Consider the following 84,151-nt stretch of genomic DNA (forward strand, 5'->3'; position numbering starts at 1 on the left):
TTGAACCTTGAACCTTGAACCTTGAACCTTGAACCTTGAACCTTGAACCTTGAACCTTTTTAAAGTACCAAACTAACACCTAAGTTTGCAAAGTGCACTGGTGGTGCATATATTAAACTAAGTGATTGGGAGAATGCGCTTGGTTAAATACCTACTACTGTTGTTTGTTTTTTCTTATGTTTTTATAAACTCGGCTTTTGCTACTGTAAAAGTGGGCGTGACTCACTGGGTTGATTACACTAATCCGGATGAAACAGGCGTTTATATTGAATTATTAAAAGAAGTTTATGCGGATGAACAGCTCGAGTTTGATTTTAGTACTTACAAACGAATTACCAATTTATTTGAACAAAAACAATATGATATTGTTGTTGGTGTTGCTAAAGAGGATATTCCTTTAGCTTATTATCCTAATTGGTATTTAGACTACGATTACCCAATTAATGCGTATTTTGTAGATTCTGCTCATAAGTTTAATAAACTGTCTGATTTAAACAACAAAGTATTAAGCTGGCTCGATGGCTACAATTTCGATAAGTTTATTGAATACCCACACGATTATTACCCGGCTTCTACTATTGAAAACGCAGTGGCACTGCTACTCAATAAACGCATAGATGCTTTCGTTGATTTTGACTACAACATTCCCAAAGAGTACAAATCAAAGCTTAATTATGTAGAGGTTGTGCCAGCAAGGCCTATTTATTTAGCCTTTTCGAATAATGAAAAAGGGAAAGCCTTGGCGAGAAAATTTGACCAAACAATGCCAAAATTAAAATCATCGGGACGGTTGCAGGCATTATATAAATTAGATTATGAAAATACGCGTTTTGCAGAGTTTGACGCAAATAAAACAAAAATCGTATTAAGTAGTAACGATGAGTCTTTGCTACGACTGAACTCAGTTACCGAAGGAAAATCACTCGACGCGCAGCTTTATAAGTTAATTTTGGCTGAAATGCGAGATTACAGAATTGAGTTTGTAAAAGCGCCAGATACCAATGTTGAGGTGCAATTTGGCATTAGTCATTGTTTCGCCAACAAAATTAACACGCCAGAACGAGCAAGCCGCTATTTAATATCAAAGCCGTTTTCTTTGTATCTCGCACCGCGACTTTATTCTCCAAATAACTTGGCTCAATTTAAACATATAAAAAATTTAGACGAGTTGGTGTCACAAAGTGGATTAAGGTTGGGGTTATCAAAATTCAGAATATTCTCCGAAGACATTATGTCTCTACTTGAAGAGGTAGATAAAACTAAAATAAAACCAGCTCCCACTAATATATTCTCTAGATTACAACAATTAGCGAAGTTGCAAGAGTTTGATGCGTCTATTGAATACCCCAGTGATGTAGCCACGTATTGGCACGATATAACAGATGCTGATATTCACTCCTTTGATTTGAAATTAAAAACATCGTTTACTGTTGGGCATTTAATGTGTGAGCGCAGTGAAGAAAATATAAAATTTATGCAGAACTTTAATAATACACTTTCAAAATTAATTCAAAGCGATGAATATAAAGCGCTTATATACCACTTTGCGGCTGACTTACCTGCTGAACAGTTTAATAAAATTTATCAGCAAGCACTGTTAGATGAAGAGTGAGAACGCAAACACAACGTGGTTGTTTAACCGCTAGGGTAGGCATATTTATCATTGAAATAGTAAGCCGATGATAAAAATAAAGCCGCCTTTGTAAGGTAGATTAATATAACGCTGAATACTTGGCTCTGAAAATTCAAACAATGGCACTAACAAGTGCACCCGCGTCAGTAATACCGGCGTCTTTCATGGCTTGGCTAATCATTTGCACTAGCGCGACTACTTGAGATTGTGTTGATGAAACGATATTTGCCTGTGCTTCAATTTGTGCTTGTATGACCTCGTCTTCCGGATCGGATTGAGTTTTTAATTGAGAGAGTAGCTCTTTTTGTTGTTCAAGCTGCTGTTTAAGCTCTTTAAGTTGCTCTATCATTTTTGCGATATATTCAGGCATTTCTGAATTTGCTGTTTTTTCAGCGTTTTGCTCAGCCTCTTTTCCTGAGAGTTGATTGCGTTCTTTGTCTGATAATTGATAATCAGTGTTGTCCTGATTTTTTGTTGTGTCTTTTGTTTGTTGTGTAATATTTGTTTTTTCGGCTGTAATTTTAACGTCAAAGGCTGAGTGTTTATTTAGCTGTATCACGGTTTATTATCCATAATGTTATTCGTTACCAATTTAGCTATCGGCAGGAATGCTAAAGTACTAAAGCGATAAATACAAAAAATGATATCTCATTATTTATGCTCACTTCGATAATTATGCCTCTTATCGCTTATGTATTTACCAACCTCTAAATTTATTTTTTATTTTAAATTATATAATTTTTATATTGACACACTGAGTGCTTATTACTACATTTGTAATAGTTGAAAACTACAGTTGTAGTAATAGAGGTTAAAATGAAACTTAGTGAATTTGAATTAGACATAATGCAGTTGCTTTGGCAGCACGAGCCTTGTACTGCTAGCCAGTTACATAAAGCCCTACTTGCTGATACAAAAAAAGATAAGCAAGTAGCTTACACCACAGTAAAAACAATCGTTGATAGGTTAGAACAAAAACAAGCGATAGCTCGCTGCGGGCAAGAGGGGAGAGCGATTGTATTTAAATCAGTGATCACTCAAAGCGCATTTTCAGCACAAGCAATGCCTAGCTTCATGCAGCGTTTTTTTAAAGGTAACTCTCGCAGCTTAATTGCCCACTTTATTAAAGAAGAAAAGCTGAATGACGAGGATATTGAGTACCTACAATCGTTATTGAAAAATAAAAAGCAAGATTAAAGGAGAAGGCTATGATGGATTATTTTGTAACTTGCACAATTATTAGTGTGTGTTGTTTGCTTGCATCATTAGGGATGAAAAGTGCCCCTTCTAGATTAAATTTTTACGTAATAATGCTGGCTTTAATAGCCTGGTTTGTTCCTTGGCAATACTTTTCTCAATTGCCATTATTTGAAAGTACATCGCAATATATTGTTAATGTTGCTGAGTTTAGTTTTTTAAATACGTTAATAGCCCCTACCAGTGCGCAGGTCATAACATCAGAAAGTAGCATTATTGCACCAGTGAGTTGGTTACCATCATTAAACCATATTTTTAGTGTATTGCTGTTTAGTGGAATTGGCTTGTTTACATTGCGTGTTGCTATGTATGTAAAGTTAGTCAAAAACTTACAAGCTAACTCAAGCTTATATAGCACTTCAAAACGAGAAAACTGTATATACCCAATAAGATTCACCTCAATTGGAGGGCCTGCTTTTGCAACAGGATTAGTCAATCCGGTTGTTTGGCTTACTCCTGAGATGGAAAATCGAAAAGAATTAAACTCTGTTATTGAGCACGAATTAACGCACTTACAACAAGGTGATATTTATTGGACATGGCTAATTTGCTTTATAGAAAGTGTTTTTTGGTGGAACCCAATATGCTCAAAACTAGCGCGTTTGGCAAAAGAGCAGTTAGAGCTTAGTTGTGACGAAAAATGTATGCGTAAACTCAAAGGTAAGTATCAGTTAGATTTAGCCAGTTTGTTACTCTCTGAGCATGAAAAAAAATCTAAATATAACTTTTTCACTCCCCCTCTTTTGAATATTGAACACTCAAAGAGTTTTAATATTCAAAGGATCAAAATGTTAAACAAGGAAAAAACAATGAAAAGTAAACATATGGTAATGGCTTTGGCTGCACTGTCTTTTAGCGCGTTGGCAGCAGCACAAATTGTTGATGAAAATCCAAAGAATGACCAACATAGTGCGCAAAAACAGCCCGCTGCTAGTAATCAGTATAACCAACAGTTAGCGCAACTTTTAGAGGTAGCTGGTGATGCAAAAAGTGATCAACCAACACAACTAATACAAACGGCAAAAAATATTCAAAAATGGTATGCAAATAGAGATGTGCTATCAGGTTTTGAAGAGGGAAAAATTAAATTAGAAAGTTATACTTTACTCGTTCATGTTTTTTCTAAACTTGAACAATATGAAGATATCTTAAGTGCTTACGAAACATGGTATCCAGCAGGAAGCAACCCGCCATATTTTACGAAAAACTCGCTTGCTAATGCCTACATACAACTAGGTCGTTATGAACTGGCTATTGCTGAGTTAGAGGGGTTGTCTAGAGAGCTTGACGGTAACTTACACGAAGGTTCTGCTGGAAACTTAGCATTAGCTTATATTTATGCAGCAGATTACGACAATGCATTAGATACACTGCAACAAGGTAATTTAGAGGGAAGTGCTTATGGTGATGTTTTAAAATACTACATTTACGATCAGCAAAATAATCAAACAAAAATGGCTGAATTAAAAGGACGTTTACCAGCAGCCTTTGCGGTAACACCGGCTCTACTTCCTCGAGTAGGTATTCCACAATCACCGTTATTAGCTAAATTATAAATAAGCAAATATAAAAAAGCGTTGCCCTTGAGCAACGCTTTTATTTTTATCTTGTTTAGCCTTTAGCCTTTAGCCTTTAGCCTTTAGCCTTTAGCCTTTAGCCTTTAGCCTTTAGCCTTTAGCCTTTAGCCTTTATTCAGCGGCTAAATAGTCCAACACCACTTGGTGATGATCTTTGGTTTTGAATTTATCAAACAAGTGTTTAATTTTACCGTCTTGGCCTACTAAGAAAGTTAGGCGGTGAATACCATCATATTCTTTGCCCATAAATTTTTTGTAGCCCCACACCCCAAATGCCTCAGCAGTGGCATGATCTTCATCTGAAAGTAGATCAAAGTTTAATTCTTTTTTTGTTTCAAAGTTTTTAAGGCGCTTAATCGGATCTGGGCTTATGCCAACAACATGGGTGTTAAATTTAGCAAGCTCGGCTTGTTGGTCACGCAGGTTTTCGGCTTGTACTGTACAGCCAGGCGTTGACGCCTTAGGATAAAAGTATACCAGTACTTGTTTTTCTTTTAATAACTCGCTGAGCACGACGGTTTCGTCATTTTGGTTTTGTAAGCTAAAAGCCGGTGCTGTGTCGCCACTTTGTAATGGGGTAATTTTGTTCATGCTAAACTCCTTAGCGAATACGTCGAAAGATGTAATCTACGTTTAAAACGTGCGAAAGGTTTTCAAAACTAATTTTAAATTGGTCAATATCAACGTCAACGGGAATATTAAATTCAAGTTCACAGCGCATTTTAAGCTCAGTTTCTTCTTCGTAGGTGTCTGATTTTAATGAGCAAATATTAATATTATTATCTGCAAAAAAACGCGTTACTTTACTTAATGTGCCAGGGGTGTCTATGCCGGTATATTCTAAGGTATAGCCTGCACAAAACTCGCTTTGATTATGGCTTGAAGTACGCTTCATCATAGTGAGTAGTCCAAGCTCCATGCCTTTGGTCGGTAATGTATGCTCTATGCGGCTAATGGCTGACATATCACCGCTAAGTAGCATAATAAAGGTGAATTCGTTGCCTAAAATCGCAATACGGCTATCTATAATATTACAGTGGCAATCGCTTACGAGTTGCGTAAGTTCACTGACGATGCCCGATCTATCCTCGCCAATTGCGGTTAAAACAATTTGATGATTTGAAAATGCAGTCATGGGTTTTAAAGTACCTAAGTTACTTGGATGAAAACAACCGACTTGGCAACAAAAAAATAAACACGTAGCGTTGCACGGCGGCAAAGTTTAACACAAAACCCGCGTTAAACTATAGCAGCGGTTAATTTTAGGCGGTTAATAGTGCAGTGTTTCTTGTTTTTACAAGCTTGTGAAAGTACCATAGCAAAAATGTGTCTATTTGTAGCCTAGTCCGTTTGTTATCTCATAGGCTGAATGCAGTTAGGCAAGCAAATTATAAATGTAAAGTTAATATTGATTTTACACTGAACCAAATCGGCATTACCCACTCATATATTTGTTAAAACAATTAAGGGTATGCTAAGGAGAATTATCTGTGCAGTATTGGATCCCAAAAGCACTAGCAGTAAGTGTATTGGTAAGTTTGTCAGGGTGTAGTGTATTTACAAGTGATGCTCATAATGAGCGTAATTACCGCGCCCATGAGCCGGTTAAAGCGCCTGCATCGTTATCTCAACCCGCTCAAGATCCTGTTTATAAAATGGATGTGGGTCAATATGATAATAATCCGGAGGCAACAAACTATCGTCCGCCGGCGCAAGTTTTAACCATTGCTAAAGGCAGTTGGGTTGAGGAAGCAGATAAACAAGCGCGTATTTATTTTGATAAAAATGATGGCATTGATGATTTAGATGTATTCATTTGGGATTCGATTCAAGCCGTGCTTGCTGATAATAACATTAACGCAACACAGCAAGATAAAACGCAAGGAACACTCGTAACCGATTGGTACGCTATTGTAAAGCCTGAAGAAAGCTGGTTATGGGGCAATGATGAAAGCGTTGATTTAGAGCGTTTTAAATTTACCATTGAAGAAAAAGAACACCAACGCACAGCGTCTTTAACCGCTGAGCTTATTGATTTTAAAGGTGATAAGCCGCTAACTGATTTATTAAAACAACAGCTTGAAGTGCGTGCACTTAACCAAGTAGTGAGCGAGTTTGATTACCGCTACCGTCAGCTTGAAGTTGATATGCGTAAGCGTCAAGGGATCATCTCGTTAGAACTCGGGTTTGATAACAAAGGCAATGCCGCACTTGTTACTGAGCAAACGTATGACACCGTATTCGATCGCTTTTCTGGATTTTTAGAGCGTTTGTCGTTCACAATTGTTGAAGTAAACCAAGAGACAGGTTTAATTACAGCAGATTATGCGAAAGTAGAAAGCAGTGTGTGGGATTCAATTTGGGGCGATGAACCAACAGAGCTTCCAATTGATGAAGGTCAATACCAAATTTTGGTTAGCAAAACCAAACAAGGTGGCACCAGTCTAACGTGGATGGATGACAAAGGCGAAACGCTTGAACCAGGTACAATGAATGGGTTACAACAAGCATTAGAAGCGGCGTTAATCAAGCGCGGTATTAAAATTTAATAAATATAAATACTTCCCACAAAAAGAGCACTTAGCTCTTTTTGTGGTTTTTACAGGTTGAAAATATGTCTCAGTTAGATTCATCACGCCCAGCACCGGTCCAAAAAAGTTATGATTTGAAAGTATGGTTGGTTTTTTTAATTCCTTCTTTAATCGGTGTTTTTTTGTTCATGACGCCAGTGCCGTCTGGCGAAATAATGACGATCCCTATTGCGGTAATGGCAAAAGCAATTCAAGCCTTATTTAGTGAAATAGCACTAGGGCTAATAGCGACAATTATTTGTATTACTGGCGTTATGTCGTTGATATTTAGTGTGTTTAAACCGAAAAGCTTAACCAAATTTCGCTTGTTAAATCATTTATTTAATGTGAGTTGGATTTGGTTAGTAACACGGTTGTTTGGTATGGCGTTTGTGCTTTTAACTTATTTTCAAGTTGGGCCGCATGCTATTACCTCAGAAAATACCGGCTTGCTGGTATTGAAAGATTTATTACCGGTGTTGTTTTCGGTGTTTATTTTAGCGGGCTTGTTACTGCCGTTATTACTTAATTTTGGTTTACTTGAGCTGGTGGGTACCTTACTTACTAAAGTAATGCGTCCATTGTTTGGGGTGCCGGGGCGCAGTGCAGTTAACTGTGTTGCTTCATGGTTAGGTGATGGTAGCGTCGGTATTTTAATGACTGCGCGTCAGTATGAAGATAAATATTATACTCAACGTGAAGCTGCGATTATTGGTACCACTTTCTCTGCTGTATCAATTACCTTTTGTTTGGTTGTTATTGGCCAAGTAAAGCTTGAATACTTATTTGCACCCTTTTACCTAACCGTGTGTTTAGCGGGTGTAGTGGCTGCGATAATTGTTCCCCGTTTACCACCACTGCGGTTTAAAAAGGACGTGCTTATTGATGGTGAAGAGCCCGATGGAAACGCTGAATTGGTTCCTGAAGGCAAAACATTATTTAAGCATTCACTTGATGTTGCATTAACTAAAGCAGAAAAAGCACCAGGCTTAAAAGGCACAATTGAAGAGGGCTTACACAACGCATTTGATATGGTGTTTGCAGTATTACCTGTGGTAATGGCTGTGGGTACATTTGCGTTAATTATTGCTGAGTACACGCCGATATTTCAATATTTAGGTATGCCGTTTATTCCATTTTTAGAATTACTACAAATACCTGAAGCTGAAATGGCGGCGCAAACGATTATGGTGGGATTTGCAGATATGTTTATTCCGTCTATTTTAGCCGCAGGCTCAATTGAAAGCGATGTAACACGCTTTATTATTGCTGCCATGAGTGTAACGCAACTTATTTATATGTCTGAAGTGGGCGCACTTTTATTGGGTAGTAAAATACCGGTTAATATTTTTGAGCTATTTGTTATTTTTATTCTCAGAACCTTAGTAACCTTGCCTGTTATTGCCTTAATGGCACACTGGTTAGTTGGTTAGAACAATCATTTAAACGAAAAAAAGCCCTGATTATTCAGGGCTTTTTTGTTTCTTTGCTTTGCGCAGATGAGCGTGGTGCTGAGGGTTTAAACTCGCTTTTTGCACTTAAACGCAGCAGTACTAAATTGCCGATAACAATAGCCAGTACAATCACGATAACGAGTACGATTTGCCAAATTTGCATTGCGATGCTCTTATTTTTTATTAAGCGATAATTATGACCACTTTAAATAAAAGCTGCAATCCTCTCGAGGGCTGTAAATAAGCAATTAAAACCGTTGTGCCACCGACAAGGTTAAAAAGTTAATCCCTGGGTTCGGCGCTTTAAATCCGGCGTTTGAATAGTGAATAATTCGCAGCGCTACATTGGTTTCACCAAAATCCGCCACTAGGCCTATCCTATCTTCAAACTGATAGTGAGTACTTAGGTTTTTATCGGCAAAATAGCGCTCATCAAGTAATGAAAAACCAATGCCAGCCTCTACATAAAAGGGGGTGTTGTATACACTAAATGCTGGAAATTGCACCACCGGTGACACAGCCAAGACCACGTTGGATTGTGATTGTTGATCATGGCGGTATTGCCACACGTTAACGCTGCTTTCTAAATAAAAACGAGCATCGCCGACAAAGTTTTGCATTCCTTGAGGGTGATATTGATACGCAAGCTTTGCCCCTGTTACATTGCCTTCTCCTTTTAAAAAATCGACGGCATAACCATGGTTAGAGGATGCATAAGCGGCTTTGGTAGCCAATATAAACAGGGTAAAAACAAGAACAAAAAGTCTGTTGTATGAGGTTTTCATTACGGCCAACTAGGGTTTAAGTCAAAATAGTAAAGGGATAATAAGGGCGGTGAATTGGTGTTTTCAATGAGGACAAAAAGCCGCTTGTATATGGCTTGTTAACTGATTTATTTAACCAATTGAATTTATTTAATTAATTCAATTGGTGCCAATTAGGCATTAATAAGTTGCTTATTTATGCCTTTTTTATTGCCTGTTATTTGCGTAAATTACGCTTAAATTAATTATCTAAACTATGCATTTTTTATGAAACTTATAAAGCTTTTAATGGTTATTGCTGTTTTTTTCAGTAGTACTTTGTATGCACAAACGCAGCCATCACCTAAGCAGTTATTGCAAACTGTAGCAGAATCATTATTTAACGATATTGGACAGGTAAATGCGAAAGGCGATGCCAGTAAAGAAGCTATGTCGTTAATTGTTCAGCAGCGTTTAATGCCACATATTGATGTTAAGTTTGTGTCGTTTAAATTATTAGGTAAGCATATTAAAGGTATTAACCGCGACCAAGGTGTTGCGTTTATTAATGCTGTAGAGCATTACTTAACAGGAACTTATGCCGGTGCGCTTATGAAGTACACAGGGCAGGATGTAATATTTGAGCAAGACTCTGCTGCAAGCGATTCTAAATTTGCTACGGTTAAAACGCAAATTATTGAACCGAATAAGCCAACCATTGATTTGCACTTTAAACTGCGTTTAGGTAATAACAATCAGTGGAAGGTATACGATATTGTTGCAGAGGGAATTTCGTTACTCAGTGCTAAGCAAAAAGAGATCATTCAACGTATTTCTGATGTGGGATTAGACCAAGTCACAGCAGAACTTCAGCAAAGTTAGTACTTTTGCAATTAACAGCTCCAACCTTAAAAGCAGCTAATGACGTATGTCGTTAGCTGCTTTTGTATTTTGGCCTATATTGCATGAGTTTACGCTAGCTTGGCTACCTAGCTGTGGTAGAATATTGGCTTCTTTGATTAAGCGTGGTGTCAGCTAAATACTGTTATAACTGACTACTCACCCGAGCTACACTGGAGTTGTGTTGTTTTAATGGAAAATGTACTAATTTGGCCAAAGGAATACCCGTTACTGGTCAAAGGGCTGGTTGAACAAAACGGTGCCTTCATTTTAGATGCTTTAGAAGCTTGGCCCGCCTGTCGCTCTACTGAAGAAGATAATGGTGTATGCACCACTGTTTTACCCCCAATTTATTATTTAACCTGGTTAACCCCCTTAGAGCCATTTGAAGAGTGTTATTTTCAGCATATTTCTGAATATGATGAAAACGCACAAGAGTATATTGCTGCACTGAAAGAGCATTATTTTGCCAATGATTACAGCATAGAAAATATTGTGCTAATGCTGTGTCAGCGACTTGAAAAGTATGCAAGTGTGTCGGCGCAAAATAACATTGAAACACCACTTTCTTTAATTAGCTTATTTTTTAGTAAACGCTTTTTTACCCTGATAGAGCATGCACTAGAGCAAGGTGCAAAGCTCTCAGCTGAAGATACCTTATCTATTTGGAAAGAGGTCGATTTTAGAGAGCGTTTAAGTGCGCATATTCCCCAGTCGATTGCTGATATTGATCACTTAGCAGAGCTGACCAGCGAAAAAGTGGCTGCTGGCAAAGATTACTTTACTTTGTTAACTCAGGTGTCTCCTGATGTTGACTCTATTGTGTTGTTAGAAAATGCCTTACTTGCGCATTTAAACAAGAAAAAAGCTAAGCAAACCATGGCAATGCGCTTTATTGAGCAAGGCGCCACGGGCACCTTAACCGATACAGATGATAAAACAGCATTTATGTGGGCGGCAGAAAAAGGCTACGTAAATGTAGTAGAAACACTCCTGCAGTACCAAGATAAAAAAGCGGTAGACGGCCAAGGTAATACAGCGCTGCATTACGCGGTGATAAGTAAAAACGAATCGTTAATGATTTTACTGCTCAAAGCAGGATATGACTTTAGAGCGCGAAATAACGAGGGGTTAAGTTGTTACCGATTAGCGGTTAGTATAAAAGCCAGCAACTTAGTTAAGTGCCTCGAGCGTGACTTTGGTATTAAAGAGTTATCGCCAGAGGGGCAGCTAGAGCGAATTAAAAAGGTGCATGTGCTACATGCGGTTGTGGCTTTATTATTACCGCTACAGTTATTTTTCTTTTTTGATGAAAACATCACTATAAAAAGTGAGCTTACTCTTTTTATGACCATGACGGCGGTGGTGTGTTTTTTCTTTGCAACGAACTTAAAGCGTTGCTCATTGTATCCGCATGTAAAACACCCATGGGGATTGTTTTTAATACGAATGATGTCGGTTTTTAGTCTTGTTGCACAACTAGGTTTAGCCTGTATTGTGGGGCTGGCAGCTTTAAGCGAGTTAGTTTAAAAGTTAATGTTTTGCTACAAAAAAACGCGCTAACTAGCGCGTTTTTGCATTGTTGGATATTTATTACGGATTGTTTTTATCGTGCTCGTGTGCAGCTTTTTCTTCAGCGAGCTCATCTTTAAGCTTGCGAATTTTAAGCCCAAGTTCTTGCCCTCTATGGCGCGCATAATAAGTACAGCCAATAAACATAGATGAGGCAAATAATAACTCAAGTAATACCCATATAAGCTCATCTTGTGCGACCCACAGCAATGTAAAGCCATGAATAAAGTAAAACATAACAATAAAATTAGCCCACGCATAGGTGTAGGTTTTATCTTGTAATATGCCTTTTAATGGCAGTAATAGTGGCAATACATACACTAAGAAAAGAAAGGTGTTACTGTGGCCGTCTCTAGGGGCTAATACAAACATCCATAACGGCATTAAAATAAGCAGACCAATATAACCAAATAAGGCTAGGCGCTGAAATTTAATGGTAATCGGTTTTTTAGCAGGCTCGCTTGCTTGAATCATTTAAGTTTACTCGCAACTTGAGTCAGGCGTTTTCCTACGCTTTGACATATTTTAATTTCATCCTTACTCAGGGTTGAGCTGTTATTGCTACCTGCAACATGAGAGGCGCCATAAGGTGTTCCTCCTGTTTCGGTGCCGAGCAACTCAGGTACATCGTAGGGTACGCCCATCAACATCATCCCATGGTGTAACAAAGGCAATGACAAATTGAGTAGGGTTGCTTCATTGCCACCATGCATACTGCTTGATGATGAAAACACACAGGCAGGTTTATCGATAAGTTGGCCTTTGAGCCAAAGATCGCTGGTGGTTTCCCAAAACGTTTTTGCTTGTGAGGCCATCATGCCAAAGCGGGTCGGCGTACCAAATGCAAGCCCGTCGCATGCAACTAAATCATCTTTACTGATCACAATGTCATGCGGGTTTTTGGCCACAAAAGTACGCAGTAATGCGGTTGCGCCTTGTTGCTCTATTGACTCTGCAATCTCATGCGCCATAGCCTCTACTGAGCCATGGCTTGAGTGATACAGCACCACGATGGTTGTGCTCATTATAGAACGCTTAATACGTTTTCAGGCGGGCGACCTAGGGCGGCTTTATTGTTATTTACTACAATAGGGCGCTCAATTAGTTTTGGGTGATTGACCATGGCATCAATAAGCACTGACTCGCTGTTTTCATCTTTTAAATTAAGTGCTTTGTACTGCTCTTCTTTGGTGCGCATCAAATCACGTGCCGAATTAAACCCAAGTTGAGAAACTAAGGTACTAATTTGCTCATGAGAAAGGGGTGTTTTTAAGTATTCAACAACACTCGGTTCAATGTTTTTACTTTGTAATAGGTTAAGGGTTTCGCGTGATTTTGAACAACGCGGATTATGATAAATAGTAACTGACATAAAAATACATCCAAAGTATAAATTGTGGCTATTTTAGGTGAACTCACTAAAGACTTAAAGCCTCGCAAGCTCTTTTTGCAATAACCGATACTGTGTGAGTAACGCTTTTAAGCGCTGTTGCTTAACATTTTCACTTGGCTCTACAAAATTAAGCGCTTTTTGTATTTCATCGGCCGCTTTTAAATACGCACCATACTGAGATAATACATCGGCATTGGCTTCATGGTAGGCCGCCAATTTTTCTTGTTTTTTGTAGGCGTCAGTTAAAAGCTGTTTGCCTAAACTGTGATCGGGTTTTTCCAGTAAAAACGACTTTAATATATTTTCAGCTAACTCATATTGCTCAGCCTCTAGTGCCGCGTTGGCGTAATTTAAGGTGATCACTTGGTTATTTGGCCGATAATTATTTAGCTCGCTTAAGTAACTAACAGCCTCTGCGGCTTTTTTTTGTGCAATGAGTAAATCTGTTTTGGTATCAATATAAAATAAGTTTTTAGGATCGTCTGCTAGTAACTTATCAAGTATAGGCTGTGCTTCATCCGTCTTTTTTTGATCAAGCAAACTAATAGCTAAGCCGTACTGTAATGCTACGTTGTTATAGGTGTTTTCGCGCATTAACTTTCTAAATAAGGCTTCTGCGTTTTCGGGTTTGTTATCGTAACGCGCCAGGACTCGGCTTTTTGCTAAGTCAAAATCAAGGCTCGAGCTTACCTGGCGTTTAGGGTATTGCTCGGCGCGAAGGCGAACATCTGACACACGACTTTCAGGAAGAGGGTGAGTGAGTAAAAACGCCGGTGGTTTATATTTATAACGAATTTGTGCGGCAAGTTTAGTTAAAAATTCACTTGATGCTCTGGCATCAAACCCTGCGTTGTTGAGGGTTTGCATGCCCATTCTGTCTGCTTCTTGCTCGGCAGAACGGCTATGTGTCAGCTGACTGAAAGCTGATTGTGTTTGGCTGGCTGAAATAATAGCCATACCGGCATCAGGGGCTACAACCGCGGCTAAAATACCAGCAATCATGCCTGCAATGGTAAGCCCGCTATTATCTTGTTGCTGCTGAATGCGCCTTGCTAAGTGGCGCTGTGTAACGTGTGCAATTTCATGGCCAAGAACCGATGCAAATTGACTCTCGTTATCGGCTTGGGCTATTAATCCGGTGTGTACACCAACATGGCCGCCATAAAATGCAAATGCATTGATTTCGGGATTATTTAACCAAAAGAATGAAAACCCAAAACGTACATCATTGGCGTTAGCAACTAACTTTCTACCTAAAGTTGTTAGGTATTCATCAAGCACCGGATCGTTAATCAAAGGCGATGAGCCTCTGATCTGCATCATCATCACTTCACCAATCGCTTTTTCTTTTTCAATTGGCAATGCTTGTAAGGCTGAAGTGCCTAAGTCGGGCAGTTGAAGATTGGTTTGTGCCTTTAACGGCTCACTTATCAGTAGGCTAAATGTAAGCGCTGCACTGCATAAAGTGATAAAGGCTGATTTTAGCTGCATTATATTCCTTGTTTATTTTTTATCAGGGGCACTAGCACTTGAAGGATCATCTGTGTATAAACGGCTGTCCTTTTCACATAGTTGATAAAACGCCTTTATTGTGACCCCATCAACCTTAACAATGTTCAATTGAGTTTGTAAAAAAGCAATAATTTTATGAACCACTTTGTGAGAATGTAATATAAGCGCTTTATCTGCCTCATCGCCTTGGTCTAAGTAAAAGCCAATGAATTTATGTAACTGATTAATGCGAATAACGGTTTTCATCGTCAATGGATCCCATAACCTAAACTCCATTGTCTCATCATGTCGTGCGTACCTATCGATGGCGGTATCATTAGAAAAAGGGAAGGCTTGTAATTCAAAACCACGCTCGGTAAACACTTGATGCAGTGAAATTCGTGGTTTGTTATTGCTTTCTTTTTCATAAAGCTCGTTGGGGTCTATTCCCAGCGCTTCTAAATTCCAATTGCGTTTGTCGATAATACGCTTAATGGCATTATCAAATCCGTGATCTAAAATACTTTCACATTCACTTACCGATGAAGCCACTAAATGATAAAAATGCGGCAGCTCCCCCCAATTAATTTGCTTTTTAAACCAATTAATTTCTTTGAGAGTTGGATTGCTAGGCAATTGCGCTTTATTATGCGAATTAGGCATTAACGTATCCTGATAGCTAACGATGTTATAAGGATAAACCATTGCAGAGGTTGTTTTAAGAAAAAGTTAAATTTAACTGCGGTTAATCTCAATTGGCCCTGTTATAGGACTTATTATTAATGTGAATAGGTAGCGAAACGAGTATGCTAGAGCTAAATTTACGCGCTTATAAATGCCCACAGCAATTTATTCAGTTTAAATTAGGGCTGCGTGATGCAATATCGTTAAAACAAGCAATTACCTTTAATATCTCACAAGAACAAAACACTGATGATATTGAACGATATTTGCAAAAAAAAGCGTATTATTACAAGTTAAATAAACAACAGGGGTTGTTATTAGTGGAGCCGTTACGTGTTTGAATATGTAAAAGCATGGTATGAAAAAAAGTTTTCTGATCCTGATTCAGTCACTTTACTTTTTTTATTGTTGGCACTGGTTGCCATGTTGTATTTTTTTGGCCCATTAATTGTGCCTGTGTTAGTGGCACTGATCATAGCTTATTTATTAGATTGGCCTGTGGTTCACTTAGAACGGTTTGGCCTTAAGCGTTTTACTGCCACCAGCATAGTAATGCTGATATTTATTGGCATTATGCTCACTTTAATATTGGTTATAGGCCCTGTGCTTTGGCAGCAAAGCAGTAACCTAGTCCAAGAAACACCGCATATGGTTGAACAAGGTAAATCGTTTTTACTCGATCTGCCTGATAAATACCCCAGCCTTATTAGCGCAGAGCAAGTACAATCGATTGTAGTAACCGTTGAAACCAAAGTTCTCGACTTTGGCCAAGTGGTATTGTCTGCGTCGCTTAATTCATTAAAAGACGCTGTAGCATGGTTAATTTACCTTATTTTGGTACCGCTACTGGTGTTTTTTATGCTCAAAGATAAAGTAGAGCTCAGTGCCAGCATTGCTAAAATGATCCCACGCCAACGCCGCTTAATTTTACAAGTGTGGCATGAAATGAATCAGCAAATCATGAATTATATTCGTGGCAAAGTATTTGAAATTTTAATTGTTGGTTTTGTGTCGTTTATTGCTTTTACCATACTGGACTTACGGTACGCCGCGCTTTTAGGCGTTCTCGTAGGCTTTTCGGTGCTTATTCCGTTTGTGGGCGCAGCGTTAGTAACTATACCAGTGGCCGCAGTAGCGCTGTTTCAGTTTGGTTTAGAAACTCAATTTTGGACCGTTTTAATTATATACGGCATTATTCAAGCGCTCGATGGCAACGTATTGGTGCCTTTATTGTTCTCTGAAGCGGTTGATTTAAATCCGGTATTTATTATTGTTGCGGTGCTATTTTTTGGTGGGCTATGGGGTTTTTGGGGAGTGTTTTTTGCCATTCCATTAGCATCATTAGTCAAAGCACTTATTAATGCCTGGTCATCCAAACACGAAGAACTCGCGCAAGAGCTCGGTAACTAAAAGGTATAGTAAACGCACTTTAATTACTAAAGATTATTACTCATTCCTGTCAAAACTATGTACTATTGGGAATAAGATATATTTTTTAGTAATAAGGTGCGTTTTTAATGTCAGAGTTTTTATTGCCAGATGAACCCAAAGCTCAAGTTTATCTCGATGCAAATGCGACCACACCTGTATTGCCCTGTATTGCAGAGGTGGTGTGCCATGCTATGCAAATTTGTTTTGGTAATCCCTCAAGTCCCCATATAACCGGCATTCAAGCCAAGCACTTATTAGAACAAACTAGGCAAAAAGCCCGTACCGTCATTGGCGCGCAGCAAGGTGATATTTTATTCACCTCGGGTGCCACTGAGGGGATTCAAACCGCCATCGTATCGACACTCATTAATGCAAAACACCATACAAAGCCAAACCCCGTTTTATTGTATGGGGCAACCGAACATAAAGCGGTGCCTAATACGCTAAAGCATTGGAATACAGTGCTGGAAATTAACGCTGATATTATTGCTATTCCGGTTAATCGTGATGGTATTTTAGATTTAGACTTTATTGCTCAGCATATTGATAACGCTTTGATGATTTGCACGATGGCCGTTAATAATGAAACCGGTGTTTACCAAAATTTAAGCGCCATAGAAAAGGTGATTCGTAGTCGTAATAGCCAAGTCACTTGGATGGTTGATTGTGTACAAGCGCTTGGCAAACAACAGCTCAACCTAAGTGAAACAACGATTGATTATGCGCCTTTTTCAGGGCATAAACTTTATGCACCTAAAGGCATAGGTTTATTGTATATTCGTCAAGGCAGCCCATACACGCCCTTTATAGCCGGTGGCGGCCAAGAAAGTGGCATGCGCTCTGGTACAGAAAACCTGCCTGGTATAGCTGGGCTCAATAAGCTGTTTAGTTTGCTGCTAGATAAACAAGACGAGACTTTTAAATCAATAGATGTACTTAACTTGTATCGAGATAAACTGCATAGCGCCTTAGTTGATACTTTTGGAAGTATTACCTTTAATCATGACTTTGCCTGCTCTGTGCCCACAACGCTTAATTTTGCGGTTAACGATTTAACCAGTAAAGAAGTTATTGATTTATTTGACGCTGCAGGTATTAGGGTAAGCGGTGGTTCTGCATGCAGCACGGGAGCTACGCAGAGCTTTGTACTTGATGCGATGGGAGCCTCACAGTGGCAAAGTGAAAACGCTATTCGTTTGTCATTTGGCCCTGCTGCTACGATGGCGCAAATAGATGATGCATGTGAACAAATTAGAGCGCTTAAAACGGTATTACAAGCTAACTGTTTAGTGATTTCTGATAGCAGTTTTCCTTTGCAAGAACTATGTGCTTTAGGGCTTACCCAATTTAGACACCAAGGTGCATGTAGTTGGTTGTATGTAACAGATGATCAACATGCATTTATTATCGATCCGATTATTGAACTGATCCCTCGCTTTGAAAAAATAGTAACTACGCAAAATTTAACTATTACCGCTATTTTAAATACGCATGAGCATCAAGAACGTCACTGCGCACTTGATTTAATGCGCAGCGCACTTAAAGAAAACCTAGTCGCTGGAGAGGTTGATAAATTAGGCTGGCCAACGAATAGCGACACATTGCAATTAACCACTCACGTACTCGAAAAGCTAGCCACACCAGGGCATAGCCAAGATAGCGTGAGTTATTTATTAAAAGCGAATAATGGAGATGTTCAGTATTGCTTTTGCGGTGATTTAATTTTACCTGCAGGGCTTGGAAATACCGCGCTTGATGGCGGGGATGCAATGCAAATGGCGCATTCCTTGACGATGTTAGCAGCAGAGCTTAATCCGCAAAGTGTGGTGTGTTCAGGGCATGATTACCAACAGTGCTTTGCAATGAACTGGGCTGTTCAACAGCAGCAAACGCCATTGTTACAAAAGCTAATTAAAGGTGATATTGATGACGCTGAATTTGCCGCACAAAAACAGCAAGCAGATTTACAACAACACACACAAGCCAACACGCTCTGTGGTTATGTTAATGCTAAGCCTGCTGTAGAAACTTCGCAATTAAGTTTTAACCAAGCAAAAGAAATACTGGTAGAGGGCAATGCGTATTTAATTGATACCCGAGAACCTTATGAACACGGCGCTAATAATTTAAGCGCATTGCTAAACGTACCCATAGCTAAAACCTTAAATATTCCTTTAAGTCGAATGGCTCATGCACTTACGCAAGGCCAATTGGACAAAAACAACCAGTATATTTTAGTGTGTCGCAGTGGTAACCGTTCAAAAATTGCGGCAGCAAATTTGACTGAGCTTGGTTACAGCAGTGTTTATAATTTATCGGGTGGTTTAGCGTTAACCGGTTAATTGCTTATTTAGAGGAAAGGCCGACATTTGTCGGCCTTTTTTTTTGCTCGCTTTAATTTGGATCAGTTAGAAATTAATAAAATCTTCATTAAAGAGAAGGGCTGATCAGTTGTTAAATTCAATTTTTAATTTTATGATACCGGTGTCAAAAGCAAAAAATTGCGCTATTATCTGCATCGAAGCTTATAAAAATAACGCAAATTAGACTTTTTAAGCTATAATATTGGGCTTTGCTTTTTACAAAATTCGGTTATTTTGCGTCGTAAAAAATTAAATAAAGCGCTTTAAATCAATAGATTAATAAATTAGGGGATGTTTACATGGCGAGCCGTTCTGAGTTAGTAAGTTGGCAAGCACTAGAAAATAGTGCACAAAAGATGGCACAAACACATCTGAAAACTTTATTTGCACAAGACGATTCTCGTTTTTCTCAATTTTCTACTCACATTCCTGGTGTATTGTTTGATTATTCAAAACAACGTATTGATGAGAAAGTTTTCGCTCAATTAATCTCATTAGCTAAAGAGTGTGATATTGAAGCGTGGCGTGAAAAAATGTTTGCCGGTGAGAAAATAAATATCACCGAAGACCGTGCCGTATTGCATACCGCACTTAGAAATCGCGCCCATACACCGCTTATTGTTGACGGTGAAAATATTACTGAGGCGGTCGATAGCGAACTTGCTAAAATTAAAACCTTTGTTGAAAAAGTACGCAGTGGGCAGTGGTTAGGTTACACCGGTAAAGCGGTGAAAGATGTAGTGAGTATTGGAGTAGGGGGGTCAAACCTAGGCCCTCAAACGGCAACTGAAGCACTTAAAGCAGTGGTTGATAAGCCGTTAAACGTTCATTATGTTTCTAATGCTGATGGTGTACAAATTGCGTCAGTATTGAATAAAGTTGACCCTGAAACAACGTTATTTGTTATTTCGTCAAAAACCTTTACTACCTCAGAAACCATGACCAACTCAAAAACAGCGGTTGATTGGTTTTTAAACAGCGCTAAAGATAAAAGTGCCATAGCAAAGCATTTTGTGGCAGTTAGTACCAATTTAGAAAAAACCGCGGCATTTGGTATTAGTGACGAAAACGTATTTACCATGTGGGATTGGGTTGGGGGTCGTTTTTCACTTTGGAGTGCCATTGGTTTACCTATTGCACTTTATGCCGGCTTTGAAGCATTTGAAGCTATTTTAGAAGGGGCGTTTGAAGTTGACGAGCACTTTAAGTCGGCGCCGCTTGAGCAGAATATTCCTTTAATTATGGCGCTGTTGAGTGTATGGAATACCAGCTTTTTAGGATTTGATTCGCAAGCTATTTTACCTTACGACCAAGCATTACATATGTTGCCTGCGTATTTACAACAGGGTGAAATGGAAAGTAACGGTAAGCACGTCACTTTTGATGGGCAAACCGTACCTTACACTACCGTGCCTATTATTTGGGGCATGACGGGAATAAATGGCCAGCATGCGTTTTATCAATGTTTGCACCAAGGCAATGTAATTGTCCCTGCGGACTTTATTGGCTCTGTAAAACCACAGGTTAACGTTGATAAGCATCACAATATTTTATTATCGAACTTTTTTGCACAAACCGAAGCATTAATGAACGGGGTAGATGCGCAGCAGATAACCGCTGATTTAGCAGCCAAAGGCAAAACGCCTGCGCAAATTGAAATGCTACTAAAGCATAAAATTCATCAAGGAAACCGCCCAACAACGTCTATATTATTAGACACGGTTGATGCAAAAGCGGTGGGTCGTTTAATTGCACTGTATGAACATAAGATTTTTTGCCACGGTATTCTTTTACAAATATGTTCGTTTGATCAGTGGGGCGTTGAGCTTGGTAAAGGTTTAGCCTCTAAAATTGAAGCTGAATTAACCGACGATAACGTGGTTAATGAGCACGACAGCTCAACACAGGGCTTAATGGCGTACTACAAACAACACCGTACGCAGTAACACATTCACTTATTACACAATAAGTAACCAAATACCTTTGAACGGGTAGCGCTGGAGTCCTAGGGCCTGTATTTTTGTGAGAGGAATTACAGTGTCCCTAGACCCATTTTTTATGGCGCATATAACGAACAACATTAGTAGGCTTTGTGCTAAGGCCTGCATATCCAGATAATAAACCGCTATAACTGATTACCAATACGGTAGTGGCAGGTAGCATAAACGTAGAGAGTAACTATGCTTAATCCTTTTGATATTATAATTTTTGGGGGCGGTGGTGATCTTGCGTTACGCAAATTACTTCCTGCAATGTATCGAGCATATCAAGAAGGTAACTTACCGCAAGGCTCACGTATTTTGCCTACCGTGCGCGAACAAAGTAAATGTGATGAATACATTGATACCGCACACAAAGCATTACAAGAATTTTTAAGCGAAGGCGAGTATAACGCTAAGGATTGGAAATCGTTCTCAGCGTTTTTAGTGCCTGTAGTGAGTAATGTTACCGAAGCGGATGATAACTGGGATGTACTGAAAAAGATTCTTGATGAAGACGACAGCGATAAATCTCGTGTGTTTTACTTATCTCTTCCGCCAGCTGTGTATGGTACTTGTTGTGAAATTCTATCTACTAAAAAATTAATAACAGCCAATTCACGTGTTGTTGTAGAAAAACCAATTGGCTATTGTGGCGAGTCTGCAGAAGTTATTAATGCGAAAATTGCACAGTACTTCGACGAAGATCAAATCTTCCGTATTGACCACTACCTAGGTAAAGAAACCGTTCAAAACTTAATGGCATTGCGTTTTTCAAATTCATTATTTGAAAACATGTGGGATGCTAAATCGATTGATAACATCCAAATTAGCTTATCAGAAACGGTAGGGCTTGAGAGCCGCGCTGGTTTTTATGACAAAGCCGGTGCCTTGCGTGACATGGTGCAAAACCACTTGTTACAGCTACTTTGCTTAGTCGCAATGGAGTCACCGCATAAACTTAAAGCCAATAGTATTCGCAATGAAAAGTTAAAAGTATTAGAAGCATTACGCCCATTAGAGGGCAGCGATGTTGATGACAATATTATTCGTGGGCAATACGTACCGGGTGATTTAAACGGTAAAATAGTCCCAGGTTACCTAGAAGAGCTAAACGAAGGGGCAAGTAAAACTGAAACCTTCGTGGCTATTCGTGCGCACATTGATAATTGGCGTTGGGCGGGTGTGCCTTTTTACCTGCGTACCGGTAAACGTATGGCAAAGCGCTGCGCTGAAATTGTGGTTGAATATAAAAAAGTATCTCATAACGTGTATGAGGACAGCGTAGGTAATATCGAGCCAAACCGTTTGGTGATCCGTTTACAACCACAAGAAAGCATTCAATTAACGCTGATGTCGAAGCGTTTAGATAATTTAGACATGCAACTTGAGCCTGTAACGATGAACATTGAGCTGTCGCAAGCATACAGTAATGGCTTTCACTCAGATGCTTACAAACGTTTAATGCTTGATGCTGCAGCGAATAATCCATCATTATTTATTCACCGCGACGAAGTACGCCAAGCGTGGAAATGGATTGATCCAATAATTGAACGTTGGCAAGAAAAAGGTAAACCAGCACTGTATAGAGCCGGTAGTTGGGGCCCTGAAGATGCAGATGAATTATTAGCAGAGAATAATCATGTTTGGTTTAATACTGGCGATAAGGCATAAGTGATGGCAACAATAGTAGAAAAGTTTTTTGACGATAAAGCTGCGCTGACTGATGAATTATCTCAGTCGTTAGAGCATGCTTTACGTGATGGTATTGAACGTGATGGCCGTGCAGTATTAATGGTTTCAGGCGGTTCTTCACCTGAGCCGGCTTATAAACATTTATCGACCCTTGATTTAAACTGGGCAAACATTGATGTTGCTATGGTTGATGAGCGTTGGGTTGAGGCAAGTCATGAAAAGAGTAATGAAGCATTCATCAAGCGTACTTTGTTACAAAACCATGGTGCAGCGGCTAATTTTATTAGTATGAAAAATACAGCAGCCACTGCAGAGCAAGGGGTTGATGCCTGTGAAGCGCAGTTTCAAGCATTAAAACGTCCTTTTGATGTGACTATTTTAGGCATGGGCCCAGATGGCCACACCGCGTCATTATTCCCACATGCACAAGGCCTGAAAAACGGCTTAGATTCAAGCCAACTTGTGTGCGCTATCAACGCGATACAAAGTGACGTAACAGGCAGTATTACTGAGCGCATGAGCTTAACGTTAAATGCGATTGCACAATCTAAAGTGGTTAAATTGCTAATTAGTGGCGATGAAAAGCTGGCTGTTTATAAACAAGCTTTAGCGGGGGGCGATGTGAATGATATGCCGTTACGTGCGGTATTAAATCACCCTGAGATCAACATTGAAGTGTATTGGGCGCCCTAATTTTAATATAAATTAGATGTTCCTAAACCTCTTTGTATTGATGGTTTTATGAAAGGTCAGTCGCTTTTGCTACTGACCTTTTTTATTGCTGATCTGTTTTACTCTTTGCTGAATTATAAAAAGCAGCGCAGAGATAAAGATGAAATGCTGAGTATTGCCTCCACAATTAGCAGTATAAAATAGGCTTTTACACCGATTGTAAATACTGAATAAATTTTACTTATAGCCAAAAAAAATCAAATGGTTATATTTATTAAACACTAACTCACAAGCATGTTTTACGGTTTGAAAATTCCTACTCACCACGTTGTTTTAAACAAAATCAATTTAAAAATGCTTCAAGTACATGCTGGAAATGTGAACGAATTAAACAAATTTAATTCGGCTTTTTCATGCAATAATTAATTTCTTTAAAATCATTTGCTTAATGTTGAATTAGCTATTTTTCATACAAAAAGAGCGGAAAAATGTAGCAAAATTGTAATTTTGCATGTATGGTTTGTTACTACTATGACAGCGCTGTCATGGCGGTAGGCAAAATGATAAACAAAAACCAACAAAATGATTCAAGGGGAATCCTGTGTTAGCTAAAAATTTTAAAAAAAGCTTATTAGCAGTAAATATCGGCTTAGTAATGGGAGCCGGGTTCACTGGTGCTGCATTCGCAGCCGATGAAACTAAAGTTCAAGAAGATGTTGAAGTAATCCAAGTTACGGGTATTCGCGCTTCAAATAAAGAAAACTTAAACGGCAAGCGTTTTTCAAATGCCGTTGTTGATGTTGTAACAGCTGAAGACGTTGGTAAGTTTCCTGATGGCGATGTAGGTGAATCTCTTGGTCGTATTTCTGGTGTCAGTGTATCTCGTCAATTTGGACAGGGTCAGCAAGTATCTATCCGTGGTGCATCAGCACAATTAACACGCACATTACTTGACGGTCATACTGTTGCCTCAACTAGCTGGTTCGATCAACAAGCGGTCGATCGTAGCTTTAATTATTCATTACTACCTTCTGAATTAGTAGGTGGCTTAGAAGTTTATAAATCATCTCAAGCTAACCTAGTTGAAGGTGGTATCGGCGGTACTGTAATTGTTAAAACTCGTAAACCGCTAGATTTAGATGCAAACACTGTATTTGCTAGTGTTAAAGCTGATTACGGTACAGTATCTGAAGAGACAGATCCTGAGCTTTCAGGCTTGTACAGCTGGAAAAATGATGGTGAAACATTTGGTATCTTAGCTGCGGGTTCATTATCAGAAGTAGATTATCAACGTAACGGTATTGAATCGTCAGGTGGTTGGAGTGGCGGTATGGCACCCACAACCTTCCAGCAAGCTCGTGAGCGTACTGCGTATAACGTAGCTATGCAATATCAGCCATCAGATTCGCTAGTTTTAGGTCTAACTTATACAAGTTTAGAGCTAGATGCTAACAATGCTAACTCGCAAATCATTATATTCCCAGGTGATGGTTCATGTGAACAAACGAACGCCTCAGGTAACTGTGTTTCGCGTAATATCGACGGCAATGGCACGGCTTTTTTCCAAACATGGGCGCGTAAAGCAAGCATGAAGTCTGATACTATTGACTTAGATTGGAAATATGACTCAGAGTTATTCACCTTTAAAGGTCGTGTAGGTAAAACAAGCGCAGACAGTGATGTAACAACGGCAAACTATGGTATGTTTGCAAATAACAATAGCGACTTAAATGGGTCTATTGATATGACTGGCGACGTGACTAGATTTAATTTAGCTAACCAATCATACGATGCTAGCATTTTACCTGATACCATCAGCCCACAAACTTGGGCACCTGAATACAACCCTGATTCAGATGAAGAAAGTTACTTAAATTTAGACTTTGAAATTCCTGTTGAGCTTGGTGTTATTACCGCAATTAAAACGGGCTTAAGATATGCCGATCACAAAGTTGTACAAGATGGTAATGCAGCCAATGTGAATGCCGATTTAGTACCTGTACGTAATGCTAATGAATACTACCCAGGTACCGTGACTGCCGGTGGTGGTTTTGTAATACCTGAACCTGATATGGATCTAATGATTGCTGATTCATTAGCAATGACAGAAGGTTATACAGCACGTCCACAAGCATACGGCACCATAGAAGAAGAAAATTTTGCTTTATATGCGATGGCTGATTTTGACACCGGTGGTATTCGCGGTAATTTAGGTGTTCGTTACATATCAACTGATATTTCGTCAGATTACTATGATTTAAGTGATGAAGGCGTTTACGATTCGACATTATCTACAGATAAAGCCGATTACAGTGAGTTCTTACCAAGCTTAAACGTGGTTATGGACTTAGCTGACGACTTAATCTTACGTACTTCAGCAGCGCAAGTTATCTCTCGCCCTAATTACGCAGACTTATTTGCAACGCGTAATCTAGCGGGTTATACAGATAACCGTCCTTTAAATGAAGTGTTAAATACGGGTAATGTAGGTTTAAGCCCATTTAAAGCGTTCCAGGCAGACATTGGTGTTGAATGGTATTTTGATGACGATGCTATGTTAAGCGTCACATACTTCACTAAAGAAGTAAGCTCATTTATTTCTACCCAACAACAAACAAACCAACAAATTGGTATCGACATCCCAGTTTATACGACTAACCCAGATGCCGGCGAGCCACCGTGTGGTGCTCAGCAATATGACTGTTGGACAGTAAGCTCATCGACAAATGGTACGGGTGGTTCAATCGAAGGTATTGAGTTCCAAATTCAAGATTCATTCGATAACGGCTTTGGTTATTCATTTAACTACACCTATTCAGATGCGCAAGCACCAGCAGAAAACTACCCAGACCGTGTTGGGGTATTCTCTGATTCATCGAAAAACAGCTATAACGTAGTTGGTTTTTATGAAAATGATGATTTTTCTGCTCGTTTAGCATATAACTGGCGTTCAGAGTTTATTATTCGTGAAGCACCAGGTTGGTACGGTAACCGCGAACATCAAGACTACGGACAGCTAGATTTCAGTGCAACATACTCTGTAACTGATTACTTAGATGTCACTTTCGAAGGGATTAACCTAACAGAGGAAGACAGCGTTCAGCTGGGTAACAATGATGCATCTACCTCATTACCAAACCCTGATTTACTGAATGATTTTCCAGTGTGGAGTTTTGAAGGTGAAGCACGTTACAAACTTGGTGTAACAATGCGTTTTTAATACGCTAAATGAGTAAAAATAACCTAAGCCCAGCATTGCTGGGCTTTTTTACGAGGTTAAACTTTATTGGTGATTTATGGATATAAAAAAAGTTGCAATTGTAGGTGGTGGAACAGCAGGGTGGTTAGCTGCAAACCACATTGGCAAAGAGATGCTCAATCGTAAAGGTATATCTGTTACTTTAATAGAGTCCCCAGATATACCGCCAATTGGTGTCGGTGAAGGCACAGTCCCCGATATTAGGAATACCCTAAAAAGCTTTGGTATTCGTGAAGATGAATTTATTAGGCAATGTGATGCAACGTTCAAGCAGTCAATAAAGTTTATTAACTGGATGGATAAGAAAAAACATGGCGAAGGCAACTTTTTTCATCATTTATTTGATGTGCCAAGCCCTTATGATGCTAAATATTTAACTTCTTATTGGTTAAATAACAAAGAGAAAAGTCAAAGTTATGCGCAGGGCTTATCTTCTCAGCATGTTATTTGTGAGGCAGGCTTAGCACCTAAAAATATCACTAATGCCCAATATGAAGGGGAGTTGGCTTACGCGTATCATTTTAATGCAGGCAAGTTTGCGCAACTACTTGCTTGTAATGCAAAAGAAAAATTTTCTGTAGAGCATATACACACCCATGTTACACAGGTAAAGCTTGGCGATGACGGCGCTATTGCTGCACTTATTACAGATAACAATGAAGAGCTTGAGTTTGATTTTTATATTGACTGCTCAGGCTTTGAATCTTTACTTATGAGTAAAGCGTTAAAGGTTCCTTTTGTCGATGTATCTGAGAGTTTATTAATTAACAGCGTATTAGTTGTGCAAGTACCAACCAAAGCCGATGATGCTATTCCTCCTTATACACTTGCCACCGCTCATCAAGCTGGCTGGATTTGGGATATTGCGCTCACCAATAGGCGTGGAGTCGGTTTTGTTTATTCAGATAACCATATGACGGATGAACAGGCACATGAAAAACTTGACCGTTATTTAGGTGACAGTAAGCAAGATCTTACCTACAGAAAAATACCAATGCGGGTCGGTTACCGGAAAAAGTTTTGGCATAAAAATTGTGTTGCCCTTGGTTTAGCGCAAGGCTTTTTAGAACCATTAGAGGCAACGTCAATATTATTAACTGACTTTTCAGCTAAATTTTTAACGTTGCGCTTTCCATCATCAACAACGCAGCTAGAGCAACTAGAAGAGCGTTTTAATCATGCTATGGGGTATGCATGGGAGCGGGTGATTGATTTTATTAAACTTCACTACTGTATATCAGACCGCACTGATTCAGCTTTTTGGATAGCAAATAAAAACCAAGACACTATTTCCACGTCATTAAAAGAAAAACTTAATTTGTGGAAAGAGTTTACCCCAGTCAGAGATGATTTTTTTAGTCAGTTTGAAGTGTTTTATCTAGAGAACTTCTTATTTGTACTTTATGGAATGAATTACAATACTAAGGCGTCTAACAGCCCCGATAAAGAACAGGCACACTGTTTAGCGCGTTTAAAACAAAGAGCTGAGATTGATCATTATTTAATAAATAAGCTTCCTGATCACAGAGCGCTTTTAAATAAAATTAAACAGTATGGGCTTCAGTCAATCTAACCCTTATCTTACACTTGCAAAAGAGGCTATCGACAGACGGCCTTTTTTAGCATCGGCTAAGCAGCTTTGCTCAGAGTAAATATTTGCACTGTGTAATAAGTTACCTTGGTAAATAACAAGGCGATTAAATTTAGCATCTATTTTAAATACCTGCTCAAATAAGCTAGTGGTACCTGCTAAATAGCCTTGATGTTCATCAGGGTTATTTTTAACATCGTTAACTATATCTGCCAATAGTGGTTTGTGTTGCTCTTTAAATTCAATAATGTTTTGTGGTATGTATTTATAAATACTGGTGCCACCGAGTTCCTTATCTGATAAATAATGCACAAACGCATAGTCTCTTTCATCACATGAATCGATATGGGGCACTTTTTGATCGACAATTAAATTAGCCGGTTTACATGAAACTAATGAAAGCAAACTTTTATGAAGAATAGACTCGTGGTAGTTTTTGTTTTCTATTTTAGGCAGTATTTCATTTTGAAAAAATGCGTGCAGCAACCTCAAGTACGGTTGTGGCATATTATCGCGGATCCCCGGATAAAAGGAATTATCTGAGAACATAGGATTAAAGTAAGCTATGTTATGGGCAAAATTCATTACACTGCTTGTATCTAAAAGAAAATCATCAACAACGTAAGCGTATACCTGTGTGCCAGGGATCATCAACTTTTCAATTTTTAACTGTGGATTTATGGCTAAATTTTTCATTTTTAAGGTCTAATTTTTGATGAGAATATTTAAGTGTAAACATCTTACCTCGCTGTAAAATTAATATATCACCTCTGACAACGCTGTCAAAGCTATCAGCGAGTGTATTTAATGGCTAATAGACCAGTGAACGTTGGCAAAAGTAACGTTTTTTATATACTTGTCTAAATAATCAACGATAATTTTTTGTTAATTAATATCCTACAAACTGCCACAAAATTTTCACTTCCTTTTTGTTGCCAAAACCTTTAGCCTTAGTGCACTAACAGTAAAAAATCAAATTTATAAAATAACGGAGCAGTAACATGGCGGAGCAACAAGTACAGCCTTTACACAACGAAAAACATGCCAACACTAAAATTAAAAATGGCATCAATATCGAATTTATGAAAACTCAACACTTAGTGCCAGTTGTAGCACACGAGTTTGCGCGTATCGCCAATGAGTTTCCAATGTCTTTTGTTAAAAATAACGAAACAGGTACTTTTCAAGCGGTTGCTATGTTTGGCCTAGAGCCTGGCGAAAACTTATTTGTTGATGGCGACAAATGGACAGCAGCATTTGCACCTATGGCAACAACGCGTTACCCATTAGGTTTAGTAAAGCACCCTGAGCAAGATCAATTTGGTATTGTAATTGACGAAGCGAGCTCATTAGTTGGTGAAGAAGAGGGTAATGCATTATTCGAAAACGGTGAAGAAACTGATTACCTTAAGCGTCGTAAAGAAGCGTTAGTATCGTTCATTGAGTTTTCACAAGTCACTGATGCGTTCACTAAATTCCTTGCTGATAAAGAATTACTAGTAGCACAAACGCTAACGGTTGATATTAAAGGCGAGAAAAAAGACATCAACGGTATTTACCTTATCGATGAGAAAAAACTAAATGAGCTAAGCGATGCAGACTTTCTAGAGCTTCGTAAACGCGGTTATTTAGCACCTATCTATTCTTTCTTAACGTCTACTCACCAAGTAGCACGTTTAGCACGTTTAAAAGCGCAACAAGCGTAATTTTTAAACAGAATTTAAAAAGCGCCTCAGGGCGCTTTTTTTATGCCATTAAACTCAGTTCACTTGAAAAACCCCACGTAACCATTCACATTAGTTTTAATCTTAACTAACAAAAGAACGCACAATGAAAAAATCACTATTACTAGGACTGCTTTGCGGTAGTTTAATGAGTGTGAGCTCATCTGCATTGAGTGCGAGCACGCCGTTTGCCATTGCGATTCATGGCGGGGCAGGCACAATCGAAAAAAGTAAATTTACACCTGCTCAAGAGCAAGCTTACCGCGATAAATTAGCTCAAGCTGTTGAGACTGGGTATAAGGTACTTGAACAAGGCGGAGAAAGCCTTGATGCAGTCACAGCAGCCATTGAAGTGTTAGAGCAATCGCCTTATTTTAACGCCGGACGCGGCGCGGTATACACCTATGATGGTAGCCATGAGTTAGATGCCTCTATTATGGATGGTCGTAACCGCCAAGCTGGAGCGGTTTCGGGCATTAAGCACATAGAAAGTCCAATTAAACTTGCCCGTTTAGTGATGGAAAAATCAGTGCATGTGATGTTAAGTGGCCAAGGTGCAGAAGAGTTTGCTAAAGAGCAAGGCGTTAGCTTAGTAGAGAATAATATATTTGATACAAAGCATCGCTATGAAGCTTTATTAAAAGCAAAGGAAAAACTAGAGGCGAGCAAAAACACCAATAAAGATTATCAAGCAGCGCATAAGGCGTTACCCGCTAATTATAAAATGGGGACTGTGGGTGCGGTTGCACTGGATAAACAAGGTAATTTAGCCGCGGGTACGTCAACTGGCGGAATGACCGCAAAACGTTTTGGCCGTATTGGTGATGCACCAGTTATTGGCGCGGGTACCTTTGCAGAAAACGCCTCGTGTGCAGTATCGGCAACCGGCCATGGCGAATATTTTATTCGTTATAATGTGGCAAGCGATATTTGCGCACGAGTAAAATATCAAGGTAAAACCATTGCCCAAGCCGGGGATGAAGTAATAAATGGGGTGCTTAAACCGATTGGCGGCACAGGCGGTGTTATTATTGTTGATACAAAAGGCAATATTAGCCTGCCGTTTAACACCACAGGCATGTACCGTGCGAGTAAATCGAATACGCAAGCGACTTATGTAGGTATTTTTAGCAACGAATGAGCGTTTTTCTTTAGTGGCTGGAGGTTTATATAATAATCCGCTGATTGTTATGTCCTTTACAGGATTAACCCCAGCCATTTAATTTGCTACAATCGGGGCTCTTTGACTAATTTTTATAAGGTATGCAGGTGGTAAACCTAGGTCAGTTGTTTGGCGAGCTAAAAACGTGCTTAAAAAAAGATCAATTCAGTTTTAAAAAGCGCCTTCATGGCGTAAAAAAAATTACCGACGAGGCAAAACTTACCAGTGCGCTTGAAAAAATTACGGCTGATATCAGTCGCAGTCAATCGCTTCGCGAGCAGCGTTTAGCTGGGCTACCTAACGTTACTTATCCTGAGCAATTACCGGTCAGTCAAAAAAAAGATACCATTAAAGAGGCGATTGCGAATAATCAAGTGGTGATCATTGCTGGTGAAACCGGCTCAGGTAAAACCACACAAATTCCTAAAATGTGTTTAGAGTTAGGCCGTGGGGTTGATGGGTATATAGGCCATACTCAACCTAGACGTTTAGCTGCACGTAGCGTTGCCAATCGTATAGCAGAAGAAATGCAATGCGAGCTTGGTCAGCAAGTGGGTTTTAAAATTCGTTTTAGCGATCAGGTTTCTAATAACAGTTATATAAAACTGATGACCGACGGTATTTTATTAGCTGAAATACAACAAGACCGTTTTTTGAATCAATACGACACTATTATTATTGATGAGGCGCATGAGCGCAGTTTAAACATTGATTTTATTTTAGGTTACCTTAAAAATTTACTTCCTAAACGTCCTGACTTAAAAGTTATTATTACCTCAGCGACCATTGATCCAGAACGTTTTTCTAAGCACTTTGATGATGCGCCAATTATTGAAGTATCAGGCCGGACATTCCCTGTGGATGTACGCTATAACCCCATCAGTGATATCCAAAAAGAAGACATGGAAGCCGAAGGCGACCAGTTACAGGGGATTTTTGATGCGGTCGATGAACTTTGCGCTGAAGGCCCCGGTGATATTCTGATCTTTTTAAACGGTGAGCGAGAAATACGCGATACCGCCGATGCGCTAAGTAAGCGCAATTTAAAACACACCGATATATTACCTTTGTATTCAAGGCTATCGAACGCTGAGCAAAATCGTATTTTTGCGCCGCATTCGCGCCGCCACATTATTCTCTCAACCAACGTGGCTGAAACATCGCTAACGGTGCCAGGTATTCGTTATGTTATTGACCCGGGTACGGCGCGTATTAGTCGTTACAGTTACCGTACAAAGGTTCAACGTTTACCCATAGAGCCTATTTCGCAAGCCAGTGCTAATCAGCGAATGGGGCGTTGTGGACGTGTTGAAGCGGGTATTTGTATTCGCTTGTATTCAGAGGACGATTTTTTATCACGTCCTGAATTTACCGATCCTGAAATATTGCGTACTAACTTAGCGTCAGTTATTTTACAAATGCTGGCATTAGGGTTGGGTGATATGGCGCAATTTCCTTTTGTGCAAGCCCCAGATAGCCGCAACATTAACGATGGTTTAACACTGCTTGAAGAGTTAGAAGCGGTAAAAGAAGCTAAACGTCATCAAAAAACCAGTTTAACGCAATCTGGTCGAGAGCTGAGTCGTTTGCCAGTGGATCCGCGTTTAGCAAAAATGGTGCTGACTGCGCATAAGCTGGGTGCATTGCGTGAGGTGATTATTATTGTTGCTGCGCTCTCAATTCAAGACCCACGAGAACGACCACAAGAAAAACGCCAGGCAGCGAATGAAAAACACGGTCGCTTTGACGATCCAGACTCTGACTTTATCGCCTTTTTAAACTTGTGGAATTACCTCGAAGAGCAGCAAAGTGAGCTGACCAATAGCCAGTTTAGAAAGCTATGTCAAAAAGATTTTTTAGCGTATATGCGCATTCGTGAATGGCAAGACATCGTTTATCAAATCAGCACTGTGTGTAATGAAATGAAAATGAAAGCCACCACGAATGTTGCAGACAGCGAGCTTATTCACAAAGCACTGTTAAGTGGCATGCTCAGTCATATCGGTTTTAAAGACGAAAAGCAGCTGTATAAAGGCGCACGTAATAGCCAATTTCATATTTTTCCAGGATCTGGCTTGTTTAAAAAGAGCCCCAAGTGGATGATGTCGGCTGAATTGGTAGAAACCAGTAAACTCTATGCCCGTATTAATGCCAAAATAGATGTGAACTGCGTAGAACCGTTTGCTCAACATTTGGTAAAACGAAGCTATACAGAGCCACACTGGGAGAAAAAGCCCGGTGCAGTCATTGCCTTTGAGCAACAAACACTTTACGGCCTGCTTATCGTTAATAAACGCCGGTGTGTGTATAGCAAGATTGATCCTAAAGTAAGCCGCGAATTATTTATCCGCTCGGCGCTGGTTGAACAAGAGCTTGGATTAAATGAAGCATTTTTAGCGTATAACCGCGAATTAATTGAAGATATTCAAGTGCTCGAGAACAAGTCTCGTAGACGCGATATTTTAGTTGATGAGCAAATCTTGTTTGAGTTTTACGAGAAGAAAATACCCAGCGATATTAACAATCGTGCTGCGTTTATTAAGTGGTATAAAACACAAAAACAACAAGACAAACACTACCTGCACATGACGCGCGAAGAGCTCATGCAACATGGCGCCAGCAGCATTACCGAATTTGACTACCCAGATACATGGCAGCAAGATAATTTGATGCTGCCGCTTACCTATCACTTTGATCCAGGCCAAGCGGTTGATGGCGTTGCCGTACAAATACCCGTTGCACTTTTAAACCAAGTGCAAGAAAGTGGCTTTGATTGGCATATACCGGCATTTCGTCATGAGTTAATTTGTGGGTTAATTAAGTCATTACCAAAGTCATTGCGTCGTAACTTTGTTCCTGCGCCCAATTATGCCGATGCGGTGTTAGCGGCTATAGAGCCATTACAAGGCTCGTTAATCGACTCGCTAAGCAATCGATTACTGCGTATGACCGGCGTCCGTGTAGACCCTGAGGCGTGGGATTTAACTGCGCTTGCTCCGCATTTAAGGCTACAATTTGAAGTGCGCGATGAACACGACAAGCTACTGGCACGTGGACTCGATTTAGCTAAACTTAAAGCGCAGCTACAAGGCAAGGTCACCGACACCTTATCTAAAGTCGCCGACAAAGGCATAGAAAAAACCGATTTAACACAGTGGGATTTTGGAGAGTTACCAACATCCTATGTGAAAAAGCAAGGTCAGTACGAAATTAAAGCGTACCCTGCGCTGGTGGATAAAAAATCAACGGCGGCAGTGGAGTTATTCGATAACGAAATTAAAGCGCAATTAGCGCACCAGCAGGGGTTGCGTCGTTTAGTGTTATTAAACGTACCATCACCCATTAAATACCTGCAGCAAAATTTACCAAACAAGGCTAAGCTAGGGTTGTACTTTAATCCTTTTGGTAAAATTGCCGATTTAATTGATGACTGTATCGCATCGGGTGTTGATAGCCTATTAGTTAAATATGGTGATATTCGTACAAGTGATGCATTTGAAGCGGTTAAAGAGCATATTCGCGGCGAATTAGGCGACACCGTAGTAGCAATTGCAACCCAAGTAGAACAAGTACTGAGTATTGCTCATGCGCTGCATAAAAAAATGAAAGGGCGAGTAGATTTAACCATGATCACTGCCCATGGCGATATTAAATCTCAGTTAGAATCGCTTATTTTTAAAGGTTTTGTGAGCCAGCATGGGGCGGATAAGCTCGGCGATTTAATTCGTTACTTAAAAGCGATTCAAAAACGACTAGAAAAGCTACCCGTTGACCCAAATCGTGATAGATTATGTGTGCTAGAGCTTGAAAAAGTGGCGCAAGAATATAAAAAACTGACGAATAAAACCCCTAAAGGAATGCCATTGCCTGATGATGTTGAGGCTATTTTTTGGATGCAGCAAGAATTACGCGTATCCTTATTTGCGCAAACCTTAGGTACACCTTATCCAATTTCAGCAAAACGTGTGTTAAATGCGATAAAAGAAATTGAATAATCCCTTTATTCGCTATTAAGCTAGGGTCTGTTGACCTTTGTGGATTAAAATTTGTTCAAACTAAGGGCGGTTTAATCGCGGCGCGAGGTTTGTAACCTAGTGGGCTAAGTAAAAACTACACCACATAGGCTCTGCCTTGCCTAAATACCAAACAGGCTACTGCAAATTCAACCTTGAACGGTCAACAGACCCTAAGGGACTAACTTGAGAAGGAAATGACATTGCTATGTCCTCATTACTAAAACACCAAGCGCGACAATTGTTAGTGGTTGATGATGAGTATTTCAATTTTGAAATACTCAAAGCAGGGTTAGCATCAACATTTGATTTAAGCTATGCTGATTCTGGTAAAAGTTGTTTAGCATCTGCCATTGCTAATCCGCCTGATATTATTTTGCTTGATGTATGTATGCCGGGGCTTGATGGTTATGATACCTGTCGCATACTTAAACATACGCCAGAGACAAAACACATTCCGGTGGTGATGATATCAGGACTTGAGTCAGAGCTTGAGCAACAAGCAGGCTTTGACTCAGGGTGTGATGCTTACGTTGTAAAACCTTTTTCTATCGCCGTACTACGAGAAAAAATTAATAATATTGTGTAGAGGGAATTATGTTTACTGAAGATAAGCGAAACTACAGACGTATGCAGGTTAACACACCCGCTAAGTTAACCTCGATTGAGCCCGTCGCAGGACTAAGTTACACAGGCACCTGCCTTGACTTAAGTGCAACAGGGCTCTCCTTGCAGCTCGATGATTTATTAGAGCTTAACTCAATTTTATCGGTTGATATTGCATCAACCCATCCAAGCATTGCACCGTTAAAAGCCACTGCAAAGGTGATACGTGCCAGCACAGAAGAGGATGGCACGATAACCGCAGGGCTAGAAATTATTGAGTTTAACTAAAATTAGTGTTTAGTAAACCTTACAAATAAGGCCTTTAAGATAAAAGCCTTCAGGGTAGCTGCCCGCAATAGGGTGGTCAGCTGCTTGATTTAAGCGCTCCATGATCAGCAAATCTTTACCTGCATCAAGTGCTGCATCTGCAACCACTTTTTGAAACAAATTTTGTTCCATTAAACCAGAGCATGAGAAAGTAAGCAGTGTGCCGCCTGGTTTTAATATTTGCATCGCAATCATATTAATATCTTTGTAACCCCGACACGCCCCAGTTAACTGCGCTTTATTATCAGCAAATTTAGGCGGATCCATCACAATCGTATCAAACATCACGCCGTCTTCACGGTATTGGCGCAATAACTTAAATACATCTTGTTTTACAAAGTCGACTTTATTTAAATCAAGGTTGTTATGTTCAACATTGCGCTTTGCTGTATCAAGAGCTGGTTGTGAAACATCGACATTGGTTACATGCTTACAGCCACCACGCAGGGCATAAAGAGAAAACGTCCCCGTATAACTAAAGCAATTTAATACGGTTTTATCTTTTGAAAAACGCTCCAGCGCAGCACGGCTATCACGTTGATCTAAATAAAAGCCGGTTTTATGGCCTTCAAGAATATCAACTTCAATTTTTAAACCATTTTCTTCAATGATAACTGGCGCTGTGGGTTCATTACCCCAAAGCACTCCTTTAATTGGCTCCAAGCCTTCTTTAGTACGCACATCTACATCTGAGCGCTCATAAATATTTGAGCCTGGGAAAATAGCCATTAATGCGCCAACAATTTCACCTTTGTGGCGCTCAGCACCGGCACTGAGTAACTGACAAACCAAGGTGTTATCAAATTTATCTATGGTAACACCCGGTAAATAATCGGATTCAGCGGCGCAAAGCCTAAAACCGGTCAGTCCACCTTCTTCAATCGCATGACTGCGCGCCTCTAAAGCACGACGTAGGCGACGCTCGAAAAAATGTTGATCAATGACTTCTTTTTCATCAAAGCTCCAAACACGCGCGCGAATTTGTGAATGCGGGCTGTAAGCCGCGGTGGCTAAAAACTTACCTTCACTGTCGTGTATGGTTACCGTGTCACCTAATCCAGGTTTACCTTTAATTTTTTTGATGGCTTTAGAAAATAACCAAGGGTGTTTTCTTTTTAATGATTTATCGCGACCAGCTTGCAGGTAAACGGCAGATGACATAGGGCTTCTCTGTAGTAATAAATAAGCGCTGTATTTTAGTCAAGCCACGCGCAACATACAATGAATGTTTTGCAAGGGCCTTATAAATCGCGTTAAAGTAGGGGATATAACCTCGTTTAAATAGATTTTTGGAAGCTCGGTGAACAATTTAGCCCTTAGCCCTTCATTAAAGCAACTTGATCAGCAATGCAGAGAATTTATAACAGCGCTTATCCATGCTGATGTAGCCCATGATATCACTCATATTGAACGCGTTGTCCGTGTCGCAGTTAAATTATGCACTGCTGAAAAAGCCAATATGAATGTTGTTTTACCTGCTGCGTGGTTACATGATTGTGTGGCCGTAGCAAAAAATCATCCCGATAGGGCAAAAGCTTCAACGATGGCTGCCGATAAAGCGATTAGTTTTTTAGCGTCTATTGGCTATGATGAAGCGCTATTTGATGATATTCACCACGCCATAGCCGCGCATAGTTTTAGCGCCAATATTGCTATTAAAACCGTTGAAGCACAGATTGTACAAGATGCTGACAGAATGGATGCCTTAGGGGCTATTGGTGTTAGTCGTTGTATGAAAGTGGGGGGCTCAATAAGCCGACTTTTGTACAATCCTAATGATCCATTTTGTTTAGAGCGTGAACCTGATGATAAACAGTACACCTTAGATCATTTTTTTATAAAGTTGCTGCATATTGCAAAAAGTATGAATACACCTTCAGCTAAAGCTGAAGCACTTAGAAGAACAGATTATATGTATGACTTTTTAGAGCAGTTAAAATCTGAAATTGGAGGGTAAGACAGTGAGGCCAAAATTGAGCGGTATTGATCATTGTCATTTAAATGTTCAAAGCCTCACCCAAGCCGTTGATTGGTATGAAAAGGTGCTTGGTTTTACTGTAGTAGAGGAATTAGCATTTTGGAATGAAGAAGGCAAAGGCCCTTTAACGCTTGAAGATGAAAACGCATCCACACGTTTAGCTTTATTTGAGGCGCCAGGGCGAAGTAAAGGAATCGCTTTTGCTGCAACCGGTGAGCAATTTATAGCGTGGTTAGCACATTTTGAGCAGCTTGAAATTAAAACGATACTGGCTGATCATGGCGTGACTTTTTCTATGTATTTTAAAGATAACAGTGGCAATAGCCATGAGATCACTTCCCATGACTACCGCATTATAAAACAGCATTTTCCAGCTGTAGCGTTAGGCTCTCACAATGCCAAAAGAGGCTAGGTCCTGTTGAACTTTGTGCAGTAATATTTGTTCAAAAAAGAGACGATTTAATCGCGTTCTTGATGAGCCTTTTTTATCGCTAAAATAGCGTCTATTTTGCTAATAAAAAGATCAACCAGCTGAGGGTCAAAGTGTTTTCCTGCTTGTTGTTTCATATGCTCTAGTGTTTGCTCAATGCTCCACGGCTCTTTATAAGGACGTTTTGATGTAAGTGCATCAAATACATCAGCAATCGCTACAATCCGCCCCTCAATAGAGATTTCCTCGCCTTTCAATCCATTAGGATAACCTGTGCCATCCCATTTTTCATGATGTTCAATAGCCAATACATGGGCAAGTTGCAGTAAGGGGGAAGGTGAGTTGGCCAATATTTTAGCCCCTATAGCGGCATGCTCTTTCATGTGTGCAAATTCGTCGGGGGTTAATTTGCCAGGTTTTAACAGTATCGAATCAGGAATACCTATTTTTCCGACATCGTGCATTGGCGCAGCTTGGCGTAATAATTCTGCGTGTTGTTCGTTCATTCCCAACGCTAAAGCAAGTACTTTGCTGTATTGGCTCATTCGTGCAATATGCTCACCCGTATCGGTATCTTTATACTCTGCCGCGCGACCCAATCGCTCAACTAAATCTACATGTGCTTGTTTTAGTTGCTCGGCTTGTACTAAAGAAAGATGAGTTTTTACCCTTGCCTTTACAATCGCAGGGCTAATAGGTTTGGTTATATAGTCAACCGCACCTAGCGAAAACCCTTCCGATTCATCTTGTTCTTGCGTGAGTGCGGTGACAAAAATGACCGGAATGTGTGCGGTTTTAGGATTAGCTTTTAAAATTTTGCACACTTCAAAGCCATTCATATCTGGCATCATTACATCAAGTAAAATGAGTTTTGGCGGATCGTTTTCTATTAATTGCAGTGCCACAGCCCCCGATTTAGCAAACGATAAACGGTAGTTACTCGCTAAGACCTCGCGCATTACTTTTAAATTTGCAGGTTCATCATCGACGATTAATATTCGCGCCTGACTTATCGATTGATCCATCGTCATCCTCAGAAGAGCTAGTTATTGAGTGTTGTTAATAATGCGTTGAGCTGTGTTTGTGCATTATCAAATTCAAAGTCATTAAACTGCTCATAAATATTCAAAATAGCAGCTTTGTGTTGTTCGGGTGTTATTCTTTCAATATAACTTAATAACGTATCATCCAACTCTGCTCGTTTAGCTTGGCTGAGTAAAAGCGTTAATTGGTGAATAAATTCAGCATCTGACACGGTTTCTTTTTGTAATTCATTCTCTTTAAAAGCAATGTGTAAGTGTGATAATTCATCTGCTAGCTGCTGCCACTCTTGCTGACATTTTAATATGCACTGAGTATAACTGGCTATATCACGTTGTTTTTCAGCTTGCGCAATTAAGTAAGATAAATTATTGAGCGCTAAATTACCGGCAAGGCCTTTTAAATTATGCAAAATATGAGCATGATGCTTATCGTTTAGCTTAGTGGTCGCCAAGGTTTGCATACTATTTTGATGCTGAGCTAAAAAGAGTACAACCTCTTTGAGATGTTTCTCTTTGCTGCCCCACATTTTTTCGCCTTTATTAAAATCTATACGAAGTTTTGAATCTATTGGATCGTTAGTTACTAACTGGCTGATAGTAAGCCCAAGCACCCGTGCTATTTCTTGGTTGAGTTGGTTTATGTCAACGGGTTTGGTTGTAAAACCATTCATACCCGCTTGTTTGGCTGTTAGCTTATCTTGCTGTAGCACACTGGCCGTTAAGGCAATTATTGGCGTGTGCTTTAGTTTTTTTTGCTGCTCTAAAGAGCGAATTGATGCTGTGGCACTGATCCCATCACATTTAGGCATATGAATATCCATTAGGATAATATCAAAGCGATGCTGATTAAACATGTCAATGGCCTCAAAACCATTATTTGCTTTACTTACCTGATGGCCTGCTTGGGAAAGCATAATAGTGAGTAGTTCGATATTTTGTTCAATATCATCCACCACTAAGATTTTTAATGGGGGTAAGCTAAATGCGTTTTTACTAATGGCTTGCACCTGACTTTTTTCGCCTGCCTCAAGCCCAACAGTAAAGGAAAAACAGCTACCTTGACCAAGGGTACTTTGTGCATATATTTTGCCGCCCATTAATTCAACCAGCTGCTTACTAATTGTTGTGCCAAGCCCTGTGCCACCAAATCGGCGTGTTGTGGTGCCATCTGCTTGCTCAAAGGGTTTAAAAATAGCCTCAAGGCGACCTTTTTCGATACCTATACCACTATCTTGTACTTCAAATAAAATGGGTTGATTGGGTTTATGAGTAACCGAAACAGTAACATGGCCTTGCTCAGTAAACTTTATCGCATTGCCGATTAAATTGGTTAGCACTTGGCGTAAACGCGTATCATCACCAAAATAAAATGGATTTACATTGTCAGCTATTTTTAAAATGAGCTGTAAGTCTTTGCGTTTTGCATCAAGCCAAAATGTCGACACAATATTATCGAGCAATTCTTGCAAGTTAAAATGTACTTTTTGAATTTCGAGTTTACCTTTCTCTAGCTTTGCTGAGTCAAGGATATCGTTGAGTAAATGCAATAAAGAACGCGCAGCGTTATTAACGGTAATAATTTGTTTTTGTTGTTCTTTATTAAGCGGACTATCCATTAAAATATCACTAAAGCCAATAATTGCATTCATGGGGGTACGTATCTCATGGCTCATATTTGCCATAAAAGACTGTTTAGCTTGCGCGGCTGCTTCAGCCTCGTATTTAGCTTGCTTTAAGCTTTGCTCATATTCATGGCGCTTGGTTATATCAACTAAAACGCCATCAACCCAGCGTGTATCATCTTTAGAGTTAGTGATAATACTTGCTTGATCGAGTACCCAAATAATATTGCCGTTGCGATGGCGAATGCGGTACTCAATTGAGTATTGACTGGTCGATGCAACTGCTTGATCAATCGCTAAAGAAATCGCCGCTTCATCTTCTTTAACAATAAGCTCGGCAAAGGTAATACGCTGCTCAGTAAATTCTTCAGCGCGATAACCCGTTAGTTCATAGACGCTAGGGCTGATAAACAACATGCTCCAGTGTTCATCTAACAAGCAGCGAAATACCACACCGGGCATATTGTTCATTAAGGTACGGTATTGTCGCTCTTTTTCAATTAAGCTTTGTTGTAACGCTCTTTGCTCAGTTAAATCGGTAATAAAGCCTACAAACAATGTTTCAGTTTGTAATTGCTTTACTTCACCAATCCCTAAGCGAATTGGAAATTGATGACCATTTTTATGTTTTGCCCACACATCGCGATTAACACCAATAACACGTTTTACCTCATGGTTTGTTGTATTTTTTAAAAAAGCATCGTGTTGATTAGCAATATCATCAGCCATTAATATTTTTACATTCTGGCCAATAACCTCATTATCTTGCCAGCCAAAAATTGTTTCTGCGGCTTTATTAAAGCTCAAAATAGTGCCTTTGATATTGATAGTAACGATGCCGTCAATGGCAGTTGATAAAATAGCATCAAGGCGAGACTCTTCAGCTGATTTTTTCCCCAACAGCATTCTGTAACGGATCATGCCATTGATGATCACAACCACCGCTGTTAATAAAAGCGTGGCGAACGACACACTAATAGCAATAAAGGTTAGATGTGATTGGTTTGTTTGCTCGTTAATTATCGGGCTTGTTGCAATAAATCGCGTAGCAGCCATGCCCATATAATGCATACCAGCCACGGCAAGGCCAAGAATAAGGGCGCAAATAATACGATTATGCACAGGCGTTAATTTTTTAAAGTGTGCTGGTAAATGAAAACGTGCATAGAGACTTATAAAAGACAGCAGCACTGCAACAACAATTGAAGCGCCAAACCATATTGGATCATAACGAAGTAAAGGACTTAATTGCATCGCGGCCATACCGCTGTAATGCATGGTGCCAACACCCGCGCCAAATAAAAGAGAGCTTAGAATTAAATTGATAATACGAGGGTGAGAGCTATATGTTTTCAAACAAGAAAAAGCAATGGTACATGCCAGTAACGCCGGTATAAACGATACAAAAGTGAGTGTGGGGTCGTATTCAATTGTAGTGCACAAAGAAAATGCGAGCATAGCAATAAAGTGCATGCTCCAGACCCCTCCGGCAAGGACTAAGGCTGCGGTTATATTGGCTAACTTTCGATAAGATTTAAAATGTGTATTATTTGCTAAATCGATAACGTGCAAAGAAAAATAAGCTGCAAAAATTGCGGTGAGTATAGATAGTGTCACTAAACTTGGGTCGTATACACCATTAATAATTAGGCTTGGATCTGGTTCGTTTATAAAAAAATTAGCTAACATCAATCATTCACATAATAACTCTTAAATTCAGTCTAATATAAAATACAATAATAATCACAAGGTATTGAGTTATAAATTACAAAAGTAACGTAAGTGTTTTAAGCTCTAAACCATACTATTTATTGAGTAGCACTAAATCCATTGTTATTAAAATGGCATTTAGTAGGGATTATTTATAGATTAGCCGTTATGGTACAAGGTAAAATAAAACCCAGTGGTTAATTATAAATAGGCAGCATTCATTGTTGGATTACACTTTAAAGCGTAGTAAGCGAAGAAAAACAGTGGCTATCAAAGTCGCACAACGTGAGCTTACGGTATATGCGCCCCATTTTGTAACGAAAACACAAATTAATGAATGGCTGTTAAGTAAACAGGACTGGATTGATGCTCAGTTACATAAGCAACAAATTCAAGCCGATACACGACAGTTTCCACTCAAAACCCAGAGTATTAAATTATTTAATGAAGCTGTTAATGTGCAATTTGAAAACGCAGTACGCACTCAATGGCAGCAGCACAATGAAAGCCAAACGCTGTTACTGAGTATTTCTTCACGTGTAAAGCATCAAACGCAAATGTATCAAAGTTTGCTAGAGCAGTTTTTGCATGAGAAATTAGAAAGCTATATTGAAATGCGAGTTAACGATTATTGTCAGCTGATGGGTGAAAAGCTACCGAGTAATATTCGTATTCAATTGTATAAACGTCGCTGGGGTAGTTGTAATCGCAGGCGTGAACTAACCTTCAACTTACACTTGGCAAGTGCACCGACATGGGTCATTGACTACGTGATTGTTCATGAATTAGCACATTTAAAATATTTAAATCACAGCGCTCAATTTTGGCAACGTGTGGGATTATTTTATTCAGATTATAAACAAGCAAGTAACTGGTTAAACAATCATGGTATGAGTTTACAGTGGGTATTTGAATAAAAAGAAATAAGGTAGAGAAGAGAAGTGGTGGAGGGAGCTGGATTCGAACCAGCGAAGGCTGAGCCGTCAGATTTACAGTCTGATCCCTTTGGCCGCTCGGGAACCCCTCCAATGCAACGCGGCAGATAATAGCAAACTTCTTATTTAAGTAAAGAAAAAAGCTAAAGAAAATTCAAATTTAGCCGATAAATACTTATTAATTAGTTAAATAGGCTAAAGTCTATGCAGATTGGTGATTTGTTAATCACGGAGAGCCAGTTAAAAACAAGGCTTAACGAAAGTGTGCACGAAAACCGCCGAGGCGAGTTTGCACTTTTATTAGCAATGCTCTCTCACGATGCACTCGATTTTAGTGAATTCCACCTACCCAAAAGTGACACTAAGCATTATCAAGCTAATGAAGATGCTCTGCGTAAACAATTTGGCGCAGGTCCAAAGCAGCCATTAGCGCCAGATACCTTTAATATGTTAATTGGTAAAAATAACACAGAGCTTTTAGCAAAAATGGGAAGCGCTGTAGGGATGAGTGATATAAAGTTAACTCAGTGCTTAAAGCCTGAGCCATTTAATATTCGTGATGATAAAAACCACATTCCACTGACTGTCATTGATAACTGTGAATTAGCGGTACGTCGACGAATTCAAAATACCAACACCGAGTTATCAAACCCTCAAATGGATGCGGTGGCATTTTATGATGATTTACAAAATGAAGCTATCCACCAGCCATTACATTTGTTTAGTGCCTAATTATATGTGTTCAATTGCTGCTTTATACATGCCATTTGATTGTAATAAACTGTGTTTATAGTAGTAAGTAACTATTGGTTTTATAGGTGCTTTATTTTAATAACTGATTTAATATAAAAAAAGCATCCAAAATTTAAATGCAATTGCTATAATGGCGCAAATGGTATGACATTAAATGCCATTATCATTAAACCAAGGTAATTAGGAACGTAATGAAGAAAACATTCACGCTGAATCATGAGAAAATCAAATACCCTCGTATGGTTGATGCTGCAAAGCATGAAGTGAAAAAATATTTGAAAAGAGAACGTAATAAAACTTTACCTGTTGATGCCGACTACTGGGCATTTGATTGTAAGTTTGGTAACACGGCTGAAGAAGCCCAAGTGGTTCACGTTGCTGAAATTAACAATCACATCAGTGAAATTGAAAAGCAAGGTTTAACTTCTTTTTACTTAGAGATTTTAGCAAGACCTGCACAGCGTCAAGATTTCGATGAAGATGATGGCGAGTAAAACGCTAATTTGCGTTTAGTGTAGTTTTTGAAAATGGGCCTTGTGGCCCATTTTTTGTAGCTGAAGTTTATACACTATGACATTTTTTGTATTTTTTATTACTGCCACAAGGGCACGTATCATTACGTTTTACTTTAATATCGGCAACCGGTGTAATCTCACCATCAAGATATCGCCATTGTCCATCTTCTTTAATAAACCTTGAATTTTCTGCCAACTCGCAATATAAACCTTGATAAAAGTAGTGAGCTTTAAATGTAACAAATCCTGTTTCATCATTATAACCAGAGTCTAATACGGCTAAGTTTATAAAACGGCAACTATTTGCAAAATCTTTAATTTCTGAAATTGAATTTTCAGCTTGTTTTTCTTTTGCATAACTTTCACGAACAAAAACCGCGTTTTTAACAGCATAAGCACTGTAGCGTGCACGCATAAGTTGCTCTGGTGTGTGTGGCTGTTTGGTTTTTAAATGAAAAGGCTCGCAGCAATCAGCATAAGGTTGCTGACTGCCACAAAAACATAATAGGGCGTTAGAAGTCATGATAAATGTACTGTGTATTAAAACGCTAGTTTATCAAGCTTATTGCGTAAGTGAAATCTCAGGGTGAGCGCTTTTTTTGCTAAAGCAATACAACTTAGTGCGCGTATGGCTCAAGTTTAATGATAACTGCGACAGTTGTTGGTTATTTATTATGTCAGTCCAGGTGATCACCGCGGCAAAATTTCCATTGTGAAGTGCAGAACTTAAAACATACTCTAAATTAACTAAATGCTTTTGACGAATAACCAGTAATTTACTGGTATCAATTGAGCATGAATCAAGTAGCGCTTTGCTCGGTACGTTATCGGGTGCTATTAACAGTGTCCATGCGTTTAGGCTGTTGTATTGGTGTAATACTTTTAATAACTCAAACGTTGCTGAAATTTCATCTTCAATTTGTACAACGTTAACACAATCTGATTGGTCATCTTGTTGATAGCTTTTAACTGTTCTTACGGTAATTGGCTGTAACATAATCTTCTCACTCACTGGGTTTTTATACAGTACATTCATACAGTAGTTTATACAGTTGTTTGGTGCAAGTGTTTTTTGCTATTTTTTTGTACAGTTATTCATCTTAAAACGCGACAGTTACTATAAATATATAAATAATCTATATATAACAATGGTTTAATTTTTATTGAAAGTTAATGCCCACAGAATTAATTTTAAGGCTGGGAGCAAATAAATACAGATGAACAGGGGGTATACAGTAGTTTAAATTAATTAAGCGTGCTTGTTTTGGCTATAAACGCTTAATTAATTTACAGATGAAATGAGTTGCTGGGCAGTGAAATTATTTTTCGCTACTAGGAGGGATCAAATGTGAAAATTGTAACTGGTGAATTTGTTCATACAGGCTGGCTGCGTAGCATTGAGCATCTTTAAGTCGTTTAGTACTAATATGTTTTCGTATATCGCTCATTGCTTCTATGGCGGGTTCATAGCCTTGACTGCTTGCTAAGCTAAGCCACGCAGCACCATGAAATACACTTTGCGGCACACCTTGCCCTTTTATAAAAAACAGCCCTAAATAAAACTGCGCGCGATAATTTCCTGCCATTGCTGCCAAACGCATCCATTTTGCGGCTAAGGCGCCTTGTTCATTTTTAAGGTAATAAAGGGCTTTATTTAATGTGTCTTGATCGGTGTTTTTAGAGCTCGCAGGGAGATTTGCATCGCTTGGTTGCGTTACAAAAGAAAGAATGTTGTCTAATTGTTGCTCTAAGTCTTGGCCACTTGGTGTCGTTTTGATCATGCTACTTCGTTTGTTATTTTAATCACTTAGCTAGTTTAGTATATAGCAAGGTAAAATGTCCTGTAAAAAGTTATTTTTATGCTAAAATCTCGCCACTTTTTACAACCACAAGTTTATTATGCTCGAAGCCTTATTCAAAATCCGTGCAAATGATTCTTCGGTTCGCCGTGAATGTATTGCCGGTATGACTACATTTATTACGATGGTTTATATCGTATTCGTTAACCCAGCTATGCTTGCAGAAGCCGGTATGGACCAAGGTGCTGCTTTTGTTGCCACCTGTATTGCTGCTGCAATAGGGTGTTTTATTATGGGTTTGTGGGCCAATTACCCACTGGCATTGGCACCGGGTATGGGATTAAATGCATTTTTTACCTATGGTGTTGTATTAGGTATGGGTTATAGCTGGCAAGCTGCGTTGGGTGCGGTATTTATGTCAGGGTGTATATTTTTAATTCTAAGCTTATTTAAGGTGCGAGAGTGGATTATTAATGCAATCCCTCTGGTGCTCAAGCAAGCAATAGCAACGGGTATTGGCGCATTTTTAGCTCTCATCGCACTTAAAAGTGCCGGTATTATTGTATCAAGTCCTGCAACACTGGTGCAGTTGGGTGATATTACCTCGCCTGGTCCTTTATTGGCTATTTTCAGCTTTTTTGTTATTGCTGCACTGCTTTATCGCGATTTTAAAAGTGGCGTACTGATTAGTATTTTACTAGTCACCGCGATTGCTGTGTCTATGGGGTTAGTGGAGTATCATGGTGTTATTGCAATGCCACCTTCTATCATGCCGACCTTTATGCAACTGGACTTTAGTGCCGCGTTTGAACTGTCGATGTTGAGTGTTATTTTTGCGTTTTTATTCGTTGATTTGTTTGATACCTCAGGCACGTTAGTTGCGGTAACTCAGAAGGCTGGTTTAGCAGATAAAAACGGTAATATGCCGCGTTTAGGTCGTGCATTAAGCGCCGACAGCACAGCAACCATTGCAGGTGCAATGCTCGGTACTTCAACAACCACGTCATACATTGAGTCTGTTGCAGGTGTATCTGTTGGTGGTCGAACGGGTTTGACCGCTGTGGTTGTGGGTTGCTGCTTTTTACTGATGATGTTTTTTGCGCCTTTAGCTCAAATGGTGCCTGCATACGCAACCGCGGGAGCTATTTTATATGTATCTGTATTGATGCTACAAAACTTAAAGTTTGTGAATTGGGACGACATGACTGATGCAATTCCGGTGAGTGTTGTATTATTAATGACACCGCTGACGTTCTCAATTGCACACGGTATTGCACTTGGTTTTATTTCTTATACGGCGGTAAAAGTGCTGTGTGGCAAAAAAGATCAGGTAAGCATTAGTGTTTGGATTTTAACTGCCTTGTTTATTGTTAAGTTCGCATTTTTATCTTAATGCAGGCAGCTTGTTAGAATGTGTATATGTCCTAATATGTAAACACAAAGTGGGGCAAAATCCTATTCAAAAAAAAGCCCATGCAACTGCATGGGCTTTTTTATTTAGAAAGGAGTTACCATTTCTTTTTAGGTGCAAATAATACGTCTAAATCATCTTGCTCTTGTTCGTTCTTTTTCTTCAATGATGTAGCATTTGATGCCTTGAGTTCATTACTTATCGTTTCAAGGTAGCCTTCAACTTCAGCTCGTTTTGCCGTAATGTAATCGTCATTAAATGAAACACTGTTAAGTGTGGCAGCTGCTTTTTCAAAGTACTGCCTAGCAGAGCCTATCATTCCAGCTGTTTGCGCTGATAACCCACGTTTTATTTGGCTTTCAATGTTGATTCTTAGTTGTAGCTTTTCAAGGCGTTTGTCTTCTGCAATAAATACCTGGCTGTCTACTTTGCCTTTATTATGCTCAGAACGAATAATAGTGCGTAACTTTTTAATGCCTTGTATCAGCGATATCAGTTGTTTGTCGTTGCCTGGTAATACAAAGCCATCTGAACCGTCTTGAATTGGGTTTTGTAGTCGCTCTTTTGCTTCTTTTAAGCGGTTTTTTAGTCCACTACCTCCGCTTGAAATAGACACCATTTGACTGAGCGCATCATGAATTCGTCGTTGTAATATTCGCTGAGTTGCCTCTGAAAGTGGAATGTTGGCGCTATTCATTAATGCTTCTTCGGTTTCTTCAATGATTGCTTTTTGTTTTGTTAACTCTTTGCGTCGTTCAGCTTCTTGTTTTTCTTTGTGTTGCTGAACAGCACTAACCCATAGTGCAATGACTATAAGTGCAACAATTAATACAATTATAATGGAAACTATCATGTTATAATTCTCAAATTCTTAACCTTATTATCTAATCTTACATTAAATATATAAAAGGTGGGAAACTTTGCTCAGATTAACTGAAAAAAGCGTCACCATAAAGCGTTTAAATCTTAATATGTTATGTTTCGATTGCTGATAATCATTGCTACCTCAAGTTTATTTATTGTGTTAACCTGAAATTTCAACAAATTAATTGTTATATTATGTAACATTAATCAGCCTTTTATATAGCTACCTATAGTTAGGGTGCGCTTTTATCTGTCAATGTGAATTATAACGAAACTACATAGCCATGAAATTACAACAACTTAGATATATCGTAGAAGTTCAAAATCATAAATTAAATGTTTCAGCTACGGCTGAGAGTTTATTTACCTCCCAGCCTGGTATTTCTAAGCAAGTACGTATGTTAGAAGATGAGCTCGGTGTACAAATTTTTGGCCGCAGTGGTAAGCATTTAACTCATGTTACAGGCGCTGGCGAGGAAATCATTAACATATCACGCGAAATACTCTCAAAAGTTGAGGGTATTAAAGCGGTTGCGAATGAACATACTTTACCGGATCAAGGCAAACTTAATATTGCTACCACGCATACACAAGCACGGTATGCGTTACCGAGTGTAATTAAAGGCTTTACTCAAAAATATCCTGCGGTATCACTGCATATGCATCAAGGTACACCACAGCAAATATCGGATGCAGCCGCTCGCGGTGATGCTGATTTTGCCATTGCCACAGAAGCGCTTCATTTATATTCAGATTTAGTAATGCTGCCTTGCTACCATTGGAATCGTAGTATTGTGGTTGCTAAAGATCATCCCCTTGCGAAAAAAGTGGATAATTTAACAGTGGCTGATATAGCCCAATACCCACTCATTACTTACGTATTTGGCTTTACAGGTCGTTCGGAGCTCGACAAAGCATTTAATGCTTACGGATTAGAGCCACATATTGTATTTACTGCCACCGATGCCGATGTCATTAAAACGTATGTGCGTTTAGGGCTAGGTGTGGGTGTGGTTGCATCTATGGCAATTGATCAGGTAAACGACAGCGACTTAGTGTGCATTGATGCTAGCCATTTATTTGAGGCGAGCACGACTAAAATTGGCTTTAGAAAGGGCAGTTTTTTACGCACCTACATGTATGACTTTATCGAACGTTTTGCACCGCATTTAACTAAAGAGCGAGTAGAGCGTGCGAGTTTACTGCGTAATCAAGAAGATGTTGATAAGTTATTTGCTGATATTGAATTGCCGGTTAAGTAACCGCCATAAACAGCAATGAAAAGCCGCTTAGTTTTGCAACTAAGCGGCTTTTTTGTGCTATGTAATTAACCTGAACTGTGGATAATAAATCCATCTCAAGCAGCTATTTTCAGCGCTAACTGCGTTGAATTTACTTGCAATAGGCTAGCTATTGACGCGTAATTTCGCCTTGTTTTCACTAAAAATCTCTAGCTAGAGAAAATAAACATAAATATCATTTTGATCCAATATGTTAGTAAATCTCTTAACCAGAGTTCAGGTTAATTAGCACTCGATAATATTAACGGCCAGTCCACCGCGAGCGGTTTCTTTGTATTTTGTTTTCATATCGTTACCCGTATCGAGCATGGTTTTTATTACTTTATCCAGCGATACTTTTTGCTCACCACTACCGCGTATAGCAAGGCGCGACGCATTAATTGCTTTAATAGCGCCCATTGCATTACGTTCAATACAGGGGACTTGCACTAAGCCGCCAACAGGGTCACAGGTTAACCCTAAGTTATGTTCCATACCAATTTCAGCGGCATTTTCTACGTGTACAACGTTACCACCAACAATTTCAGTAAGTGCGCCTGCGGCCATTGAACAAGCAACACCGACTTCGCCTTGGCAACCCACTTCAGCACCAGAAATAGAGGCATTCTTTTTATATAAAATGCCTATTGCAGCGGCAGTTAATAAGTAGCGGGTAGCAATATCACGGTCTACTTCTTTAATAAAAGTATGATAATACATTAATACTGCAGGTAAAATTCCGGCTGCGCCATTTGTGGGGGCAGTTACTACACGTCCTCCGGCTGCATTTTCTTCGTTTACAGCTAATGCGAATAAATCAACCCAGTCCATGGCGCGCAGCGGATCGTTACTGACTTCTACATTAAGCTTTAAATATAAGCTTGGCGCACGGCGTTTTACTTTTAATCCGCCAGGTAAAATACCTTCGGTGCGCATACCTCGCTCAATACAGGCTTTCATTACTTGCCAAATATTAAATAGCTCATCTTTAATGGCTTCTTCACTGCGTAACGTTTTTTCGTTTTTCATCATTAACGTTGATACGCTGTAACCCGACTCTTTACACATTTCGAGTAATTCTTTAGCCGAGCCAAACGGGAACGGGGCTGGGTTTTCTTCACGGATATCTAAGGCGGCTTGTTTTTCTTTTTCAAACTCTTCATCAGTAACAATAAATCCGCCACCAATAGAGTAGTAAACTTTGCTATATACTTTTTCGCCATTGTTATAGGCAATAATTTCCATTGCGTTGGAATGTTTAGGGAGTGTCTTTCTGCGATGAAAAACAATCGCGCCTTGCTTAGGGAATTTAGCTTTGTGAGTTTGGTTTAGGTAAATAACCTGTTCTTTTTCAATTTTAGCGAGTATGTCATCCACTAAATCGGCATCAATGGTTTCAGGATCATACCCTGCTAAGCCAAGTATCACTGCTTTACCAGAGCCGTGGCCAACACCTGTTTGGCCAAGCGAGCCGTAAAGCTCTACTTTTACATCGGTCACATTTGCTAATAGTTGTTGTTCGTTTAGGTCATTAACAAATAAGCGTGATGCACGCATTGGGCCAACGGTATGTGACGATGAAGGGCCAATACCAATGCTAAACATATCAAATGCACTGATCATAATGTGTGTCTCTACTTAGTTTTCTCAGCATTAAGCTGTTCTTTGAACGGTCGACTATAATAACGTGGAAACGCAGGTGTGTAACCCTTATTAGTAAAGATTTAAACTGGTATGGCGAGTTGTTTTGTAAAGTTTTTAATAATGCTGGCTGTGGCTCCCCACAAAAGCCCATGTGGGGTGATAAAGCCATTTAAGGTAATGATTTTTCCACCTCGTTCAAAGGGCAAAGGTTGCCAGTTAGCCGCGTTATTCAGCGCTTTTATAGAGAGTAAAAAGCTAGCTTGCACTTCGTTGTGGTCGTTTTCCCACACTGTTTCTTTTTTAATTAAGCCTACAAAGGGGCGTATAGTAAATCCGGTCAGGGTTGAATATTCAGGTAACTGACCTAACACATGGACATTTTGCGGGGCAATATTAAGCTCTTCATGTAATTCACGCAGTGCGGTGGTGCGTAGGTTAACATCATCAATTTCAAACTTGCCGCCCGGTAAACAAATCTCCCCAGGGTGGTGATGAAGGTAGGTTGGTCGCTTACACAATAAAATATGTGCTTCGTTATCTATATCAATCAATGGCAGCATTACTGCGCTTGCGCGCTTTTTTTTATTATCTTTGAGCTGATCCACGGCTAAACTGCGGTTTAATTGAAAACGAGCCGAAATGGTTTCACTATTCAAAGCGACCTTCATTTAATATAGGAAGTATTTTATTTACTTTATCGTAAGTTTCTTGATATTCCAATTCGACTTTTGAATCAGCAACAATACCACCCCCAGCCCAACAATATATTTGTTGTTGATGTGTGACTAAAGTTCGAATAGTAATACTGGTATCCATATTGCCGCAGCCACTAATGTAACCAATAGAGCCACAATAAATGCTACGTCTATGTGGTTCTAGTTCTTCTATTATTTCCATGGCACGGACTTTTGGTGCGCCTGTAATTGAACCACCGGGAAACGCAGCTTCCAGTTGATCAACCGCTGTTTTACCCTCATCAAGGGTTGAGGTGACCGTACTCACTAAATGGTGTACCGCCGGAAAACTTTCAATAGCAAATAATGAGGGCACAATAACCGAGCCCGGTTTAGCGACTTTTCCTAAATCATTTCGCAGCAGGTCCACTATCATGACATTTTCGGCGCGGTCTTTACTCGAATTTGCCAGCAAGGTCGCTTGTTTTGCATCCTCAAGGGCATCTGCTTTGCGAGGTAAAGTCCCTTTAATGGGTTTTGTTTCTACTTTATTGTCGTGTACTGCAATAAAACGCTCGGGTGAGATTGACAAAATAGCGCCCTGAGGATGATTAATAAAACTAGAAAAAGGCGCTTTATTAGCCTGAGTTAATTTAACATAGGCGCTCCAAGGCGAGCCTTGGTAATGTGCGCTAAAACGCTGCGCTAAGTTAATTTGATAGCAATCACCACTTTTTAGGTATTCTTCAATCGCGGCAAACTTTTCGCTATAGCTAGTCTGACTCATATTTGACTGCCACGGTGATGTAAGCGAAAAGCTTTCATGTTTAGGTGGTTGCGCTAAATATTGCTGATATAGCCAAAGGCGGTCTACATTGGGCTGCGAAACATAAAACCACGTGCGCAGTTGTTTATCGTAAATCAGTGCATCGAGGTAAAGTCCAACCGCCATTTGCGGTAAATTTATGTCGTGTAAAGCGCTGCTTGGTAGTTGCTCTATAGTACGGCCTAAGTCATAGCCAAAATAACCCAGCCAGCCACCATTAAAAGGTAAGTTGTTGGCAGCTTTAGTGCTGTCTAACTTTGCCAGTTCATTATTCATTATTTCAAAGCAGCTTTTTATGTTTGGCTGGTTATTAAAAACGCTTTGATTATTTTCGACTTCAAGGGTTCTCTGGGGGTCAATCGCAATAATGTCAAAACGACTGTTTATGTGATCACTATCACCCGAATCTAATAAAATGGCGTAAGGCAAATGAGCAAAATGCGAAAATACCTCAATACAATTTTGTGATATGGCTAATTCAACACAATTTTTTTTATTGTTTAGCATTTACTACCCCTATAAGAACTGGCTCCAAACGGGCTGGGAGGGTATCATAAGTCAAATTTATTTGGCAGCGTTTAGTGAGCGCTGTAGTTGAAAACAGTTCGAACCACCGTCACGGGTTTGATATCGCTTACGTGCTGCGTGAGTAACAACAACTTAAGGAACCACTATGAGTACAATTCGTCAGCAAGACTTTATTGATAGCATTGAAGATGCCTTGCAATACATCTCGTTTTACCATCCTCTTGATTTTGTTCAAGCACTAGAGAAAGCGTATAACAAAGAACAAAGTAAAGCCGCTAAAGATGCGATTGCGCAAATTTTAATTAACTCGCGTATGTCGGCAGAAGGTAAGCGCCCACTGTGTCAAGATACCGGGATCATCACTTGTTTCGTAAAAGTAGGGATGGATGTTAATTGGGATAAAACCGACTTAACAGTACAACAAATGGTTGATGAGGGAACGCGTCGTGCGTACTTAAATCCAGATAACCCTTTACGTGCATCGATTGTTGCAGATCCTGCGGGAACACGTAAAAACACTAAAGATAATACGCCATCAGTGGTTCACATTGACTTAGTTGCAGGCGATAAAGTCGAAGTGATGGTCGCTGCTAAGGGCGGCGGCTCAGAAAACAAAAGTAAAATGGTGATGTTAAACCCATCTGACGATGTGGCTGAGTGGGTAGAAAAAACGCTACCAACAATGGGGGCGGGTTGGTGTCCACCAGGCATGCTAGGCATAGGTATTGGTGGCACGGCAGAAAAAGCAGCGGTAATGGCCAAAGAGTCATTAATGGATCCGGTTGATATTCATGAACTAATTGAGCGCGGCGCAGAAACAACAGAAGAAAAGCTGCGTTTAGAAATCTTTGAACGTGCGAATAAACTAGGTATTGGTGCGCAAGGCCTTGGCGGTTTAACCACGGTTGTTGATATTAAAATTAAAACGGCGCCAACTCACGCGGCTTCAAAGCCAGTGGTTATGATCCCAAATTGTGCTGCTACGCGCCACGTTCACTTTACCCTTGATGGTTCAGGTCCTGCGAATTTAAAAGCACCTAAATTAGAAGATTGGCCAGAAGTGACTTTCGAAGTGGGTGAGGGCACACGCCGTGTTAATTTAGATACTCTTACTAAAGAAGACACTAAAGAATGGAAAATGGGTGAAACCGTTTTACTCTCAGGTACTATTTTAACGGGTCGAGATGCTGCTCATAAACGTCTGCAAGATATGATCAACTCAGGGGAAGGTTTACCTGAAGGTGTTGATTTTGATAACAAGTTTATTTATTACGTTGGCCCTGTGGATGCAGTAGGCGATGAAGCAGTAGGCCCAGCGGGTCCCACAACGGCAACACGTATGGATAAATTTACCGATATGATGTTAGAAAAAACCGGCATCGTGGGTATGATAGGTAAAGCTGAACGAGGCCCTGCAACGGTTGAGTCTATTAAAAAGCACCAGTCAGTGTATTTGATGGCGGTAGGCGGTGCGGCTTACTTAGTATCTAAAGCTATTAAAAAAGCACGTGTTGTTGCCTTTGAAGATTTAGGTATGGAAGCTATCTACGAATTTGAAGTAGAAGATATGCCAGTAACAGTTGCCGTAGACAGTGAAGGAGCAAATGCTCACACCCAAGGCCCTGCTATTTGGAAAGCAAAAATTGAAGAGCTAGACAGCAAAATGAAGTAAATTTTTACTTAAAAAGCAATCATATAAGCGAGCACTGTGTGCTCGCTTTTTTATTTACTTTTACATTTGCAAAGACTTATACACCTCAGACCAGTTTATGCTGCGTAGGCAATTAGTGTATAAGCCATTGTATTTTAAGCTGTAGTATACTTTTTTAGGGTGTATGGTTAAGTTTACAAATAACTGCAAGGTGACGTTCACGTAAGCGTAAGCTTTAATTGCGATGGTGTTTTTAGCTTTTATACTTAATCAAATGGTTATTTTTGGAATTTTTATGCTTACTTTTAACGATAAGTCATTTTATTTTTCACTTTGACGCGCTTTATTTGGTTTATCTACTCATAGTGTGGCGAACCATTAACTGAAGTGATAAAGTCTCGACAATTTGTAGCGTGCTTGCCCAAAAGGGCCCATTATTTTCGGAGTATTTAAAGTGGTTGTATTTAATCAAGTTGAATTTGATAACCATGAACAAGTGGTTTTTTGTTCAGACAAAGCGTCTGGTTTGAAGGCCATTATTGCGGTACATAACACAAACTTAGGCCCTGCGGTAGGCGGTTGTAGAATGTGGGATTATGCTAACGATGAAGACGCAGTATATGATGTGCTGCGTTTATCAAAAGGGATGACCTATAAAAATGCCGTAGCACGCTTGCCATTTGGTGGTGGTAAATCGGTTATTATTGGTAATGCCAAAGAAATCAAATCTGAGCAGTTATTTCGCGCATTTGGTCGCCAGTTAGAGCGACTAAATGGTAGCTATTACTCAGCAGAAGATGTAAACATTACCTGTGATGATGTGGCGTTAATGAACAAAGAAACAAATTACGTGCTAGGCCTTGAAGGAAAAAGTGGTAACCCTTCGCCGTTTACAGCCTATGGTACGTTTTTGGGCATGAAAGCAGCGCTTAACCATCAACGCGGTATTAAAGACTTTTCTGGTATTAAAGTTGCGGTGCAAGGTTTAGGTGCAGTAGCTTATGGATTATGTAAACATTTAGCACAAGCCGGTGCTGAGTTATTTGTTACCGATATTAATCAAGCTGCAGTAGAACGTGTAGTAAATGATTTTGGCGCAACCGCAGTTGGTATTGATGAAATATACGACCTAAATGTGGATGTTTATGCACCCTGTGCATTAGGTGCCACTATTAATGACACAACAATCCCACGCTTAAAAGCAACGATAGTAGCAGGCTGTGCAAACAATCAACTTGCTGAATCACGCCATGGTGAAATTTTACGTGAAAAAGGTATTTTATATGCGCCTGATTATGTAATAAATGCAGGTGGTATTATTAACGTTTATTACGAAACTGCACCAGAGGGTTACAGTAAAGAGGCTTCTAATAAACACGTAGAAAGAATTTACGATACACTTAGTGAAATTTTTACCCGTAGTGAAAAAGAGCAAAAATCAACGCATTTAATTGCCGATGAACTGGCACAAGAAATTATTGAAAACGGACTTTAAGTTTCCACTCGGTTTAAAATAGGAGCGAAATACGCTCCTTTTTTACACCTTATGTAAGACTTTGGTATAACTACACCCAAAGCGTCATTTTAGTTAATGCGAATATAGATAAAGCACGGTAAAATTTAGTTTTACACTTTATCTATATTTTATGTCCTCTACTGATTTTTCTATTACCCCTCTTGATTTTGAGCAATGGCCTCGAAAGCAACACTTTGAGTTATTTCAGCAGTTCACTCAGCCTTATTTTAATGTGTGCGTACAACTGAATGCGAAAAAGTTATATACCGCCTGTAAACAAGCTAATATTGCTTTTTTTCATAGTTATATTTATTGCTTATTAAAAGTCTGTCATCAGTATGAGCCGATGATGCTGCGCATTATTAACCAAAAACCTTGTTACTTAAGTGCTACGCGGGCAAGTGTAGTCGAGCTTGCCGATGATGAGTCGTTTCGCTTTAGTTATTTTAAATTACACGGGTCGTTAAATGAATTTGCCAGTGAGGCGAAAGCTATTAGCAATACCACAAAATTAAACCCACTGTTTTCTGATGCGTTTGCAGCAACTGAAGGGCAAGCAGATTTAATTCATGTTTCTGTATTACCTTGGTTAAACTTTAGCAGCTTTTCGCATGCATTTACCCACGGTCAAAGTAATGGTATTCCTAAATTTGTGTTTGGCCAATACAACACTGAGACAGGTAAAATGCCGCTTGCTATTGATGTTCATCATGCGTTGTTGGATGGGCTTCATGTCGCTAAATTTATAAAGCAATTGCAGTATACATTTGATAATTTATGTAATAATAATTAATGAAAAAGTTGTAAATTTTATGTTATTATTTGCCAGCAGTGCTTTTAACTTAAATTGTCACTCTAAACTTACCCAAATATAAAAATTAATAATTATAATTATAAAGGCAATATCTGATGAATCGCTTAGTGATTTTATGTATTTTGTTGGTGATTTTTTCTGTTGACGCACAACAGCAGACTCGTTTGCCGTTACGTGATTATTTTTTTGAAACTTGGAATACACGTACGGGTCTTCCTCACAATAGCATTAATAGCCTTGCACAAACACAAGATGGGTATCTATGGGTGGGTACTTGGGAAGGACTTGCCCGCTTCAATGGCCAAGAGTTTAAGTTATTTACTCGCTCCGAAATTACTGACTTGCCTGACTCAGGCGTACGTGCGCTAACCCCTACATCTGATAGCGGTTTACTTATTGCAGGGGCGCGCGGCGGTATTAGCTTATATCAACATCGCCAATGGGACACGCAACCACCTGCCCAAGCTATGGTTAATCATATATTTAAAAGTAAAAATGATAACTTGTGGCTAGCGCTTGAGAATGATGGTGTGTTTTATCGTTCAGCTAGTAGCACTCAAGACATCCCAATAATACAAAATGTCAGTGCGTATCGAATCATTGAAGACCCCAAGGGGGTTATATGGGCAGCAACCAGTGATGGCCTGTATAAAATAGTCAACTACAAACCCACTTTGATGACGCCACAACAAGGGTTACCAGATGCTCCCGTATATACCTTATTAATCACCCGTGAAGGTCGACTCATTATAGGAAGTGAAAGAGGGGCACGAATCCTTAATGGCGAGCTATTTGAATCGCCTCACCCACAACTCGACGCGGAATCTATTTCCAGTTTGTTAGAAGATGATCATGGGGATCTGTGGTTTGGCACCATTAATAAAGGTGTTTTTAGGCTTAGCGTCGATGGTTTAGAGCAATTAGATGCTAAAAATGGTTTACCCGCCAACCGTATTCTTTCTTTGTTACAAGACAGAGAAAATAGTATTTGGGTAGGCACCAATGCTGGTGTATTTAGGTTAAGAGAAGCGCCGTTTTCATCGTGGGGCAAAAAGCGAGGCTTATCTAGCGATTATGTGCGTACGGTATTGTCACATTCTGATGGCAGTTTATGGATAGGCGGAAGCACAGGCTTAGATCGGCTGCAAAACAATCAGATCAGCCATATTAAAGGCACTAAACAAGGCTCGCCATATTCAGTATTAAGCTTACTAGAGCAAAACCAAGGTGATGTCTGGGTAGGCACATACACCTCGGGTGTTTTAAAAGTGGTTAATAACGAACTCATACCTTATTTAAACCGTGATAATGGCTTAGGTAGTAATGAAGTAAGATCTTTACTTTTTGATTCAAAAAATCGCTTATGGATAGGCTCGGCCATGGGGCTGACACGCGTTAATACCGACGGTAGCTTAAACCAATTTACTAATGAAAAAGAGCTGCCGAGTGGGTTTATTTTAGCCTTGAGTGAAGATAACTCAGCTAATATTTGGGTAGGAACCGGTAATGGGGTCGTGGTTTATGACACTCAAACTGACGTGTTTAATCCTGTTGAGTTTCCTGCTGAATTTGCCGCCCAATATGCGTTTGGCTTTTACATTGACGATAAATACACGTGGATGGCTACCGATCGCGGCTTAGTTCGTTATCAGCATTCAAACGCAAAGATGACTATTTTAGGGCGTGAATTAGGTTTACCCGTTGATAAGCTTTTTCAAATTGTGCCGTTTAAAGACTCACTTTGGCTATCAAGTAACCGTGGCATTATTGAAGTCAATTATAAGCAGGTAAATGAGCTGCTTGATTCAAAATCTAACAATAGAGGTACGCTCGCCTTTCAATTATACGATGAGGGTGATGGCATGCTCAGTGCACAAGCAAATGGCGGTTCAACCCCCTCTGCAACCGCTCATTCAGATGGCACAATTTGGTTTGCTACCGCAAAAGGGGTGAGTACAGTAAAACCGGAACGCTTAAAAGAAGCCACTAAAATAGCGTTACCAACAATTGTTGAAAGCTTTTCTGTTGATGGTAAACCAACGTCGTTACCTATAGACGGTGAAACTATTATTTTACCACCAGGGGTGACGCGCTTGTCATTTCAATACGCGGGACTGAGCTTTATTATGCCGCAGCGATTAAACTTTCAAACAAAATTGGAAGGCTTTAATAACGAATGGATCAACCGTCAACACATAGCGACTGCTGAATACACTAACTTACCTGCGGGCAAGTATTCTTTTGCTGTACGTGCAGCCTATCCAAATACTGATTGGCAACAAAATCACAAAGTCGTTAACTTTGAAATTCAATCGCACTTTTGGCAAAAAACAAGCTTTAAGTTGTTTATGTTTTTTCTTTTTGTGGTGGTGATATATAGCGCTTATCGCTACCGCTTATATCGTTATAAACAAGTTGAAAAGGAATTAACGAGTCGAGTGGTGAAGCAAACGCAAGCACTGCAAGAGCAAGCCAGTGCCTTTGCGTATCAAGCCACACACGATCAGCTTACCGATTTACCGAATCGCCGCGCATTTGATGGATGGCTGGCGGATAACTTTTTAGACTTTAAAGCATGTAATAAATCACTTGCTATCGCTATTATGGATATTGATCACTTTAAACGGATTAACGATGGTTGGTCACACCTCATAGGTGATCAGGTTATATGTGAAGTAGCTAACATTCTTAAAGCGCACTGCGAAGGTGAGCAAGAGGTAGCTCGCTGGGGCGGCGAAGAGTTTACTTTTGTGTTTCCTGATACGAGTGCAGTGCAGGCACAAGAAATGTGCGAGAAGTTACGCAAATGTATTGAAAATAAAAACTTTTCAAATATCGCAGAAGGCCTCAGCGTAACCGTGAGTTTTGGTGTTTCTGACTCTGGTGATGTTGATGATTATGACCGATTATTATCACGGGCTGACCAAGCTTTGTATAAGGCAAAAAACAATGGCCGAAATCGAACTGAAGTGATGTGATTGAAAAACAGCCTCACTGCACCCATTACTATTTTAATAATACGGGCGCAGTATTTTGGCGTTAAAGCTAAATGGTTTGATTTAGGACGACCCAATGATAAATGGGCTATTAATTTTTGTTTTAATTGTATTTATTATAATGTTTTGGCGCTGGCCTGATATTCAAAATGCCGTGTGGCACCGTAAATACAGTGATTTATTGTTAAGTGAGCAACAACACACGTTGTTACTGCGTGCTATGCCCATATACAACAAAATGACCGATGCAGAGCGAGCCAAGTTAGCATCCCATATTGTGTGGTTTTTAAATGAAAAGCGTTTTGTTGGCTGCGATGGGTTGCAACTAACGGAGGCAATGAAACTCATTATTGCCGCCGATGCCTGCTTGCTGGTGCTTAACAAGCCTTGGCCTTTGTATAAAAACGTAAAAGAAATTTTACTCTACCCCAGCGCGTATTACGCGCCCCAATCAAGCCGCGATAACGCAGGCCTTGTCAGTTTTCATAATACAGTAAGGCAAGGTGAATCGTGGCCGGGGGGAACATTGGTGCTTAGCTGGCATGATGTGCTTGAGGGCAACCGCTTACCCAGTGATGGGCATAACTTAGTGTTTCATGAATTTGCACATCAACTTGATCAAGAAACCGGTAAAACCACCGGCACGCCACTACTTGCATCACAGGCAAAATACCAACAATGGGGGCGAGTGTTTAGCCGAGCGTTTTCGCAGTTAAAAACCCATGTTGCATATAGTATGCCGCATGTAATACATAGCTATGGAGCCACCAATGAGGCTGAGTTTTTTGCGGTGATCACCGAAACATTCTTAGAGAAACCTGCCGATTTACGCCGTGAAGACCCTGAAATTTACCATTTGCTAGTGGATTTTTATCAATTTGATCCTATTGTTTGGCACTGATTTTATGCACTTCATCCTATTACGCTGGTAACTTGCTGGCGTTTTTGTTGCAATCATGTAATAGATCAACACACAGCAACAATAATAAGTGAGATAAGCATGAAAAAAATGCTGCAAACAGCACTCGCGTTATCAGTTTCATTGGCATTAGGCCACGCACACGCAGAGCAAACGGATGAAAAAAAATGGCAAGTTGATTCACCTAAAGGGCAATTTGTTGATGCATCTATTAGTGTAGAGCAAGGCACATGGATGAATGTCGATATAAGTCCTGACGGAGAAACCTTAGTATTTGATTTACTGGGCGATATTTACACCATGCCAATGAGTGGTGGTAAAGCGACTAAAATAACCTCAGACATTGCATGGCAAATGCAGCCGCGCTTTAGCCCAGATGGCAAGCACATTGCTTTTACATCAGATCAAGGCGGTGGTGACAATATTTGGATAATGGATGTTAACGGCGAAAACCAAACCGCCGTCACTGACGAAACATTTAGATTACTCAATAGCCCTGCGTGGAGCCCTGATGGCGATTATTTAGTTGCACGTAAGCATTTTACCGCCAGTCGCTCGCTAGGTGCGGGTGAAGTTTGGCTTTATCACAAAGCCGGCGGTAAAGGGGTGCAACTGACTAAACGTGAAAACGATCAAAAAGATTTAGGTGAACCCATGTTTTCACCGGATGGTCGGTATGTTTATTTTTCTCACGATGCAACCCCGGGTAAAACTTTTCATTATTCAAAAGACTCTGTTGCCGGTATTTATAAAATTAAGCGTTATGACCGTGAAACAGGCGACATAGAAACCATTATAAGTGGCATGGGCGGGGCAATAAGACCGACGCCGTCGCCAGATGGTAAAAAACTAGCGTACATAAAGCGTGATGACTTTCAAACCAGCCTGTACTTATATGATTTAACCAGTGGTGAGCATACTAAGCTATACGACAAGCTAGAGCGCGATATGCAAGAAACGTGGGCGATTCATGGCGTATATCCGACTATTGCGTGGACCCCAGATAACGAAGAGCTGGTATTTTGGGCTGGTGGCACCCTTCATAAACTCAATGTCGATGATAAATCAGTTAGCGATATTGCATTTAAAGTAGACACCACGAAAAAAATTCAAAAAGCAGTGCGTTTTACTCAAAATATCGACACTGATGAGTTTGATGTAAAAATGCTGCGTAATGTGCAAATTAGCCCTGATGGTGAAACCGCACTTTTTGAAGCGCTTGGTTATATTTACAAGCGCGATTTAGAATCAGGAAAAATAAAGCGCTTAACTAAGCAAACCGATCATTATGAGTTATTCCCGCAGTATTCTCGTGATGGCAAAAACATTGTCTACACCACGTGGGATGATAACGAACAAGGCACCGTGCGTGTCGTCTCTGCACGCAGTGGTCGTGGCGACACTATTACACAAGAGCCGGGAAAATACGTAGAGCCAACATTTAGTCCAGATGGCAAAACCGTGGTGTATCGTAAAGCCAGCGGCGGCAGCATTTTAAACCCTAAGTGGTCACTGTATCCTGGGGTATACAGTGTTAGTGCTAAAGGCGGAAAAAGTGAGCTCATTTCTAAAAGTGGCTATCAACCTCAGTTTGGCAGTGCCAACGATCGTGTTTATATTATGAGCCCATGGCCTAAGCCGACATTAAGTGTGGTAGAGCTTGAAAGTAAAAAAGTACGTAAACTGTATGAGTCAGAGCACGCCACTGAATTTAGAGTCTCTCCTGATGGTGAGTATTTAGCTTTTGCTGAGCGCTTTAAAGTATTTGTTACTCCATTTGTAGAGCGCGGCAAAACGATAAATATTGGGCCCAAAGACAGTCAATTTCCAATTGAGCAGCTATCTGTACGCGCCGGTGAAAACATTAGCTGGAGTGCCAACAGCAATAAACTGTATTGGACACTGGGGCCTGAGCTTTACCATGCCAGTTTAGAGGGTATGTTTGCTATTAATAAAGCAGATGATAAAGACGTTAAAGTAAAAAGCGGGACTAATATCGGCTTTAGTAAAAAAATGGCTGAACCGCAGGGCATGATTGCATTAACTGGCGCTAAAATTATTACCATGGAGGGTGAAAAGGTCATTGAAAATGGCGTGATCATTACCGATGGCAAACATATCAAAGCCATTGGCACTGCTGCTGATGTGAGTATTCCTAAGGGGGCAAAGGTCATTGATGTAACAGGTAAAACAATTATGCCTGGCATTGTAGATGCCCATGCTCATGGCTCACAAGCCAGTGATGAAATTATCCCGCAGCAAAACTGGAAAAACTTAGCAGGTCTTGCGCTGGGTGTTACTACTATTCACGACCCATCAAACGATACCACTGAAATATTTACCGCGAGTGAAATGCAAAAAGCGGGGATGATCGTTGGTCCGCGTATTTTCTCTACCGGTACTATTTTATACGGCGCGAATATGCCTGGGTATACCTCGCATATTGACTCATTAGATGATGCTAAATTTCATTTAGAGCGTCTTAAAAAAGTGGGTGCGTTTAGTGTTAAATCTTATAACCAACCGCGCAGAGAGCAGCGTCAGCAAGTTATAGAAGCAGGGCGAATGCTTGAAATGATGGTAGTCCCTGAAGGGGGGTCATTATTACAACATAACTTGAGCATGGTAGTCGATGGTCATACAGGTATTGAACATTCAATTCCTGTTGAACATATTTATGACGATATTAAGCAGCTATGGTCACAAAGTGATGTAGGTTACACACCTACATTGGTGGTTGCCTATGGCGGTATTTGGGGTGAAAACTACTGGTATGATAAAACGGACGTATGGAATCATCCACGTTTAAGTAAATTTGTGCCTAAAAACCAATTATTACCGCGCTCAATGCGCCGAGTTAAAGCACCCGATCATCACTATAATCACTTTAACAATGCTCGCGTAGCGGCTGAGTTACAAGATTTAGGTGTACTTGTTAATTTGGGGGCGCATGGTCAACGTGAGGGGTTAGGTGCGCATTGGGAAATGTGGATGTTTGCCCAAGGCGGCATGACGCCACTGGAAGCAATTAGAGCATCGACACTCGATCCGGCAAAATATTTAGGCCTAGATAAAAATGTGGGTTCATTAGAGGTCGGTAAACTGGCAGATTTAATGGTTATTGATGGCGACCCACTGAAAAACATTCGTGATTCAGACAAAATTGATTACACCATGATCAACGGCCGTTTGTTCGACGCAGCCACCATGAACGAAGTAGGCAAAAAACAGCGTGAACCATTATTTTTTGAATAATGCAGCCATTTTTTAGTTAATAAGCGGCTATTTAGCCGCTTTTTTTATACTGTATTTACCTATTTAACTAACCGCTACTATCGCTTTTAAAATATTATCACTAGGTGGAGTCACTGTTACATCATGCATCACCCTCGCTCTACATATATAACCTTCCTTTAAAATAAGTAAGTGTTGCGTGGCTTCAATTGCTTTTTCTCTATTGTGAGCAAATTCAGGTGTTTCTAAAAGAGCTGATAGTATGATCTCAAAGTTCGCTTGCTTGTGCTGTTTGCAAAGTTTGGCAATAGGGTCGTTCTCTACAGGGTACTCAGCTGCAGTATTAATAAAAAAACAGCCATTAAAACACCCTAACTCTGAAACCTCATTATTAATCCACTTTTTCAGTCCGGCAAAAATTGCCTGTGCGACTAACATAGCACTTGGTTGTATACATATTTTTTTAAGCCAAGCGTTAAAGCAGATGTCACGTGAGACTAAACAAGCACAAATAAGCGCGTCTTTGCTTTCAAAGTGCTTATATAAGGTTTTTTTTGCAATGCCCGATACAGCTAAAATTTCATTAATACCAACAGCGTGTATACCCTTTTTATAAAAAAGACTCAGTGCCGTACTGATTATTTGTTGTTGTTTATCCATGATATTCCAAATTTGAGCAGTAAAAACACAGCTTGACATAGGTAGACCGACTTGTCTATATTGCAGGTGTAGACAAGTCGGTCTACTTTTGAGGAGGTAATATGCATAGTGAGCAAATAAAGTCGGCATTAATCGCAGGCGTTTTTTCTACTTTTGTTTTGGGGTTTTTGGCGTGGCTAAATTATATGGGTGATTACGGTATTTGGTTAATGGCGCCATTCGGCGCAACAGCTGTACTTGTTTTTGGCGTACCGCAGAGCCCGTTAGCTATGCCAAAAAACGTAATAGGGGGGCATATACTGACCGCAATGATTGGGGTTGTTTTTAGCTACTATAGTGCTGATAGTGCGATTATGATTGGGCTGGCTGTGGGTATTGCTATAACATTAATGATAATCACAAAAACTATTCACCCTGCTGCCGGCGCAAACCCTATCTTAATTATTGAGTCTGGCCAAAGTTGGGATTTTTTAATAATGCCAGTACTGGCAGGAACTGTATTTATAGTTTTGTCTGGCTTTGTTGCGAGGTGGTTTATTCAATACTTGATGGATAATAAATATAAAAAAACCGCTTAACGCGGTTTCTTTTATACAAAGCACTCAGCTGATCAAACAACACCGCGAGGTAGGCGGCAATCGTGATCTTTGCGAGCAAGCTCAACTATCCAAAGCTCTTCTGCTGTGTAGCCTTCTTCGTTTTGTTTGATCACGGTGAAAGGCGCTTTTTTCTGTGCTTTTACAGGAGCAGCTTTTTTAGTTTTTTTAGCAGGTGCTTTTACTGCAGCTTTTTTTGTAGACTTACCAGAGCTTAATTCTTTAGTCAGCTCTGCTACATCAGCTAGGCGCATGTTCTTGCCGCCATCAATGCTATACCAGCCAGGTTTAGTTGTTATTTCAGGTTTTTTACCGTTGGCAGCTTCATATGCAGCTTCAAAGGCAGATAACACTTCTGTTTTGTCTAGTTTGCTCATCAGAGACCCTATACGTTGTTTACACAGATAAAGAAGAGGTATTTATACCTATTTTAGAACTGTTTTTCAATTTTTTGCGATTTTCCTTTCATTTTTAGCGCATAACCGCCAAAATTTGTACAAAATTCAGTGCAAAGTAAGGTAAGTAGTATGCAACGTAGAGAATTTAATCAATTATTAAACACCCTGTTAAAGCCAGAAACCATTAACGATTTTTGTCCAAACGGGCTTCAGGTAGAAGGTAAAGATGAGATACGCACCATAGTAACGGGTGTAACGGCAAGCCAAGCACTTATTGATGCCGCGATTGAAAATAATGCCGATGCCATTTTGGTACACCATGGCTATTTTTGGAAAGGCGAGTCACAACCTATCACTGGCATGAAAAAACGTCGTGTGGCTGCGCTTTTAGCTAAAGACATCAATTTATTTGCCTATCATTTGCCATTAGATATTCACCCTGAAATGGGTAATAACGCACAGCTGGCGCAATTGCTCGATATTGAAATTGAAGCAGGCCTTGAGCCAACTAACAACAGTGTAGCGATGAAAGGACGTTTAAAAACACCGTTAACGGGCAGTGAATTTGCTAAAAAAATAAGCCAAGTGCTTAAGCGCGAGCCACTAACGAGTTTAGTACGTACTGATAAAATTGAAACCATCGCTTTGTGTACAGGTGGCGGGCAAGGCTATATCGACTTAGCAGCCGATCAAGGTATTGATGCTTACTTAACCGGTGAGGCATCAGAGCAAACCATTCACAGCTCACGCGAGCAAAATATCGACTTTTTTGCCGCAGGCCATCACGCCACCGAGCGCTACGGTATAAAAGCATTAGGCGAATATCTTGCTAAGCAACATGGCTTTGATGTGACATTTATTGACATAGACAATCCTGTGTAAACACATGACTTAAAAGTAATTTTATAAATAACCTACTTGTAACGTATTTCGGGTGGGTTATTTAAAATATAGCGTTCTAAATAGCTAATTTAGCAAACTATAGTAAGCCAGTATGTTGGTTTTTTATATACCCTTTTATCCTTTTTGTGAGTTAATTATTTTTGGCTTTATACATCCAAAAAATTGAATAAACGTAATAGGTATCAACTTACGCTCAGAGCCACGATTACATCCATTCTTATATTGCAAAAAACACAGATCTTTCACTGTACTTACCTCGTTTAAATTACAATGTTACTTTGCTTGCTACTAAGGTAGTTACTTTAAAGGAATGAAATGGAAGGGGTATTAGCTTTAATTGAGCAGTACGGGTTGTTGGTTTATCTGTTACTTTTTGGTTATTGTGCGTTAAAAAGTGGTTGGCTACCTTTGTTCGCAGGCTATGCTGCACATACTGGCGCACTAGATGTTGGTTTTGTTGCTTTGGCTACTTTTATGGGGGGATACTTGGGCGATGAATTACGTTTTGCTATAGCAAGAGCGTATGGCGCGGCATGGCTTGAAAAACCAGGCCGCCTTGGTCGATTATTTAAAACAGCCAGTGAGCTTGCTGAACGCCATGGCACAGCCTACATTTTTTTATATCGTTATCCTAAAGGATTACGCACGATTGGTGCCATTCCCGTAGGGCTTACAGCAATTAGTTGGCGCCGCTTTAGTGTGTTAAATGGATGCTCTGCACTGCTATGGGTTATTGTTTTAGTCGGTGGAGGCTACATTTTCGGTGCTACTTTTGATGCTTTAGGTGTTGAGAATTTAACAGCACTAAGTCTATTATTTCTTTGCGTATTTTTAGTGACACTGTACCGGCTTTGGAATAAAACAGCTGAGGTTAAAACCCTCTAAGAATAACAAAACACCCAACGCTACTATCAAACGAATATTCAGTTTGATTTTTTCATAACCCCCTTTGTAAAACGCAAATAATCGCGGTTTTTTAGGGGGAATTTACGCAGCGTAATAAGCGTTAACTTAATTAAAGTGCTTCAGGGTTAATTGTACGGCGTACATTTATCCACGCATTGCCAATAACTTCATGAGCATACTGGGTGACTACTAGTAGTGCTTTTGCATTGGGTATGAGTTGTTTATACCAAGGGAAAGCGGCAAAGTTGTGGTAGTCGGTTGCGGCGGGGATAACGTTAATGCCTTGCGCATTAAATAAATTTTTTGCTCTGGGCATATGGCTTACTGAGGTGACTAAAGCGACCTTGTAATCAACGAGTTTTGAGGCTAAAAGTTTTGCCTCTTGGGCGGTATCCATTGCGTTTGGATTTTGCACAATACGATTTTTATTAATACCTAAGCTAATCGCGGTTTTATACATTAACGCGCTGTTGGTGACTTTCTCATACCCCCCACCTGAAACAATCAGCTGCGCATGAGGGTAAATGTTAGCAAGTCTTATTCCTTCCACCAAACGGGTTAACGCACAATTACCTAACTGGCTGTTAGCACTCAATGCAGGGTTGGGGTTTATGTCACAGCCAAGCACCACAATTTTATCTATATTGGGGTGTTTAAGATAATTAAATGCCAATGAGGTTGGTTGGCTATTTTTAATCAGTAAGTTGGCCACCAAAGGGGTGCTGGCAAGTAGCAAGGTTAATAGGCTCATTAAAGATAAAGCGATTGTGACCTTTCGTTGTTTGAGCGCAAAAATAAGTAATATTAGGCTTACTAAACCCAACAAAGGTAACGGCATGAGCAAGCCGCCCAGTATTTTTTTTAGTTCAAGCATAATGAGCAACATGGTTAAGTATATTTATTAGCATGTTACTCATAAGTTTAAGGTTTATCGACCGTTATTTAATTTACAGGTGTTTAAAAAGTGACGATAAACTGGATTGTCTTTCATATCTTTTTTCATCGCTAAGTACATTGGACGCGTTAAACCAAGCGCGCCCAGTGGAATTGACTTAATTAACCCTTGGCTTTCATACGGGGTTACTAACCAATCGGGTAAGGCGGCCACACCCATACCTGCACTGACTAATTGAAATATAAGTAAACCTTGATCAACCGTTTTTAGCGTGCCGTCAAAACGCGCATTTTGGATGAAATGCTTAAATATATCCTGGCGCTCACGCGGAATAGGGTAAGAAATAATAGTTTCGCTTTTCAAATCAAGCGCAGTTACATAGGCTTTTTTCGCTAAGTCGTGATCTGGTGCCACAATCAGTTTCAGCTTAAAGTCAAACAAATGGGCGTATTCGAGTTTGTCAGGGTCGCGAATATCTGATGTAAGCACGAGATCTAATTCATCATTTAATAAGTCTGGGATAGCGTCGTAACTAAAGCCACGCTCGTAATCAATTTTTATATCAGGCCAAAAGTTATTAAATTCTTTGATAGTAGGCAATAACCAATGAAAACAGGCATGACATTCAACGCTTAAACGCAGCTGCGAAATAGGCTGGTTTAGGCTTTCTTTGAGTCGGCACTTGGTGGCTTCTAATTTAGGTAATATTTCGTGTGCTAATTCAAGTAATAACATACCTTGAGGTGTAAATCGGACTGGCTGAGTTTTACGCTCAAACAACTGGCAGTCTAATTTGTTTTCTAAATCTTTGATTTGATGTGATAAAGCTGACTGAGTTAAAAATAGTTCGCGGGCTGTATTGACGAGAGAACCCGTTTCTTTAAGGGTAGCAATTGTTTTTAAGTGTTTAATGTCAATCATCTTTAATAAATCTCATGGATATGGTGAGTATAGCTCAGATTCATTACATACTACGCCTTTACAAAAACCGTTTCAACGTCTGGATGGCTATAAAATTGCACTTTAGTGTGTTTTTTACTGCGAACATTAAGTTTTTTAACTTTGTTGAGTCAAACAGTGTTTAGTTTTTTATTTATTGTTGAATTTGTCTCATGTTTGTTTGAGTTTTTTATTAATGATTATTGTTCTGGTAACAGATAACTTTATTGTCATGTAACTCTCTAAAATAAGTAGGTTATAGCGCGACATTAATATTTAGATGTTTCATAGCGAGGTTAAAATGCGAATTAAAATTTACGGCGAAGGGCTTGGCAGGCAAAAGCTCAGTAAACGCAACTGAGGTGTAAAGGATACACGATTGAAAAAAGCAGTGAATGCTAGGATTGAATGATTAGGGCTACTCATTGGCATACATTAATACCAATTCGTATACGCCTTTAAATAATATAATGTATTAAAGCATTCGCTAACGGGGTTAAAGATTTTTATTAAGAACAATGTGACATAAAACTAATTATAAGGTTTTCTACTGGTTAAATAGACCCTTACTTAAGTAAGCAGTTCTAAGGCAGGTTGCAAAAAGCTATAGAGTGACGTTGCATGAGTTAGTGTTGGCAAAAGCGTAAAAGAAATTACTGTGATTTTTAAAAGCCAGCAACCCTGGCTTATTAATTAAAGAGGGCTATGTATTAGTAAAATAGCTTCTTTTGCTGTAACAGGTTTAGACTTTAAAAAGCCTTGGCCATAATCACATTGGGTTTTTTGCAAAATAGCGAGTTGTTCAGGGCTTTCTATCCCTTCTGCTATAACAATAAGATCTAATGAAATGGCTAAGGTTAAAATAGCATCAATCAATGGATTGGCCGTGGTTTTTAAATTGTCGATAAAGCTTTTATCAATTTTAAGGACATGAATAGGCAGTTGATGCAAGTAACCAAGGGCAGAGTAACCGGTGCCAAAGTCATCTAAACAGAGCAATACTTTTAAAGGCGATAATCCTTGAATAATTTGTGTTGCTAACTCTAAATTTTCAATCAATCCCGATTCGGTTATTTCTAGACATAATGAGCCTAAAGGTAGTTGATGTTTTTTGTAGATTGCATGAAGCTGATCCACAAACTCTAAACTTGCGAAGTGGCGAGATGAAACATTAACCGTAACGCGTAAAAAACGATGCCCTTGTTGTTGCCATAAAGCGATATGCTGTGCTGCAAGGTCGAGCAAATGCAAATCTAAATTGATAATCTGCCCCGTTTTTTCTGCAATGGGGATAAAGTCACCTGGCGATACAAACCCTTTTCGTGGGTGATGCCAACGTACTAAAGCTTCAAACCCCATAACGTCACTGCTAGTAATGTTAAAAATAGGCTGAAAATACAGTTCAAACTCATCATGCTCAATACCGTGTTGTAAATCATTTTCAAGGTCGGCATGTGTTTTTAACTTGTTACGCATGACATTATTAAAAAACTTAACTTGGCCACGCCCTGATGATTTTGCTTCGTACATAGCCGCGTCTGATTGCTGTAATAAAACAAATGCTTCATCGTTTACATTATCGCTAAATGCAACGCCAATACTGGTAGAGGGTTGCAGTAAATGACCATCAATATCAATGGGATCTGACAGGGCGGTTTTTATTCGAGCGAGGGCATCGTTTACTTGGTCACGATGACTGAGATTTTCCATAAAAATAGCAAACTCATCGCCACCTAAGCGAGAAAAGGTATCAGTATTGCGAACGGTTTGAGTAATCAATTTACAAATAGCAATTAAAAAATGGTCACCTACTTCATGGCCTAACGAATCATTAATACTTTTGAAGCGATCAAAATCAAGGTAGAGCAGAGCATGAAAAGTACCTTTTTTAGCGCGATTCAAGCGTAAAATTGCATGCTTCATTCTTTCTATTAGTAACGAACGATTGGCAAGCCCTGTTAGTTCATCATGCAGTGCTTTGTGCTCGAGTTCTTGGCGAGCTAAATGCCTGTCTATAACCATACTTATTTGTCGGCTCACATACGTCAACAGCGAGCTATCATGTTCGTTGTAGTAATGTTGCTTGTCATAGCTTTGTACGACAATAACGCCACTCATGCGCTCATTAACTTTATATGGTACACCAAGCCAAGAGTCTGCTAGTTCACCGACCAATTTAAAGTGGCCTTGCTCTATATAGTGTCGGTATTGCTCTTTATTAAGCAGTAAAGGGCGCTCGTTAATTAATAAATAGTAAGAGGCTGTTTCTTTTAACTGATTTTTTGAAATAATTTTATGCGTGTTTGTTTGTACACCGCCTTCAACGGTATAGACAAAATCTAGAACATCTTCTTTCTTATCATACAAAGCAATAAAAAAGTTACTTGCATTAAGGAGGCTATCAATAATCACATGCAGCGATTTAAAAAAGGTATCTAAATTTTGTGCTTTATAGGTTAAGTTAGCTATTTGCAGTAGGCTACTTTCTAATTTTTGCGCATTATTAAGTTGCCGAACGGTATCTTGCAAGCTGTTGACGGTATTCACTTGATTTATTTTTGCGCTTAGTAAGTGGGCAACGGTAGTTAAAATTTCTAAATGTGAACTGGTAAAGTAATTTTTTATTGGGTGTTCACAGTCAATTACGCCGAGTACTTTATCTTTATATATTAGAGGCACACACAGCTCTGATTGCGCAGGGCGCTCATCAGCAATGTAGCGGCTGTCTTTAGTTACATCGCCTATTATTAAAGCTTGCCCAGTTGATGCAGCATAGCCCGTTATCCCCTCATTAAAGCGGATTAACTTTCGTTCTGACTGGTAACTAGTGTGTTCGCTTTCAATACCCATAGACGCCACTTGATTTAGCGTAGATTGGCTGTCATCGGCTAAATAAATCACGCAGTCGACAAATCCAAGTCGATTAACAACTTGTGTGGTGACATAACTAAAGAGCGCTTCTAACGTATTCAGTTGCAATAAACTTGAGGAGAACTGATTGATTATACTCAATTGATCCGTTTTAGTTTCGAGCGCTTTAGTAGTATCGATAGTGTTCGACATAGGCAACGAAGGTAGGCCTTATAATTATTATTAAAGGTACATACGTTAACCTAATATTAACCTTTCTACAAAATAAAACGATAAATGAGAAGCGTGAAGTGTAAAGTTTACTTTATATATAGTATCTAAGGATTATTTTTAATAAGGTCTTTACTCGAAAACCCCATATGCCTATGATCAGTTAACTTAAGCATTAGGATTTTACGATGACGAGCAAAATGACAACTCTAACGATTACTAGGCCCGATGATTGGCATGTACATTTACGCGACGGGGATCAGCTAAAAGATACAGTACGTGATATCAGTCGTTATATGGGCCGCGCGATCATTATGCCAAACCTAGTACCGCCAGCCACGTGTACTGAAACCGCATTATCGTACCGAGAGCGCATTATGGCAGCGAAACCTCAAGGGCAGTTTGAGCCACTAATGGTACTTTATCTTACTGATAAAACGACACCAGAAGAGATAAAAAAGGCAAAAGCAACGGGTAAAATATTTGCAGCTAAATTGTACCCAGCGGGTGCAACCACAAATTCAGATTCTGGCGTAACATCGGTTAAAAATATTTATCCGGTGTTAAAAGCAATGCAAGAAGTTGGCATGCTGTTACTCGTCCACGGTGAAGTAACCGACTCGTCTATTGATATATTTGATCGTGAAAAAGTGTTTTTAGAGACTATTTTAGGCGATGTTGTCGTTGACTTCCCTGAGCTTAAAATTGTTCTTGAACACATAACAACGAAAGATGCGGTAGAATTTGTAGAAAGTGCCTCTGATAACGTAGCCGCTACAATTACTGCGCATCATTTGCTATACAACCGTAACCATATGTTAGCAGGGGGCATTCGCCCACATTACTATTGTTTACCTATATTAAAGCGAAACATTCATCAGCAAGCACTTATGGCGGCAGCAACGAGTGGCAATAAAAAATTCTTTTTAGGCACTGATTCAGCGCCACATTATAAAGATAAAAAAGAAGCTGCATGCGGTTGTGCAGGTGCTTACACTGCACATGCTGCTATTGAACTTTATGCAGAAGCTTTTGAAGAGGCTGGTGCGCTTGATAAGTTAGAGGGCTTTGCAAGCCATTTTGGTCCAGATTTTTATGGCTTAGCGCGTAACACCGACACTATTACCTTAGAAAAATCGCCTTGGACAGTGCCGGCAAGCTACTCGCTAGGTGACTCTGAAGTAGTACCAATCAAAGCCGAGAGCGTTATCGACTGGCAAGTTAAATAGTTAATATTTAAACACTAAACTTTAAACCACCTTAAATTCAAGGTGGTTTTTTATTTTAAGTGGCTAAAAAACATACTGATAAAAACTATTTTAAAGCAATTGTAATCTGTTTATAAAAAATACAATATTTTGCTTGTTATTTTCTATAAAAATTAAAAGGTTACACCGTCGTTAGTAAAACAATGAAACTTCAAAAATAAATCCTAATTAATAGAGCTAAAAAAATTTTAATGTGTTAATCTTAATTGGCTTTGAGTTTTTGCGTATTGAATTACGGTATTGTGCTGCGTTTAAGGTTACCGGTTTGGTTATTACTTCTTCCTGTACTATCACCTCCAGTTTTTTGGGCATTGACTCAGGGAGGATATTGCCATAATTATATGGCTGAATTTTAATTATTGACTTACAGGAAAATTTAGTATGTCGGTTACTGGTAAAGTAAAATTTTTCAACGAAGCTAAAGGCTTTGGTTTCATTGAACAAGAAAATGGTCCTGACGTGTTTGTACATTTCAGCGCAATCACTGGTTCTGGTTTTCGCACTCTTAGCGAAGGTCAAGCAGTGACTTTCAGCATCAAGCAAGGTCAAAAAGGCCCTGAAGCTGAGAACGTAGAAGTAGCATAATTTATTATGTGAACCTAAGTTCATCGTGGTGAAACACTAACCTGTTTCACCATAATTCTTAAATAATTTTCAACTCTATTTTTAATCTCTCTGTATTGCCTTTCATTTCTGATATCCGTTATTCATATTTTTAACTCCGATATACCAAATTAAACGTAAACCTTTATGCGCTAGTCCGTTGTTGGCCAATGATCGCCTTGCGATTTAAATTTAGTCTACTGCTTGATGTGAGTTTAATTATATTGAGTTCATAAAAGTGCGTAAGATTGATATTTCTCCATGGAGAAATATAAAAAATCGGCAGGATATTAATGATCAGTAGAAACAAAAAACACAGGTGTTAATAAAAATGATTCTTTGTAATCTATTTCCCCTCCTTTGTATTGCTTTTTAGATAATCGGCACGTCCTTATTACTATGCGACGAATGCGCGAATAATAACGATTAGCTGTATTTTTAGCTTAAAAAGTCTCAAAAACCACTAAAAAAGAATATTCGGGACAGAAAATAAGCTTATTTTTAATTTTTTTTCAGCCACGATTAAGTTAATTTTAAATGTTATATTTTTGTTTACTTTAACTAGGTGGTTTATCAGTATTCTTACTATATCTGGCTTTGCTGAAATTGCATTTGTCACGTTAGTTACGATAATGTTAATTTTTTTGTGTGAGCCCTTTAAATATCTTACAAACAAGCTGATTTATTTATAGGTTATGCGAAACATGAAGTTGACATGACTTAATGCATTTAGCATTATTGGTAAGTTGATATCTATTAAAAGATATCAGGGTTGTCTTCCCCTTGCGGGTTGATAATTAAATTATAAAAGTAACATTACTTAATTGGTTGGGAACTATGTCTGTTAAAATCAGAAAGAGTCTTGTAGCAACTGCGTTGGTTGGCGCTTTTGCATTTGCAAGCAGCAATGTGATTGCAGATCCTTTGAATGACGTGCAAAAAGCAGGTCAAACAATTCAAAAGGCTGCGGTTAAGTCTCAAACTAAAATTGACAATGTATATGGTCAAACTCAGGAGCTAATCGCTGAGTACCGTAGCATCGTTGATGAGACTGAACTTATGAAAGTGTACAACGATCACGTAGCACGTTTGGTCGCTGACCAAAATGCGTCTATCGCATCGTTCGATCGTCAAATCGCGACTATCGATAACACTAAACAAAACGTTGTGCCTTTGATGTATCGCATGATCGATACGCTTGAGCAATTCATCAAAGCGGACGTTCCATTTAACCTTGAAACTCGTCTTGGACGTGTTGAAAGATTACGTGAGATCATGGCATCTGCATCTGTAACAACGTCTGAGAAGTTCCGTCAGGTACTTGAAGCGTACACTGTTGAAACAGCATACAGTTCAGCTGTAACTGCTTCTCAAGGTACTTTAGATGTTGATGGTCGTAGCATTAACGTTGATATCGGTCGTTTAGGTCGTATCACTTATGTAGCGCAATCATTCGATCTAAAACACGCTTGGGTGTGGGATAACAACACTAAACAGTGGAAAGAATTAGGTGAAGAATACCTAAAACCTGTTAAAGAAGTGATCCGTATGGCGCGTAAGCAAGCCACACTAGAACTTGTTAAACTACCAATTTTTGGCGCGGAGTAATCAATAATGAAGAAACTATTTAAAGGTTTTGCTGTTGCAGCAGTACTGTCTGTTTCTGCCGGTACCGCGCTTAATGCACATGCAAATACTGATGCTTTAGATAAAATTCTTGAGCAAGTAAAGCAAGAGCGTATTTCTGAAGGGAAAATCAATAAGCAACGTGAACAAGAGTTCTTATCAGATCGTGCTGATAAGCAAGCGTTACTTAACAAAGCGAAAAGCCAATTAGCTGCTGAAAAAGCACGTGGTGATCGTCTTAGCAAAGAATATGCACAAAACGAAAATACTTTAGCGGAAAAAGAGCAAGCTCTTCAAAACGCGCAAGGTACGTTAGGTGAAATGTTTGGTGTTGTTCGTCGTGCAGCAGCTGACGCGATTGGTTCAATTGAAGCATCTTTAGTAAGTGCTGAAAAACCAGGTCGTGCTGAAGTACTTCGTTCATTAGCAGCAGCTAAAGAACTTCCAACTGTTCGTGAACTAGAAGAACTTTGGATTTCACTTCAAACAGAAATGACTGAATCAGCAAAAGTTTCAACGTTTGAAACTGAAGTTGCAGGTCTTGACGGTAACCCGTCAATGAAAAAAGTAACACGTATCGGTAACTTCAACTTAGTTACAGACGACGGCTACTTAATCTACTCACCAGAGACTAAATCTATCCAGCCTCTAGGTAAGCAACCTGACAGCTATATCTTAAAAGGTATTTCTGATCTAGAAGGTACTTCAGCTGATAACTACGCTGGCGTATTCGTGGATCCTACACGTGGTGCAATTTTACGTATCAACACGCAGAAAAAGTCTCTTATGGAATACTACCATCAGGGTGATACAGTTGGTTACATCATCACTGTATTACTTGCTGTAGGTCTTTTAATCTTCTTAGTACGTTTCGCTGATTTAGCGCTTACTACTTCTAAGATCAAAGGTCAGCTTAAGAACTTGTCTACACCGAATACAAATAACCCACTGGGTCGTATTCTTAAAGTGTACTCTGACAACAAAAACCAAGATGTTGAAAACCTTGAGCTTAAACTTGATGAAGCGATTCTACGTGAAACGCCACGCATCGAAGCGGGTATTAACATCATCAAGATCCTTGCTGCTATCGCACCATTACTAGGTCTACTAGGTACGGTAATCGGTATGATCCTAACGTTCCAAACAATCACATTGTTCGGTACGGGCGATCCGAAGATCATGGCTGGTAACATCTCTCTAGCACTTGTAACTACAGCGCTAGGTCTAATTGCAGCTCTACCACTTATTCTACTTCACTCTATTGTTGCAAGTCGTAGTAAGTCGGTACTACATATCCTTGATGAGCAAAGCGCGGGTATCATCGCGACTCACGCGGAGAAGGAGAAAGCCTAATGCTAGTCCTGATGGAGATCTGGGAATCTATCAGGGATTTTGTTGGCACAGGCGGCCAGGTTTTATACGTGGTCGCGATAGCACTCTTTCTTATGTGGGTTTTAATGATTGAGCGCTATTGGTTCTTACTTGCTGAGTTTCCTCGTTTAACGAAGGAAATTGTAGCTAAGTGGGATGCCCGCCAAGACACTACGTCTTGGTACGCACACAGAATCCGTGAAGCATGGATTTCTGAAGCGTCTGAAAAATTAGATCAGCGTATGTTGTTGATTAAAACATTAGTAGCTATATGTCCTTTAATAGGCTTACTTGGTACTGTTACTGGTATGATCGCGGTTTTTGAAACCATGGCAACCCAAGGTACAGGTAATGCACGTTTAATGGCATCAGGCATATCAATGGCAACAATCCCAACAATGGCTGGAATGGTTGCGGCACTATCTGGGGTATTCTTTAGCTCACGCCTTGAGGCAAGAGCGAGAATGGTGAAAGCCAAGCTTGTAGATAGTATGCCTCATCACTAGAGAGAGAATTAAATATGGCACGTAAACAACGTTTTCGTGAAGAAGAAGAAGCAGCGGTAGATATGACGCCAATGCTTGACATCGTATTTATCATGCTTATTTTCTTTATCGTAACTACATCGTTCGTTAAAGAGGCTGGTATCGAGGTCAATAAACCAAAAGCTGCCCAAGCTACGAAGCAAAAAAATGCTAACATTTTTATTGCAATTCGCAGTGACGGTGCAATCTGGATTGATAAACAGCAAGTTGATGTTGAACGTGTTTCAGCAAAAATCGAAAGTTTATTAGCAGAACAACCTACTGATGTTGTAATTTTGCAAGCTGATAAAGAAGCAAAACACGGCACAGTGGTTAAAGTGATGGACCAGATTAAAGCGACGGGTGATAACCTGAGAATTTCAATAGCTGGAGATCAGTAATGATTCGTTTTCTGTTTTCACTGATTGCAGGTGGGGCAGTTACTTTCGGCTTGTTCTACTTCATGGCATACCTCATCTCTGGTGGGGCTGACCGTAATACGGAACAAAAAGAGCAGATCATAGTCGAAATTATGACGAATCCGCCTGAATCTAAGGTGCAGGAGAGGAAGCGTGTACCGCCTCCGCCTCCGCCACCGCCAAAGCAGCCGCCTAAACCGCAGCCGCCACAGCCGGAAAATAGCAACCCAAATACTGGTGGCTTGTCATTTAATATGCCAAGTATCGATGTGGGAAGCACGGCCGGTGGACTAAGTGGTCCAGGTGCATTTGGACGAGATGGTGATGCGACACCTATCGTTCGTATTGAACCAAAATATCCAACACAAGCAGCACGTGATGGTAAAGAAGGTTGGGTTCAACTTTCGTTCACAATTGATGAGTTAGGTGGCGTGATTGACGTTGATGTTATCGACGCAGATCCAAAACGTATCTTTGACCGTGAAGCTAAACGTGCATTGCGTAAGTGGAAATACCGTCCTAAGATCATTGACGGGAAACCACAAAAGCAAGTTGGTTTACAAGTTCAACTAGACTTTAAACTTAACCAAGGCAACTAAGGAGGCGAGTAATGAGAAATTTTTCTAAAGTAACTGCACTTGCAATTCTTATGTCTGTGTCAGGTGCATCATTAACTGCACCTGTTTTAGCGGCGCCAGATTACGCGAAAATTGAAGAGCGTAAGAAAGCAAAAACTAAAATCATGGGCGAACGTACTGGTAAAAAAGTAATTAAAGCGTTTGATTTGTATAACGAAGATGATGTTGATGGTGCAATAGCGTTATTGAAAGAGTTAGATCCGTCTAATGACTTTGATAAAGCAACTGTTAATCGTTACTTAGGCAGCATGTACGCTCAAAAAGAGCAATACAAAGTTGCAATTAAGTATATGAAAGCAGCGATTGCACCGGATGTATTGAACTTTGCTGATCAGGCTCAAGGTTTAAAAACTTTGGGCGATATGTATGCGGGTACTGAACAATACAGTGCTGCCAAGCAAGCATATTCTGATTGGATGGACTTCACAGGTGAAGAGGACCCGAAAGTTTACACTCGTATTGCGCAAGCAAGCTATGAGCTTAAACAATTTGATCAGGTTCTTGAACCGGCAAACAAAGCAATTAAGTTATCTGAAGAGCCAAATAAAGCTCCTTATCAACTTAAATTAGCTGCCTATTTTGAGAAAAAGCAATATCAAGATATGGTTAAAGTTGCAGAAGAAATTGTTCGTGTATGGCCTGAAGACAAAAAGTCTTGGGTAGGTTTAGGTAAGTATTATTTACAAACCGAAGACTACCAAAAAGGTCTAGCAACTATGGAAGTTGCATACAAGAATGGTTACTTCGAAAACGAAGTTGAATACAAAGTACTGGCTAACTTTTATTCTTTAAACGAAATTCCTTACAAAGCAGCAGTAACGCTTGAAAAGGCTGTTAAAGAAGAGAAAGTAAAACGCACTAAGCAAAATATTAGCGCGATTGCTAGTAACTACCATCGTTCGAAAGATATAGAGAAAGCTGCTAAGTATTACGAAGAAGCTGCTAAATTTGATGACGACGCTGAGCTCTACCGCAAAGCAGGTTCATTACTTTTACAATCTGAAAAATTCAGCGCTGCTGTTGTTCGTTTGAACAAAGCATTAGAGCTTGGCTCTGATAAAAAAGGCACTATTTATTCAGATTTAGCTGAAGCGTTTTACTACCAAGGTAAGTATAAGCAAGCTTATGCTGCTATTACTAAAGCCATGGACGACCCAAGCACACGTAGGTTTGCTAAAGGTTGGGCTACATATATTAAAGATAAAGCCGCTCGCAACGGTGTTAAAATTTAGTATTTAATGTACTCTAGTATTTTTAAAAAGCCCCATTGGGGCTTTTTTTATTGGAATTGACATGAAAAAAACGCCTATTATTTCACTGCTATTTTGTTTGCTGTTAACGTCTTGCTCTAAGCCTACAGATATATTTTCATCTTATGAAGAAGCGCAAAGCGCGTTAATATCACTTAATACGGCTTTAAGTGCGCAACCGAATTCACAGGTTACACAGCTCAGTAATGAGCAGCTCCCTTTTACAGATGATTATTTAGAGCGTCGCCACGCGATTTATCAGCAGCTAATGCAAATGCAGTTATCAGCAGAGCAAACCAATCAGGTTAATTATTTAGTTATTGCTGAGCGATTCCCAGAGCGCTATTTTGCATGGCCTGTACAAACAAATGTTTTGGCTAATATGCTCACTATGGCGAAAAATGATGCCCAGTATAAAAATATTGAGCAATGGTTAAGGTTTGTAAAATCTCAGCTAGAAGCTGCCGAGCAAAGTAATTTAAAGCTAAATAAAGTTGAACATAGTTATTTAAAAAAGTACGTGCAACAAGCCATAAATCGCACTAACACACCGGTTGAACTTAATGCAGCGTTGAGTGAGTTAAACAATTATTTGGCGGACTATAAGCCAAGAGGCAGCATTGGTTTATCAGGCCTTGCTAATGGCAGTCAGTGGTATCAAAGTAAATTAAATTATTTTGCAAATGCTGTGCTCTCACCGCTTGAGTGGCTAAGTCGTATTGATAGCAAATTCAAATCAATGCAGAGTCAAAAACAGCAAACAACGGTAGAAGCCTCAAATGCCTCACAGCTTACCACATTACTTTTAACTGATTCGAAAATAGCGGGTTTAGACTGGTTAACGGGTTATACGCTATTACCTCTGAGGGCTAACGCTTCACAATTAGAACCAGCCGATGAACTGCTCTATATGGCTATGATGGAGACTGATCTAGGGGTGCATTATCACGCTTGGACATTGTCACAAGCACGCTTAAATTTACTTAAACGATTAAACATAAGTGAAGAGGAAGCGACTTTATTAGTTGAAGATATTCTTTTTTATCCAGGGCAAGCGTTTAGTTTTGCTCCACAACTACTTAATTAAACTTTAGTGCGCTATTAACTAGCGCACTGATCACATCGCTGCGCTGCAGGGTCTTGCTCTAAGCGCTGCGCTGATATTTTTTCCTCACAGTCACAACAGTAACCATACTGGCCAATGTCAATTTGGCTTATTGCCGCTTCAAGCTTATTCATACGCTCAATCAAGGGATTATACTCGGTGCCTAATTGCTGAGCTGCTATATCAAGCCACTCTTCATTTGAGGTACGGGTTAGTATACAAAGCAAATTTTGATGTGTAGGGTGTGTAGATTGTGATAGCAAGCCTAATATAGTCGCTTTAACACTTTCAATTTCATCGTTTAGTCGTTGCTGATGATGCATTAGCAGTATAACCCTTAAATTAGTCCTCAGTGATACTGCTATTATCTAGTTAGATTATCTTAGATGTTATGATTTGTATCAAATTGTGGCGCTTTCGCATATTTTTTTAATACCTCTGCCACTTCATCTTTGGCTTTTAAACGACGTATTTCGTCAAATAATAGTCCTGCTTGTGGGTACTGACGTTTTAAATAACCAAGCCATTGTTTTGTGCGTGAGGCAAAGTACTTGGTATCTTTACTGGCGGTTTGGTGCATGGATGAGTAAATAATATGGTGTAAAATATTTTCCCACGTTAACTCACTATAATCTTCATTATTAATATGAGCTTTAATTTTACGAGCTAAATCAGGATGTGAAAGGGCGCCACGGCCAATCATTAAGTCAGTGCAACCGCTGCGCTTTTGGCATAAAAGGGCATCTTCTACCTGCCAAATCTCCCCATTGGCGACCACCGCAATTTGTTTATCTTTAACTAAAGGAGGGATTTTTTCCCAATAGGCAGGCGGGTTATAGCCATCGCGTTTAGTTCGCGCATGAATGGCGATACTGCTCGCACCTGCACTGACAACGGCATCGACAATCTCTTGGCTATTACTATCATCATCAAAACCTAAGCGAATTTTTGCACTTACCTCGTGTTCAGCGTCTACGGCATCCCTTACAGTTTTAATTATTGAATACATATGTTCAGGGTCTTTGAGTAAAACAGCGCCCCCTTTGCTTTTATTCACCGTTTTTGCCGGGCAGCCAAAGTTTAAGTCAACACCATGGGAGCCTAAGCCAACTGCTTTTACTGCATTTTCAGCTAGGACGTCAGCCACTTGGCCCAATAACTGAATTCGAACCGGCGTGCCACATCGAGTTAGCCCTGCATTTTTTAGTTCAGGGCAATAACGGTGAAATACTTTATCAGGCAAGCAAGTATCTACAACGCGGATAAATTCAGTCACACAAAGATCAAAGCCACCTATGTCGGTGAGTAGTTGGCGCATTTTAAAGTCAACGACACCTTCCATAGGTGCTAAAACAAGTTTCATAGTGTGATTAATTTATTACTGAAAAAGAGCGCCAGTTTACCTGTAAATCATAAATTGATAAAACGCTTATTAGGGTTCATAGTTAGTTTACTAAGTTATTTTTGAAAAAATAGATAATGTGAAAGTTTTTAGTTTTATGCAGGTCTACTTGTATAATGATGTTCAACAAGTTTAGAAGGTAATAAAAAATGAATACAATAAAGAAAAATTCAATTGCATTAACACTCGGCGCAGTGGTTGTTGGTAGTGCAAGTATGGCCAGTGCAGATGTACAAGCTAACCCATTTGAATTTCAGCAAATGGTTGCTGGTTACCAGTTAGACGCAGGTGAAGGCAAGTGCGGCGAAGGTAAATGCGGTGAAGCTAAA

General features: G+C 39.6%; 74 protein-coding genes and 1 tRNA gene. 46 read left to right on the forward strand and 29 right to left on the reverse strand.

Going from position 1 to position 84,151, the window contains the following annotated elements; all coding sequences use genetic code 11:
* The first annotated feature begins 133 nt into the window (after positions 1-133).
* On the forward strand, positions 134-1,612 hold the full coding sequence (locus tag N523_RS0110710; protein WP_028835020.1) for a substrate-binding periplasmic protein: 1,479 nt from the start codon (positions 134-136) through the stop codon (positions 1,610-1,612).
* A gap of 133 nt (positions 1,613-1,745) precedes the next feature.
* On the opposite strand, the gene N523_RS0110715 is transcribed toward N523_RS0110710, so the two are convergent.
* Positions 1,746-2,192: a hypothetical protein gene (locus N523_RS0110715; protein WP_028835021.1), complete on the reverse strand. Its 447-nt coding sequence runs from the start codon at positions 2,190-2,192 to the stop codon at positions 1,746-1,748.
* 257 nt (positions 2,193-2,449) lie between these two features.
* On the opposite strand from N523_RS0110715, the gene N523_RS0110720 reads away from it, so the two are divergent.
* Complete coding sequence (locus N523_RS0110720; RefSeq protein WP_028835022.1) at positions 2,450-2,830, forward strand: BlaI/MecI/CopY family transcriptional regulator; 381 nt, start codon at positions 2,450-2,452, stop codon at positions 2,828-2,830.
* A gap of 11 nt (positions 2,831-2,841) precedes the next feature.
* Positions 2,842-4,446, forward strand: coding sequence for a M56 family metallopeptidase (locus tag N523_RS0110725; RefSeq protein WP_028835023.1), 1,605 nt, complete (start codon positions 2,842-2,844; stop codon positions 4,444-4,446).
* Positions 4,447-4,578: 132 nt separating this feature from the next.
* On the opposite strand, the gene bcp is transcribed toward N523_RS0110725, so the two are convergent.
* Both bcp and N523_RS0110735 read right to left on the reverse strand, forming a co-directional pair.
* Positions 4,579-5,058, reverse strand: a complete 480-nt coding sequence (bcp, locus tag N523_RS0110730) for a thioredoxin-dependent thiol peroxidase (RefSeq protein WP_028835024.1) — start codon at positions 5,056-5,058, stop codon at positions 4,579-4,581.
* Positions 5,059-5,068: 10 nt separating this feature from the next.
* Positions 5,069-5,602 (reverse strand): glycine cleavage system protein R, encoded by a 534-nt coding sequence (locus N523_RS0110735; protein ID WP_013465263.1) that lies wholly within the window; start codon positions 5,600-5,602, stop codon positions 5,069-5,071.
* 355 nt (positions 5,603-5,957) lie between these two features.
* Here N523_RS0110735 and bamC point away from each other — a divergent pair, with 355 nt between their 5' ends.
* Positions 5,958-7,016, forward strand: coding sequence for an outer membrane protein assembly factor BamC (gene bamC, locus N523_RS0110740; protein WP_028835025.1), 1,059 nt, complete (start codon positions 5,958-5,960; stop codon positions 7,014-7,016).
* A gap of 65 nt (positions 7,017-7,081) precedes the next feature.
* Positions 7,082-8,470, forward strand: a complete 1,389-nt coding sequence (locus N523_RS0110745; RefSeq protein WP_024601116.1) for a YjiH family protein — start codon at positions 7,082-7,084, stop codon at positions 8,468-8,470.
* Positions 8,471-8,504: 34 nt separating this feature from the next.
* Here the strand turns inward: N523_RS0110745 and N523_RS19360 are convergent, their stop codons facing one another.
* Both N523_RS19360 and N523_RS0110755 read right to left on the reverse strand, forming a co-directional pair.
* Positions 8,505-8,654: a DUF2897 family protein gene (locus N523_RS19360; RefSeq protein WP_076916055.1), complete on the reverse strand. Its 150-nt coding sequence runs from the start codon at positions 8,652-8,654 to the stop codon at positions 8,505-8,507.
* Positions 8,655-8,739: 85 nt separating this feature from the next.
* A complete protein-coding gene (locus N523_RS0110755) occupies positions 8,740-9,276 on the reverse strand; it encodes an acyloxyacyl hydrolase (RefSeq protein ID WP_028835026.1) in 537 nt (178 codons plus the stop codon).
* 246 nt (positions 9,277-9,522) lie between these two features.
* Here N523_RS0110755 and N523_RS0110760 point away from each other — a divergent pair, with 246 nt between their 5' ends.
* Together N523_RS0110760 and N523_RS0110765 are read left to right on the forward strand one after the other, a co-directional pair.
* Positions 9,523-10,116 (forward strand): MlaC/ttg2D family ABC transporter substrate-binding protein, encoded by a 594-nt coding sequence (locus tag N523_RS0110760; protein WP_028835027.1) that lies wholly within the window; start codon positions 9,523-9,525, stop codon positions 10,114-10,116.
* 210 nt (positions 10,117-10,326) lie between these two features.
* Positions 10,327-11,664: an ankyrin repeat domain-containing protein gene (locus N523_RS0110765; protein ID WP_013465257.1), complete on the forward strand. Its 1,338-nt coding sequence runs from the start codon at positions 10,327-10,329 to the stop codon at positions 11,662-11,664.
* A gap of 63 nt (positions 11,665-11,727) precedes the next feature.
* On the opposite strand, the gene N523_RS0110770 is transcribed toward N523_RS0110765, so the two are convergent.
* Genes N523_RS0110770 through N523_RS0110790 form a run of 5 tightly spaced genes read right to left on the reverse strand, consistent with a single transcriptional unit; the run spans position 11,728 to position 15,253 of the window.
* On the reverse strand, positions 11,728-12,180 hold the full coding sequence (locus tag N523_RS0110770) for a DUF2069 domain-containing protein (RefSeq protein WP_013465256.1): 453 nt from the start codon (positions 12,178-12,180) through the stop codon (positions 11,728-11,730).
* The gene (gene wrbA / locus N523_RS0110775; protein WP_013465255.1) at positions 12,177-12,731 is read right to left on the reverse strand and encodes an NAD(P)H:quinone oxidoreductase; all 555 of its coding nucleotides are present in this window, start codon (positions 12,729-12,731) and stop codon (positions 12,177-12,179) included. Before wrbA ends, N523_RS0110770 begins: the two co-directional genes overlap by 4 nt.
* Complete coding sequence (gene arsC, locus N523_RS0110780) at positions 12,731-13,078, reverse strand: arsenate reductase (glutaredoxin) (RefSeq protein ID WP_024601122.1); 348 nt, start codon at positions 13,076-13,078, stop codon at positions 12,731-12,733. Before arsC ends, wrbA begins: the two co-directional genes overlap by 1 nt.
* Positions 13,079-13,132: 54 nt before the next feature.
* A complete protein-coding gene (locus N523_RS0110785; protein WP_013465253.1) occupies positions 13,133-14,590 on the reverse strand; it encodes a M48 family metalloprotease in 1,458 nt (485 codons plus the stop codon).
* Between the two features lie 12 nt (positions 14,591-14,602).
* Positions 14,603-15,253 carry a hypothetical protein gene (locus N523_RS0110790; RefSeq protein WP_013465252.1) on the reverse strand — a complete coding sequence of 217 codons (651 nt, stop codon included), beginning with the start codon at positions 15,251-15,253 and terminating at the stop codon, positions 14,603-14,605.
* 143 nt (positions 15,254-15,396) lie between these two features.
* On the opposite strand from N523_RS0110790, the gene N523_RS0110795 reads away from it, so the two are divergent.
* The 8 genes from N523_RS0110795 (at position 15,397) to N523_RS0110840 (ending at position 28,246) form a co-directional block, all read left to right on the forward strand.
* Positions 15,397-15,615: a hypothetical protein gene (locus N523_RS0110795; RefSeq protein ID WP_013465251.1), complete on the forward strand. Its 219-nt coding sequence runs from the start codon at positions 15,397-15,399 to the stop codon at positions 15,613-15,615.
* A complete protein-coding gene (locus tag N523_RS0110800; protein WP_028835028.1) occupies positions 15,608-16,684 on the forward strand; it encodes an AI-2E family transporter in 1,077 nt (358 codons plus the stop codon). Before N523_RS0110795 ends, N523_RS0110800 begins: the two co-directional genes overlap by 8 nt.
* A 107-nt stretch (positions 16,685-16,791) precedes the next feature.
* Positions 16,792-19,047 (forward strand): aminotransferase class V-fold PLP-dependent enzyme, encoded by a 2,256-nt coding sequence (locus N523_RS0110805; protein WP_028835029.1) that lies wholly within the window; start codon positions 16,792-16,794, stop codon positions 19,045-19,047.
* A gap of 320 nt (positions 19,048-19,367) precedes the next feature.
* Positions 19,368-21,014, forward strand: a complete 1,647-nt coding sequence (gene pgi, locus N523_RS0110810; protein ID WP_028835030.1) for a glucose-6-phosphate isomerase — start codon at positions 19,368-19,370, stop codon at positions 21,012-21,014.
* Between the two features lie 234 nt (positions 21,015-21,248).
* The gene (gene zwf / locus N523_RS0110820) at positions 21,249-22,721 is read left to right on the forward strand and encodes a glucose-6-phosphate dehydrogenase (RefSeq protein ID WP_013465247.1); all 1,473 of its coding nucleotides are present in this window, start codon (positions 21,249-21,251) and stop codon (positions 22,719-22,721) included.
* Positions 22,722-22,724: 3 nt separating this feature from the next.
* Positions 22,725-23,435, forward strand: coding sequence for a 6-phosphogluconolactonase (gene pgl, locus N523_RS0110825; protein ID WP_013465246.1), 711 nt, complete (start codon positions 22,725-22,727; stop codon positions 23,433-23,435).
* Between the two features lie 580 nt (positions 23,436-24,015).
* The gene (locus N523_RS0110835; RefSeq protein WP_028835031.1) at positions 24,016-26,634 is read left to right on the forward strand and encodes a TonB-dependent receptor; all 2,619 of its coding nucleotides are present in this window, start codon (positions 24,016-24,018) and stop codon (positions 26,632-26,634) included.
* 76 nt (positions 26,635-26,710) lie between these two features.
* Positions 26,711-28,246 (forward strand): tryptophan halogenase family protein, encoded by a 1,536-nt coding sequence (locus tag N523_RS0110840; protein ID WP_028835032.1) that lies wholly within the window; start codon positions 26,711-26,713, stop codon positions 28,244-28,246.
* Positions 28,247-28,249: 3 nt separating this feature from the next.
* On the opposite strand, the gene N523_RS0110845 is transcribed toward N523_RS0110840, so the two are convergent.
* A complete protein-coding gene (locus N523_RS0110845; protein WP_028835033.1) occupies positions 28,250-28,960 on the reverse strand; it encodes a DUF6445 family protein in 711 nt (236 codons plus the stop codon).
* 305 nt (positions 28,961-29,265) lie between these two features.
* Here N523_RS0110845 and N523_RS0110850 point away from each other — a divergent pair, with 305 nt between their 5' ends.
* From N523_RS0110850 to N523_RS0110870, 5 genes are all read left to right on the forward strand, one after another.
* Positions 29,266-29,970: a SapC family protein gene (locus tag N523_RS0110850; RefSeq protein ID WP_013465241.1), complete on the forward strand. Its 705-nt coding sequence runs from the start codon at positions 29,266-29,268 to the stop codon at positions 29,968-29,970.
* A gap of 124 nt (positions 29,971-30,094) precedes the next feature.
* Positions 30,095-31,129, forward strand: a complete 1,035-nt coding sequence (locus N523_RS0110855) for an isoaspartyl peptidase/L-asparaginase family protein (protein WP_028835034.1) — start codon at positions 30,095-30,097, stop codon at positions 31,127-31,129.
* Between the two features lie 128 nt (positions 31,130-31,257).
* Positions 31,258-35,145, forward strand: a complete 3,888-nt coding sequence (gene hrpA / locus N523_RS0110860; protein WP_028835035.1) for an ATP-dependent RNA helicase HrpA — start codon at positions 31,258-31,260, stop codon at positions 35,143-35,145.
* 226 nt (positions 35,146-35,371) lie between these two features.
* The gene (locus tag N523_RS0110865) at positions 35,372-35,752 is read left to right on the forward strand and encodes a response regulator (protein WP_013465238.1); all 381 of its coding nucleotides are present in this window, start codon (positions 35,372-35,374) and stop codon (positions 35,750-35,752) included.
* An 8-nt stretch (positions 35,753-35,760) separates the two neighbouring features.
* On the forward strand, positions 35,761-36,057 hold the full coding sequence (locus N523_RS0110870; protein ID WP_013465237.1) for a PilZ domain-containing protein: 297 nt from the start codon (positions 35,761-35,763) through the stop codon (positions 36,055-36,057).
* Positions 36,058-36,066: 9 nt separating this feature from the next.
* Here N523_RS0110870 and N523_RS0110875 read toward each other — a convergent pair whose 3' ends face one another.
* The gene (locus N523_RS0110875; protein ID WP_013465236.1) at positions 36,067-37,257 is read right to left on the reverse strand and encodes a class I SAM-dependent methyltransferase; all 1,191 of its coding nucleotides are present in this window, start codon (positions 37,255-37,257) and stop codon (positions 36,067-36,069) included.
* A gap of 139 nt (positions 37,258-37,396) precedes the next feature.
* Between N523_RS0110875 and N523_RS0110880 the strand changes: the two genes are divergently transcribed.
* Together N523_RS0110880 and N523_RS0110885 are read left to right on the forward strand one after the other, a co-directional pair.
* On the forward strand, positions 37,397-38,053 hold the full coding sequence (locus tag N523_RS0110880; RefSeq protein ID WP_028835036.1) for an HD domain-containing protein: 657 nt from the start codon (positions 37,397-37,399) through the stop codon (positions 38,051-38,053).
* Between the two features lie 4 nt (positions 38,054-38,057).
* Complete coding sequence (locus N523_RS0110885) at positions 38,058-38,486, forward strand: VOC family protein (protein WP_028835037.1); 429 nt, start codon at positions 38,058-38,060, stop codon at positions 38,484-38,486.
* A 47-nt stretch (positions 38,487-38,533) separates the two neighbouring features.
* On the opposite strand, the gene N523_RS0110890 is transcribed toward N523_RS0110885, so the two are convergent.
* Positions 38,534-39,529 carry a response regulator gene (locus N523_RS0110890; RefSeq protein ID WP_028835038.1) on the reverse strand — a complete coding sequence of 332 codons (996 nt, stop codon included), beginning with the start codon at positions 39,527-39,529 and terminating at the stop codon, positions 38,534-38,536.
* 17 nt (positions 39,530-39,546) lie between these two features.
* Positions 39,547-42,858: a PAS domain S-box protein gene (locus tag N523_RS0110895; RefSeq protein WP_028835039.1), complete on the reverse strand. Its 3,312-nt coding sequence runs from the start codon at positions 42,856-42,858 to the stop codon at positions 39,547-39,549.
* A 245-nt stretch (positions 42,859-43,103) separates the two neighbouring features.
* On the opposite strand from N523_RS0110895, the gene N523_RS0110900 reads away from it, so the two are divergent.
* A complete protein-coding gene (locus N523_RS0110900; RefSeq protein ID WP_028835040.1) occupies positions 43,104-43,796 on the forward strand; it encodes a M48 family metallopeptidase in 693 nt (230 codons plus the stop codon).
* A 25-nt stretch (positions 43,797-43,821) separates the two neighbouring features.
* Here the strand turns inward: N523_RS0110900 and N523_RS0110905 are convergent.
* Positions 43,822-43,906 (reverse strand) — tRNA-Tyr (locus N523_RS0110905).
* Between the two features lie 112 nt (positions 43,907-44,018).
* Here N523_RS0110905 and N523_RS0110910 point away from each other — a divergent pair.
* Both N523_RS0110910 and N523_RS0110915 read left to right on the forward strand, forming a co-directional pair.
* Positions 44,019-44,546 carry a VC2046/SO_2500 family protein gene (locus N523_RS0110910; RefSeq protein WP_028835041.1) on the forward strand — a complete coding sequence of 176 codons (528 nt, stop codon included), beginning with the start codon at positions 44,019-44,021 and terminating at the stop codon, positions 44,544-44,546.
* Between the two features lie 212 nt (positions 44,547-44,758).
* Entirely contained in the window at positions 44,759-45,061 is a 303-nt protein-coding gene (locus N523_RS0110915) for a DUF6172 family protein (protein WP_008113037.1), read from the forward strand.
* A 67-nt stretch (positions 45,062-45,128) separates the two neighbouring features.
* Here N523_RS0110915 and N523_RS0110920 read toward each other — a convergent pair whose 3' ends face one another.
* The 3 genes from N523_RS0110920 to N523_RS0110930 all read right to left on the reverse strand — a co-directional run bounded on the left by N523_RS0110920 (position 45,129) and on the right by N523_RS0110930 (position 46,863).
* Entirely contained in the window at positions 45,129-45,605 is a 477-nt protein-coding gene (locus N523_RS0110920) for a YchJ family protein (RefSeq protein WP_028835042.1), read from the reverse strand.
* A gap of 39 nt (positions 45,606-45,644) precedes the next feature.
* Positions 45,645-46,079, reverse strand: coding sequence for a SulA-like leucine-rich domain-containing protein (locus N523_RS0110925; protein WP_028835043.1), 435 nt, complete (start codon positions 46,077-46,079; stop codon positions 45,645-45,647).
* A gap of 322 nt (positions 46,080-46,401) precedes the next feature.
* Positions 46,402-46,863 carry a tetratricopeptide repeat protein gene (locus tag N523_RS0110930; RefSeq protein WP_008113042.1) on the reverse strand — a complete coding sequence of 154 codons (462 nt, stop codon included), beginning with the start codon at positions 46,861-46,863 and terminating at the stop codon, positions 46,402-46,404.
* 118 nt (positions 46,864-46,981) lie between these two features.
* Here N523_RS0110930 and N523_RS0110935 point away from each other — a divergent pair, with 118 nt between their 5' ends.
* Entirely contained in the window at positions 46,982-48,274 is a 1,293-nt protein-coding gene (locus tag N523_RS0110935) for an NCS2 family permease (RefSeq protein WP_008113045.1), read from the forward strand.
* Between the two features lie 115 nt (positions 48,275-48,389).
* Here N523_RS0110935 and N523_RS0110940 read toward each other — a convergent pair whose 3' ends face one another.
* Positions 48,390-49,145, reverse strand: coding sequence for a hypothetical protein (locus N523_RS0110940; protein ID WP_013465225.1), 756 nt, complete (start codon positions 49,143-49,145; stop codon positions 48,390-48,392).
* Positions 49,146-49,440: 295 nt separating this feature from the next.
* Here N523_RS0110940 and cysB point away from each other — a divergent pair, with 295 nt between their 5' ends.
* On the forward strand, positions 49,441-50,418 hold the full coding sequence (gene cysB, locus N523_RS0110945) for an HTH-type transcriptional regulator CysB (protein WP_008466190.1): 978 nt from the start codon (positions 49,441-49,443) through the stop codon (positions 50,416-50,418).
* Between the two features lie 264 nt (positions 50,419-50,682).
* On the opposite strand, the gene N523_RS0110955 is transcribed toward cysB, so the two are convergent.
* The 3 genes from N523_RS0110955 to pabB all read right to left on the reverse strand — a co-directional run bounded on the left by N523_RS0110955 (position 50,683) and on the right by pabB (position 54,087).
* Positions 50,683-52,059, reverse strand: coding sequence for an L-serine ammonia-lyase (locus N523_RS0110955; protein WP_008112780.1), 1,377 nt, complete (start codon positions 52,057-52,059; stop codon positions 50,683-50,685).
* A gap of 101 nt (positions 52,060-52,160) precedes the next feature.
* On the reverse strand, positions 52,161-52,736 hold the full coding sequence (locus tag N523_RS0110960; protein ID WP_008112778.1) for an NUDIX hydrolase: 576 nt from the start codon (positions 52,734-52,736) through the stop codon (positions 52,161-52,163).
* Positions 52,729-54,087, reverse strand: a complete 1,359-nt coding sequence (gene pabB / locus N523_RS0110965) for an aminodeoxychorismate synthase component I (protein ID WP_028835044.1) — start codon at positions 54,085-54,087, stop codon at positions 52,729-52,731. Before pabB ends, N523_RS0110960 begins: the two co-directional genes overlap by 8 nt.
* A gap of 166 nt (positions 54,088-54,253) precedes the next feature.
* Here pabB and N523_RS0110970 point away from each other — a divergent pair, with 166 nt between their 5' ends.
* From N523_RS0110970 to N523_RS0111000, 6 genes are all read left to right on the forward strand, one after another.
* The gene (locus tag N523_RS0110970) at positions 54,254-55,780 is read left to right on the forward strand and encodes a fumarate hydratase (RefSeq protein ID WP_008112774.1); all 1,527 of its coding nucleotides are present in this window, start codon (positions 54,254-54,256) and stop codon (positions 55,778-55,780) included.
* A 433-nt stretch (positions 55,781-56,213) separates the two neighbouring features.
* Positions 56,214-57,254: a Leu/Phe/Val dehydrogenase gene (locus N523_RS0110980; protein ID WP_028835045.1), complete on the forward strand. Its 1,041-nt coding sequence runs from the start codon at positions 56,214-56,216 to the stop codon at positions 57,252-57,254.
* Positions 57,255-57,405: 151 nt separating this feature from the next.
* Positions 57,406-58,068, forward strand: coding sequence for a CatA-like O-acetyltransferase (locus N523_RS0110985; protein WP_028835046.1), 663 nt, complete (start codon positions 57,406-57,408; stop codon positions 58,066-58,068).
* A gap of 116 nt (positions 58,069-58,184) precedes the next feature.
* Positions 58,185-61,067, forward strand: a complete 2,883-nt coding sequence (locus N523_RS0110990; protein ID WP_028835047.1) for a ligand-binding sensor domain-containing diguanylate cyclase — start codon at positions 58,185-58,187, stop codon at positions 61,065-61,067.
* Between the two features lie 94 nt (positions 61,068-61,161).
* Positions 61,162-61,986 carry a M90 family metallopeptidase gene (locus tag N523_RS0110995; RefSeq protein WP_013465218.1) on the forward strand — a complete coding sequence of 275 codons (825 nt, stop codon included), beginning with the start codon at positions 61,162-61,164 and terminating at the stop codon, positions 61,984-61,986.
* Between the two features lie 99 nt (positions 61,987-62,085).
* Complete coding sequence (locus N523_RS0111000; protein WP_028835048.1) at positions 62,086-65,259, forward strand: amidohydrolase family protein; 3,174 nt, start codon at positions 62,086-62,088, stop codon at positions 65,257-65,259.
* A 63-nt stretch (positions 65,260-65,322) separates the two neighbouring features.
* Here N523_RS0111000 and N523_RS0111005 read toward each other — a convergent pair whose 3' ends face one another.
* Positions 65,323-65,898, reverse strand: coding sequence for a TetR/AcrR family transcriptional regulator (locus N523_RS0111005; RefSeq protein WP_013465216.1), 576 nt, complete (start codon positions 65,896-65,898; stop codon positions 65,323-65,325).
* A 101-nt stretch (positions 65,899-65,999) separates the two neighbouring features.
* Here N523_RS0111005 and N523_RS0111010 point away from each other — a divergent pair, with 101 nt between their 5' ends.
* Positions 66,000-66,476, forward strand: coding sequence for an HPP family protein (locus tag N523_RS0111010; protein WP_013465215.1), 477 nt, complete (start codon positions 66,000-66,002; stop codon positions 66,474-66,476).
* A 32-nt stretch (positions 66,477-66,508) separates the two neighbouring features.
* On the opposite strand, the gene N523_RS0111015 is transcribed toward N523_RS0111010, so the two are convergent.
* Positions 66,509-66,871 (reverse strand): hypothetical protein, encoded by a 363-nt coding sequence (locus N523_RS0111015; RefSeq protein WP_013465213.1) that lies wholly within the window; start codon positions 66,869-66,871, stop codon positions 66,509-66,511.
* A 150-nt stretch (positions 66,872-67,021) separates the two neighbouring features.
* Here N523_RS0111015 and N523_RS0111020 point away from each other — a divergent pair, with 150 nt between their 5' ends.
* The gene (locus N523_RS0111020; protein ID WP_028835049.1) at positions 67,022-67,774 is read left to right on the forward strand and encodes a Nif3-like dinuclear metal center hexameric protein; all 753 of its coding nucleotides are present in this window, start codon (positions 67,022-67,024) and stop codon (positions 67,772-67,774) included.
* A 336-nt stretch (positions 67,775-68,110) separates the two neighbouring features.
* Complete coding sequence (locus N523_RS0111025; RefSeq protein WP_013465211.1) at positions 68,111-68,680, forward strand: DedA family protein; 570 nt, start codon at positions 68,111-68,113, stop codon at positions 68,678-68,680.
* A gap of 130 nt (positions 68,681-68,810) precedes the next feature.
* Here the strand turns inward: N523_RS0111025 and N523_RS0111030 are convergent, their stop codons facing one another.
* The 3 genes from N523_RS0111030 to N523_RS0111040 form a co-directional block, all read right to left on the reverse strand.
* On the reverse strand, positions 68,811-69,575 hold the full coding sequence (locus tag N523_RS0111030) for a YdcF family protein (RefSeq protein ID WP_028835050.1): 765 nt from the start codon (positions 69,573-69,575) through the stop codon (positions 68,811-68,813).
* Between the two features lie 54 nt (positions 69,576-69,629).
* A complete protein-coding gene (locus tag N523_RS0111035; RefSeq protein ID WP_008114241.1) occupies positions 69,630-70,517 on the reverse strand; it encodes a LysR family transcriptional regulator in 888 nt (295 codons plus the stop codon).
* 711 nt (positions 70,518-71,228) lie between these two features.
* Positions 71,229-73,598, reverse strand: coding sequence for a bifunctional diguanylate cyclase/phosphodiesterase (locus N523_RS0111040; protein ID WP_028835051.1), 2,370 nt, complete (start codon positions 73,596-73,598; stop codon positions 71,229-71,231).
* 206 nt (positions 73,599-73,804) lie between these two features.
* Between N523_RS0111040 and pyrC the strand changes: the two genes are divergently transcribed.
* The 9 genes from pyrC to N523_RS0111085 all read left to right on the forward strand — a co-directional run bounded on the left by pyrC (position 73,805) and on the right by N523_RS0111085 (position 82,402).
* On the forward strand, positions 73,805-74,845 hold the full coding sequence (pyrC, locus tag N523_RS0111045; RefSeq protein ID WP_028835052.1) for a dihydroorotase: 1,041 nt from the start codon (positions 73,805-73,807) through the stop codon (positions 74,843-74,845).
* A gap of 420 nt (positions 74,846-75,265) precedes the next feature.
* The gene (locus N523_RS0111050; protein ID WP_004588138.1) at positions 75,266-75,469 is read left to right on the forward strand and encodes a cold-shock protein; all 204 of its coding nucleotides are present in this window, start codon (positions 75,266-75,268) and stop codon (positions 75,467-75,469) included.
* Positions 75,470-76,324: 855 nt separating this feature from the next.
* A complete protein-coding gene (locus tag N523_RS0111055; RefSeq protein ID WP_013465204.1) occupies positions 76,325-77,095 on the forward strand; it encodes a DUF3450 domain-containing protein in 771 nt (256 codons plus the stop codon).
* Positions 77,096-77,101: 6 nt separating this feature from the next.
* A complete protein-coding gene (locus N523_RS0111060) occupies positions 77,102-78,466 on the forward strand; it encodes a MotA/TolQ/ExbB proton channel family protein (protein WP_028835053.1) in 1,365 nt (454 codons plus the stop codon).
* Positions 78,466-78,990 (forward strand): MotA/TolQ/ExbB proton channel family protein, encoded by a 525-nt coding sequence (locus tag N523_RS0111065; RefSeq protein ID WP_008109346.1) that lies wholly within the window; start codon positions 78,466-78,468, stop codon positions 78,988-78,990. The genes N523_RS0111060 and N523_RS0111065 overlap by 1 nt, the downstream gene beginning before the upstream one ends.
* A gap of 14 nt (positions 78,991-79,004) precedes the next feature.
* Complete coding sequence (locus tag N523_RS0111070; RefSeq protein WP_006792384.1) at positions 79,005-79,409, forward strand: ExbD/TolR family protein; 405 nt, start codon at positions 79,005-79,007, stop codon at positions 79,407-79,409.
* The gene (locus tag N523_RS0111075) at positions 79,409-80,026 is read left to right on the forward strand and encodes an energy transducer TonB (protein WP_008109338.1); all 618 of its coding nucleotides are present in this window, start codon (positions 79,409-79,411) and stop codon (positions 80,024-80,026) included. The genes N523_RS0111070 and N523_RS0111075 overlap by 1 nt, the downstream gene beginning before the upstream one ends.
* A gap of 11 nt (positions 80,027-80,037) precedes the next feature.
* Positions 80,038-81,297 carry a tetratricopeptide repeat protein gene (locus tag N523_RS0111080; RefSeq protein ID WP_028835054.1) on the forward strand — a complete coding sequence of 420 codons (1,260 nt, stop codon included), beginning with the start codon at positions 80,038-80,040 and terminating at the stop codon, positions 81,295-81,297.
* Positions 81,298-81,358: 61 nt separating this feature from the next.
* The gene (locus N523_RS0111085; RefSeq protein ID WP_028835055.1) at positions 81,359-82,402 is read left to right on the forward strand and encodes a hypothetical protein; all 1,044 of its coding nucleotides are present in this window, start codon (positions 81,359-81,361) and stop codon (positions 82,400-82,402) included.
* Between the two features lie 14 nt (positions 82,403-82,416).
* Here the strand turns inward: N523_RS0111085 and N523_RS0111090 are convergent, their stop codons facing one another.
* Both N523_RS0111090 and N523_RS0111095 read right to left on the reverse strand, forming a co-directional pair.
* Positions 82,417-82,743, reverse strand: a complete 327-nt coding sequence (locus N523_RS0111090; RefSeq protein ID WP_013465198.1) for a TraR/DksA family transcriptional regulator — start codon at positions 82,741-82,743, stop codon at positions 82,417-82,419.
* A gap of 59 nt (positions 82,744-82,802) precedes the next feature.
* On the reverse strand, positions 82,803-83,783 hold the full coding sequence (locus tag N523_RS0111095) for a tRNA-dihydrouridine synthase (protein ID WP_028835056.1): 981 nt from the start codon (positions 83,781-83,783) through the stop codon (positions 82,803-82,805).
* Positions 83,784-83,971: 188 nt separating this feature from the next.
* Here N523_RS0111095 and N523_RS19545 point away from each other — a divergent pair.
* A partial coding sequence (locus tag N523_RS19545) for an HvfA family oxazolone/thioamide-modified RiPP metallophore (RefSeq protein ID WP_036959825.1) occupies positions 83,972-84,151 on the forward strand: 180 nt, incomplete at its 3' end.

Source organism: Pseudoalteromonas sp. 23_GOM-1509m, assembly GCF_000518425.1.
Taxonomy (GTDB): domain Bacteria; phylum Pseudomonadota; class Gammaproteobacteria; order Enterobacterales; family Alteromonadaceae; genus Pseudoalteromonas; species Pseudoalteromonas tetraodonis.

What these genes read in the sequence shown, in the direction of transcription:
- N523_RS0110865 (WP_013465238.1), top strand. Translation starts at nt 35,372, where the DNA reads ATGTCCTCATTACTAAAACACCAAGCGCGACAATTGTTAGTGGTTGAT.
- cysB (WP_008466190.1), top strand. Translation starts at nt 49,441, where the DNA reads ATGAAATTACAACAACTTAGATATATCGTAGAAGTTCAAAATCATAAA.
- N523_RS0110755 (WP_028835026.1), bottom strand. Translation starts at nt 9,276, where the DNA reads ATGAAAACCTCATACAACAGACTTTTTGTTCTTGTTTTTACCCTGTTT.
- arsC (WP_024601122.1), bottom strand. Translation starts at nt 13,078, where the DNA reads ATGTCAGTTACTATTTATCATAATCCGCGTTGTTCAAAATCACGCGAA.
- N523_RS0110930 (WP_008113042.1), bottom strand. Translation starts at nt 46,863, where the DNA reads ATGATCAAAACGACACCAAGTGGCCAAGACTTAGAGCAACAATTAGAC.
- N523_RS0110955 (WP_008112780.1), bottom strand. Translation starts at nt 52,059, where the DNA reads ATGATCAGTGCATTTGATATGTTTAGCATTGGTATTGGCCCTTCATCG.
- N523_RS0110995 (WP_013465218.1), top strand. Translation starts at nt 61,162, where the DNA reads ATGATAAATGGGCTATTAATTTTTGTTTTAATTGTATTTATTATAATG.
- N523_RS0111075 (WP_008109338.1), top strand. Translation starts at nt 79,409, where the DNA reads ATGATTCGTTTTCTGTTTTCACTGATTGCAGGTGGGGCAGTTACTTTC.
- N523_RS0110790 (WP_013465252.1), bottom strand. Translation starts at nt 15,253, where the DNA reads ATGCCTAATTCGCATAATAAAGCGCAATTGCCTAGCAATCCAACTCTC.
- N523_RS0110895 (WP_028835039.1), bottom strand. Translation starts at nt 42,858, where the DNA reads ATGTTAGCTAATTTTTTTATAAACGAACCAGATCCAAGCCTAATTATT.
- N523_RS0111020 (WP_028835049.1), top strand. Translation starts at nt 67,022, where the DNA reads ATGCAACGTAGAGAATTTAATCAATTATTAAACACCCTGTTAAAGCCA.
- N523_RS0110940 (WP_013465225.1), bottom strand. Translation starts at nt 49,145, where the DNA reads ATGATAGTTTCCATTATAATTGTATTAATTGTTGCACTTATAGTCATT.
- bcp (WP_028835024.1), bottom strand. Translation starts at nt 5,058, where the DNA reads ATGAACAAAATTACCCCATTACAAAGTGGCGACACAGCACCGGCTTTT.
- pyrC (WP_028835052.1), top strand. Translation starts at nt 73,805, where the DNA reads ATGACGAGCAAAATGACAACTCTAACGATTACTAGGCCCGATGATTGG.
- N523_RS0111070 (WP_006792384.1), top strand. Translation starts at nt 79,005, where the DNA reads ATGGCACGTAAACAACGTTTTCGTGAAGAAGAAGAAGCAGCGGTAGAT.
- N523_RS0110925 (WP_028835043.1), bottom strand. Translation starts at nt 46,079, where the DNA reads ATGTTACAGCCAATTACCGTAAGAACAGTTAAAAGCTATCAACAAGAT.
- N523_RS0111025 (WP_013465211.1), top strand. Translation starts at nt 68,111, where the DNA reads ATGGAAGGGGTATTAGCTTTAATTGAGCAGTACGGGTTGTTGGTTTAT.
- N523_RS0110845 (WP_028835033.1), bottom strand. Translation starts at nt 28,960, where the DNA reads ATGAAAAATTTAGCCATAAATCCACAGTTAAAAATTGAAAAGTTGATG.
- N523_RS0110915 (WP_008113037.1), top strand. Translation starts at nt 44,759, where the DNA reads ATGAAGAAAACATTCACGCTGAATCATGAGAAAATCAAATACCCTCGT.
- N523_RS0110710 (WP_028835020.1), top strand. Translation starts at nt 134, where the DNA reads ATGCGCTTGGTTAAATACCTACTACTGTTGTTTGTTTTTTCTTATGTT.
- N523_RS0110855 (WP_028835034.1), top strand. Translation starts at nt 30,095, where the DNA reads ATGAAAAAATCACTATTACTAGGACTGCTTTGCGGTAGTTTAATGAGT.
- N523_RS0111000 (WP_028835048.1), top strand. Translation starts at nt 62,086, where the DNA reads ATGAAAAAAATGCTGCAAACAGCACTCGCGTTATCAGTTTCATTGGCA.
- wrbA (WP_013465255.1), bottom strand. Translation starts at nt 12,731, where the DNA reads ATGAGCACAACCATCGTGGTGCTGTATCACTCAAGCCATGGCTCAGTA.
- pabB (WP_028835044.1), bottom strand. Translation starts at nt 54,087, where the DNA reads ATGCTAAACAATAAAAAAAATTGTGTTGAATTAGCCATATCACAAAAT.
- N523_RS0110985 (WP_028835046.1), top strand. Translation starts at nt 57,406, where the DNA reads ATGTCCTCTACTGATTTTTCTATTACCCCTCTTGATTTTGAGCAATGG.
- N523_RS0111080 (WP_028835054.1), top strand. Translation starts at nt 80,038, where the DNA reads ATGAGAAATTTTTCTAAAGTAACTGCACTTGCAATTCTTATGTCTGTG.
- N523_RS0110745 (WP_024601116.1), top strand. Translation starts at nt 7,082, where the DNA reads ATGTCTCAGTTAGATTCATCACGCCCAGCACCGGTCCAAAAAAGTTAT.
- N523_RS0111030 (WP_028835050.1), bottom strand. Translation starts at nt 69,575, where the DNA reads ATGCTTGAACTAAAAAAAATACTGGGCGGCTTGCTCATGCCGTTACCT.
- zwf (WP_013465247.1), top strand. Translation starts at nt 21,249, where the DNA reads ATGCTTAATCCTTTTGATATTATAATTTTTGGGGGCGGTGGTGATCTT.
- N523_RS0111005 (WP_013465216.1), bottom strand. Translation starts at nt 65,898, where the DNA reads ATGGATAAACAACAACAAATAATCAGTACGGCACTGAGTCTTTTTTAT.
- N523_RS0110735 (WP_013465263.1), bottom strand. Translation starts at nt 5,602, where the DNA reads ATGACTGCATTTTCAAATCATCAAATTGTTTTAACCGCAATTGGCGAG.
- N523_RS0111095 (WP_028835056.1), bottom strand. Translation starts at nt 83,783, where the DNA reads ATGAAACTTGTTTTAGCACCTATGGAAGGTGTCGTTGACTTTAAAATG.
- N523_RS0110760 (WP_028835027.1), top strand. Translation starts at nt 9,523, where the DNA reads ATGAAACTTATAAAGCTTTTAATGGTTATTGCTGTTTTTTTCAGTAGT.
- N523_RS0110870 (WP_013465237.1), top strand. Translation starts at nt 35,761, where the DNA reads ATGTTTACTGAAGATAAGCGAAACTACAGACGTATGCAGGTTAACACA.
- N523_RS0110805 (WP_028835029.1), top strand. Translation starts at nt 16,792, where the DNA reads ATGTCAGAGTTTTTATTGCCAGATGAACCCAAAGCTCAAGTTTATCTC.
- N523_RS0110785 (WP_013465253.1), bottom strand. Translation starts at nt 14,590, where the DNA reads ATGCAGCTAAAATCAGCCTTTATCACTTTATGCAGTGCAGCGCTTACA.
- N523_RS0111040 (WP_028835051.1), bottom strand. Translation starts at nt 73,598, where the DNA reads ATGTCGAACACTATCGATACTACTAAAGCGCTCGAAACTAAAACGGAT.
- N523_RS0111065 (WP_008109346.1), top strand. Translation starts at nt 78,466, where the DNA reads ATGCTAGTCCTGATGGAGATCTGGGAATCTATCAGGGATTTTGTTGGC.
- N523_RS0111085 (WP_028835055.1), top strand. Translation starts at nt 81,359, where the DNA reads ATGAAAAAAACGCCTATTATTTCACTGCTATTTTGTTTGCTGTTAACG.
- N523_RS0110890 (WP_028835038.1), bottom strand. Translation starts at nt 39,529, where the DNA reads ATGGATCAATCGATAAGTCAGGCGCGAATATTAATCGTCGATGATGAA.
- pgl (WP_013465246.1), top strand. Translation starts at nt 22,725, where the DNA reads ATGGCAACAATAGTAGAAAAGTTTTTTGACGATAAAGCTGCGCTGACT.
- N523_RS0111090 (WP_013465198.1), bottom strand. Translation starts at nt 82,743, where the DNA reads ATGCATCATCAGCAACGACTAAACGATGAAATTGAAAGTGTTAAAGCG.
- N523_RS0110840 (WP_028835032.1), top strand. Translation starts at nt 26,711, where the DNA reads ATGGATATAAAAAAAGTTGCAATTGTAGGTGGTGGAACAGCAGGGTGG.
- N523_RS0110875 (WP_013465236.1), bottom strand. Translation starts at nt 37,257, where the DNA reads ATGTCATCTGCCGTTTACCTGCAAGCTGGTCGCGATAAATCATTAAAA.
- pgi (WP_028835030.1), top strand. Translation starts at nt 19,368, where the DNA reads ATGGCGAGCCGTTCTGAGTTAGTAAGTTGGCAAGCACTAGAAAATAGT.
- N523_RS0110910 (WP_028835041.1), top strand. Translation starts at nt 44,019, where the DNA reads ATGCAGATTGGTGATTTGTTAATCACGGAGAGCCAGTTAAAAACAAGG.
- N523_RS0110765 (WP_013465257.1), top strand. Translation starts at nt 10,327, where the DNA reads ATGGAAAATGTACTAATTTGGCCAAAGGAATACCCGTTACTGGTCAAA.
- N523_RS0111055 (WP_013465204.1), top strand. Translation starts at nt 76,325, where the DNA reads ATGTCTGTTAAAATCAGAAAGAGTCTTGTAGCAACTGCGTTGGTTGGC.
- N523_RS0111035 (WP_008114241.1), bottom strand. Translation starts at nt 70,517, where the DNA reads ATGATTGACATTAAACACTTAAAAACAATTGCTACCCTTAAAGAAACG.
- N523_RS0111010 (WP_013465215.1), top strand. Translation starts at nt 66,000, where the DNA reads ATGCATAGTGAGCAAATAAAGTCGGCATTAATCGCAGGCGTTTTTTCT.
- N523_RS0110935 (WP_008113045.1), top strand. Translation starts at nt 46,982, where the DNA reads ATGCTCGAAGCCTTATTCAAAATCCGTGCAAATGATTCTTCGGTTCGC.
- N523_RS0110850 (WP_013465241.1), top strand. Translation starts at nt 29,266, where the DNA reads ATGGCGGAGCAACAAGTACAGCCTTTACACAACGAAAAACATGCCAAC.
- N523_RS0110770 (WP_013465256.1), bottom strand. Translation starts at nt 12,180, where the DNA reads ATGATTCAAGCAAGCGAGCCTGCTAAAAAACCGATTACCATTAAATTT.
- N523_RS0110920 (WP_028835042.1), bottom strand. Translation starts at nt 45,605, where the DNA reads ATGACTTCTAACGCCCTATTATGTTTTTGTGGCAGTCAGCAACCTTAT.
- N523_RS0111060 (WP_028835053.1), top strand. Translation starts at nt 77,102, where the DNA reads ATGAAGAAACTATTTAAAGGTTTTGCTGTTGCAGCAGTACTGTCTGTT.
- N523_RS0110720 (WP_028835022.1), top strand. Translation starts at nt 2,450, where the DNA reads ATGAAACTTAGTGAATTTGAATTAGACATAATGCAGTTGCTTTGGCAG.
- N523_RS0110795 (WP_013465251.1), top strand. Translation starts at nt 15,397, where the DNA reads ATGCTAGAGCTAAATTTACGCGCTTATAAATGCCCACAGCAATTTATT.
- N523_RS0110725 (WP_028835023.1), top strand. Translation starts at nt 2,842, where the DNA reads ATGATGGATTATTTTGTAACTTGCACAATTATTAGTGTGTGTTGTTTG.
- N523_RS0111050 (WP_004588138.1), top strand. Translation starts at nt 75,266, where the DNA reads ATGTCGGTTACTGGTAAAGTAAAATTTTTCAACGAAGCTAAAGGCTTT.
- N523_RS0110990 (WP_028835047.1), top strand. Translation starts at nt 58,185, where the DNA reads ATGAATCGCTTAGTGATTTTATGTATTTTGTTGGTGATTTTTTCTGTT.
- N523_RS0110970 (WP_008112774.1), top strand. Translation starts at nt 54,254, where the DNA reads ATGAGTACAATTCGTCAGCAAGACTTTATTGATAGCATTGAAGATGCC.
- N523_RS0111015 (WP_013465213.1), bottom strand. Translation starts at nt 66,871, where the DNA reads ATGAGCAAACTAGACAAAACAGAAGTGTTATCTGCCTTTGAAGCTGCA.
- N523_RS19360 (WP_076916055.1), bottom strand. Translation starts at nt 8,654, where the DNA reads ATGCAAATTTGGCAAATCGTACTCGTTATCGTGATTGTACTGGCTATT.